82 protein-coding genes, 4 tRNA genes and 1 pseudogene (1 of these 87 running past the window's edge) are annotated in these 115,343 nt (G+C 70.0%); 67 read left to right on the plus strand and 20 right to left on the minus strand.

Annotation, left to right across the window (positions count from 1 at the left end; all coding sequences use genetic code 11):
• The first annotated feature begins 324 nt into the window (after positions 1–324).
• The 14 genes from QP090_RS36630 to mads5 all read left to right on the plus strand — a co-directional run bounded on the left by QP090_RS36630 (position 325) and on the right by mads5 (position 27,137).
• Positions 325–1,521 (plus strand): IS110 family RNA-guided transposase, encoded by a 1,197-nt coding sequence (locus QP090_RS36630; protein WP_432763119.1) that lies wholly within the window; start codon positions 325–327, stop codon positions 1,519–1,521.
• A 244-nt stretch (positions 1,522–1,765) separates the two neighbouring features.
• The gene (locus tag QP090_RS36635) at positions 1,766–2,212 is read left to right on the plus strand and encodes a tyrosine-type recombinase/integrase (RefSeq protein WP_285944359.1); all 447 of its coding nucleotides are present in this window, start codon (positions 1,766–1,768) and stop codon (positions 2,210–2,212) included.
• A gap of 265 nt (positions 2,213–2,477) precedes the next feature.
• On the plus strand, positions 2,478–3,953 hold the full coding sequence (locus QP090_RS36640) for a tyrosine-type recombinase/integrase (protein ID WP_285944360.1): 1,476 nt from the start codon (positions 2,478–2,480) through the stop codon (positions 3,951–3,953).
• Positions 3,954–4,047: 94 nt separating this feature from the next.
• The gene (locus tag QP090_RS36645; RefSeq protein ID WP_285944361.1) at positions 4,048–4,203 is read left to right on the plus strand and encodes a hypothetical protein; all 156 of its coding nucleotides are present in this window, start codon (positions 4,048–4,050) and stop codon (positions 4,201–4,203) included.
• A 648-nt stretch (positions 4,204–4,851) separates the two neighbouring features.
• Positions 4,852–6,468 carry a 3'-5' exonuclease gene (locus QP090_RS36650; protein ID WP_285944362.1) on the plus strand — a complete coding sequence of 539 codons (1,617 nt, stop codon included), beginning with the start codon at positions 4,852–4,854 and terminating at the stop codon, positions 6,466–6,468.
• A gap of 2 nt (positions 6,469–6,470) precedes the next feature.
• Positions 6,471–10,274 carry a protein kinase domain-containing protein gene (locus QP090_RS36655; RefSeq protein WP_285944363.1) on the plus strand — a complete coding sequence of 1,268 codons (3,804 nt, stop codon included), beginning with the start codon at positions 6,471–6,473 and terminating at the stop codon, positions 10,272–10,274.
• Entirely contained in the window at positions 10,271–11,902 is a 1,632-nt protein-coding gene (gene mads7 / locus QP090_RS36660) for a methylation-associated defense system protein MAD7 (RefSeq protein ID WP_285944364.1), read from the plus strand. The genes QP090_RS36655 and mads7 (QP090_RS36660) overlap by 4 nt, the downstream gene beginning before the upstream one ends.
• Positions 11,899–16,749, plus strand: a complete 4,851-nt coding sequence (locus QP090_RS36665; RefSeq protein WP_285944365.1) for a helicase HerA domain-containing protein — start codon at positions 11,899–11,901, stop codon at positions 16,747–16,749. Before mads7 (QP090_RS36660) ends, QP090_RS36665 begins: the two co-directional genes overlap by 4 nt.
• A 97-nt stretch (positions 16,750–16,846) precedes the next feature.
• A complete protein-coding gene (locus QP090_RS36670; RefSeq protein ID WP_285944366.1) occupies positions 16,847–21,097 on the plus strand; it encodes a CHAT domain-containing protein in 4,251 nt (1,416 codons plus the stop codon).
• 19 nt (positions 21,098–21,116) lie between these two features.
• A complete protein-coding gene (locus tag QP090_RS36675) occupies positions 21,117–21,599 on the plus strand; it encodes a hypothetical protein (RefSeq protein WP_285944367.1) in 483 nt (160 codons plus the stop codon).
• A 96-nt stretch (positions 21,600–21,695) separates the two neighbouring features.
• Positions 21,696–23,795 carry a methylation-associated defense system DNA methyltransferase MAD2 gene (gene mads2 / locus QP090_RS36680; protein WP_285944368.1) on the plus strand — a complete coding sequence of 700 codons (2,100 nt, stop codon included), beginning with the start codon at positions 21,696–21,698 and terminating at the stop codon, positions 23,793–23,795.
• Complete coding sequence (gene mads3 / locus QP090_RS36685; RefSeq protein ID WP_285944369.1) at positions 23,792–25,093, plus strand: methylation-associated defense system AAA family ATPase MAD3; 1,302 nt, start codon at positions 23,792–23,794, stop codon at positions 25,091–25,093. Before mads2 ends, mads3 begins: the two co-directional genes overlap by 4 nt.
• Complete coding sequence (gene mads4 / locus QP090_RS36690; protein WP_285944370.1) at positions 25,090–25,725, plus strand: methylation-associated defense system protein MAD4; 636 nt, start codon at positions 25,090–25,092, stop codon at positions 25,723–25,725. The genes mads3 and mads4 overlap by 4 nt, the downstream gene beginning before the upstream one ends.
• On the plus strand, positions 25,722–27,137 hold the full coding sequence (mads5, locus tag QP090_RS36695; RefSeq protein WP_285944371.1) for a methylation-associated defense system restriction endonuclease subunit S MAD5: 1,416 nt from the start codon (positions 25,722–25,724) through the stop codon (positions 27,135–27,137). Before mads4 ends, mads5 begins: the two co-directional genes overlap by 4 nt.
• A gap of 460 nt (positions 27,138–27,597) precedes the next feature.
• On the opposite strand, the gene QP090_RS36700 is transcribed toward mads5, so the two are convergent.
• Positions 27,598–27,774: a DUF397 domain-containing protein gene (locus QP090_RS36700; protein WP_285944440.1), complete on the minus strand. Its 177-nt coding sequence runs from the start codon at positions 27,772–27,774 to the stop codon at positions 27,598–27,600.
• Positions 27,775–27,782: 8 nt separating this feature from the next.
• The gene (locus QP090_RS36705; RefSeq protein ID WP_285944372.1) at positions 27,783–28,595 is read right to left on the minus strand and encodes a helix-turn-helix domain-containing protein; all 813 of its coding nucleotides are present in this window, start codon (positions 28,593–28,595) and stop codon (positions 27,783–27,785) included.
• A 118-nt stretch (positions 28,596–28,713) separates the two neighbouring features.
• Here QP090_RS36705 and QP090_RS36710 point away from each other — a divergent pair, with 118 nt between their 5' ends.
• The 4 genes from QP090_RS36710 (at position 28,714) to QP090_RS36725 (ending at position 32,865) form a co-directional block, all read left to right on the plus strand.
• The gene (locus tag QP090_RS36710) at positions 28,714–29,448 is read left to right on the plus strand and encodes an ATP-binding protein (protein ID WP_285944373.1); all 735 of its coding nucleotides are present in this window, start codon (positions 28,714–28,716) and stop codon (positions 29,446–29,448) included.
• 135 nt (positions 29,449–29,583) lie between these two features.
• Positions 29,584–30,744, plus strand: a complete 1,161-nt coding sequence (locus QP090_RS36715; RefSeq protein WP_285944374.1) for a DUF262 domain-containing protein — start codon at positions 29,584–29,586, stop codon at positions 30,742–30,744.
• Positions 30,741–31,907, plus strand: a complete 1,167-nt coding sequence (locus tag QP090_RS36720; protein WP_285944375.1) for an AAA family ATPase — start codon at positions 30,741–30,743, stop codon at positions 31,905–31,907. The genes QP090_RS36715 and QP090_RS36720 overlap by 4 nt, the downstream gene beginning before the upstream one ends.
• Before the next feature lie 37 nt (positions 31,908–31,944).
• A complete protein-coding gene (locus QP090_RS36725) occupies positions 31,945–32,865 on the plus strand; it encodes a hypothetical protein (protein WP_285944376.1) in 921 nt (306 codons plus the stop codon).
• 6 nt (positions 32,866–32,871) lie between these two features.
• Here QP090_RS36725 and QP090_RS36730 read toward each other — a convergent pair whose 3' ends face one another.
• Positions 32,872–34,986, minus strand: coding sequence for an AIPR family protein (locus QP090_RS36730; RefSeq protein WP_285944377.1), 2,115 nt, complete (start codon positions 34,984–34,986; stop codon positions 32,872–32,874).
• 179 nt (positions 34,987–35,165) lie between these two features.
• On the opposite strand from QP090_RS36730, the gene mads6 reads away from it, so the two are divergent.
• The 9 genes and pseudogenes from mads6 (at position 35,166) to QP090_RS36775 (ending at position 51,467) form a co-directional block, all read left to right on the plus strand.
• Positions 35,166–39,236: a methylation-associated defense system protein kinase MAD6 gene (gene mads6, locus QP090_RS36735; RefSeq protein ID WP_285944378.1), complete on the plus strand. Its 4,071-nt coding sequence runs from the start codon at positions 35,166–35,168 to the stop codon at positions 39,234–39,236.
• Positions 39,217–40,824, plus strand: a complete 1,608-nt coding sequence (gene mads7 / locus QP090_RS36740) for a methylation-associated defense system protein MAD7 (RefSeq protein ID WP_285944379.1) — start codon at positions 39,217–39,219, stop codon at positions 40,822–40,824. Before mads6 ends, mads7 (QP090_RS36740) begins: the two co-directional genes overlap by 20 nt.
• Positions 40,821–46,220 (plus strand): methylation-associated defense system ATP-binding protein MAD8, encoded by a 5,400-nt coding sequence (mads8, locus tag QP090_RS36745; protein ID WP_285944380.1) that lies wholly within the window; start codon positions 40,821–40,823, stop codon positions 46,218–46,220. Before mads7 (QP090_RS36740) ends, mads8 begins: the two co-directional genes overlap by 4 nt.
• Before the next feature lie 877 nt (positions 46,221–47,097).
• Positions 47,098–47,319 (plus strand): transposase family protein, encoded by a 222-nt coding sequence (locus QP090_RS37815; RefSeq protein ID WP_432763118.1) that lies wholly within the window; start codon positions 47,098–47,100, stop codon positions 47,317–47,319.
• Positions 47,320–47,717: 398 nt separating this feature from the next.
• Positions 47,718–48,244, plus strand: a pseudogene (locus QP090_RS36755) (NUDIX domain-containing protein).
• Positions 48,245–48,562: 318 nt separating this feature from the next.
• On the plus strand, positions 48,563–48,982 hold the full coding sequence (locus QP090_RS36760; RefSeq protein WP_285944381.1) for a plasmid mobilization protein: 420 nt from the start codon (positions 48,563–48,565) through the stop codon (positions 48,980–48,982).
• A complete protein-coding gene (locus QP090_RS36765) occupies positions 48,979–50,526 on the plus strand; it encodes a relaxase/mobilization nuclease domain-containing protein (protein ID WP_285944382.1) in 1,548 nt (515 codons plus the stop codon). The genes QP090_RS36760 and QP090_RS36765 overlap by 4 nt, the downstream gene beginning before the upstream one ends.
• 195 nt (positions 50,527–50,721) lie before the next feature.
• A complete protein-coding gene (locus QP090_RS36770; protein WP_285944383.1) occupies positions 50,722–51,264 on the plus strand; it encodes a hypothetical protein in 543 nt (180 codons plus the stop codon).
• Between the two features lie 5 nt (positions 51,265–51,269).
• Positions 51,270–51,467 carry a helix-turn-helix domain-containing protein gene (locus QP090_RS36775; RefSeq protein ID WP_131951515.1) on the plus strand — a complete coding sequence of 66 codons (198 nt, stop codon included), beginning with the start codon at positions 51,270–51,272 and terminating at the stop codon, positions 51,465–51,467.
• 249 nt (positions 51,468–51,716) lie between these two features.
• Here the strand turns inward: QP090_RS36775 and QP090_RS36780 are convergent.
• Positions 51,717–51,787 (minus strand) — tRNA-Gly (locus tag QP090_RS36780).
• 143 nt (positions 51,788–51,930) lie between these two features.
• On the opposite strand from QP090_RS36780, the gene QP090_RS36785 reads away from it, so the two are divergent.
• Positions 51,931–52,004 (plus strand) — tRNA-Pro (locus QP090_RS36785).
• 234 nt (positions 52,005–52,238) lie between these two features.
• On the opposite strand, the gene QP090_RS36790 is transcribed toward QP090_RS36785, so the two are convergent.
• Together QP090_RS36790 and QP090_RS36795 are read right to left on the minus strand one after the other, a co-directional pair.
• Entirely contained in the window at positions 52,239–53,435 is a 1,197-nt protein-coding gene (locus tag QP090_RS36790) for an FAD-dependent monooxygenase (RefSeq protein ID WP_285944385.1), read from the minus strand.
• On the minus strand, positions 53,432–54,025 hold the full coding sequence (locus QP090_RS36795; RefSeq protein ID WP_285944386.1) for a PadR family transcriptional regulator: 594 nt from the start codon (positions 54,023–54,025) through the stop codon (positions 53,432–53,434). The genes QP090_RS36790 and QP090_RS36795 overlap by 4 nt, the downstream gene beginning before the upstream one ends.
• 188 nt (positions 54,026–54,213) lie before the next feature.
• On the opposite strand from QP090_RS36795, the gene QP090_RS36800 reads away from it, so the two are divergent.
• From QP090_RS36800 to QP090_RS36810, 3 genes are all read left to right on the plus strand, one after another.
• Positions 54,214–54,666 carry a VOC family protein gene (locus QP090_RS36800; protein ID WP_285944387.1) on the plus strand — a complete coding sequence of 151 codons (453 nt, stop codon included), beginning with the start codon at positions 54,214–54,216 and terminating at the stop codon, positions 54,664–54,666.
• 89 nt (positions 54,667–54,755) lie between these two features.
• Entirely contained in the window at positions 54,756–55,262 is a 507-nt protein-coding gene (locus tag QP090_RS36805; protein ID WP_285944388.1) for a helix-turn-helix domain-containing protein, read from the plus strand.
• 390 nt (positions 55,263–55,652) lie between these two features.
• A complete protein-coding gene (locus QP090_RS36810) occupies positions 55,653–55,862 on the plus strand; it encodes a hypothetical protein (protein ID WP_285944389.1) in 210 nt (69 codons plus the stop codon).
• A gap of 108 nt (positions 55,863–55,970) precedes the next feature.
• Here the strand turns inward: QP090_RS36810 and alaS are convergent, their stop codons facing one another.
• The 4 genes from alaS to QP090_RS36830 all read right to left on the minus strand — a co-directional run bounded on the left by alaS (position 55,971) and on the right by QP090_RS36830 (position 61,112).
• Positions 55,971–58,646, minus strand: a complete 2,676-nt coding sequence (alaS, locus tag QP090_RS36815) for an alanine--tRNA ligase (RefSeq protein WP_285944390.1) — start codon at positions 58,644–58,646, stop codon at positions 55,971–55,973.
• A gap of 236 nt (positions 58,647–58,882) precedes the next feature.
• Complete coding sequence (locus tag QP090_RS36820) at positions 58,883–59,593, minus strand: HAD family hydrolase (RefSeq protein ID WP_285944392.1); 711 nt, start codon at positions 59,591–59,593, stop codon at positions 58,883–58,885.
• On the minus strand, positions 59,590–60,426 hold the full coding sequence (locus QP090_RS36825; RefSeq protein ID WP_285944393.1) for an alpha/beta fold hydrolase: 837 nt from the start codon (positions 60,424–60,426) through the stop codon (positions 59,590–59,592). The genes QP090_RS36820 and QP090_RS36825 overlap by 4 nt, the downstream gene beginning before the upstream one ends.
• 80 nt (positions 60,427–60,506) lie before the next feature.
• Complete coding sequence (locus tag QP090_RS36830; protein ID WP_285944394.1) at positions 60,507–61,112, minus strand: TetR/AcrR family transcriptional regulator; 606 nt, start codon at positions 61,110–61,112, stop codon at positions 60,507–60,509.
• 89 nt (positions 61,113–61,201) lie between these two features.
• Here QP090_RS36830 and QP090_RS36835 point away from each other — a divergent pair, with 89 nt between their 5' ends.
• Genes QP090_RS36835 through QP090_RS36845 form a run of 3 tightly spaced genes read left to right on the plus strand, consistent with a single transcriptional unit; the run spans position 61,202 to position 64,106 of the window.
• Positions 61,202–62,038, plus strand: coding sequence for an SDR family oxidoreductase (locus tag QP090_RS36835; protein ID WP_285944395.1), 837 nt, complete (start codon positions 61,202–61,204; stop codon positions 62,036–62,038).
• A gap of 56 nt (positions 62,039–62,094) precedes the next feature.
• On the plus strand, positions 62,095–62,808 hold the full coding sequence (locus QP090_RS36840; protein WP_285944396.1) for a hypothetical protein: 714 nt from the start codon (positions 62,095–62,097) through the stop codon (positions 62,806–62,808).
• Positions 62,805–64,106 (plus strand): nucleotidyl transferase AbiEii/AbiGii toxin family protein, encoded by a 1,302-nt coding sequence (locus QP090_RS36845; protein ID WP_285944397.1) that lies wholly within the window; start codon positions 62,805–62,807, stop codon positions 64,104–64,106. Before QP090_RS36840 ends, QP090_RS36845 begins: the two co-directional genes overlap by 4 nt.
• Before the next feature lie 118 nt (positions 64,107–64,224).
• Here the strand turns inward: QP090_RS36845 and QP090_RS36850 are convergent, their stop codons facing one another.
• The 3 genes from QP090_RS36850 to QP090_RS36860 all read right to left on the minus strand — a co-directional run bounded on the left by QP090_RS36850 (position 64,225) and on the right by QP090_RS36860 (position 67,698).
• Positions 64,225–65,487, minus strand: coding sequence for a glycoside hydrolase family 18 protein (locus QP090_RS36850; protein ID WP_285944399.1), 1,263 nt, complete (start codon positions 65,485–65,487; stop codon positions 64,225–64,227).
• A gap of 307 nt (positions 65,488–65,794) precedes the next feature.
• A complete protein-coding gene (locus QP090_RS36855; protein WP_285944400.1) occupies positions 65,795–66,439 on the minus strand; it encodes a LuxR C-terminal-related transcriptional regulator in 645 nt (214 codons plus the stop codon).
• Positions 66,391–67,698 (minus strand): sensor histidine kinase, encoded by a 1,308-nt coding sequence (locus tag QP090_RS36860; RefSeq protein ID WP_285944401.1) that lies wholly within the window; start codon positions 67,696–67,698, stop codon positions 66,391–66,393. Before QP090_RS36860 ends, QP090_RS36855 begins: the two co-directional genes overlap by 49 nt.
• A gap of 190 nt (positions 67,699–67,888) precedes the next feature.
• Here QP090_RS36860 and QP090_RS36865 point away from each other — a divergent pair, with 190 nt between their 5' ends.
• The 5 genes from QP090_RS36865 (at position 67,889) to clpX (ending at position 75,595) form a co-directional block, all read left to right on the plus strand.
• Positions 67,889–70,465 (plus strand): Tex family protein, encoded by a 2,577-nt coding sequence (locus QP090_RS36865; protein WP_285944402.1) that lies wholly within the window; start codon positions 67,889–67,891, stop codon positions 70,463–70,465.
• A 493-nt stretch (positions 70,466–70,958) separates the two neighbouring features.
• Positions 70,959–72,503 carry a trigger factor gene (gene tig, locus QP090_RS36870; protein ID WP_285944403.1) on the plus strand — a complete coding sequence of 515 codons (1,545 nt, stop codon included), beginning with the start codon at positions 70,959–70,961 and terminating at the stop codon, positions 72,501–72,503.
• A 317-nt stretch (positions 72,504–72,820) separates the two neighbouring features.
• Positions 72,821–73,453 carry a ClpP family protease gene (locus QP090_RS36875; RefSeq protein ID WP_285944444.1) on the plus strand — a complete coding sequence of 211 codons (633 nt, stop codon included), beginning with the start codon at positions 72,821–72,823 and terminating at the stop codon, positions 73,451–73,453.
• 99 nt (positions 73,454–73,552) lie between these two features.
• A complete protein-coding gene (locus tag QP090_RS36880) occupies positions 73,553–74,179 on the plus strand; it encodes an ATP-dependent Clp protease proteolytic subunit (protein WP_285944446.1) in 627 nt (208 codons plus the stop codon).
• Positions 74,180–74,320: 141 nt separating this feature from the next.
• On the plus strand, positions 74,321–75,595 hold the full coding sequence (gene clpX, locus QP090_RS36885; RefSeq protein ID WP_285944404.1) for an ATP-dependent Clp protease ATP-binding subunit ClpX: 1,275 nt from the start codon (positions 74,321–74,323) through the stop codon (positions 75,593–75,595).
• Between the two features lie 218 nt (positions 75,596–75,813).
• On the opposite strand, the gene QP090_RS36890 is transcribed toward clpX, so the two are convergent.
• Together QP090_RS36890 and QP090_RS36895 are read right to left on the minus strand one after the other, a co-directional pair.
• Entirely contained in the window at positions 75,814–76,467 is a 654-nt protein-coding gene (locus QP090_RS36890) for a response regulator (protein ID WP_285944405.1), read from the minus strand.
• Complete coding sequence (locus QP090_RS36895) at positions 76,464–77,249, minus strand: sensor histidine kinase (RefSeq protein ID WP_285944406.1); 786 nt, start codon at positions 77,247–77,249, stop codon at positions 76,464–76,466. Before QP090_RS36895 ends, QP090_RS36890 begins: the two co-directional genes overlap by 4 nt.
• Positions 77,250–77,485: 236 nt before the next feature.
• Here QP090_RS36895 and QP090_RS36900 point away from each other — a divergent pair, with 236 nt between their 5' ends.
• Positions 77,486–78,640 (plus strand): hypothetical protein, encoded by a 1,155-nt coding sequence (locus QP090_RS36900; RefSeq protein ID WP_285944407.1) that lies wholly within the window; start codon positions 77,486–77,488, stop codon positions 78,638–78,640.
• Here QP090_RS36900 and QP090_RS36905 read toward each other — a convergent pair whose 3' ends face one another.
• Entirely contained in the window at positions 78,641–79,909 is a 1,269-nt protein-coding gene (locus QP090_RS36905; RefSeq protein ID WP_349666538.1) for a folylpolyglutamate synthase/dihydrofolate synthase family protein, read from the minus strand.
• A gap of 151 nt (positions 79,910–80,060) precedes the next feature.
• On the opposite strand from QP090_RS36905, the gene QP090_RS36910 reads away from it, so the two are divergent.
• The 17 genes from QP090_RS36910 (at position 80,061) to QP090_RS36990 (ending at position 102,306) form a co-directional block, all read left to right on the plus strand.
• Entirely contained in the window at positions 80,061–81,431 is a 1,371-nt protein-coding gene (locus QP090_RS36910) for a bifunctional folylpolyglutamate synthase/dihydrofolate synthase (protein ID WP_285944447.1), read from the plus strand.
• Complete coding sequence (locus tag QP090_RS36915) at positions 81,428–81,874, plus strand: DUF4233 domain-containing protein (protein ID WP_285944410.1); 447 nt, start codon at positions 81,428–81,430, stop codon at positions 81,872–81,874. Before QP090_RS36910 ends, QP090_RS36915 begins: the two co-directional genes overlap by 4 nt.
• Before the next feature lie 370 nt (positions 81,875–82,244).
• Positions 82,245–82,655, plus strand: a complete 411-nt coding sequence (ndk, locus tag QP090_RS36920) for a nucleoside-diphosphate kinase (protein WP_285944411.1) — start codon at positions 82,245–82,247, stop codon at positions 82,653–82,655.
• Positions 82,656–82,892: 237 nt separating this feature from the next.
• Positions 82,893–83,927, plus strand: coding sequence for a rod shape-determining protein (locus QP090_RS36925; protein ID WP_285944412.1), 1,035 nt, complete (start codon positions 82,893–82,895; stop codon positions 83,925–83,927).
• A gap of 115 nt (positions 83,928–84,042) precedes the next feature.
• On the plus strand, positions 84,043–85,044 hold the full coding sequence (gene mreC / locus QP090_RS36930) for a rod shape-determining protein MreC (protein WP_285944413.1): 1,002 nt from the start codon (positions 84,043–84,045) through the stop codon (positions 85,042–85,044).
• A 1-nt stretch (position 85,045) separates the two neighbouring features.
• Positions 85,046–85,642, plus strand: a complete 597-nt coding sequence (gene mreD, locus QP090_RS36935; RefSeq protein ID WP_285944414.1) for a rod shape-determining protein MreD — start codon at positions 85,046–85,048, stop codon at positions 85,640–85,642.
• A complete protein-coding gene (gene mrdA / locus QP090_RS36940) occupies positions 85,639–87,768 on the plus strand; it encodes a penicillin-binding protein 2 (RefSeq protein ID WP_285944415.1) in 2,130 nt (709 codons plus the stop codon). The genes mreD and mrdA overlap by 4 nt, the downstream gene beginning before the upstream one ends.
• The gene (rodA, locus tag QP090_RS36945; RefSeq protein WP_329521715.1) at positions 87,765–88,967 is read left to right on the plus strand and encodes a rod shape-determining protein RodA; all 1,203 of its coding nucleotides are present in this window, start codon (positions 87,765–87,767) and stop codon (positions 88,965–88,967) included. The genes mrdA and rodA overlap by 4 nt, the downstream gene beginning before the upstream one ends.
• A gap of 91 nt (positions 88,968–89,058) precedes the next feature.
• Complete coding sequence (locus tag QP090_RS36950; RefSeq protein WP_285944416.1) at positions 89,059–90,981, plus strand: TIGR03960 family B12-binding radical SAM protein; 1,923 nt, start codon at positions 89,059–89,061, stop codon at positions 90,979–90,981.
• A 167-nt stretch (positions 90,982–91,148) separates the two neighbouring features.
• The gene (locus QP090_RS36955) at positions 91,149–92,045 is read left to right on the plus strand and encodes a TIGR03936 family radical SAM-associated protein (RefSeq protein ID WP_285944417.1); all 897 of its coding nucleotides are present in this window, start codon (positions 91,149–91,151) and stop codon (positions 92,043–92,045) included.
• A 200-nt stretch (positions 92,046–92,245) separates the two neighbouring features.
• A complete protein-coding gene (locus tag QP090_RS36960; protein WP_285944418.1) occupies positions 92,246–95,599 on the plus strand; it encodes an Rne/Rng family ribonuclease in 3,354 nt (1,117 codons plus the stop codon).
• 312 nt (positions 95,600–95,911) lie between these two features.
• Positions 95,912–96,226, plus strand: a complete 315-nt coding sequence (rplU, locus tag QP090_RS36965; protein WP_285944419.1) for a 50S ribosomal protein L21 — start codon at positions 95,912–95,914, stop codon at positions 96,224–96,226.
• 14 nt (positions 96,227–96,240) lie between these two features.
• Complete coding sequence (rpmA, locus tag QP090_RS36970; RefSeq protein WP_285944420.1) at positions 96,241–96,498, plus strand: 50S ribosomal protein L27; 258 nt, start codon at positions 96,241–96,243, stop codon at positions 96,496–96,498.
• A 95-nt stretch (positions 96,499–96,593) separates the two neighbouring features.
• Complete coding sequence (gene obgE / locus QP090_RS36975; protein ID WP_285944421.1) at positions 96,594–97,994, plus strand: GTPase ObgE; 1,401 nt, start codon at positions 96,594–96,596, stop codon at positions 97,992–97,994.
• 29 nt (positions 97,995–98,023) lie between these two features.
• A complete protein-coding gene (proB, locus tag QP090_RS36980) occupies positions 98,024–99,139 on the plus strand; it encodes a glutamate 5-kinase (protein ID WP_285944422.1) in 1,116 nt (371 codons plus the stop codon).
• 17 nt (positions 99,140–99,156) lie between these two features.
• Positions 99,157–100,425, plus strand: a complete 1,269-nt coding sequence (locus tag QP090_RS36985; RefSeq protein ID WP_285944423.1) for a glutamate-5-semialdehyde dehydrogenase — start codon at positions 99,157–99,159, stop codon at positions 100,423–100,425.
• A gap of 96 nt (positions 100,426–100,521) precedes the next feature.
• The gene (locus QP090_RS36990; protein WP_285944424.1) at positions 100,522–102,306 is read left to right on the plus strand and encodes a TIGR03767 family metallophosphoesterase; all 1,785 of its coding nucleotides are present in this window, start codon (positions 100,522–100,524) and stop codon (positions 102,304–102,306) included.
• A 224-nt stretch (positions 102,307–102,530) separates the two neighbouring features.
• Here QP090_RS36990 and QP090_RS36995 read toward each other — a convergent pair whose 3' ends face one another.
• Positions 102,531–103,568: a M48 family metallopeptidase gene (locus QP090_RS36995; protein ID WP_285944425.1), complete on the minus strand. Its 1,038-nt coding sequence runs from the start codon at positions 103,566–103,568 to the stop codon at positions 102,531–102,533.
• 184 nt (positions 103,569–103,752) lie between these two features.
• Here QP090_RS36995 and QP090_RS37000 point away from each other — a divergent pair, with 184 nt between their 5' ends.
• From QP090_RS37000 to QP090_RS37025, 6 genes are all read left to right on the plus strand, one after another.
• A complete protein-coding gene (locus QP090_RS37000; protein WP_285944426.1) occupies positions 103,753–105,054 on the plus strand; it encodes a phenylacetate--CoA ligase family protein in 1,302 nt (433 codons plus the stop codon).
• 76 nt (positions 105,055–105,130) lie between these two features.
• Entirely contained in the window at positions 105,131–105,733 is a 603-nt protein-coding gene (gene nadD / locus QP090_RS37005; protein ID WP_285944427.1) for a nicotinate-nucleotide adenylyltransferase, read from the plus strand.
• Between the two features lie 240 nt (positions 105,734–105,973).
• Complete coding sequence (gene rsfS / locus QP090_RS37010) at positions 105,974–106,384, plus strand: ribosome silencing factor (RefSeq protein WP_285944428.1); 411 nt, start codon at positions 105,974–105,976, stop codon at positions 106,382–106,384.
• Positions 106,377–107,039 carry a histidine phosphatase family protein gene (locus QP090_RS37015; RefSeq protein ID WP_285944429.1) on the plus strand — a complete coding sequence of 221 codons (663 nt, stop codon included), beginning with the start codon at positions 106,377–106,379 and terminating at the stop codon, positions 107,037–107,039. The genes rsfS and QP090_RS37015 overlap by 8 nt, the downstream gene beginning before the upstream one ends.
• Positions 107,040–107,228: 189 nt before the next feature.
• Positions 107,229–107,301: transfer RNA gene (locus QP090_RS37020), tRNA-Ala, on the plus strand.
• Between the two features lie 158 nt (positions 107,302–107,459).
• Complete coding sequence (locus QP090_RS37025) at positions 107,460–108,242, plus strand: SDR family NAD(P)-dependent oxidoreductase (RefSeq protein WP_285944430.1); 783 nt, start codon at positions 107,460–107,462, stop codon at positions 108,240–108,242.
• Positions 108,243–108,489: 247 nt separating this feature from the next.
• Here the strand turns inward: QP090_RS37025 and QP090_RS37030 are convergent, their stop codons facing one another.
• The gene (locus QP090_RS37030; protein WP_285944431.1) at positions 108,490–108,945 is read right to left on the minus strand and encodes a MarR family winged helix-turn-helix transcriptional regulator; all 456 of its coding nucleotides are present in this window, start codon (positions 108,943–108,945) and stop codon (positions 108,490–108,492) included.
• 77 nt (positions 108,946–109,022) lie between these two features.
• On the opposite strand from QP090_RS37030, the gene QP090_RS37035 reads away from it, so the two are divergent.
• Both QP090_RS37035 and QP090_RS37040 read left to right on the plus strand, forming a co-directional pair.
• On the plus strand, positions 109,023–110,006 hold the full coding sequence (locus tag QP090_RS37035; RefSeq protein ID WP_285944432.1) for an NADP-dependent oxidoreductase: 984 nt from the start codon (positions 109,023–109,025) through the stop codon (positions 110,004–110,006).
• Positions 110,007–110,092: 86 nt separating this feature from the next.
• Positions 110,093–110,165, plus strand: a tRNA-Ala gene (locus QP090_RS37040).
• Between the two features lie 66 nt (positions 110,166–110,231).
• On the opposite strand, the gene QP090_RS37045 is transcribed toward QP090_RS37040, so the two are convergent.
• Positions 110,232–111,062 carry an SAM-dependent methyltransferase gene (locus QP090_RS37045; RefSeq protein WP_285944433.1) on the minus strand — a complete coding sequence of 277 codons (831 nt, stop codon included), beginning with the start codon at positions 111,060–111,062 and terminating at the stop codon, positions 110,232–110,234.
• A 180-nt stretch (positions 111,063–111,242) separates the two neighbouring features.
• Between QP090_RS37045 and QP090_RS37050 the strand changes: the two genes are divergently transcribed.
• A complete protein-coding gene (locus QP090_RS37050; RefSeq protein WP_285944434.1) occupies positions 111,243–112,385 on the plus strand; it encodes a hypothetical protein in 1,143 nt (380 codons plus the stop codon).
• A gap of 162 nt (positions 112,386–112,547) precedes the next feature.
• Here QP090_RS37050 and QP090_RS37055 read toward each other — a convergent pair whose 3' ends face one another.
• Entirely contained in the window at positions 112,548–113,645 is a 1,098-nt protein-coding gene (locus QP090_RS37055; protein ID WP_285944435.1) for a baeRF2 domain-containing protein, read from the minus strand.
• 157 nt (positions 113,646–113,802) lie between these two features.
• On the opposite strand from QP090_RS37055, the gene QP090_RS37060 reads away from it, so the two are divergent.
• Positions 113,803–115,343, plus strand: the 5' end (the start) of a protein-coding gene (locus QP090_RS37060; RefSeq protein WP_285944436.1) for an AfsR/SARP family transcriptional regulator. Its footprint extends 1,726 nt past the window's final position; the window shows 1,541 of its 3,267 coding nt (coding positions 1–1,541); the start codon lies at positions 113,803–113,805; its stop codon lies beyond the right edge, outside the window.

The following is a 115,343-nucleotide window of genomic DNA, read 5'->3' on the forward strand; positions in this document are numbered from 1 at the left end:
TCCCCGCAGACAGCGCCCGCCCCTTGCTGCCGACCTGCTTGCGGTGCCGGCCGACGACCCCGGTGACGTACTGCAGGGTCTGACGCGACAACGGCAGCGAAGAACGATAGAAAAGCATGTGAAGCCATAACAATGGGGTGGTGGTCCAAGGGGGCCGGGTGTGGCTTATGTGAAGCTGCCGTTGATGGCTTGAGAGGCAAGGCCGCCCGATCCCCTGGACGCTCTGACCACTGATTGAGAGCTGCGGATCATCGCTGTTTATGGCTTCGTCGGCGGGGCGTTCCTTGGACCACAGAGGCATAGCCTGAGGTGGGAAGGAACCCCCTGTTGAGCACAGTCCAGCGAGTCTGGGTCGGAGTCGATGTCGGCAAGGCCCACCACTGGACGGTGGCCGTCGACCACGAGGGCCGACGACTGCTGTCCCGAAAGGTCGCCAACGACGAAGAAGCGATCCTGGCTATGATCGCCGCAGCTTGCGAATTGGCCGTCGAGGTCCGGTGGGCGGTCGACATCTCAAGCCGGTTGTCGGCGCTGCTCCTGGCCCTGCTGGTGAGCCATGGCCAGCAGGTGGTGTATGTGCCCGGCCGGACGGTGAACCGCATGGCAGGGGCGTTCGCGGGTGAGGGCAAGACTGACGCCAAAGACGCCCAGGTCATCGCCGACGTCGCCCGGATGCGGTCCGGGTTCCGGCTGCTCACGACCTCGCCGGAGATGATCCACGAGCTCGCACTTCTCACCTCCTGCCGTCGCGACCTGGTCAGCTATCGGGTCCGCATGATCAACCGGCTCCGCGAACTACTGGTCGGCATCTGCCCGGCCTTGGAACGCGAGTTCGAGTACAAATCCCGGACCGGCCTGGTGCTGTTGACCGGCTTCCAGACGCCCGCCGCGCTGCGCCGCATCGGAGTGAAGCGGCTGACCGACTGGCTGCTGCGCCGCAAGGTGCGCTCCGCGGCCGATATCGCCGAACGCGCGGTCATGGCCGGCCGCGCGCAGCAGACAGTCCTGCCCGGAGAGGCTCGGGCCGCCAGGCTCGTCGCGGACCTCGCCCAGCAGATCCTCGACCTGGACGAGCGCGTCAAGCAGCTCGACGCGGAGATCACTGAGGTCCTCGCTGGAGACGAGACCGCCGAGATCATCCAATCGATGCCGGGTATGGGACCACTTCTGACCGCCGAGCTCATCGCACGGACCGGGGACCTATCGAGCTACCGCAACGCAGGGCACCTCGCGGCCCACGCCGGGATCGCCCCCGTGCCCAACGATTCGGGGCGGCGACTCAACAACCTGCACCGCCCCACTCACTACGACCGACGTCTGTGCAGGATCTTCTACCTGTCAGCCCAGACAGCCATGTCCAGACCCGGCCCCTCACAGGAGTACTACCGCAGAAAACGAGACGAAGGGAAATCCCACGTCCAGGCCGTTCTCAGCCTCGCACGCCGCCGAGTCGATGTCCTCTGGGCCATGTCGAGAGATCGCCGCCGCTACACAGCAGTGACGCCGACGATGGCCGCTTGACAGGGCATTGAGATGCCTCTGGTGGGCGCGGAGGGTTGTGAGAGATCACCCGTCCTACCAGGGCTTCTTCACGTTCCAGGGCCCGCCACACCGCCCGCGACCATGCCGTGATCACCCATCCCACGGATGCTGGTGAAAAACGTTCAGTGCATCGTGATATTCATGCGTCCACTTTGCATTCTGTTGATCTGCTGGAAGCGAGTCGAGACCAGCGGTGATGTTCTGAGCCAGTACGCGGTATCGGGTGGCAGGCGTCGAACCGCTTCCGCCTCCGCACGCCGGAACGGCCTACCGCGACGTTCGCCGAAGTGTTCGCGATCGCCGTGAAGGCCCAGCCCCGATACCGGTTGCTCGTCCTCCTGCTGGCCCGAAGAGCGGTAGGCCCCGACGAAGCAACTTCAATCGGATCTGGAAACGCGCCGTGCGGGACGCTGGCGCTAACCCTGCGCTGCACCTGCACGACCTCAAGCACACCGGCGGCACGCTCGCCGCACAGACCGGAGCGACGCTCAAGGAGCTGATGACCGGGCTCGGTCACTCGACACCCCGCGCGGCGCTGATCTACCAACACACCACAAGCGAGCGTGACAAGAAGATCGCCGATGCACTCAACCTGATGATCGAGGGACGGCTCATCGTGCCACCGGCGGCCGACCCGGATGGGCCGTCAGGAGCGCTCATCCCTGCCTGATCTGGCACGGATCCGGCACGAAGACGAAGAACAGCCCCGATGAAGATCAAAGGCCCAGGTCGCCGAACGTCGGTTGACCTGGGCCTTTTAGTGGGAGCGGGCGACGGGAATCGAACCCGCGTAACCAGTTTGGAAGTGGCGATCTTGACCCCGCCGAAGATCGCCGCTAACCCACTAAACTGCAGGTCAGAGACTGTTTCGTATGCCATCCTGTCCTCGCCGATGTCGCTCGGATTTCCATGATCCAGTGACAAATGAGTGACAAATGATCTTGCTCGGGGGGGGCATGGGTTTCACGCGCAAGCGCAAGGGTCCAGAGGGGACCCGATACCAAGCGCTTTACGACGACGCTCGGGGCGTCCGCCAGACCGCCGGCACCTTCGGCACGCGCAAGGAGGCCGACCGAGCCTGGCAACGAGCCGAGTCACGTATCGCCGAGGGCAAGGCAGGCGACCCTCGCCGTGCCCGCCAGACCTTCCGCACCTACGTAGAGGAACGCTGGTTCCCGAACCACCGCATCGAGGCATCAACCCGCCAGGACTACGCATATGCGCTCGCCGCCCACGTCATGCCGTACTTCGGCGACATGAAGCTGCAGGACATCACCTCAGAGACCGTCCGCGAGTGGATCACGCACCGCAAGAAGCAGGGCGCCTCGGCCTACAGCATCAAGTACTGCAAGACGGCGATCCTCAACGCCATCTTCACCACCGCGGTCAACGACGGCGTGCTCGTCTACCACCCCAGCCGCGGCGTGAAGACCGACCCCGTCCCAGAGAAACCGCGCCAGATCATCACCGCAGACCAGTTCGCCCGCATTTACGAGGCCCTCCCAGACGCGGACGCCCAACTCCTGGTCGAGACCGACATCGAGAGCGGCCTCCGCTGGGGCGAGCTGACCGAACTCCGCGTGAAGGACCTCGACTTCGCCACCGGCATCCTCACCGTCAGCCGCTCCGTCGTCGAACTCGTCCCCAGGTTCCACCCGGAGGGCCGCCGCTTCTTGGTGAAGGACTACCCCAAGGGAAAGCGCTGGCGCCGCTTCAAGCTCAGCCCCCAGATCGTCGCCAAGCTCAAAGCCCACGTGGAAGCCAACGAGCTCGCCCCAGACGACCTCTTCTTCAGCCGCCGCCGAGACGAGCCACCCAAACTCGAACTCCTCGACCCCGACACCCTCACCTTCAACGCCCCGAACGGCCGCACCTACACCCACGGAACGATCACGGCCTACAGCCTCGGCAAATGCAAATGCCACCACTGCCGGGCCGCCTACGCCGCCTATCGAGCCGAGCGCCGCGCCCAGGGCAAGGACAACCCCCGCAACCCTCGCGTCATCGACGACGACCCCCACATCTCCGCCAACTGGTTCCGCAAGCACTGCTGGCACCCCGCCCGAGCCGCCGCCAACCTCGGCTGGTCACCTCGCATCCACGACCTCCGCCACGCCCACGCCTCCTGGCTCCTAGCCGGCTGCGCCGACCTCCAGGTCGTCAAAGAGCGCCTCGGCCACCGCAAGATCTCCACGACGGAGCGCTACCTCCACACCCTCCCCACCGCCGACGAAACCGCTCTCGAAGCCCTAGCCAAGATCCGCGCCACCCAGGGGAGCCAGGACGCAGCCCCAGACCTTGAAGCTCAACTCGCCGAAGCCCAAGCGAAGATCAGCCGGCTACAGGCCGTCCTCGCCGACCAGTTGGTTGCGCAACACACTGGGACAAGACCGGACCTGCGCTCTGTGTAGCGCGCCCCCTCAAGGTGGACCTGGACACAGGAGGAATTGATCACTGATGGTCCCCACGTCCCCGAACGAGCAGGAAGGATCTGGTGGGCAGGCCGTGCGGGCCTATCTGGCGTCCAGCCGCGAGGAGATGCGTCAAGCCATCGACAAGCTCCGCAAGCTCGATGGGTCGATCACCTCCAGCCTCTCCCTCCTGACCGACATCCGAGTCGAGGACATCGAACGGCTCGGCGGGATCAGCGAGGACGCCTGACCGATGGAATCGACTCGGGCCGACGCTGCTAGCGCTCCCGGAGGACCTCGGCTTCCCGTTGCCTCCGCTTGATCAACCTTTAAGGCGAGATCCACCACCCCTGCTGACCAAGGGCCCGCGCCCAGTTCGTGGCAGACGAAGTCGACCACGAATGGATCCGCGCGATAGACGACGAGGTGGTCTTCAAGGTCAGGGTCCAGGGGTGGCGCGGGGGCGTGTCTAATGAACGACGGATCGGATGATCAAGAGACGCCAGATGGGCCGACACCGAGCCTCGTAGCACGACCACCTGACCCATCTCCCCCGAGGCTGTCCGTGATACGAGGGGAACCTCACTCAGACCCTCCATCGAAACTGGGGCGCTTCGGCGCGCCTTTGCGTGGCTTCGATGGCATCTGTCAATGAAAATGCATGTAATACGGCCTATATCTGCCGGTTCATGCATGTATCCACCGGCATTGCTATGTATTCGCAGCCTTGCGGATGAAGGTCGGTGGCCCGGGCGGAGACAGGTCCTGCCTCACCGAGAACTTGGAATCCTTGTACAAGGCGCTTACCGGTCGTATATGTCTTAGCAGGGTCCATGGAACACGCGTGGCATCTGCCCGGCCGCTTAAAGGGGTGTGGCCGTCCTGGTGAGGGGGTTGTATGAGAGCGGCGACGGAGCCGCTGCTGGAGACGATGCTGCGCCGACTGATGCAGGATCTCGCCTCAGACGCGCTGGTGCTGTGCGCTGACGGCGACGATCGGCCCGACCTCATCGTGGTCGATCGCACCTATGGATTGGTAGCCATCGACGTTGATGTGACCGAGCACGATCCGGCGGCGCGCGAGCCTTTCGTCCGGCTGAACCGGAAGATCTCGGACCTGCGACTGGAAGCGCCCATACTGGAGCGTTTCCGGCCGCACCGCCTGGTCCTCTTCGGCGGCTGCTCCGAACCACTTGCCGGACCGTCGCACGGCGAACGGCCGCGTGCGCTCGGTCTCGCCGATGTTGAAGATGGAACATGGCTGGCCCGCCTGGAGCCACGGCCGCCCGAGCCGGACGATCTGGCGTCGCTGCGTTCCGCGCTGGCGCCCACATTGACCTTCGACGTCCGGTCTCGGCGAGGTGCTTTCGACCCCGGACGGGGGGAGCGGCATCGGCGGCGGATCGAGCTGGATGCCCGGCAGGCCACTGCTGCCACGATCCCTGTGGACGACGTGCTCCTGCTCTCCGGCCCGCCGGGTAGCGGCAAGACGCTGGTCCTGGCCGGGCGAGCACGGTATCTGGCCGCCCAGCATCCCGACTGGCGCATCGTGTTCCTGTGCTTCAACAATGCGTTGGTGCCGTACTTGCGTCGCCTCGTCGAGGAGCACCCGAACGTCGAGGTCACGACGTTCGGCAAGTTCTCCCACGCCATGAGGCATCGAATCGCCCTCGATGATCCGGCACGGGCCGAGGCCGACGTGGCCGCGGCAGTGGCGAAAGGGATCGACCCCGTCGTGGACGCGCTGCTCATCGACGAGTCCCAGGACTTTCACGATGCCTGGATCAGGTTCGCTCTGGCGACCGTGAGACCACATCGTGGCGGTGCCGTTCTCGCTGGTGATCAAAGACAGGCCCTCTACCGGGACGCGGACCGACCACCGGCCCTCACCGACCGGCGGGTAGCGCAGTTGCGGCTTGAACGTCCCTATCGCAGTACCCGCCAAATACTTGAGGCGGCGTCCACCACGCAGCCAGATGCCGAGTCGGCGGCAGGCGACGCGGTTCTGGACGGGGAGCCGGTAGAACTGATCTGGACAGAGAGTTGGAGCGCACAGGCCGCCGCCGTGGCTTGGGAGATACGACGCATGCTCGACCACGGCGAGCGGGAGCCGCAGGACATCGCCGTCCTCATCACCCAATGGAAGGGATCGCTCGGGCGCCTGCGGACCGCCCTCGGCGAGGCCGAGGTGCCCTACCTCGTGGTCAACCGAGGCAACGCCGCGACGTTCGACCCGCGCACTCCCGAAGTGAAGATCATGACGGTGCATTCCGCCAAAGGCTACGAGTTCGATGTGGTCGTGCTGTTCGGCCTGGAGACCTTGCCCAGCCCTGCCGGCGAGGACCCTGAACGTGATCGGCAGGCGGCTCAACGCGGCAAGGTCGGCTTCGTCGGGATGACCCGGGCCCGTGATCAGCTCCTCGTGACCTACACCCGGGACAGTCCCTATCTCGGTCGGCTCCATAGATGTGCAGGCGTCCATTCGTCCACTTGGCCCGATGACTATGAGGTGTGAGCGTGGCGGAATTGACGGTGATGGGGGATTACCAGGGCCCTGGCGAGCGCAAGACCGCCGAAAGTCTCGCGCGTGATCTCCCCGGCTCGTGGCACGTGATCGCCGGTCGTAAGCTGAGCGGGCCCCGCCGCGACGACCTCGACCTCGTAGTGGTCGGAGACCATGCGCTTTTCGTCCTGGACGAGAAGGCATGGGGGCCGCGGATCGAACTCGGAGACCAGTTCTGGCGGGTCAAGCGCGAGGAACGCCGCAATCCGCTGGACCGGGCCAACCACCTGGCACGCGTGCTCGCAGGGCAACTCCGAGCCCGGGTGTCCGGCTACGGCTCGAAGGTCCGCGGGCGTCCTGTCATTGCCGGCATCGTCCTGTCCCACGACAATGTCGAGCTGGTGGTCGGCCCGACTTACGCCGATGGGGATGCCGTCGTCAAGCTAGCTGGTGCCGCGGCGTGGCTACGGCGGCAGGACGAGGCTTGTGGGGTCGGCCTGCAGGCTGTGCGAGACGAGACCATCGCCTTTCTCCTCGGTCTGCCCGAACGGGAGCTCAAGCCGGAACGCATCGGGCCGTACCAGGTGGTAGGGGAGATCGAGCCCATCGAAACGGCTCGTTGCTTCCACGCCAAGGACGGAGACCGCACGGTGATCCTCCGGTGCTATCCGATGCATGGATGGGGTCCAGATGCCTCGCCACAGGCCATTATGAAGCGGGAGCGGCTCGCCCTGGACCGGCTAGAGGAACGCGACCGCGCCTGGCAGATCCACCCCAGTTTCGAGTACGAGGCACGGCAGTGGATCGTCGTGCCGGTCGTTCCGGCGCACGGCAAGAACTTGGCCGGCTCGGTGCGGATCGATGATCCCGCCAGGGAGGACGGTCGGCTGCCGCAGCAGGTGGCGATCGATGTGGTGACCGACGCCTTCCGGGGCCTGGCCGAGGTGCACGAAGTGGGGCTAGTGCACCGCGGGCTGTACCCCCGCCGCATCTTCTTCGGTCGCGGGCTGCGAGTGAAGTTCAGCGACTTCTACCTCGCACGAGTGGAGGGTGAACGCACCATCGCTCCCCAGATGAGCGCCGACGCCGATCCAGGTGTCCCCTACCGCGCGCCGGAGTGCCGAGATGGCATCGCGTACGCGACACCGGCGTCGGACGTCTACTCACTCGCGCTCGCGCTCAGTGGCTGGGTGCTCGGTGACCTGGCGGCCGAGCCTCAAGTAGAGGCGGTGCGGGAGGCTATCGTCCGGACGCCCGTCATTGGTCCCCTCCTAGCGGACTGCCTTGCCGATGACCCTCGCGAACGTCCGGAGGCCGCCACGGCGGTCACGCGGATCGGTCAGGTTATTGAGGCGATGAACAAGGAGCGCGTTGCCGTGGGGAAGACGGACGCCGCGGAAGAGTTCCGGGTCGGCGGCGTCGTCGCCGACCGGTACGAGATCAAGGAGAGCCTGGGGCAGGGCGGCTTCGCGCACACCTGGCGCGCATGGGACACCTCCGCCGAGGCGGACCGGGTCATCAAGCAGTTCCATGACGACGCCGCCGCCTCTCATGCTCAGCAGGAGTACAAGGCCGCAGACCGCATCCGTCACGACCACTGCGCCAGGGTTTATGACATCAGCCGCGAGAAGCCGGGCTACCTGGTACTGGAGTACATCCCCGGCGACAACCTGAGGGGCTTCGCCGCCGCCGCTTCACCGGATGCGCAGCGCTACCGGACCATCGCCTTGGACGTCCTGTCAGCCCTCGCTCACCTGCACGACCGTAACCTCGTGCATCGTGATGTCACCCCCACCAACGTGATCGTCACCCCGGAGGCTCGCGCCAAGCTCATCGATTTCGGGGTCGCCGGCCGGCCGCAGGCGACCACCGTGGTCGGCACCCCGCCGTTCATGGCCCCGGAACTGCGTGCCGCCCAGGGCGCCACCGCCCAGAGTGACCTCTACGGGTTCGCAGTCACCATGATTTACACGATGCTGGGGCGCTACCCCTACGCCGGCGACCCCGCCCGCGGTGACGACGATCGGGAGCGGTTGCTTCCGCCGACCGACGACGAACGCCGGGCTTGGGGGCGGCTCGGCGCGGCGATGCTGGAGGTGCTGTACAGCGCCGTCCGAACCGACCCCGCCGAGCGTCCCGCATCCGCGAACGAGCTGGCAGCCCAGCTGCAGCTGCTCGACGAGATCGTCGAGCCCCAGGGGGAGCTCCTGGTCAACCCGGTCGTGGACCACCTGCGCGGCCTCTACCGGGCCAGCAGTGTGGGCAACAGCGGCAACCGAGGCCTGGATGACGATTTCGCGCACCGGACCTACGTGCCGACCCTGCTGGACACCGAGTTGCTGCCCGCGATCGCCCGGGGTGAGCTGCGCCTGGTATTGCTGACCGGCAATCCCGGCGACGGTAAGACGTCGTTCCTAGTGAAGATCAGCGAACAGCTCCACCAGGATGGCGCACAGGTCATCAGTGAGAATGCCGCCGGGTGGCGGATGAATCTGGACGGTCACACGTTCGTGGCCGTCTACGACGCCAGCGAGTCGCACGATGGGAAGTCCTCCGACGACCTGATGCGCGAGGCGCTCGATCCGGGTCCGGACGAGGATCCGCAGCGACGCACCGTCCTGCTCGCGATCAACGATGGGCGGCTGCTGCAGTTCTTCACCGACCACGAGGACATCTACGACGACGATGCTCGTGAGGTTCTCGGCCAGATGTCAGGTAAACCCACCGGCGACGAGACGATCGCGCTGGTGGACCTGAAGCGGCGCACCCTGGCCCGCAGGCCCGGTGATGCCCCTAGCCTCGCCGGCCGCATTCTGGACAGCTTCACTGATCCGGAGCATTGGAAGCCATGTGAAGGGTGCCTGTCCCGGGAGGTCTGCCCCATGGTGCGGAACGCCACCGAGCTGCGCGGTCCGGCGCGGCCGGCCGTCGAGGAGCTCGTGGCCACCTCGCATCTGCGGCGCCAGCGCCGCGCCACGTTCCGGGACGTGCGCTCGGCGCTGGCCTGGCTGATCACGGGTGACCGTTCCTGCGACGGCGTGCACCGGGCACGCGAACGGGGCATGGACCTGCGCCGCGCGGGTGATGCCCTCGTCGAGGATTTGGCCTTCGACCCGCGCTCGGCCGACTACCTGGTGCGCGAGTGGGCCGACCTCGACCCGGCGAACACCGCGGCCCCGGATGCTGAGCGGGCCGCCCGCGCCGACCGGTCGGTGGCGGACGATCCGACGGCCTTCGGCGACCGGGATCGTGAGCGAGTACAGCGGCGGCTCTTCTTCGGCCTCTGGAACTCCGGTGGATTGAGGCGGGAGACGGTTCGGGTCTACCGCCATCTCGGCGGTTTCGAGGAGGCGCTGCTCGGTTCCGGTGAACGCCTCGAAGAGACCCGCGGCCGGGTCCTGCGAGGGCTGAGCCGGCTGCTTGGCGCGCCGGGATACCGGGGCGATGACCTGGCCGTCGCGGACCAGGGGGCCGGCGGTACATGGGCGGTGCTCAAAGAGATCCCGGCCGCGGAGTTCTCTCTCGAACGGGTGGAGCACTCGTCCCCATACGTCGAGTGGCGTCCGGACGCACTCTGGCTCGACCACGTCGAGGGACACTCCCTCATCCTCACCCTGGACACCTTCGAGCTGGTGATACGGGCCGCCGATGGCGAGCTGATCGGGGACAGCGCCGCCGACTCCGTCCGCCAGGAGATCGAGACGTTCGCCGCCGCCCTTCGACGGAGTCCGGCCAATGCCGTCAGCATCGTCAATCCCGCCGGAACGGCGCGGAGCGTGAAGGTCGTCGACCAGCGCATCGTCTTGGAGCGAGCATGACCATCGTCATTCCGAAGCAGCTGCGCAGTCTTGAGTTCACCGAGTTGACGCTGGTGGAGCTCAACGACGTCGACGTGGACCGCCTGCTGCCGCACCTATGGGAGCTGGTGATCAAACAGGGCCGGATGTCGTCGGCACCGAAGGACGCCGACGACTATGGCCGCTACCTCGCCGCGCTTGCGGCCAGCGGACGCCTGGACGGGTTCGACGACGAGCAGGGCATGAAGGTGCTCGACGGATGGCTGCGATCGTCCATCGTGCGGATCGGCGCCAAGGGGCGGGCTCGGTCCGGCACGCAGATGGACTACATACAGCCGCTGACCATCGCCAGCTACCGTGCGGGGCTCCCCAAGACCCGCCGCCATCGCCACGCGCACACCTTGATCTACCACCTGCTCATCGAGCAGCTGAGACAACGCGGCGTCGAGGCTCCCGAGCAGAACCTCGGGAACAAGCTCAGAAAAGCGGTGGGCGCTGGAGTGAATATCGGTCCCACAGGCCAGTGGGTACCGGAGTACGACGGCCGGACGGACATCGACATCAATGCGCTGCTGTCGCTGTACTTCTTGGAGGAGTTCACTCCTCTCGGCGCACGGACCGCCCCCCAGGGATTCCGCAGCAGTGTTGTACCGGGAGCAACGCGCGGGCTCGCCGACGACCTGCTGGATTACCTCATCGCCTACGGCGGCCGCCTGACCCCGTCGGCCTTCGTCGATCGGTTCGCGGCGCTGATCTCGCTGCGGCTGTTCCAGCTGCCGCTGCGTGTCGCCCGGGCCGCACGGCACGTTCTCAACACCGGGGAGAAATCCGAGGACATGCGTGACGATGTCGATGCCCCCAACCCCCTGGAGCTGTATTGCGACTTCACTCGCGTACGGGGCGCGGCGTCGGACGAGCTGGCCCGTCAATGCGTGTTGCGGGACCTGGAGATCATGAGCGGCTTCATGCCCAACCGCCTCCTGCTGCGTTCCCTGCGAGAAGCCATGCCCGCCCTCCGCAAGCGTGGTGAGGAAATCAAGAACCTGCCCATGCCGGACGGCCTAGTGGCCATGATCGGCTTGCGGGAGGACCCGTTGATCAGCGCCTACGCAATCATCAAGATGCAGGCCATCGAGGAGGAGACGCGCGAGCACGGCACCGATGAGGATCTGGAGTTCATCGCCTCGGTGATGGACTCCGACGAGCCCTCGATCGAACAGCTCACCACCCTGCTGGTCGAAGGACTGTCCGGCACCGCCCTGAAGAACCAGGTCCGGTGGTTCTCCTCCACCGGCGGGATCATGAAGCCGCACGGGCTGATCACCGGTTCGATGAACTCCCGCCGGTCATGGCGGTACGCGCCGTCGGACGACCTGATGTACGCACTCCTGCTGGTCTGCTTCACCGCGGCCCAGGGCTCTCGCCTCCGGTCCAGGATGCCCATCGCGCAGCTGTTGAAGACCCTGCATGACCGGTTCGGCATCCTCATCGATCGCCCGCCCGCCGCCTTCGACAGCGTCGACAACCGCGCCGCGGCCGCCGCGAACCTCGAGGCGTTCAAGCGCCGGCTCCGGCTGCTCGGCTGCTTCGACGGCCTCAGTGACGACTTCTCCGCCCAGTACGTCCGTAACCCCTTGGAGACAGCGTGAGCGCAGAGCTGCCGCCGACGTTGATCGACCGTATCGCGGACCACCTGGCGAGCCGCCTGGAGCAGCGGCAGCCGGGACACTGCGTCCGCGTCGACGACCTGTCGACCGTGGACGCCCATGCCGTCGCCGACAAGGTCGAGGGTCGGCGGCTCGAATGCCAGGTCCACGTGCTCGCCCATTCCAAGCCGCAGCACCGGCTGGAGATCGGAGCGGACCGGGCGATCGAGCTGCGCAACCGCAAGGGGCCTCCGCTGCTGCTGCTCGTTCCGGCGGGCGCAGGCCATGCGGCCAGCTCACTGGACAACTCCTTCGAACCGCTACCACTGATCACCCTGCTCACGACGGTCACCGGGTCTTTGGAGAAGGACCTGTCCGCGACCGCTGTGGCCGCCCTGGTCAACGAGGTCAAGCGGGTTCTCGGACGGACCCGTCAGGTGGAGCGGTGGGCCCGCTTCCTGGGCGCGGTGGCGGCGGACCCGAGCGACCGCACGGTCGGCCGTCAGCTGTGGCAGGTCGGGCTCGTCCCCGACCTCGGAGACAGCGGGGTCGAGACGAGGCTGCCGCGAAACGCGAAGGCGGTCGGGGCGATCGCCCGGCCCGCGCGTCCGACCGCACGGATCGTCGATCGCCTCGCGGAGGGGGAGGTGACGGCCGGCGCGTTTCGACAGGATCTGCTGAGATTCCTTGAGCGGCAGGCGGCCGGAGCGCTGGCCAATCCGGTGATCTGGGGCCGCGAGATCGAGGAGAACCATGCCGGGGAGCTGACGTTCGAGCGCTGGCCGCTGACCGAGTTCCAGCAGGTCGGCCTGGACAAGATCAAGGTCACCCCGTTCCGTCGGGACAATGGCACGGTCGATCCGCAGTGCAAGCTCCGGCTGTCGCACGATGACGGCCAGCTGTACTGCGACGTCGCGCCCGACCAGCCCGGCAAGGTGACCGTCAAGTGGACGACCGAGCCGTCCAAGACGACTTCGGTCGCCTCGTGGCGCCTGGAGATGCTCCCCCCGTCCGACCTCCGGACGGACGATACGCCGCCGGTGACCACGGCGAAGGTGAAGGGCGATAAACGGCGGGCGACGCTGCGAGTGGACCTCAGCGAGGACGACCTCGCCACGGGCACGCTGTTCGTGATCCGTGTCCGGGCACAGGACGCCGACGGGAACGACCTTGACCTCCAGGATGAGAAGGCGGAGGCCGAAAGCGACCAGTTCGAGGTCAAGCTGCACGAGTACGCGCCACAGCCCGTTCCTCGCGCGGCGGGTGCGGCCTCTCTGCCCGAGGCGGTGCTCGCCATCGCGATCGATGCCGGTGGAGACCTGGCCGAGGGCGCACCGGCATGGGACACCGCCGGGCAGGTGTTCGACCTCCGGGTCGGCGGACGCCGTGCCCGCATCAAGGTGTCGCGGGTGATCGTCGAGTTGCAGCGCCGGATGGTCGGGAACCCCGGCGCGGTGATCGCCTTCGACGCCTACTCTCCGCTCGGTGAGCCGGTAGACCCGGAGAAGGCGGAGCCGCGCGTACTGGAGATCCCCCGAACCCTGGCCGACCGTCGCCGGAAACTGCTCACCGCCCTTGCCGACCGCTTCCCCAGAGACGTGGTCGAGGTGCTGAGCTGGGACGACGGCCTTCGCGACCAGGCGCGGAGCTATGTGCAGAGTTACCGCCGGGCACTCGACAACGCCGACTCACCGACCCGTGCCGCGCTCCTGGCGATGGACACGCTGACGGTCCGCGTCGGCACCGCGACCGACGAGGTGTCCGGGCTCGTCCTGCTGCCCACCCATCCGCTGCGTCTGGCCTGGACGGCGGCGCACGACCAGCTGCTGCGCCAGTGGGCCGACGAGATTGCCCAGGAGGGAAAACGCAAGTCGGCCCGGGCCGGCCGCGTTGATCCGGCCATGGTGTCCCGCCTGTCGCCCGCCAACATGCCGTTCGCAGCGGTCGACCGTCGTGAGCAGCCGCTCGTCTACGCCGAGGAACTGACCCACGGATCGGCCCTCTACCTGCCGCCGGACGCCAAGGAACCGCAGTCGGCCTCGGACATCATCTGCGGGGCGCTCGAGATCCCTCGCGACAACGCGGATCTGTCGGTCTCCGCCGATGCGCTCGGCGACCGCATCCGCAGCTACCGGGAAGCCCACCCCGGCACCGGGACACTACGGATCATGGCGGTCAATCCCGGTTCGGGGTCGGTGCTGCGCCGGGCGCTTGAGCCGCTCGTCCTGCCCGGCGAGGCACCCGGACAGGACGAGCCCGTCCTGGACGATTCGCGGCGCCTCGAGCTCATCGCCTACAGTGACCGGCTCTCCTACACCGATCCGGTCGCCGACCTGCGTGAGCTGCAGCGGGCCGTCGCGTCCGGAGAGATCCGGCGCACCGCCACACACCTCGCGCCATCGATGGGCCTGGCCGCCCGTGAGCTGCGCCGCCTGGCCGAGGACCGCGAGGGGCACCACCTCGCCCTGGTGCAGGACATGGCCCGCGGCCATGTCACCGACTCCGAGGTGGAGACCGGCCAGTGGACTACTGCCTTCCAAGACCTGCTCACCCCGCTGCGGTCCGAGCGTGCTCCCGACGGCTCCGCCACGTGGTACGTGACGCCGGCGCTGAAGCCACGCGGTTCCGGTCGGCTGGAGGGCGACATCGTGGAGGCGCACCGCGCCCACCAGGCCGCCGTCGCCGCCCACCTAGGGCTGCAGGCAGCCGTACCGGCGCTGGGCATCCATCTGGATTCGGAAGACCTTGACAGGCTCCACGCTGCCCATGACCGTGCGGATTGGGTCGTCACCCTGGACCGGGGGATAGGCCCGGAGTTGTTCGAGGAGGCGACGACCGGCGAACCGGACGGCACCCGTTACCTTCTCGACTACACGCCGGACTTCCTCGAAGGGCTCGGCAAGAAGCTCACCGTCACCACTGCGCATCACGGCGAAGTACGGCGCATCCTGGGCGAGGCGCTGCGCGTCCTTGGCCTGGCTCAGGACGAGAAGTCGGTGTCGCAAGCGCTCAGCCGGCTGATGCTCGTCTCCGGGAGACTCGCACTGCGCGTTCTCCGCGAGACCTCACTGTCCGTTGAGGCGGTCAGTCTCGCCGCCGTCATGGCGCATCTGGAGCTTCGCGGTCAGCTCGACGGCCGGATCGTGGTACCCGTCGACGCGCATCCGGAGATCTTCGGCGCCCGCTCACGTGATGGGGACGAGCCGGCCCGGCGGTGCGACCTGCTGCTCGTTCGCGTCACCCAGCGCTCGTTGCGCATCGAGTGCATCGAGGTGAAGGGGCGGCGTGCGGCACAACTGCCGGCGGCGCTGGCCGACGACATCGTCGACCAGCTCGACAACACAGAACGGGTGCTGCAGCGCCAGTTCTTCGCCGTCGACCCACCGCGGCTGGACGGCGCTCTGCAACGTTCCCGATTGGCCGGGTTGCTTCACTACTACGCGGAAAAGTCTTCCCGGCACGGTCTCATCGAGGCCGGTCGACTGACCGAACTGCACCGCAACATTGATCGGATCGAGGAGTCGAACGAGCCCGCCGAGATCAACAAGACCGGCTACGTCATCAGCCCGGGCGGCGCCGCCGGTTTTCCCGCCAAGCACCGCGACGTGTCGATCAAGGTGCTCACCGCCGGCGACCTCGGTAAAGCGGGCTTCACCACGCTCGGCGGCGCGGGCACTCCGCCGAGCCCGGAACCATCCCCTGAGCCGTCCCAGCATCCCGAGGAAGCACCGGCAGACGGGGCCGCCGCCCAGGATGAGGCGCCGAGCGATCCGTCCTCTCAGGCGCCCAAGGGCGACACCGCACCCGCCGACCCCGAAACCGACGATCCGGACGAACCCACGAAGCCCCACCCCTCCACGATCAGCGTGGAGCTGGGCAAGGACGGCGGAGGTACCCCGGTCACCTGGAACGTCAGCACGAAGGGCAGCCCACACGCCTTCATCCTGGGGATACCGGGCCAGGGCAAGTCGGTGACCACCCGGCGGATCATCGGAGAATTCGCCGGTCAGGGGCTGTCCTCGTTGATCGTGGACTTTCACGGCGACATGGCGGCGGACCCCCCACCGGGAGCCCAGGTTATCGACGCCGCGGAAGGGCTGCCGTTCAGTCCCTTCGAGCTCCCGTCAGCGGACACACACTCGCGCAACGCGACCGCGTGGGAGGTCGCCGAGATCATCGGATACGTCTGCGGTCTGGGCGAGATCCAGCGCAGTCATGTCTATGACGGGCTACGGAGTGCCTACGAGACCGCCGGCGGCATCCCCACCATGCAACAATTCACCGCCGCAGTTGAACAAGCGGAGCAGGAGGCACGTGGCAGGAACGCCAGGGACCGCATCCGCCCTCTGACCGACTTCGGGTTGTTTCCCGACGAGCCATCGGACACCTTCTTGTCCTCCTGGAGCGGGGGAGCGGTCGTCGACCTGAGCCGGCTCAACTTGGAGACCGTGCAGCTCGCGGCCGGAGCCTTCCTGCTCCGGAAGATCTACCGGGAAATGTTCCGTTGGGGACAGGCGGACGTTCTACGCCTGGCCGTCGTCCTGGACGAGGCCCACCGTCTGGCCAAGGACGTCACTCTGCCGAAGCTGATGAAGGAGGGCCGCAAGTACGGCGTCCCAGTGGTGGTCGCCAGTCAGGGGATGGCGGACTTCCACCGAGACGTCCTCGGCAATGCCGGCACCAAGGTCATCTTCCGCACCAACTATCCGGAATCCAAGACCACCGCCGGCTTCTTGCGCGGACGTGATGGACAGGATCTGAGCCAGCAGATCGAGCAGCTCGGCGTCGGCAGTGCGTACGTGTCCACTCCGGACCACGTGCGGGCCCGCAAAGTTTACATGCACCAGTGACTACTACGGGCGGAGAATTCCGAAGGTCCGCAAACGGTCGTCGGTCCCTGTTACCTTCGCGCAGAAGGGCGAACCGACAGCGACTGCGGGGGTGCGTGTGGCGGACGTTCTGACGCTGCGGGTCACGGAGTACGACTCACCCACCGAGTGGTGCTGGGAGCTCACCGGCCTGGAGGCGGAATTCCTTGCCGACCATGAGGTGCGCCTGACGGCTGATTCAGCGGAGTACCGGGCGTTCTGCGACCTTCACAAACACCTGACAGTACGAGCGTCTCGTGACCGCAGGCTGCAACACGAAGCGGAGATCCTGCACGACCTTGGGCGCTGGATCGCCGACTCAGTGTTCGGGTCGGGTCTCGGGGACGCCCTGCTGTTCTACGCGCCATGCACGGTTCGGGTGCTGATCCCCGAAGAGGCCAGGGCACTGATCGCCTATCCGTTGGAGGCGGCCGTCTTCGATGACGCGTCGTTGGCGGTGGCCGGCATCAGCCTGGTCCTGGAGGTCGAAGCCGCGTCCACCGCGCCCTTCAGACGGCCGCCGAAAGAACCTGTCGGTGACAGGCTTCGCGTTCTCGGCCTGTTCACCGTTCCGGAGGGCTCTTCCGCGCTGAATTTACGGCGCGAGCGGCGAGAACTCGTCCAACAGTTCAGTTCATGGGCCGCAGAGGGGAAAGCGATCGACCTCCGCATCCTCCAGTACGGAGTTACCCGGGAGCGGCTCAATGACGTCATCGCGGAGGCCGAAGGTTGGGACGTCGTCCACATCTCCGGGCACGGTGCCCGCGGTGCATTGCTGCTCGAGCGATCGGACGGCACCCATGACCTGGTGACGAATGGCGACCTGGTCGAGATGCTCCGGCCCGCGCACCGGCGGCTGAAACTCGTCACCGTTGCGGCCTGCCACTCCGCCGCTCACGCGACGGTGGACCATCTCGGCCTACTGGGGCTCAAACCCGCCGTTCGAGCCGAGGACGCAGAGGAAGAAGGAGACGGTACCGCCGAATCGATGCTCGCCCTGAACTTGGCGCAGCACCTCAGGTGTGCCGTCGTGGGCATGAGATTCCCGGTCGTGGACGGGTTCGCCGCCCTCTTCTCGAAGCGGCTGTACCACTACATGATCAGTAAGGGGCACGCCCTGCCCCGGGCGCTCGGGCTGGCGCTGAAGGACGCCGCTTCGACGACTCCCACCCCAGAATGTCCGGCGCTGTCCCGCAGTACGCCCACCGTCATCGGTTCGTCGGCTGTGGACCTGAAGATCGCCGCCCCGGAGGGACGACCGCGGGAGTTCAGCGACCTGAAGAAGACGGCCCGCCTCGAACAATCCGAACGCTTCGTAGGTCGGGTCGGGGTGCTGGCCCGCGCCAGCGCGGCCCTGGCGCCGGAGAGCGGCAGGGCGGGCGTGCTCTTCCACGGGATGGCCGGAGCGGGCAAGACGTCCTGTGCGCAGGAACTCGCCTACCTGCACAGCGACGGTTTCCGCGAGGTCGTCTGGTATCAGGCACCGCCGGACGGCTCGGAGATCGGTGGGACGCTCGGCGATCTGGCCGCCGCCTTCAAGACGCAACTGCCGCGCCTGCCGGACCTCGATCCCGTTTTCCGGAACGATACGGAGCTGGAGAGTTTCCTGCCGGCGTTGACGGCATTCCTGCGTGACGAACGTGTTCTGATCATGATCGACAACGTGGAGTCACTGCTCACGAGCAAGGACAACTGGCGCGATTCTCGCTGGGGGAGGCTGCTGGAGGCGATGACCGCGCACTCCGGACTGTCCAAGATCGTGCTCACTTCTCGACGTCCGCCGGCGGACCTGCCGATGAGCGTTTGCGTCGAAGCCGTTCACTCGCTCTCGTTGAGCGAGTCCATCCTGCTCGCCCGCGAACTGCCCAACCTTCGCCGCCTCATCGACGGCCACGAGGGACTTGCGGACGATGCCGACAACGAGTTGGCAGCTCGCATTCTGCGCCTGTCGCAGGGGCATCCGAAGCTGCTCGAACTGGCGAACGGTCAGGCGTCCTCGCTGGAGTCCCTGGAGCGATCGCTGGGGCAGGCCGAGGAGTCCTGGACGGCTCGCGGCGGTGTTCCAGAGGGCTTCTTCACCGACGAGGAGAGCGCCGCCGAATCGGCGGACTATGCGCAGATTCTCGACTCATGGACGGAAAGCATCGTCCAGCGGCTTCCCCGACATATTGCCCGGATCTTCTATTTTATTTCCTGTCTACAGGATCGTGACCGTTTCCTCGTGGTGCTCGAAGGAATCCTGGAGCAGCCTCTTCAGTCCGTCGGCGTCCCGACCGAGGTTCTGGTCAGGGATTCGGTAGCCGTACTGTCTGACGCCGCGCTGTTGAGCTTGGACGAGTCCATGCCCGGAACCCGCTATCGCATTCACCCTCAGATCGCGGAGGCCAGCCGTCGTCTAGCGGGCAGCGAAATGCAGGATTTCGTGGATCAGGCGGCCGGGAGTTTCTGGCATGAAGCATTATTCGACAGCTTCAATCCAGCTGGAGAGGACGGGACGGCGGGCGCGATGATGTGGGCTGCGGAGTCGGGTATTCCGTATCTCGTTCGTGCCGGTGAGTGGCAGCACGTGCTGCCGATGCTGGAGATGGCACTCCACTTCGACTCTTCGTCGGCCGCCGCCGCTGCTCGTGTGCTCCCGCTGCTCCGTCAGGCCGTCGGTCGGATCGAAGAGGCAGCCCACCGACGACGCGCCGAACTGATGCTCGCCCAGGCCGAGGCCCGTCTTGATCCCGTAGCGGCGGAGCAGCGGGTTCGCGACCTCTATGAGGCGGTGTGCCGAGAGGGAGACCATCGCCGGGCGAGCCTGGCGGCGGACGTGCTGATCGACCTGATGAACTCTGATGAGCGGCGAAATTCCGAGGCACTCAAGCTCTGTGACGAAATGATCCAGCATACGTCAGCGGCAGGGTACGGCCCGTGGACCCGCCTGGCCGACGAATGTACCAGGCTCGATCTCCTTGCTGAGATCGAGCCTGGCGCGCAGCTTCTCGACAAGTTCATCGAATTGCGGAAACGCGCCGATCAATTGCCCCTTGAATCCTCGGTGAGCGAGGCGGAAGTACCCTGGAAGGTCAAGGAAAGAATTCTCAAGGTAGGATCGAGTATTGCCGTGAGGTCGGGCGCCTGGTCGAAAGCACATGACCTCGATACCGAACTTATCGCGGCGATCGAGACGCGGGGTGCTTCTCCACGGGAACTCGCCCATGCACGACTGGTCAATAGTGAGCGGTTGCTGCACCTTGGACGCCATGCAGAAGCCCGAGCGGCCGTTATGGCATGTCAAGAGGTCTTCGACCGAGAGCACGACGCGCGCATGCTCGGCCAGTGTCGGCTCATGCTGGGACGAATCGAGTCGACCACAACCCAGGGCATGTCGGATCTGATGTGGGAAGGGCTCCGCCATGCCTATCGATCGCGGGATGCCGACGCCATCTCAGTGGCGCATGGATTGATCGCGGAGACCCTCTCTGAAGGAGAGGCCCGCTCGGAGTCCGTGGCCCACGCCATCGCTGCGAGCTTGATCGACGATCTTACTGGCAGTGCCCTTGCGTCTAAGTCCATGCTGCGACTGGCCTCGATTCTAGCCGAGGCAGACCGTCCCGTTCCGTCGAACGTCGGCATTCTGATCGATCTACTGGGCAACATCCCGGGAGTCCATTTTCAGGGGTTTCTGGACGGCCTCGAGTGCGAGTGGGAGGAGATCTATGAACGATACTCATCCCTGATTCTCAGGGGAAAGGTGGAAAGCGCCCACCTCTTCTTCGATGTGCATGAAGCTCTTGCCCTGTGGGAACCGGTCATCGCGGGAATATATCTCGGATTCAACGGCAGCAAAGCGATATCGCAAGAAGTCGAGCGACTGCTCGAAGCGCAGGCAGAAGAGTTGGCATGGGCGGGGATGATCTCGATATTGCGAGAACTCTTGGGCCTGTTCTTCGCCGTTGAGGGCGTTGCCGCGTTGCACCCTGTTCCGGCGGCCGTCGTCGCCCGTGCGATCGAGGTCCGGCGATCGTGGGACCCGTCCTACATCGCCACATCGCAGTATCTTTGGGCGGCCCGTGGGTTGGCACCGCTCTTCCAAGCGGTGGTCGCGGGCGCGCGAGGGAACGAGGAGATCGCCGTGCAGGCGGCCGAGAACCTGGACAGATTCCCCGCCGAGCCGCACATGATCATGCTTGCTCATGGGCTGCGGAGCATCCTGTCCAGAGACTTCGACAACGTCCCCGCGTCTTCGGATGGGCCCACCGCCACTTTGCTGCGATTCGTGCTGGAGCATGCCGCCGCGCCCACTCCTGAGCAACTGCTCCAGGAGTATTCCCATCGTTCTTGATCTCCGGACCGGAGGATGAATGAGAGACCTGCACGCACGGATTGAAGCGCTGACCGATGAACAGGCCGAGGCCGCGCTTGTGCGTGCGATCGAGCTCGGCGGCCGGAGCCTGGACCTTGCCGAGCTTGCTCGCGAACAAGAACGTCTTGAGGAGGCGCTGGGCGACCCCGAACTGGCCGGGTTCATAGCGCCGGGCAAGGCTCCGTCCAACGGTGATCTGGCCAGGCTCGCGCTGCGGCATCTGGCCGACGCGGAGCCCGACCGGGTTCGGCGTGCCGTCGATGACGACGATGGTCGTGTCGAGCGCGCCCCCATCGCGGCGTTCGTCATCGGGGCGCTCGTCCTCTACGTCTTCAGCTCCGAGCTCAAGATCGAGAAGCACCCGGACAAGGGCTGGAGCTTCCGCTTCCACAAGCGACCGTTGAAGGACGGCATGGTCGGCAGGGTGCTGTCGGAGCTGTACAACGCCTATATCGGTGGCCCGCCCCCGCCGGCGCCGTAGGATCCTAGGGTCCCAGGTGTGGAACGAGCCGGTCAGGTAGAGGGCGCCGCCGGACATGCGGTGGCGCCCACAGGAGCAGAAGCAGGGTCGTGGCGGATGGAGCAGGTCAGCTTGGACATCGGTGCGGGCGAAGAGGAGGTCGAGACGGAGGCGAGTGCGCCGGACTCGCTCGCCGATGACGAGATCATCGACTTCATCACCGGTAAGCGGATCAAGGAGAGGGGGAACGAGCCCGTCCGGCAGCGGATCGCCCGTGCCCTCTTCCACGAGTACGGGATCGCCGTACGCGACATGCATCGCGACTTCCCGATCCCGGTGGCCGCGGTGGGTCGGCGCAAGGCGACGAAGAAGGCCGACATCGCGATCTTCGCGCACGGCGCTCCGCACACCCTCGCCAACCTCCGCCGGGTCGTGGTCTGCAAGCCGGAACCCAAGGCGAGCCGCAAGGTCACCAAGATCCGCACCTTCAACCAGGCGAGGGAGGACCTGGAGGAACTCGAGGCCCTCCTCGGGACCGAGAACACACCCCAGGCCCAGTACGGCATGTGGACGAACGGGGTGGACTTCTTCTTCCTCTACAAGGAGTCGACCCGCTTCGGCGCCAAGTTCGAGCAGCGCGCGGACTGGCCCATCGCCGACGAGTCGGTGCAGAGCGGCTCGGTGGTATCGGTCGCACGCCTGCGGCGCGGCGAGGCCGCGATGCTCAAGACCGCGTTCCAGCGCTGCCACAACTACATTCACGGCAACGAGGGCATGCCCAAGGACGCGGCGTTCTGGCAGTTCCTCTACCTTCTGTTCGCCAAGATGCACGACGAGCGGGTCAGCCGCCGCGCCCGCCGTACGCCCGAGTTCTACGCGCTGCCTTCCGAACCGTTCAACGAGGACGGCCGCAGGGCCATCCGCAAGCGCATCGAGGCACTGTTCGCTGAGGTGAAGAAGAAGTACCCACTCTTCACCGTCCGGGATGAGATCTCGCTGTCCGACCGAGCGCTGGCCTTCATCGTCGGCGAGCTGGCGCCCTATGACCTCACCGGCACCGACATCGACGTCAAGGGCATGGCCTACCAGGAACTCCTCGGCGCCAACCTGCGGGGCGACCGGGGGCAGTACTTCACCCCGATCGGGGCGGTCGAACTGGCGGTCGCCATCCTGGACCCGCAGGAGGACGAGACCGTCTTCGACCCCGCGTGCGGCACCGGCGGCTTCCTCCGTGAGACCCTCCGGCACATGCTCAACAAGTGGCGCGCGGAGGAGGACACCATCGGCCTGCCCGACACCGAAGAGCAGCTGATCAGCCATCAGGACAAGCTGCACACCTACGCGGAGGAGCACCTGTTCGGGGCCGACTTCGACCCGTTCCTGGTGCGCGCCACGAGCATGAGCATCATGACCCTGACCGGAGGTGAGGGAAACGTCTACAACATGGATTCGCTGGCATTCCCCCACGGATTTCTCCCCGGGGAGGCCGAGGCCAAGGAGCACATCCCGCTGAACTCGGTGGACGTCCTGATGACGAACCCTCCGTTCGGCACCGACATCAAGGTCGAGAACAAAGACGTCCTTGACCTGTACCGGAACGGGGTTGCCCGGACGTGGGTCCGCAACAAGGAGACAGGTAGGGCCGAGCCCGGCGAGACGCGGGCGGCGGTGTCACCCGAGCAGCTGTTCATCCAGCGAGCGGTCGAGTGGGTGAAGCCGGGAGGCAGGATCGGCATCGTCCTGCCCAACGGGATCCTGTCCAACCCGGGCCCGGTAGACGAGGGGATCCGCGAATGGATCCTGGAGAACTGCTGGGTGCTGGCCAGCGTGGAACTGCCGGTGGAGACCTTCATCTACGACGCCGGCGTCAACATCCTCACCAGCCTGCTCTTCCTCAAGAAGAAGACCGAGGACGAGAAGGTCAAGGAGACGCTGGCGGGTCGGCAGCAGGACTACCCCGTCTTCATGGCCGTGGCGGAGAAGGTCGGTATCGACCGGCGCGGTAACCCCGTCTACAAGCGGCACCCCGACGGTGAGGTGGTGCTCGAGGTTCAAGAGGAGCGGGAACGGGTCCGCATCGACGGCCGCGACGAGGTGACGGTCCTGCACCGTAAACGCAAGGCCATCGACAACGACCTGCCCAAGATCGCCGAGGCGTACAAGGAGTTCCGTCTCCGGCATGACGAGCCCGGCCTGCCGCGCCGGAGCGGCCGGTGATCACCCGCATCGAGGCGAACCGGTACCGCTGCTTCTCCGGGCTCAGCGTCGACCTGGACCGCTACCACGTGATCGTCGGGGCGAACGGCTCCGGGAAGTCGACCCTGCTGGACATCCCGGTACTGCTGGGCGACCTGGTGCGGCTTCGCCGGGTGTCGCAGGCGTTCCTGGAGGCGCAGCGTCCTGAAAGGGCCCAGCGAGCGGGCACGCTTCTGGAACTGCTGCACCGGCAAGAGGGCGACACGTTCTCCTTCGCGGTGGAGGCGAAGCTGCCGCCGGACCACATCGACGCCCTGGCTGGCACGAGCATGGCCCGGCTCGGCACGCCGGTGCCCACGCACCTGCGCTATGAGGTCCGGCTGGACGTCACCAGGCGCACGCTCAAGGTCGCCGACGAGAGCATGTTCCTGTTCAATGACCAGGGTGAGCGGCCGCCTGCCGGGTTCGTCCTGCGGACCGCGCTGGAGGAGGCTTCCGAGAAGGACGTCCTGGAATCCAAGGGCTGGCAGCTCGTCATCGCCCGGGAACGCAACGGCCCCATCCGCTTCATTCCGGAGACGACGACCCAGGAGACGGCGATACCGCCGCTCAACACCTCATCGGATCGGCTTTCCCTCGACAACGTCCCGGCCGACGCCGGCCTCTTTCCGGGCGCACTCTGGTTCGCGCAGTTCTTGCGGGAGGAAGTGGTCTCCCTCTCTCCGAACTGGGATGCGCTCCGCCGCCTCGCCCCTCCAGGCGGCCCGGAGCGGCTGGAACCGTCGGGACAGAACATTCCGTGGCTCGCGCTGGCACTGCAGGAGGACGACCCGGACCGGTTCGCCGCCTGGGTCGACCATCTTCGGGTGGCGCTCCCTCAGGTGGCCGCCGTCAGAGCCGTGGAGCGTGAAGCGGATCAGCACGCCTACTTCGAGGTGGAGTACGCAAGCGGGCACCGGGTCACCTCCACCGGGTTGTCGGAAGGGACGCTGCGCCTGATGACATTGACGCTGCTGCCGTTCCTGGACGAGGCGGGGCTGCCCAAGCTCCTGGTGAGCGAGGAGCCGGAGAACGGTGTCCACCCGCGCGCCATCGAGACGGTGACCCAGTCGCTCAGCTCGATCAACGGTTCGCAGGTCTGGGTGTCCACCCACTCGCCGATCGTCATGGCGAACACGCGGCTCGAAGAGGTCCTCGCCGCACGATTGAAGGATGACGGCAGCGCGGAAGTGGTGCCGGGCGTCAAGCATCCCCGCCTGCGCGACTGGCATGGCTCCCTCGATATCGGAACGTTGTTCGCGGCGGGAGTGCTCTCGTGACCGAAGCCCCGAAACGGGACATTGTTTTCATGGTCGCGAGCGGCGGAATGGAACGAATGGTGCGCGGCCTTCTCGGCGACCTAGCCGACGTCGGCGACCGTTTGGGCTGCGGCACCTTCGATTTCAATCCTGATGAGGATGTCTTCGTAGTGCCGAACCGGGACGCTGGCGTATACGGGACGGTGCATGAACTGCTGAAGCCGTTCGAGCGGTTGCATCGCCGGGCGGTGGTGATGCTGAACGCGGCCTGGCCGGGCAGCCCCGGAGCCACCGCCATCAAGGACGAGCTCAGCCAGCGTCTGGCCGACTCGTGGAACGAGTACGCGGTGATCGTAATCGATCCCGCACTCGAAACCTGGCTCTGGTGCGGGCTCCCGGATATCACCGAGATCCTCCCCGTCCCCAAGGACTACCGTAAGACGCTCGCCATCAGCGAACACTGGCGGGAAGACGAGGACACACCGAACGACCCCAAGGGCGCGCTGGAGCATTTGTGTCGCAGGAACCAGACGCATATCTTCAACTCAGACCTCGGCAAGGCCGCCCAGCACATATCGGTGGAGCACTGCAAGGACCCGGCCTTCGTCCTGCTGTGTGACCGCTTCCAAGCATGGTTCCCGGAGAACTCGTGAAGATCGCTGAGCCCGACAACCCCGTCCGCTACTCATGGCTCGCCGACCAGGGCTTCCGCCTCAGCCCCGGCCCCTTCGTCTCGGAAAGCTACGCAGCGCGAAAGTTCGTGGAAGGACTGCCGCGCACAGATTCTCTCAGCGAAGTCACAGAGCGCATGTTCCATCCGGGGAGAGTCACGCGCAGGTGGACCACTAGCCCAGAGCACGGGGTTCCCTTTCTGTCCAGTGCCGATATCTTCCAGGCGGACCTGTCCACGCTCGCACTGATCACCAGGAAGTCGTACGAGGAGAATGACAGACTTCCACTCGAACCCGGTTGGACGCTGGTGACACGCTCCGGGATGACAGCGGGTCGTGTCACGTATGCCCGCCTGGACATGGCGGGATACGCGTGCAGCGAGGACGTTCTACGCATCGTCCCGGATCGCGACAAGATCCCAGCTGGCTATCTCTACACCTTCCTAGCCAGTCCGCTCGGTACGGCGATGATCAAGGGGACTGTCTACGGCACTAGTGTCAAGCATATTGAACCGGCACATCTAATTGACGTGCCAATTCCGCGCCTCAATGATGAGATTGAGCGACGGATCGACTCACTTTTCCAGCGGGCGATGCAGCGGCGGGCGAAATTTCAGAGCGATATCACTAGAGCTACTCGTGAGGTTTTCGAGAGCGCAGGCCTGACCGAGCTCATCGATATCCGTTGGCACGATTTTCCTCGTGACCTGAACTTCTCTACATCGAACCTCGACTCTACGACGTTGCGGGCACTGAACTTGTCGCCTCGTGCCCAGGCGATCATTGACGCCTTGAAAAGTGTTCCTCATCGGACGCTCGGTGCAGTGTGCTCGGAAGGACGTCTGGGGCGAGGGAAACGGTTTACTCGCATAGATGGTGGTCCTGAAGGCGGCGTAAGGCTGGTAGGGCAAAGGCAAGCATTTTGGATTCGACCTGAAGGCCGCTGGATCATGCCCAAGCAAACTGAACTCCCAGCGATTCAGGCTAAAGACGAGGAGATTTTGGTCGCTTCTCAAGGGACACTTGGTGATAGTGAGGTCTTTTGTAGGAGTGTCTTCATCACTGGACGATGGCAACAAGATTACGTGTTCTCTGAACACTTCTTGCGAATACTGTCGGGGGATCGAGAAATTTCAGGCGCCTTTCTTTTTGCGTTCCTTCGTTCGGAGGTAATGTTTCGAGTACTACGCTCAATGAGTGCCGGGGGGAAACAGCAGGATATTCACGAAGGATTGCGTAATCGCATCCCTATTCCTGAATGCTCCCGCGCAGACCGGGAGCGGATCGCGGATACTGTACGGCGTGCCCATCGGCAGCGAGACGAGGCGGACGCGTTGGAGGACGAGGCGCAGGCCCTACTCGCAGAGGAAATGCTTGAAAAGGGGCAGGGGTAAGGGTGAGTGAAGCGGTATGACGCTCCACCGTATCGGTGAAACTAGTTCAATATGCTACTGGTGCCGGTGCGGCAAGTGAGACTTGTTGTTTGGTCCGTAGTTGTGTGCCTGATTAGATGCCTTGAGGATGCCAGTGAGATCTCATCGGCCGTAAGGGCTGATGCTCATGGGCCAACTTTGCTCGCCCTGTCCTCACTGCGCGCCTTCGCTATGTTGGTGCGCGGATTTCGAACTTCATGCGGCATGCTCCCCTTATGACTACCGACATGAACGGAACGCCTTGGACCGGGGAGCTTTGTGGTCACCGTGCAGAAGGGCGATGGCCCTGATGACTTGGCCGGCGGGGCTCTCATGGGCTACCTCGTGACGGACAAGGCCAGTCTTAGAGGTTTGTCACGTCCCGAAGACAGTGCAGGGAATGCGATCCGACGGGGGATCGAGTCTCGGTTCGTCCGGGGGGCTAGATTATGGCGTTCTTGATCTGCAGTACAAGGTTGGCGAACTCGGCGGGCGAGAGAACGAGGTGGCCGCTATCGGGGTCCTTGCTGTCTCGTATGCCTATCACGTCCGTGAGTTGGGCAACCTCTACACATTGGGAATGGGTCCCGTCTGAGGAGTAGCTACTCTTAAGCCACATCGGAGATGTCACTTCATGGTCTCCATCAGTCGTTCGATCATAGTTCGGGAGGCGTCAACGGGGAGGGCGACTGCACCGATCTGATCGAAGCCTACTGCAAATCTCTCAACTTCCGCGGGGTCGGCCACCAGCCGTCCTCCGTGGAAGGCGTCAACGTATCCGACTTGGCCTTCCTTCACCTTGATGATCTTGAATGACCCGTCGAGCCCCGGGTTTGCGCCGGCTGAGTTGGGGACGACGCGAAGGTACACGTCAGGCAGGTCGGAGAACTCGAGGAGCTTCGCGAGTTGCTCACGCATCACCGCCGTGCCTCCGACCTGGCAGACCAACGCGGTCTCGGCCAACAGGACCCAGATGTTCGGCGGGCTTGGCCTGGTCAAGATGTCCTGACGTGCCAGCCGGGCACTCACCGCACCATCGATGTCACGCTCCCGGTGGCCTCCGATCAGGAGTGCTCGTGCGTACCCAGGTGTTTGGAAGAGCGCGGGGATGAGTTGGCCGCTGTAGATCTTCATGCCCAAGGCACGGGCCTCGAACTCCGTGAAGCTCTTGAACCACGTCGGGTCGTGACCCTGGCGCGCGTACCAGACCGTGATCCCGAAGAGGCCGCCGGTGTTCCATGCCTCGTCCAGGATGGCGGCCTGCTTCTCGTTCAGCTTCGCCTCGCCGTTCTCAAGTCTGGAAATTGATGAGCGTGCGCAGTTGAGGAGCTTGCCCACGGTGTCGCCCGTGAGGCCGCGCTGCATGCGGTGGAACCGCAGCGAGTAGGCGATCCACGCCCACATCGAGGATCGTGGGTCCGGGGATTCGTTGATGTTCATTGACCGCCTCCGCGCTCGTGAAGTTCCGGAGTTGCATGAGGACAAGGAAAGGTTAGGTCAAGGGGCGCAGGCTGTGTCCGGAAGAATAAAACCCGTGGCCTGCAAGGATGGTTCCAAAATGGTGCAGATTGCACAGTCTGGACAAATATCTGTCGGCCATGCCGCCGATATATCGCTGGGCGGCATGTGCGCGTGGCGACTTCCCGGGGACGCGAACTGCGCCTCGGTCGCCCGTTCGCTCCTCGGCATCGCGATGAAGACGGTCGGTCTGGACCGTGACACGGCCGCCGACGCGGTCCTGGCCGCCAGCGAGCTCGCGACGAACGCGTTCAACCACGCGCTGCGCGTCGGGCCCGACGTCCAGGCCGGCCCGCCCGAACTCTGGGTCTGGGCCAGGGTCACGCCGACGCCGCAGCTCGTGGTGTCGGTGTTCGACACCTGCCGGTCCGCGTGGCCGGACACCGCTCCCCGCGATCTCCTCGACGAGCACGGCAAGGGCCTCGGAATCGTCGGCATGCTCGCCGCCGCCTGGGGTGCTCACCCGACGCGGTCATTTCTGGGCGCCCCGGACGCGCGGGGCAAGGCCGTCTGGTGTGCCTTCCCTCTTCCCGGCCCCTGGCCCAACGCTCGTACGACCGCTCCGCCGGTCCTCGTGGCGCGGCACCTCACGTCCACCCTCACCGGACGGGGAATCGCGAACGTCTCCCACCGCCACGGCAAAGGCGTCTCGCTCGTGACCGTCCCGCTTCCCAGCGGCCAGGAACTCAACGTGTGGGCCGAGCCCGGCCATCTCACCTACACCTCGGTCAGCGGTGCACGCATCGCCGTCCCGTCGTCGACCTTTATGACGTGACCGAGAGCCTCGTCGGCGCTATCGAGAGTCCCGGGCATGGTTAGCGGTCTTGTGTCGGTGAGACCCGGATACTGTGGCGTCACGTCGTCTGGTGCGGCGGATGATTCCTCGGAGGAAAGGACCGGCGCGATCGGTGTGAGCAAGGACGAACAACTCGACATCCCGGTTGAGTACGACTACAGGGGACTGAGCACGGACGTCGAGGCCGAGGAGGAACCGCAGGACGGCATGATCCACGAGCCGTTCGACCCGGCGGAGATCGACGTCCAGACGCGAACGATGACGGTCGGGCTGCTCTTGGCGCGGCTGCGGCGCGGCGTCCTAGACCTGGCGCCCGACTTTCAGCGTTTCGCCGGAATCTGGAGCGAGCCCGCCCAGAGTAGGCTCATCGAATCCGTCCTGCTCCGCATCCCGCTTCCGAACCTCTACGCGGCCGAGGTCGGCGAGGAGAGCTGGGCGATCGTCGACGGAATCCAGCGGCTCACCACCATCGCGCGTTTCGTAGACCCCGAGGTGATCGGCATGCGGCCGCTGAGGCTCACCGGTCTGGAGTACCTTTACGACTACGAGGGATCCACCTACGCCGACCTTCCCGGCGGGCTGAAGACCAGGATCGATGAGACCGAAATGGTCGTCCACCTCATCCGGGCGGGCACACCCGAGCCGGTCAAGTTCAACATCTTCGGCCGAATCAACACCGGCGGCCGTCCGCTGACGCTCCAGGAGTTGCGGCACGCGCTGATTCCTGGCCGAGCCCGAACGCTCCTCGCGGAACTCGCCGACAGCGAGCCCTTCCTCCAAGCGACGCTCCACAGCGTCAAGTCAGACCGGATGGCCGACCGTGAGATGGCCCTGCGGTTCCTCGCCTTCCGTCTCACCGAGCCGGAGGACTATCCGCGAGGAGATCTTGACCTCTTCCTCCGCGAGGCGATGAAGCGGCTCAACACCCTGGAGCCGGAAGCGATCGAGCGGCTGAAGGACGATTTCACACGTGCGATGTGGGCCGCCCGCGATATCTTCGAGGAACATGCCTTCAGGAAACGGTTCCCAGGTCAGTACAGACGCCTGCCGGTCAACAAGGCGCTCTTCGAGACGGTCTCGGTGAACCTCGCCAAGATGACGTCCCAAGAGGTCGAGGCGTTGCGAGAGGGACGTGACATGGTCCAGGCGCGGTTCGCGGCATTAATGGAGGACAGCAAGTTCCACCAAGCCATTTCAGTCGCGACCGGTGATGTCAAGAAGGTTCGCCGCCGCTTCGGCGCCGTGGAGGAGCTGTTCAGGGAGATCGCCAGATGATCGACGCGCTGACCATCACGAACTTCAAGTCCTTCGCCTCGGCAGAGATACCGCTCGGCGCGTACACGCTCCTGTCCGGCCTGAACTCCTCTGGTAAGAGCACCGTCCTCCAGGCGCTGGCACTCCTGAGACAGGCTGAGAGAGCCGGGCTGCTCTCGGATTATCGCGACTACGATGAGGATGGCGCGGTCGGCGGATTCCCGTTGAACGGTGAGCTTGTCGAGCTCGGGACCGGCCAGGACATCCTCCATGAAGATTATGTCACCGAACCGGGACGCGACCCCGAGATCGGCTTCGCTCTGCGAGCGGAGACCACGGCGCCCTTCGAGTGGCGTGGCCGGTACGGCCGCGAAGACGATCTGCTTACGCTTACCGTCTGCCGCCCGCGTCCTCACGAACACGGGGAGGACTACGATGAAGACGCGATCACCCTCTTCAATCCGGGCTTCCAGTACCTGAGAGCCGACCGGATCAATCCGGCGGTGACCTATCCCCAGTCCCACGAGATGGCGGTCAGGCGCGGGTTCCTCGGAACCCGCGGCGAGTACACCATCGACTACCTGCGGCACTACCAGGACGAGACCGTCCCGTCGACGGTCCTCCACCATCCCGACGCGTCCCCGCGGCTTCTCGACCAGGTGGAGGCGTGGATGGGGGAGATCTGTCCGGGAGTGAAGATCGCGGCCACCGCAATCGAACGAACCGACCTCGTCCGCCTGGGCTTCGAGTTCACCCGGACGGGTCACCTCACGACCAACGCGCGCCGGCCGACCAACGTCGGGTTCGGGCTCACCTACGTCCTGCCGGTGGTCGTGGCCTGCCTGACGGCCAGGCCCGGTGCCATGATCCTGCTGGAGAACCCCGAGGCGCACGTCCACCCCCAAGGACAGAGCGCGATGGCCCGGCTGACCTGCGCCGCCGCAGCTGCGGGCGCACAGGTCATCGTCGAGACGCACAGCGACCACATCCTCAACGGCGTCCGCCTCACGGTGAAGCGGCAGCAGCTCGCCCCCGACGACGTCCGGCTGCACTACTTCCAGCGCAACGCCGACGGGATCGTCGACATCGTCAGTCCCGCCATCGGGCCTGACGGGATGCTGTCGCAGTGGCCCTCCGGCTTCTTCGACGAATGGGACCGCTCGCTCGACGAGCTTCTCGGCTGACCGCCTTCCCCGCCGCCACCCCAGGGAAAGGGACCTCGTGCGCGTCCTGCTCTTCTTCAACGAGCTGTCCTGTGCCGTCGCCTTACCGAAGGACCGCATCGACGAGGCGATGAAACAGTTCGTTGGAGTGCTCCGCAAGATGGCCGCGCAACGTAACGACACCTTCCTCGTCTCCGATGTGAAGCTGCTGGAGCTGGAGCTTGCGCCGGGTTACTACCTCTCCGAGTGGTCCGGACGACCTGCCAATGTCGATCTATGGCGCTGGATCCGCCGAATGCAGAACCGGGCTCCCTTCAGTTCGGTGCTACCGCCGGGTGTGGGAGAAGGTGCCGACTACTCCTGCGGCGGCCGGGTCGCGAAGGCGCTGGGAGCCGCGCACCTGCTGGACGGCGCCCTGGTGAGTCTGCTGGTCGACTCCGCTTGGGACGCGCCATGGATCCGGGCGGACCGAAGCATCCTCGCCGAGGGTCCGAGCGGCGAGCCGATCGTGATCGAGGACAGCGTCGAGGTCCGGCACGCCTCGACGCTCGATCACGCCGAAACTCACCTCGAATGGGTCAAGCGGGCTGGCATCCCGAACCTCAAGCACGGCTCCGAGATCTGGGAGGCGCGTGGCGACCTCTACCCGCATCTTTCGTTCCTGCCCTGCACCGAGGGGCAGTTCTACGGACTGGATGCCGGATGGGTGGTGCCCGCGGCACAAGAGCTCCGAAGGATCGACGACGCGATCAGCGACTGGGATCCGACCCGGGCGAAGTTCCCGACCTGGCGGTCCTACGTCACACCCGAGGGGACGAGCCGCAAGCGACTATGTGAGTTCGAGGACTTCGACGGCACTGCACGTATCTTCGACCTTCACGGTCGCTTCACACCGGGAGCCGGCCGCGTGCACTTCCGACTCGTGCCGGAGACGGGCACGGCGACGGTCGCCTACATCGGCCGGAAGCTCGGGGCCTGACCGGAATCAGGACTCCTCCTCTTCCTCGTCTCCGACGTCGAGGCCCTCCTCGGCACGTACCTTCGCGGCGAGGTCGGCCAGCGATCCCTCGCCGGGGACGTGCCAGTGCAGGGTGCCCTGGACGTTCTGGTCGTGTCCGGATGCGTCCCGGCGCATCTTCCGGACGAGCCCGCTCGGCGAGTAGAGTTCGCCGTCGGCCTTCCACTCCAGCGGCCTCTTCGGAGTGTTTCGCCACGTGGCCTGCGCTCGCGCTGGCTCCTCCTCCAGCCAGGCTGTCATCTCGCGGCGCTCGGGCCGAGTCACCGGACGGAACTCCAGAATCGTCCCGTCGGGGATCCGCTCCGCCCTGACCAGGGTGCGCACCGCGTCCACCTGCCTGCCCCGCCCGTCCGGACCGACCGTTTGGAGGGAGAGGTCCAGAGCGGACGGCTGCGCTCCAGAGGCCATTCCCCTTGCGGCACGGTTGGCGACTCGTCGCATGCGTTCCGCATTGCGCATCGCCGCGAAAACCTGACTGGTCGGCCCGTACTCGGCGTCGATGCTGCTCATTACCCAGCCGAGCGCGGTCTCCGTGAGCTCGGCGGCGTCTGCGAGCTGGGTGTCCCAGTCGAACTCCGGGTCGTCGATCGACCGGGTCGCGAGCTGCTGGAAGACCATGTGGGTGATCAGTAGATCCCCGTAGGACGCGATCGCGGCGGCCCTTCCGCGCAGCCTCTCGCGGAGTTCGCGGAGCGTGGCCCTTACCGTCCGCATCAAGAGGACGCTGCGCCACACCCGGTACGCGGTGATGTCCTTTCGGAAAAGCGACCGATACGTCTCGTCCTCGAAGAGCGCCGACGTGTCGCGCTTCGCCACTGCGGCGAGTTCGGCGTTCGGGTGAACAGCGGCGAGCGCTACCGCGGCCTCGGTGATGGAGCAGCCCTTGTCCTCGTCGGGGCGCGGCTCGCCACGCTTGATCACGTAGGTCCGTCCGAGCGAGTGGGCGAAGTCCTCGCGCAAGGTGATCTGCACATCGTCCAAGGACTTGAAGTCCCTGTTCTCGATCGGGTTCTGGGTGTTGGTGCTGGTCGTGACCTGATCGCCGAATCCGGGCGGGCAGTCTTCCAGGGAGATCAGGCGCACGAGGACTCGTCCATCGGCCGCCTTTTCGGCGTCCGCCGTGACGGCCTTGTGGATGGCGGTCACCGTCTGCGCCCCGTTGACGACGCTTGCCCCGGTGAGGTGGAAATCGCCCACGCCGCCCGGGCGTCCCGTGCCCGTCTTCTTGATCGTGTCGCAGAGGAGGGTGATGCCGTTGCTGAAGTACCAGAAGTTCTCCGGGTTCTCCAGCAACGTGTTCCGGATCTTGACGTTGACGTCGGTGACGTCCAGGGAGTCACGGATGTTCCTGGCGAACAGCCCGCGCCCGTGCTCGGTGTACCACTTGGCGATGTCCTCGACGGTCATCGAGCCGAAGAACGCGTTGTACGGCTCGGCCTCACGCCCGAAGTTGTGCAGCTGGGCGAGAAGCTTGATCTTCGGGGTGGCCGCGGCGCCGAGGATCTCCTTGCGGAAGTCGCGAAGGTCCAGGACCTCGTAGTCGACCATCTCCTCGGCGTAGTTGAGTTTCTTGATCTTCTTTTCGAGTAGTCCGCGGACGCCGGAGTCGAGGGGCTCGGCGCGCATGAGCGCCGGGACGAGCGTGATCTTGGGCGATGGCATGTCCAGCGCTTGTTCGAGGGCGGGCACGTGCCGCTGAAAGCGGGCGTTGAAGTCATCGAACTCGCGCTCGAGGATCATGTCCAATCCTTCGAGCATCTTGTGCACTTCGGCCTCGCCGAAGCTGGCGGGCCTGCCCCGGCTGCTCCATTTTGCCTGGACGAGGACGATGCGGGCGGCGTCCTCGCGGACATCGACGGCGACGGCGTCGAGGCCGTGATCATCGGTACCGTCGAAGACGGACCGGGCCGCCTCGGCGTTCCCGCACGTGCGCTGGATCTGCACGGCGAGCGCGGCGAGCCCCCGGCTCAGGAAGGCGTCCTGCTTCTGGTCGGCCTGTCCGTTCTGATCGGACATGTCGATCAGGCCGGCGAAACGGTCTTCGATGCCCTTGCGGACCTGTCCGAATTGTACTGGGTTCAAGCGGACGCCTCCGTCGCATCGATCTTCGTCCCATCCTAAAGGCGTCGGCCACCGGAATTGGCCGGACCGGTATCGGCGATCACGTCTTGACAACGCGGTGGATCAATCGGTCTTCGGCGTTGTTAGATGGGGGTCCGGTACGGGCGGCGAAGGCGTCGGGAGAGGCGGTCCGGTAGTTCATGGCGGTCATCGTCGGCGGGGGCCCACCGGTCAACGACGCCGAGCGGGCGGCCATCGCGCATCTACGCGACCACGGCCCCGATGACTGGCTCGTGCTGCACAACATCGAGATCCCGGTCCGCGGCGACATGTACGAGGTCGACCTGATCGTCGTGATGCCGCATTCGGTGTGCGTCATCGACGTGAAGGGAACCCGGGGACGCATCGAGGTGTCCGGCCGGCGGTGGTACCCGTCCAACCGCGGCTCCTTCCATTCCCCGGTCTCCAAGCTCCGCGACCATGCCCGGGCGCTGAAGGGAGCGCTGACCCGCCGGAGCCCCGGCCTTAACCGCGTGTTCGTGGACGCGTTGGTGGTGCTCACGGCTGACGACGCCGTCCTGGTGGACCGAAGCGACAGGACGGACGCGGATGCCCACGACGTCGCGAGCCTCGACGACCTGATCCCGGTGCTGTCCGACGTCTCGCGGGTCCGCAACGGCTTCCCGCGCGACATGCGGCGGCACGGTGACGAGATCATCCGGACACTGCAAGGTGTCGTGCGGGTGACGTCCGGCCCGCCGCGGTTCGGCAACTGGGTGGTGCGGGAGACGCTCGGCGGCACCGAGGAGGTCACCGAGTACCGGGCGGCGAACGCGACCGTCACCAGCTCGCAGACCGTACTGCTCCGGGTCTACAAGGCCGACCCGTTCCAGCCCGAGGACGTGCGCGCGGCGGAGCGCATCGCGATCGCCAACGCCTACGAGGTGCTGGCCAAGATGCCGCCGCACGAATGCGTGGTCGGCTGCCGGGACTTCTTCCCCACCGAGGACGAGAGCCAGTTCGTGCTCGTCCTCGACGACGTTCGCGGCGGCGCGTTGCGGCTGCGTCTGGACAACCCTCGGCAAGCGTTGGCGACGGACGCCAAGTATCGGCTGATCGCAGACCTCCTGCGCGGACTGGCGCACGCGCACGGACATCGGGTCATCCATCGCGCGCTGTCCCCGGCTGCCGTGCTCGTGGCCGACAGCGGGCGGGGCATGCTCACGGGCTTCGACTACGCCCGCCCAGAGGGGCCCCGGTCGCACACGGTCGTGGATCGGCTCGCCGACGCGCTCGACCCCGCGTACGTCGCCCCTGAGTGCCAGTCGAGGGCGCAGGCGATGAGCCGGGCATCGGACGTCTACGCCGCCGGTGTGATCGCCTTCCAGGTCCTGACCGGGGAACTGCCGTTCGCCTCGACGTCGGACCAGTATGAGAAGGGGAGTGTGCTCCCTGCCGAGCCGTTGGAGGCCGCGGGGAGCCCGGAGCGGATCGCCGAGCTGCTCGGCCGGATGTGCGCGCCGGCGCCGTCCACGCGCCCTTCTGCGGCGGAGGCCCTGCGGGCGCTGGCCGGTGCCACCCGACGACATACCGGACGAGACTCGACCCCGAAGGTCGACTACCGCAACCTCCCGGAAGGCCACCAGCTCACCCGCAAGTACACGATTCAGCGCAGGCTCGGCCGGCCCGGCTCCTTCGGCGCCGCATACCAGGTGTACGACAACCTCGCGGGCGCCGACCGGGTCGTGAAGATCGTGGACCGGGACCGTGAATCCCTCGTCGAGCGCCTCAGGCACGAGTACCAGATCCTGCTCGGCCTCCGCCCGCACCCCAACGTGATTAAGGTGGAGGGCGCCGACTACCTTGACGGCGGCGAGACGCCGTACCTGGTGTTCGAGTACGTCGAAGGCCAGGACGTCGGCGCGCTCGTTGACGAGCGTTCGCTCGGCCCGGCGGACGCGGTGAAACTCGGTGTCGAAGTCGCTCGTGGACTGGCGTTCCTGCACGAGAGCGGGATCTTCCACTGTGACATCAAGCCCGGGAATCTCCTCTGGACCGACCGAGGTTGCAAGATCATCGACTTCAATGTCTCGGCGTCGGCGGGGTCGAGCATGTCGAAGGCGGGCGGCACGACCAAGTACGTGCCGCCGGACCAGAACAATCGTGTCCCGCCGACGGCGATCGACCTCGTCGACCGCGACGTCTACGCCCTCGGCGTCACGCTCTACCAGGTGCTGACCGGCCGATACCCGTTCGCGTCCGGCAGACCCGCGCTCGGTGAACAACCTGTGGACCCGCGGTCGTTGACCGGACTGTCCGAACTATCGGACGCATTGGTCGACACGGTGAAGAAGGCGATCGCCCCGCTGCGCAGTGCCCGCTATGGCGACGCCGCCGAGTTCCTCACCGCGTTGGAGGCGATCGGCGAGGTGCACCGGCGGCCGCCAGCGCCACCACCGGAACCGCGGCCGGTCGTCTCCGCCCGGAACGTAAACCCGTTCGTGGCCCACCTCCAGACCCTCTACAGCCAGAGCACCAGCAGCAACGCGGGCACACGCGGCAGAGACCCGTACGACGTCTATGTCGCCACCGCACTGGACGACAGGCTGATCCCCGACGTGCTCGCCGGCCAGTACCGGCTCGTCGTGATCACAGGAAACGCGGGAGACGGCAAGACGGCCTTCCTCGAACACCTCATCGCCGCCGCGATAGACCGCGGCGCGGCCCCCGGCGCGCCCCGCGACAACGGCGCCGACGTGCGGCTGCTCAACGGCCGATGGCTGCGCACCAACTACGACGGCAGCCAGGACGAGGGCGACAAGGCCAACGACGATGTGCTGGCCGACTTCTTCGAGCCCTTCGCCGAAGGCGCGGCGGCCGGGCCGGGAGACCCCGAGACCAGGCTGATCGCCATCAACGAAGGACGGCTCGTCGACTTCCTGACCACGCACAACGAGAGGTTCGCGTCCCTCGCGTCGACACTCCTGGCTAGCTTGGACGGCGAGCTTCCGCCGCGCGACATCGCCGTCGTCAACCTCAACCGGCGCAGCGTGGTCGCCGGCGCCGACGGGCTCAGCGGGCCGATCTTCGACCGGATGCTGGCCAGAATGACCCACGACCGATTCTGGGAGGCCTGTGCGTCCTGCGACCTGGTGAACTCCTGCTACGTGCCGCACAACGCCAGGACGTTCGCCCACCCCAGCGCGGGACCGAAGGTCGTCAAACGGTTGCGGGAGCTGTACAGGCTCGCCCACCTGCGCGGACGGATGCACGTCACGGTGCGGGACCTGCGTTCCGCCCTGGCGTTCACGCTCACCTCCGGGAGGGACTGCGCGCAGATCCACGAGCTGTACCGAGGGGACGACATCCAGAAGATCCTCTCCGGCTTCTACTTCAACAGCTGGGCGGGAGCACCGGGGACCCGTGACCGGCTGCTGGCCTTCCTCCAGGAGGTCGATGTCGCCGCGGTGCCCGTCCCCGCGCTGGACCGGCGACTCGCGCACGTCGGTCCGGACGCCGGGCAGGCGATGATGACCATCGACCGTCGCGGCGACTACGACATGTCCCTGCTCCGCACGCTCTTCCACCGTCTCACCGGGGACGCCGCGGTGCTCCGGGGAGGAGGGGACGACCACGCGCGGTACCTGGCGTCCGTCCGCCGGAGGTTCTACTTCGAGGGGGTAGACGACAAGCGGTCACGGGCCATGTCCCCCTTCCGTTCGGCGGAGCGGTTCCTGTCGCTGCTGGAGCACCCAGAGCGGGCCGCGGCCCGGCTTCCGGACCTGATCGCGGCGATCAACCGCGGGGAAGGGCTGCCCGACCCGCGCAGCCTCGGCGACACCCTCGCCCTCCAGGTTCGCCAGGTATCGGGCGGGACGATCCGCAGCTACCGCCTCTTCCCCATCGATGCGCTGACGCTCACGCTGTCGGGCGGCGTCCCGTCCCCCTATCTGGAGCAGGAGCCGGACGGGCTGGTGCTCCGCTACCACGGTCCGGGAGGCCAGACCGCACGGCTCCGGATCCAACTGGACCTGTTCGAGCTGCTGTACCGCCTCCATGACGGCTACCTGCCGGGCATCGCCGAACAGCAGGGCCACTACCTGGGCCTGACGATCTTCAAGAACGAGCTCTCGGCCGCGCCTTACCAGGAGATCGTCCTGTCCGCGGGAGGACGCCGTCTGCACCGGGTCCGCCGTGAGCGCGGCGGGCGTCTCGTCATGGAGGGCATCGACATGCGAGGGCAGGAGACCGATGACTCTGCACCGCAGTGACAAGGAGTTCCGCCACCCCGGCATCAGCTATCTGGACTACAAGCAGATGGAGATGGACCGGGTCCTGACCGGCTTCCTGCCCCGGCTCTGGTGGGACGGCAGGTCCAGCATCGTCTCGCGTTCCGCAGACCTCGACGTGGACGACTTCGTCGACACCTTGCGGGAGCATCCGGAGTCCTTCGCCGGCTTCGATCCGGACACCACCCACCGTTGGCTTGAGACCCACCTGCTGGACGTGGTCAACCGGGGCAAGGCGACGCAGGCCGTGGCGGGTCTGCGCCCCCTGCACGGTTTCACCTACCGGTTCAGGAACGCGCGCCGGTCGCGCGCCTACGGGGCGGACGAGCAGCTTTACGAGATGATCTCCCACGCCTCCGACCCGCGGCGCGGCGTCCGGACACTCGAACACTTGAAGAACTTCTTCTTCGACGGGCTGGACAAGCGCACCGAAACGCCGATGTCGGACGCTGATATCGACGTGGAGACGCAGGCGCTCATCAACCTCTCCGAGGCGGTGAAGCGGGACATCACCGACCGGCCTGCGAGCGCCAAGGACCGGCGCTCCTACCCACCGCTCTATCCGGAGGCGTCCGACCTCCTGGTGGAGGACGTCCTCCGCCTGCTGTTCCACCGCGACCTGATCCCGCGGTCGGTGCTCGTCGACTACCTCAAGATCCTCTTCGCCTTCCACCTGGCGCTCTACCACCTGCGGATCCTGAAACTGCTGCCGTCCCTGGTCCGCTGCGCTCCCGCGCGCCCAGGCGGAGGACTCTTCCTCGACGTCGTGGGGATCCCCGGCACGCCGACGGCCCGGCTGGCCGAACGGAGCGCGGCGGTGTGGTTCGGCCGCATCCCCGACTTCGTCCGGGCCACGTTCACCGTGAAGCGGCTCGACGACCTCGCGCGGCATCTGGTGCGGCGCGGCACCCTCCGCACTCCGGTGCGCGGCTTCTTCACGGTCGAGGACCTGTTGGGCCTGCTCGCCCCCGCCCACAAAGAGGAGCGCGACAGGTTCGCCGGCGGCCGGCTGGCGGTCATCGAGAGCTCCCGGGGGGCTGATGCGGAGATCGACGCCGAGATCGAGCAGATCCTGCAACTCGGCCTTGACGACTTCACCGCCTACATCGAGGTCATCACCGCCTACCGCGTCGCCTTCCACCGCAAGTACCTGACCGGATGCCTCGACTCGCTCCTGCTGAAGAACCGGCCCGGTGCGGTGATCGCGCAGCCGAGGCGCGGTGACCGCCGCTTCATCCTGGACAGCCGCCTGCTTGAGGTGCTGCTCCAGCTGTCGCTGCTCAGACTTGGGGACGACGGCGAGTTCTCTACCGCGTCCCTGCGCGTGGACGAGTTCCTCACCATTCTCCGGGAGCGGTACGGGCTGCACATCGACAGGCTTCCGTCGGGTGACGGCTTCGACCGCCCGACGATCGACGACCAGGCCGCGCTACGCGCAAACACTGACGCGTTCACCGCCAGACTTCGGGAGATCGGCTTCTACTCGGACATGTCCGACGCCTACCTGACGCAGACGATCACCCCGCGCTACACGGTGACGGCCGACCGCTCCCAGGGGAGGGACGCATGAGCGCCGGACTGAGAGAACTGCAGGAGCAGGATGTCGAGACCGCACTGGAACGGGTCCTCGTCCCGCGGCTGTCCGGTCAGCTGGCGGCTCGGCTGCCGGGGCATTGCATGCGGGTCACCGAGATCGAGACCTCGCTCGCGGTTCGGCTGTGCCGGCGCGTGCGGAGCGCCGTCGACAACGGCGCCCGCGTGCTCGTGCTCGGCTCCGAGCCGGCCGTCCCGGCGGACGTCGCCGTCACCGGTACCAAACTCGTGGAACTGCGCAACCCTGATGCGCAAGGACGGCAGCGCCCCCCGCTCCTGGTCTTCGTCCCGCCGGGCACGCACGCCAGCGCGGAAGACTCGTTCGGCGTGGCCACCTTCGAGGAACTGGTCCTCGGCGACGTCTACGCCGAACTGGCCGCAAGGCTCCTCGCCGAACTCCCCGACGCCCTTCGCCGCGGCATCGAGGAGATGTTCACGGTCATCGAGGACCAGGGTTGGCCTTACGCGGGGGACTACGCGCGGTCCCGGTACCTGCTGACGATCCAGCTCAATGACAACGATCCGCTGGCGGCGGGCGCGGCCGTCTTCGAGCTGGGGCTGGTGCCTGATTTCGAGCTGTTCGCCGATCCTGCCCGAGTCCAGACCCGCATCGGGCGGAACATCGGGCACACGCGGGTGCTGTCGGCCACGGAGCGTCCCGAACGTCAGCGAGTGATCGAACTCGGACTGACCGACCCCCATTTCCGGCAGAGGCTGGCCGAGTTCCTCGTGCGGACCGGGCTGGAGGACGCCCGGGCCTGGACGCGGCGGATCGTCGTCGATCGCGAGAACTGGAACCTCGCCTTCCAGCATTGGCCGCTGCGCGAGGAACAGCCCACCGAGGTGCTGCGCATCGTCGTCGGCGACCTCGACCTGCCGAAGGCCGGTGACTCGCCCGGGCACGCGGACCACGCCGTCCTGCGGAACATGACCGGACAGCCGTTCCTCCACGGCGGCAAGCAGGGGCAGAACCAGCTTCCGCTGACGTTCACCGTGGATCCGCACCCCCGGCGGGTGCCCGGCCTCGCCAAGTTCATCGTCCAACTGGTCTCCGAGGAATCCGGCCCGACCGGCGTGGCGGCGACGGTCCGGCTCGGCAAGACCGCGAAGAACACCTACAAGGCCGCGCTCAAGAAGCTCCGTTCGGCGGAACTGGAGCAGGGATGGCACTTCGTCCGGGTGATGCCGCAGGACGCCGAAGGCGTTCCCCTGCCGGTCGAGACGGCTCACGACGGCGCCGACCTCGGCAACGAGAGCGACCGCTTCATGGTGGTCACCGACGACGACTTCGAGGACACCCCACCACCGCAACGCGTCAGCAGAGAGGCCGGCGTCAGCCAGGCGCTCCGGCGGTTGGAGTTCAAGTCGTTGGAGGAGGCCCGCGACTGGCGGAGCGTCGCGTGTAAGAGTGTGGCCTGGAAGAACGCCGACGGTACGGGCAGGCATGTGCTGCGGGCGGCGTTCGGCGCACACGGCTCGGCCGAGATACCGCTTGCTCCGCCGCTCCTGGAGGTGCAGCGCCGCCTGCTCGCCGAACCCGATCGGCTGCGTCGGTGGAGGCTCCCCGTCAATGTCGACCAGGCCGGAGATCCCCTTCCCGAGGTCTTGCCCGTACCGGGCACGGGCGACGACGTGGTGGACGCCTTCATCGCAGCGCGCCGTGCCGTGCTGGGCGCCATCAGACGCGACGACGGACTGGTCGTCGAGGGGAGAGATCTGCTCGGCCTTCGGGAGGAGATTCAGGCGTACGCCGAGTCGTACGGCGAGGTCCTGGCCTGGCAGCTCCGCTGTGCCGAGCGGGCCGGCGAGAACCGTCAGACCGAACTGCTCCGGGAGATGGCGGCGCTGCTCCAGGTCGACACCGTCGAAGTCGGCTTCACGGACCCGGACGGTGCTCTGCGAGAGGTCGTACTCGTCGCCCCCACCCATCCGCTGCGGCTGCTGTGGCTGCTGACCTGGTCGGAGCTCGGTCGCCGTTGGCTTGAGAACGCCAGAGAGAACGAGGCCGCCGTGATCGCCGCGGCGGAGCGGACCCTCGCCGGTCTGACCCCGCTCGGCTTCCCGCTCGTCGTCCCCCGGCACGGCGGGGCCCTGGCCATCGCGGCCGGAGACCTCAACCCCTACTGGGGCGTGTGCCTGCCGACCGGCACCGACGACCCGCAAGGACTGCTCTCGGCACTCGCCGCCGGGCTGCGCCTGCCGGAACGGTGGAGCGGCGGTCAGGCGATCTCGGGACGGGCGTTGGCCGATCGGGTCGAGCGCTACCTTCGCCTCCACCCGTATGTCGACACACTGGTGATCAGTGCGGTCAACGCGGGACGAGCCGAGCATCTCGTCGACATGCTGATCGAACTCCAACGGCGGAAGGGACTGGCGGACGTCAACTACGACATTCGCCTCTTCGCCTCCGATCCGCAGGCCACCGGCAACGGGGAGGCCCTCGCCGAACTGCTGCGCGGCGAGGGCGGATCAGCGGCCGAAGCCGAGACCTTCCATACACGCCGGCCCTCGGGCCTCATCCCCAAACTGGCGGTCGCCGTCCGGCCGCTGCACGAATTCCGCTCCGCGACCGACGAGCATGCGGCGCACCTGACCCTGCTCTTCGACGCCTTCAGCGGCGAGAGCTTCGACGCGGCGCCCGCCGCCGCTCTCGGCATGACGCCGGTACACGGTCTCGTCCAGGATGTGTCCGTGGCCTTCGTCGAGGACGAGGAGACCGTCACGTGGCACAAACAGCCAAGGCACGGCCCCGCCCATCCGATCGTGGGAGCGGAGGAGCTGTCCGACCTGCTGTCAGCGCTTCCCGCGACGATCTCACAGGCGGCGGCCGCGGTCACGACCGGGCAGGTGGGCACCGGCTTCGTGCCCCGAGTCACGCTCACGCTCGATGCCCGAGACGGCACCCTGCTCCATCAGGCGCACCGTTCCAGCGACTGGGTGATCATCGTCGACCGGACGCTGGGTGTCGAGTACTTCGACAGTCCCAGCAGCGAACGGCGGCCCGACTATGTGATCGACTTCGATGTCGAAGGCGCCGAGGGGCTGGGGCACCATCTGGTGATCAGTTCCCGGTCGGTGGACGAACTGCGCGCCCTGCTCGCACCGGTCTGTACTCAGCACGGATTCACCATCGACACCCGGCATACCGGGACGTTCTTTGAACAATTGCGGCTGCTGTCGGGACGGCTCGCGTTCAAACTGGCCTCCAGCGCGCCGACTCAGCGGACCGAAGTCCTGGGGCTCGCGCTGGCCAGGCTCTTCCTCGACTACCAGAACGTTCTCGCCGACCAGATCCTCGTCCCGCTCGACGCCCATCTCGGGTTGTACCGGGAGTCGCGTAAGCGGGCCGACGAAGTGGGGGAGTCGGTGAGTTTGAAGCGCACCGATCTGGCCCTGCTGAGCCTCGACGCCCGCCGACGCGCCATCACGTGCCGCTTGGTCGAGGTGAAGTGCTACGGCAGTCTGGAGGGGCTGTCCGCCTACGAACAGCTCAAGAGCCACATGATTGAGCAACTCGACCGTAGTCAGACGGTGCTGGCAGAGCATTTCGACCCGCACCGGAGTCAGCCCGACCGGCCCGACCGGGCAGTGCGCAACGCCGAACTCGCGACGCTTCTGCACTTCTACGTCGGGCGCGCCGTCCGGCACGGCACCATGCGCTCGGACGCAGCCGCCGAGGCGCGCTGGCTGCTCGACCGGCTCGACGCGGGATACCGGCTGGAGTTCACCCGCACCGGACTGATCTTCGACCTCTCTGGACGGGGGACGGGTTCGGAGCACGAGGCGGGTGTCGAGTTCCATCGGATCGGACGGGACCTGGCGGAGGAACTCCTCGATGCGGTTCCGACAGATCAGGTACCGGCGGCGGAGGGGACGTCCAGCCTCAGCAGCCTCGAACTGACCGTGCCGCGCCTTCACGAGGCCGCGTTCCGCGCCCCGGCCCGCCGCCACGACACCCCCGAAGAGCCGGTCCGGATCGAGCCGGACGAACTCGCGGACGACACCGCACCGGCGAGCGCTGAATCTGGGACCGAGCCACCGGTGGCGGACCACGAACCGCCGATCACCACCTCTGCGCCGTCGGCCGACGAAGTAGCGTCCGGCGCCGACCTTGGACCCGCCGACAGTCTCGCGTCCGACCATGAACGGGAAGTAGACAGATCCTCGGCGGAACCCGAAACCCCGCCGGTGTATCTGGGGTCGAGCGGCCCATCGCCGCAATACGGCGTCATAGGCCAGGTTGCGGGGCGCTCAGTCGCCCTCGACCTCAATGAGACGCACACGATCAGCCTTTTCGGAGTCCAGGGCGGCGGCAAGAGCTACACGCTCGGATCGATCATCGAGGCCGCCTCGCTGCCGGCACCGCCGGTCAACGAGCTTCCCCGTCCTCTCGCCACCATCGTTTTCCACTACAGCCCTACGCTGGACTACGCACCCGAGTTCACCAGCATGCTCGCCCCCAACGACGACGCCGAGCAGGTGCGCGTTCTCGACGAGACCTATGCCGGACGGCCCGCCGCTCTCACCGACGTGGTGATGCTCGTCCCCGAGGATCAACTGGAGCGGCGTCGCCACGAATACCCCCGAGTTCAAGTCCTGCCGTTGAAGTTCGGATCGGCCGAGCTCCGCGCCGAGCACTGGCGCTTTCTCATGGGGGCGATCGGGAATCAGTCCACATACATCCGGCAGCTTCAACGGATCATGAAGGCGCATCGAAGGAATCTACGCCTGGATGTCATCCGCGACGGTGTGGAGCAGTCGGCCATGTCCGACAGCCTCAAGCAACTGGCTCAACAGCGCTTGGACCTGGCGGCCGATTACATCGATGACGACGCGCGCGTGAAGCAACTCGTCCGCCCCGGTCGCGTGATCATCGTCGACCTGCGCGACGAGTTCATTGAAAAAGACGAAGCGCTCGGCCTGTTCGTTGTCCTCATGCAGTTGTTCGCCGAGGCCCGAGGTGATGATGAGCGCTTCAATAAGCTGGTCGTTTTCGACGAGGCCCACAAGTACATCGAGAGCCCCGATCTTGTCGACGGCCTGGTTCAGAGCGTCCGGGAGATGCGGCACAAGGGCATGAGCGTTCTCGTTGCCAGTCAGGACCCACCTTCGGTGCCAATCTCGCTGATCGAACTGTCCAACCATGTGATCCTGCACAAGTTCACGTCGCCGGCCTGGCTGAAGCACCTGCAGAAGGCCAATGCGTCACTCGCCGACCTGACGCCGGCGAGGATGGCGGGTCTGGTGCCCGGAGAAGCGTACGTCTGGTCGAACAAGGCCACCGACGCGGCCTTTACGCGTGGTGCAGTAAAGGTGCGTCTGCGCCCTCGAATAACCAAGCACGGCGGCGGAACGAAGACCGCCACCTCGTAATGGAACAGGATGCGGAGTTCGGGCATCATGACAACGTGGTCGGCGGCTGCAGGCGGTCATCTTCTGTACTGGTTGCGTACGCCGGTTGCGGCGGCGGGGAACGGTCTGGTCGAGTGGACCGGGGTGCCGGTTTCACCCCCGCAGACCCAGTGAGGTTTCTCGGCAAGTCCGATTGGGACAACAGGGATTTTCGAGGCATGAACGGGCACGGGCAGGCAGGCGCGCGGACACATCGGAACACCTCGAAACGGGCGTCGAGCCCCCAGGTAGAGAGGTCTTTGTGAAAGAATCCCGTCTCTGCCCGAAAGGCTCCATTTGGTCACCTACCCTGCCATGCTCGACGTTTCGCGTGAACTCATCCGGTACGTGGCCGGCCTGCTGCGCGCCGAGCGCTGAGCCCGCGGCGCCGGCCGTGGAACACGCGCGCTGAGCTGCTGGGCTCAGGCGGTCTTCGTCATCGCCTGGTTCCGCGACCGCCCCAACCTGTACCGGCACGGCACCGCGTTCGGGATCTCCCAGGCCACCGCCTACCGGTACCTGCACGAGGCTCCCCAACGTGCCGTCGCCGACGGGCTGGGGCACCTGATCCTGGACGGGAAGACATTCGACACCGACCGGTGCCGCCTGAGCACCATCAGCGTCAAGGGCGAGCAGATCGATTCCTGGCGCTCGGGAAAGACCCACGACTTCGGCGGCAACGTCCAGGCCCTGTTCGAACCGGACGGGTTCCCGATCTGGACCAGCGACGTCGAACCCGGCCACACCGTCGACATCACCGCCGCCCGCGCCCACGTGCTGCCCGCCGCGCGCCCGGCCGCACGCGCACTGCCGATCCTGGCCGACCCCGGCTGACGATGGTGCAGGCCACGGTGTCCATATGCCGTTCAAGCAGCCCACCGGCGGCGGCGAACTCCACGTCGACAACCGCACCTACAACGCCCTGCTGCGCGCGCTGCGCAGCCTGGACGAACGCGGCTTCGCTCTGCTCACCGAACGCTGGACCACGCTCCAGCACATCACCCTCAGCCCCGGCCGGATCGGCGATCTCGTCCGGGCCGCCCTCGTCCTGGTCCAGCTCGAACACCGCCGGATCACCTGAAAGTCAGCGAGTAAACGTCACTGGGCGGATGGGAAATGCTGGACGCGGACGTACTACGGCGGCTCGGAAATCTGACCGCCGCGCAGACCTACGCTGAGGAAGCTGTCCGCACCTCTGCAAAGACGCATCTTTCAAGCGCATCGGTTGGCGACGCTTGCGCAGGTGCTGGGAGAGCGCGGCGACGCGGAGGCTTCTGCGGCGAAAGGGCGCCAGATGCTGGACTGCGCCGAGGGCATGGAGTCGGGCCGCATCCAAGACCGCGTCGCAGGTCTGTCGCGTGCGCTTGCAGCATTCGACTCCCCGTACATACGGGGTTCCCGTGAACGCGCCGATCTTCTGGCGCAGCACGACCAGTAGCGTGACGGCTGAGCCGCGCCACCGACCAAGGGAGTTCGTCCGTGCGCTGGACCGTCCATTCGGAGAAGCCGCTCTACACCGATTCCTGGCTCGATATCCGCATCGCTGATGTCGAGATCACCGGCGGCCGTCATCTGAAGCACCGCATCATCCGTTCCCGGACCGGTGGCGCCGGCGCGGTCGTAGTGGACGATGGGCGTCGTGTGCTCCTGGAGTGGAGACACCGATTCATCACCGATGCATGGGGCTGGGAGATTCCCATAGGCGGCACCGCGACGGGGAGGAACCGGCCGCCGCAGCCGCCCGCGAGGTCGAGGAAGAGACCGGCTGGCGGCCCGGACCGATGCGTCCTCTCACCGTCATTCACCCAACACCCGGGATCTACGACTCTCAGCACCACATCTTCTGGGCAGACGGTGCCACCCACATCGGACCACCTACCGAGGACTGGGAAGCCGAGCGGATCGAATGGGTGCCACTGGCCGACATGCGCGGCCTGGTCGAAGCCGGGAAGATCGTCAGTGGAACCAGCATGGCCGCCCTTTTTCTCGCAGCCTCCGAAGTTTGAGAGCCTTCCCCTCATCAGATCGACTAGCCGAATCTGACATCGGACGATGTTCCCGGCGATTCTTCTTCTGCTTCGCAGAGCGGATTCTGAAGGGCAGGTTGGGAGTTTGAACGGTGCGATAGAGGCCGGCATCGAGTGACAGAATCAACTCGTCAACTGACATGAGTCCGCTTTATCGAGCCGACGCTTAATTACCTCGGTGCGGGATGCAAGATAGCTGGTAGAGCGCGACCTGTTGTGGATAACTTCCGCTCGGAAGATCACACTGGTTAAACAGGGGACCGAGCGCGGTCCCTCAAAAGCCAAGAGCGGAGGTACATGACGACATCCAAACGAGGGAGCGACGGCTCGGAGCCGCTGCAGCGTCGAGCGAAGCTCGGCGGAGGGTGGCGGCGAGAGCGGGAATTGAGAATCCGGGTCGGCGACCAAGAGTACGAAGAGATCCACGAAGCGGCGACGCTGGCTGGGCTCGCTTGTAGCGCCTTCGTTGTGAAAACGGTTCGGACTGCGATCCGGGAGCAGCAACCTGTGGACGGGATGCTCGCCGCATTGCATGCCGAGCTGCGCAATGCGAGCCGTCAGGTGAATGCGTTCGGGGTCAACCTCAACCAGCTCGTGCGCCATGCCAACGCCCACGGCCAGGTCCCGGAATCGGTGACGTGGCTGGCGGCGTACTGCTTCCAGGTGGTGCGACGGACCGAGGCCGTCATCGTCGAACTCGGTCGACGTCTACCGTGATCGCGAAGGTCACTCGCGGCGCCGATGTCGGCAACCTGCTGCGCTACCTGTACGGGCCAGGCAAGCGCAACGAGCACGCCGACCCCCACATCGTCGCCGGGTACAGGCACCCGGCCGCCCTGGAACCAGCACGACGCGCGGACGGGAAGCGCGATCTCCGGTCGCTGGCTGAGGTGCTGCGGTCTCCGCTGGATACGATGAAGCGGAGTCGGCCCGCCGAGCCGGTCTGGCAATGCTCGCTCCGCACAGCCCCCACCGATCGTCCCCTGACCGATGAGGAGTGGGCCGACGTCGCCGAGGAGCTGATGCACCAGACCGGCATCGCACCACGGGACGATCCCGAGGCATGCCGTTGGATCGCCGTGCGCCACGCAGACGATCACATTCATGTCGTGGCCACACTCGCGCGCGAGGACGGCCGTCGACCGAACATCACCCGTGACTACCTCAAGGCCCGCAAGGCGTGCCAGACCGTCGAGCGACGGTATGGGTTGTGCCCCACTGCTCCTGCGGACCGGACGGCGGCGCCCCGCCCTTCGCGGGCTGAGTTGGAACGGGCTCAGCGCGCCGGGTTGCAGGAGCCGCCCCGCGTCGCGCTGCGTCGGCACGTGGCCGCAGCCGCCGCAGCGTCCGACAGTGAGGAGGCGTTTTTCGGCGGCCTGCGCGAGCGCGGGCTGGCGGTACGGCTGAGATCCAGCGTTCGGACGCCCGGTGAGGTCACTGGCTACGCCGTCGCGATGCCCGAGTACACCAACTCGGAGGGTGAACCGATCTTCTTCTCCGGGGGCAAGGTCGCCGCCGACCTCACCTTGCCCAAGCTGCGCCATAAGTGGACGGACAGCGAGGTCCGCCGACCGGTGGCCCGGTCGCGCAGGTGGACGACGGGCTCGTCCGCCGACCACGAGGTGCGCGTTGCTGCCTACCGGGAGGCCGCCCGAGTAGCCGGGACGGCGGCTTGGCAGATGCGAGTCTTTCATGATCCAGGTGTCCGCGCTGACCTCGCAGCCGCGGCCGCTGACGTCCTGCACGTCACGGCGGACATCACTGGTAACCGCGAACTGGCCAAGGCCGCCGACGCCTACGACCGCGCGGCCCGAGAACCGTTCGGCCGTCCACCACCGGTGACACCGTGCGGAAGCGCTCTTCGCGCGGTAGCACGGACGCTTGCGCTCATCAACGTCGGCTGGGGAGAACGGCGCGAGCAGAGAAGAGCTTTCACGGTTGACCTGCTGTTCCTCATCGCGAACATTGCAGCCCTCATCGAATCGGTAGCGGAGCATCGTCTTGCTCAGCAGCGCCTTGCCCAAGCCGATGCCGCACGCCGGGCCGCCGGGCGGCTGCACAGCGTCCGACGGACGGAACCCCGGCAAGCTACCTCCGTGCCGCCGCGAGTCGTGGAGGCCCTGGAAGAGGAGCGGGCCATGGCACTTCTCGTGGCCGAGTCCTTCCCTGTGCCGTTGGTTGACGGGTTGAGGCCGACGGGCACCCGCGCAGCTCGTCCGTCCGAGAGGCCCTCGCATCGAAAGGGTGCACCCAGGCGCTGACCAGGGGGAGGGGCGACTTGCCGAGGAGTTCGCAATGGTGGAGACCTGATCACGGTGCGTGCACAATGACGGAGCGTAAACAACGTCATGAAGTGGCAGAGCGTCTGCCTGCCGCTCCCCATCAGGAAGGAAGGGTCATGCCCACGATCAACTCTGGCCCTCCCACAGAGGGTCTGCACCTTCAGGAGTGCACTCATGACCTTCGACCACACCCAGTCCGGTCGTGACGTCCAGACCGATGACGAGACCGAACAGTTCGCCTACGAGCTGGAGGGCGCCGTCCGCGCGCTGAAGCGGGCGGTCGGCCAACCGCATGGCCTTACCGGGCCGGCGACCGTCTACGCAGTGTTGGACGCCGTCCACACGGCCGCCTCCGGCCTCGATCAACTCCTCCTCCAACTCGAACGCTTCCTCATGCGTCAGCATATGGACGGACGCCTCGTCCGTGACCACGGTGCGAGCCTCGACGAAGCACTCGATGCCTTCGGTCGCGCCATCCTCCACGCCCGCCACCAGGGCGCGGGATGCAGCGAGGCGGTCGACCAGGCCCGGAGCGCGATCAACCACGTTCACAGCGGTCTGTCGCCCGGAGACGGCGCGACACCGTCCCCCAACCCTGTCGCCGAACCGGCACCTGCGGCCCCGCTCCGACGAGCCGAGCCACGCGCGAGACATCCCGAGAACCGACGGCTACGCACGAGATGGTTCGGCAACCCGCGGAGAGGGGCCGGAGCGTGAAGCAGATGAGCCAGGACGAGTTGCTCGCCCTTCCCACCACGGTCAGCGTCGAGACCGCCGCCCGCGCCATCGGGCTCGGACGCACGCGCGCCTACCAGCTTGCCCGCCAAGGGCAGTTCCCCTGCAAGGTGATCCGGATCGGGGCGAGCTACCGCGTCGTGACGGTTGACCTACGTCGGCTCCTCGGCATCGAGCCGAGCTAGCGAGCCGTCCCGTCCATCGAACGAAGGTCCGGTTCCCGTTCGGGAGCCGGACCTTCCGTGTTGAGGACGCAAGATCCGTCACCGTGCTGATCTTCGCCAGGGACGGTCAGACCATGATCACGAAGGTCCGCAGTTGAACCAGGATGACGCTCAGGCGTGCCAGATCCCAGTGACAAATGGGTGACAAATGATCTTTAGAAAGGCGGTCAAGATCGCCCTGCAGGCGTCTGGCCTGGGCCTTTTAGTGGGAGCGGGCGACGGGAATCGAACCCGCGTAGCCAGTTTGGAAGACTGGGGCTCTACCATTGAGCTACGCCCGCGCGCGAGGGGACTGCCCCTCGATCGCCAGGAAGTAGCGTACAGGGTTTCCCGGGTGGTCGGGGTTGGCGACCGGAATGCCGGGCTGGGCGGAGCGGGCGAGGGGTGATCGGGACTAGACTGCCGCTGCGCCGTGATGGTGCGGCGGGCTGTAGCGCAGTTTGGTAGCGCACCGGCTTTGGGTGCCGGGGGTCGTGGGTTCAAATCCCGCCAGCCCGACCGAGATCGGACCCTGTTCCCGCGGTGAGCGGGAGATCGGGAGACGATCTTCAGATGCTTCCCCGTGGGGAGGAGCCCGTCCGGCAACGGAGCGGGCCACTGCGGGGCGAGCAGCAGGCGTTCAGTCGGAGGCTGCTCCCGGCCGCCAGGCCCGACGGGCGGGCGGTCACGTTGCGGCGGCCTGCGGTGGTTCGCTCCGGGGACGTAGTGGTCCTCGACGTCGACGGCGGGCCTCTAGTTCGCGGTGACCCGCTCGTCCCAGTCGATGTGATGGTCGTAGGCGCTCATCACCTGCTTGCTGTTGGCGGTGAGCTTGAGGACGACGGGCAGGAACGTGTCCCGGAGCACGCGGCCGACCGGGCCGGCCGCCTTGTTGCTGTTGATGCGAGCGGCGGCCTTGATGATGCTCTCGACCCGGGGACGGCGCAGCTCCTCGAACCGTGCGAACGCGGCGCGCGGGGCGGGCAGGTCGCGCAGGCACTTGGCGAGCACGACCGCGTCCTCGATCGACAGCGAGGCGCCCTGCCCGGACGTCGGCGTCGGGGCGTGCGCGGCGTCGCCGATGACGACCATGCGGCCGTTGTGCCAGACCGGCAGGTGCGGGACCGAGTGCACGGGGGTGGCCCGCAGGTCGCCCGGATCGCTCGCCTCGACGCAGCGGACCGCCGGCCCGGCGTCGCCGGCGAACAGGTCGGTCAGGGTGCGCCGCCACTGCTCGCCGGAGACCGCCTCCAGTTCGCCGCGCTCGGGCTCGCGGGCGCGGGGCACGTTGGCGAACCACCACACCCCGTCATCGGGTGAGGCCGCGTACCCGAAGAACGCACGCCTGCCGAAGATCATGGTGTAGCCGCCGTCCGCGCCGTCCAGCCCGGTCCCGGCGGCGTAGCCGCCGAGGCTGATCAGACCGGAGTAGGCGGGCGCGGGCGCGGCCGGGTCGATCAGCGAGCGGACGGTGGAATGGACGCCGTCCGCGCCGATCAGCAGCTCGCCGGTGGCCTCGGTGCCGTCGGCGAACACCGCCCGCACCCCGTCGCCGGTCTCTTCGGCGCCCACCAGCCGCTTGCCGTGCTCGATGCGGACGCCGCGCGAGACCGCCTCGTCGTGGAGGATCCGGTACAGGTCGGCGCGCCTGAGGGTGTGGCTGGCCGTGCCGTCCGGCAGTTCCCGGCCCGTGCGCGTCGCGCCCAGGTTCTTGCCGGTGGAGCTGCGCAGGGTGAGCGTGGGCGTGCTGAACCCGGCGGCCAGCGCCGCCTCGCCCGCGCCGATCGTGCGCAGCGCGTCGATCCCGTTGGTCGCCAGGGTCAGGAACGCCCCCGCGGCGTCGGCGGTTTCGGAACGCGCCTCGAAGACGACCGCGTCGATCCCGGCCTTCCGTAGTGCGTGCGCGGTGATCGGGCCGGCGATGCCGCCCCCTGCGATGAGTACCGTCATTGCCTGCTCCCCATCATCTGCTGCCATTGCCGGATGTAGTCCGGCCGCTGGAGGGACTCCATCAGCCGGGTGACGAAACGGCACTCGGTGTCCAGCGTGGCGAGCTCGTACTCGTCCTCGACCAGGAACACCCACATGACGCCCTGCTCGGTGGCGCCCCGGACGGTCTCGCGGATCTCGGCGATCTGCGCGGTCAGGGCCTCCAGCCGCTCGCCGAGCAGCGCGGTCGCCTCGGCCGGGTCGAGCACGACCAGCAGCGACAGCGCCACCCCGAAGCGCGGGTACTCCTCCTGCGGCTGCGCCAGCAGCTCGCGCAGCCAGGCGTAGAGCTCGTCCCTGCCCGCGCCGGTGAGCGCGTAGACGGTGCGCTCGGGCCGCTGGGTGTCGCGGACGGTCTCGCGCTCGGCGATGAAGCCGGCCTTCTTCAGCTGCTCGACCACCATGTACAGCGATCCGCGGTTGTACTTCACGGTGCTGTCGTGGTCGTGCTCTTTGAGGCGCCGCCCGATCTCGTACGGGTGCATCGGCTCGGCGAGCAGCTCGGCGAGCACCACCAGGGCGAGCGGGTTGGCCACCTTGCGTCGTGCCATCAATGCTCCTGTTGGTTGATATCGACTATTTAGCACTTGTTAGTCAATGTCAACTATATGTCTTTCGGTCGGATGAACGGAGGCCGGTTCCTCGCCGGTCTGGTGGGAACGTCTTCCCGTGCGACCGCCGCGAGGCGGTGTCCCCCCGGCAGGACCGAAGCGGGCACGGCGAAGAACGGGGAACGGACATGCGTCGCGAAGATCTCCCGGCTCCGGAGAGCGGGATCCTGGTCACCCACTTCCTCACGGTGGCCGATGTGGCCCGCTCGCGGGCCTTCTACGCCGACGTCCTCGGCGGCGAGGTGGTGCTCGACGAGAACCCCTGCATGGTCAAGCTCGCCAACAGCTGGCTGATCATGAACCCGGGGGGCGGTCCCACTCCCGACAAGCCGGGCGTCACGCTGCGCACGCCGCCCGACCCCGCCGCCACGTCGTGCTTCCTCAACCTCCGGGTCGCCGACATCGCGGCCTGCTACCAGGAGTGGAGCGCCAAGGGCGCCGAGTTCCTCACCCCGCCGATCGACCGCAAGGCCGAGCTGCGCTGCTACATGCGCGACCCGGACGGCTACCTCATCGAGGTCGGCCAGTCCACCGGGCTGCTCCAGGGCGTCTTCGCCGACCCGCCCGCGGGCACCGGCTGAGCCGCACGGCGCCGGAGCCGACCCCCTGACGCGGGCCGGGCGGGCGCCGTAGCCTGAGGACGTCGAGACCTCAGGAGGTTGCGGGGCCCATGGCGGACGACGGTAGCCCTGAGACCGCAGGCACCCGGGTGGCGCGTGCGCGGAAGCGGCGCGGGCTCACACAGACCGGGCTGGCGCAGCGGGCCAGCTACTCGCGCGGGCATCTCGCGCAGGTGGAGGCTGCGCACAAGGCCGCCACCCTCGCGGCCGTCGCGGCGGCGCTCGGCATGGACCCCGCCGAGCTCTACGGGCAGCCGTACCAGAGCCGCGGGCAGGACGACCGGGTGCACGCGATGATCCCCGAGCTCCGCCGCGTCCTGGCGTACATGGACGTCGGGCCCGAGCTGGCCGGGCGGCCCCGCTCGGTGGACGTCCTCGCGGCGGAGGTCGCGACGGCCCGGCGGCTGGAGACGAAGGCGCAGCTCACCAAGCTCGGCGTGCGGCTCCCGGCGGTGCTGGAGGAGCTGTCGTTCTGGGCGCACGAGAGCGACTCGGCGCGGTTCGCTGGCGTTCCGGTCGTCCGTCGGGCTGGCGCGGCGGCTGGGGTACAGCGATGACTCGCTCGCCCTGCTGGAGCACGCGGCGGACGCCGCCCGGCGCTCCCGCGATCCGCATCTGTTCTTCGTGGCGGTGGGCACCCGCGCCTGACCGCGGCCACGCGGGGGAATGTCGATATCTCCCGAATTGTGGGTTCGACTGCTCCTGCGGGGGCCCCTGTGGCGGCCGGGCACGGACGGGCGGGGCGGCGGGGGGCGCCGGCGCGTGCCGGGCTCGCTGACGAGGGGGAGCAGCATGAAGGCCGTTCAATACCGCGCGATCGGCGCAGATCCGGAGGTCGTCACCGTCCCGGACCCCGAGCCGGGGCCGGGGCAGGTGCTGCTGAAGGTGACCGCGGCCGGGGTCTGCCATTCCGACATCGCCGTCCGTGGGGCTGCGGGCGGTGCGCGATGTGCGCGCGGGGCCAGGAGAACTACTGCCTGCGCGCCGGGGAGCTGAAGATCTTCCCGCCGGGCCTCGGCGCGCCGGGCGCGCTCGCCGAGTACCTGCTGGTCGACGACGCCCGGCACCTGGTGCCGCTCGGCGGCCTGGACCCGGTGACCAGCGTGCCGCTGACTGGACGTGCACGTCGAGCAGTACGGGATCGACGAGGCGCCTGAGGCGTACGAGCGGCTGCACGCGGGCCGGGTCAACGGCCGCGCGGTGATCGTCCCGACCGGCTGACCTCGGGGGCCGGTGCGCGGTGCGCGCACCGGCCCCCGCAGCGGTCAGAGGCGGGTGAGGAGGTCGCGGGCGGTGCCCGCCGCCATCCGGACCGCCTCGTCCAGCCGTTCGGCGCGCGGACCGCCCGCGTTGGCGATCGGGCCCTTGCCGCCCGCGCCGCCGCCGACCTCCTTCGCCGCGCCCGCCAGCAGCTCGCGCGCGGGTGGCGCGGTCTCGGCCAGGCGCGGGGTCAGCGCGGTGATCAGTACCGCCTTGCCGCCGCGGACGCGCGCGCCGAGGATGACGGCGCCCGGACCGTCGCCGCGCACGGCGATGATCTCGTTCGCGAGCGGGCGCAGGTCGGCGCCGTCGAGGCCGTCGAGGACCTCGGCGACCAGCCAGCCGCCGTCCACCGGTTCCGCGCCGTCCGCCAGGCGCCGCGCGCGGTCGCGGAGGTCGGCGCGGTGCAGGGCGTCGAGCTCGCGGCGCGCCTCGGTGAGGGTGCCCAGGCGCTGCCGCAGGCGCTCGGGCGCCTGCTCGGGCGGCACGTCGAGCAGGTCGGCGAGCTCGGCCAGCAGGGTCCGCCCGTGGTCGAGGTGGCGCAGCGCCTCGGGTCCGGTGAGCGCCTCGATGCGGCGCAGCCCGGTTCCGATGGACGACTCGCCGAGGATGACCACCGGCCCCACCTGGGAGCCGCGGCCGACGTGGGTGCCGCCGCACAGCTCGCGCGACGCGTCGCCGATGTCGACGATCCGGACCCGCTCGCCGTACTTCTCGCCGAACAGCGCGTCCGCGCCCGCCGCCTCGGCCTCGGCCCGCCCCGCCGCCCAGGCCCGGACGCCGGGATCGCCGAGCAGGTAGTCGTTCACCAGCCCTTGGACGGTGTCGAGGCCGGCCCGGCCGACGCCCGAGAAGTGCGCGAAGTCGAACCGCAGCCGGTCCGGCTCCACCCGCGAGCCGCGCTGGGCCGCGTGCTCGCCGAGGACGCGCCGCAGCATCGTGTGCAGCACGTGCGTGGCGCTGTGGGCGCGCGCGATCGCCGCCCGCCGGTCCGCGTCCACGACCGCCTCCGCCGCGTCGCCGGGGCCGGCCTCGCCGGACGTGACGCGGGCGGTGTGGACGTGCAGGCCGCCCGGTCCGGGACGGGTGTCCAGCACACGGAGGGCCGCGCCGCCCGCCGTGCGGAGCGTGCCGGTGTCGCCGACCTGCCCGCCAGCCTCCGCGTAGAACGGGCTGCGGTCGAGGAAGACCTCGACCTCGTCGCCCTCGTGCGCCCGCGTGAGGGGAACGGTCCCGCCGCCGTCCAGCAGCGCGACGATCCGTGTCTCCGCGCTAGTGGTGTCGTAGCCGACGAATTCGGTGCGGCCGTGTTCCGCGCCGATACGCCGGTAGGCGTCCTGCCGCGCCGCGGCCGAGCCCTTCTTGTCGCGGCCCGCACGCTGGGCGTGGCGGCGCTGCCCGTCCAGGAGGTCCGCGAACGCGTCCTCGTCGACCGTCAGCCCCGCCGACCGCGCCGCGTCGACGGTCAGGTCGATCGGGAAGCCGTAGGTGTCGTGCAGCTCGAACGCGGTCTGGCCCGGCAGCGTGGGCGAGCCGCTCGAACGCGCCCGTCCGATCGCGGTCTCCAGGAGGCGGGACCCCTGCCGCAGCGTCCGGTCGAAGCCCTCCTCCTCCGCCGTCACGACGCGCTCGATGAGGTCGCCGCGCCGCTCCAGCTCCGGCCACGTTCCACCGAGGTTCGCCACGACGCTGCCGGTCACCGCGGGCAGCACCGGCCCGTCGACACCGAGCAGGCGCGCGTGGCGGACGGCGCGGCGCATCAGCCGGCGCAGGACGTAGCCGCGGCCGTCGCGGGACGGGAGCAGGCCGTCGGCGATCAGGAACGCGATCGTCCGCGCGTGCTCGGCGACGATCTGGAACGAGACCCGCTCCTCGCCGCCGCCCGGCCCCGGGAAGCCGCGTCCCGCCAGCTCACCGACGCGGCGCAGGGTGGGGGAGAGCAGGTCGGTCTCGCACAGGGTGCCGACGTCCTGGAGGATCGCCGCGAGCCGGTCGAGCCCGAGGCCGGTGTCGATGCTCGGGGACGGCAGCGGGCCGAGGACCGGGAAGTCGTCCTTGCCCGTCCCCGCGCCGCGGCGGTTCTGCATGAACACCAGGTTCCAGATCTCCTGGTAGCGCTCCCCGTCGGCCGCCGGGCCGCCCTCGCGGCGCCCGAACGCGGGCCCCCGGTCGTAGTGCAGCTCCGACGACGGCCCGCAGGGGCCCGGGACGCCCATCGACCAGTAGTTGTCGGCCATGCCGAGGCGCTGGATCCGGTCCGCCGGGACCCCGACGCGCCGCCAGAGCCGTTCGGCCCCGTCGTCGTCGAGGTAGACGGTGACCCACAGGCGCGCCGGGTCCAGGCCGTAGTGCCGGGTGAGCAGCTCCCAGGACCAGGCGATCGCCTCCTGCTTGAAGTAGTCGCCGAACGAGAAGTTGCCGAGCATCTCGAAGAACGTCCCGTGCCGGGTGGTGCGGCCGACGTTCTCGAGGTCGGACGTCCGCGCGCACTTCTGCACCGAGACCGCCCGCGGGTGCGGGGGCGCGGTCTCGCCGAGGAAGTACGGCGTGAACTGGTTCATCCCCGCGTTCGCCAGCAGCAGTGTCGGATCGTCCGGGATCAGCGGGCTGGAGGGCACGACGTGATGGTCGCGCGCCTGGAAGAAGTCGAGGAAGGTGGAGCGGATGTCAGGGGAACGCATGGGACGGCCTCACGAGGTCGATGGGATGACGGCGCACACCGCCGAGCCGGGCCGAGAACGAGTGCTCGTTCCCCAGCTCGGCGCGGCTAGCTCGCCGTCCCACCTCGTGGAAGTCCATCGGTTCCTTCTCGTCCCTACTTGCGCGGTCACCCAGGGTGACCCTCAGGGGCAACGCTACCCGCGGGAGGCCGGCTTTGCATCTGGGTTGATCCGGGCGCGCCGCCTCCGCGCCGCGTTCAGGGCCGCTGGGGGCGGGCGAGCAGCGTGGGCAGGGCCGCCAGCGTGGTGATCCGGGCGACGGGGAGGGCCTCGGGGGCCGGGCCGCCGGAGCGGTCGAGCCACACGCCCCGCAGGCCCGCGTCCGCCGCGCCGATCGCGTCGACCGCCAGGCGGTCGCCGACGTAGGCGGTCGCGCCGGGGGACGTGCCGAGCGCGGCGCACCCGGCCCGGAAGATCTCGGGGGCGGGCTTGGCCGCGCCCGCCTCGCTGGAGGCCAGCAGGCAGGGCAGGTCGGCGGCGAGGCCGAGCCGTTCGAGCTTGGCGCGCTGCTGCGCCGCGTCGCCGTTGGTGATCACCCCGAGCCGGGCCCGTCCGGCCAGCGCGCCGAGCGCCGGCCGGACGTCCGGGAAGGGCCGCCAGGCCGCCTCGTACAGCGGGAGGTAACCGGTGAACCAGGCGTCCGCGCGGGCGTCGTCCCAGGTGCCGAGGCCGAGTCCGCGGGCGAGCGCGATGATCCGGGCGCGGCGCTGGCCGGTGTAGGTCAGCTCGCCCGCGAGGTAGCGGTCGACGGCGTCCTCGGTCAGCTCCGTCCAGCGGGGGACCAGGGACTCCGCATCCACGCCGGGGAAGACCCCGGTGATCGCTTCGGCGGCGGCCCCGTCGTGGTCGAAGAGCGTCCCGTCCAGATCGAACAGCACGCCCTCGACGTCCAGCGCGGCGGACGTCACGCGCCGTGCTCCCGGAGGAAGCCGACGAGGGCGGCGGTCAGCTCGGCGGGGGCGTCCTCCTGCACCAGGTGCCCGGCGCCCTCGATCAGCCGCAGCCGGGCGCCGGGGACGAGGCCGGCCAGCTCATGCGCCTTGGCGACCGGGATCCAGGTGTCGGCCGTGCCCCAGCACACCAGGACGGGCAGGTCGATCTCGCCGTACCGCACCTGGATCTCGTCGGTGTCGCGCTGGTCGGCCTGAGCGATCTGCCGGTAGAAGGCGGGCTGCCCGGTGTCGCCGAGCCAGGGCGCGACGAGTGCGTCGAGCGTCGCCGGATGCAGCCCCGGGCCGCTCGCCGAGGCCACGTACTCGCGCACGAGGGCCCCGTGCAGGGCGGGCGGGAGCTGCTCGAACACCGCGGCGTTGGTGGTGACCAGCCGGAAGAACGGCGAGCCCCACGGCGCGAGCGCGACCGGGTCGACGAGGGCGAGCGCGCGGTAGCGGGCGCCGTGCAGCAGGTGCGCGCGCAGCGCGGTGGCACCGCCGAAGTCGTGCGCGACCACCAGCGGCTCGTCCAGGCCCCAGTGCGTGAGGAGTTCGGCGAAGACACGGCCCTGAGCGCCGAGCGACACGTCCTGACCGTCGCTCATCTCGGACGAGCCGTAGCCCGGCATGTCCCAGACGTGCACGCGGTAGGAGGCGGCGAGCGCGTGGGCGATCCCGCGCCAGACATAGGAGGAGAACGGGGTGCCGTGCAGCAGCACGAGGGGCTCCGCCCCGGGGTCGCCCAGGACGTCCCAGCGCACCTCCCCGGAGCTGCTCGCGTACGTCCTGGTCAGCTTCCAGCCGCTCAAGTGCTCGTCCTCTGCGTCGATGCCCTTCTCCGTGCCAGTGTGCCAGGCCGTGCTGGAGCGGAGGGCGCGGCGCGGGCCGCTCAGGAGGCGGGCGTGCCGGCGCGCGTGATGGCGAGGGCGGCCTCGATGACGGCCGCCCGGCGCCGCGCCAGCTCGGCCTTCTCGTCGGGCTCGTTGAGGAGGAGGCGGCGCACCTGCGGGACGGCGAAGTTCCAGGCGACCAGGCCGATCAGGGTGAACAGCCAGTCCTGGGCGGCGCGGGTGCGCGCGGGCTCGGCCAGCTCCTTGCCGAACCCGGTGGCGATCAGGTCGCGGACGTTCCCGGTGTAGGCCTCGTGCCGTTCCTCCTCGCCCTGGATGGGGCCGCCGCCGGACTCCAGCGCCTCCCAGTGCAGCAGCCTGACCAGCTCGGGATGCTCCTGGTACAGGTCGAAGAGCGTTCCCACCGAGTCGGCCAGCGCGTCCTGGTCGATCACCACGGCGTGGCAGATCTCCTCCAGCTTGGCGCGGACCACCGCGCCGAACAGCTTGTCCTTGCCGCCGAAGTAGAGGTAGATCGCCTGCTTGTTGGCGTGCGCGGCGGTGGCGATGCGCTCGATCCGCGCGCCGGCCAGGCCGTGCTCGGCGAACTCCGCGGTGGCGGCCGTGAAGATCCGCTGCCGGGTCGCGTCCGCGTCGTAGCCCATCCCTCGATTAAACCACCCGGTTGACAATCCCGGCGCCGTGGATCAAGATCTAAAACAACCAGATGGTTTATTGTTTTGGAGGAGCCACCATGCCCACCACCGCCCCCGGTGCCGCCGCCGTCATGCCCGCCCCCGTCCGATCCCCGCTGCCGCAGAGCCTTGTCGGCGGCACGGTCGCGGTCATCGGCGGCAGCTCGGGCATCGGCCTCGCCGCCGGGATGCTGCTGCACTCGCTCGGCGCCCGCGTCGTCCTGATCGCACGGGATCCGGGACGCCTCGCCGCCGCCGTGGACCGGGTGCGCGCCGCCGGGGAGCCCGGCGCGACGGGGCCGGACCCCGCCGCGGTGCTCGGGGTCTCCGCCGACGGCGGCGCCGAGGTCGCGCTGAACGCCGCCTTCGACCAGGCCGGAGCGCTGGACCACGTGCTGGTCACCGCGGGCAGCCTCGGCGGCTTGGGCCCGGCCACCGAAGTCTCGCGCGACCAGGTGCGCTCGGCCTTCGACGGCCGGGTCTGGGGGGCGCTGGCGGCCGTCCGCGCCGCCGCGTCCCGGCTGCCCGCGGGCGGATCGGTCACGCTGGCCTCGGGCGGGCTGGTGAGCCGTCCGGTCCCCGGCATCGCCTCGCTCGTCGCGGCCGGCAGCGCGGTCGAGGGGCTCGTCAAGGCACTCGCGGTCGAGTTGGCGCCCCGGCGGCTGCGGGTGAACGCGGTGCGCTTCGGAGTCTTCGACACGCCCCTGGCGCGCGGCGCGATGGACGCCGGCGCGGACGAGGCGGGCGACCGGAAGATGGCCGCGGCCGGGGCGCTCACCCCGCTCGGCCGCTACGGCACCGCCGAGGAGGCCGCCTCGGCCGCGTTGTTCCTGATGGCCAACACCTATGTCACCGGCGAGATCCTCAACATCGACGGCGGCGCGCACCTCGTCTGACTTCTGGGACGAAATGCGCATGACGGTCCGCCCGCACGTTTGGGATCATCCGGCGTGTGGACGTCACCGGTGACTTCGAGGCGCACGTGACCGTCGGCTGCCGCGCGGCCGAGATCGACGCGATCGCGCGGTGGGCGGCGGAGCACGGCCTGAAGTTCACCCACATCGTGCTGGACCGGGGCCGGGTGACCTCCCAGCCGATGCTGACCCTCCGCACGTCCGGCACGCTGGACGGGGCGCGGGCCGCGGCCGGGGACGCGGCGGCCCGGCTCCGGTCGGCCGGGTACGCGGTGACCCGGCTCAAGATCGAGGCGGCGCCCTGGAACCGGGGGGTCCCGTCCGCCGACGCCGACGCGCGCGACCCGGCGCGCTACTTCGAGCACCACCTCAAGCTGCTGCTGGGCGCCCGGTTCGACGCCGCCGCGCTCATCGGGGCGGTGCTCCCGCACACCGCGCACCTGTCGCGCAACGCGCGGCGCGTCCGGGCGGACGGACGGCACGAGCGGTTCGTCACCCAGCGGTGCCGGCTCGTCGGGTCGCTGACCGCCGGACGGCGGCTGGCCGCACTCACCGGGACGCTGCGCGCGGCCGGCCACGAGATCGCGTCGGTGGAGCGCGAGTACGTGGTGCACGACGGGGACGCCTCGCTGGACGAGGGCTGGATCCCCGGCGATCTCACCGTCGACGGCGGACCCGCCGTCGACGACCGACTGGAGGAGGCCCGGATCACCGGAGCGGACCGCGACGCCGGGAAGCGGCGGGCGTCATGAGCCTCGACTGGGCGGCCGTCGTCGGGAGGGGGTGGTGGAACGCCACCACGCGGCTGCCCCACGATCCCCCCGCGCCGCACGAGGCGAGGCGGCTCGACCTGCCGCCGACGCTGCGGAACGTGCCCGGGGTGGAGCAGGCACTGGTGTTCGACCCCGCGATGAAGCAGCACTCCTGCGCGATCCGCGTGGGCGAGCCGCGCTTCGCCTCGGAGGAGGCCGGGCGCCGCTGGTACGCGGCGCGGCGGCGGGCGCTCGACCACGTCCTCGCCGCGGTCGCGGCGTCGCCGTGGGCCGGGAACCTGGTGCTGCGCGGCAGCGTGCTGCTGCGCGCCTGGTACGGGGCGGACGCACGTGAGCCCGGCGACCTGGACTTCGTGGTCGTCCCCGACACCTGGAAGGTGTCCGGGAGGGAGGCCAGGAGGATGCTCACCGGGATCGCGCGGGCCGTGGAGGAGGTGTCCGGCGCGAATCCCGACGGCGGGGTGCGGCTCCGCGCGGACGAGGCGATGCGCAGCGACATCTGGACCTACAGCAAGGTCCCCGGACGGCGCCTCGTCCTGCCGTGGACGTGCGAGGGGGTGCCGGACGGCATCGTCCAGCTCGACTTCGTGTTCAACGAGCGACCGGCGGTCCCGCCCGAGCCGACCGCCGTGCCGCGGGGCGACGGCGGCGAGGCCCCCGTTCTCGGCGCGGCGACCCCGGAGCTCTCCCTCGCCTGGAAGCTCCTCTGGCTGCTGGAGGACCGCTATCCGCAGGGCAAGGACCTGTTCGACGCCTGCCTGCTCGCCACCTCGGCGAGGCTCTCCTACCGGACGCTCATGGACGTGCTCGTCTCCGCCGACCCGCTCTACGCGGTGAACGTGCCCACGGCGGAGAAGCTCTTCGAGGTGGAGGCCGACTGGGACGCGTTCAGCAAGGAGTACCCGGACATCCCGGGCACCCGGATCGACTACTCCATGATGCTGGCGACCTCGCTCGACGCGACGTTCGAGCAGGCCGCCGAGCTGCCCGCGGGTGCCTACCGGCGGGCCGTCGTGCTGCTGGAGCGGCTCCTCGCCGGATACCGGGCGACCCGGGCGGACCAGGGCATGGACGGGGTCCGGAGGCGGCTGGTCGGGGAGCGCCTCGCGCTCCCGGTCGAGATCATCATCGTCAACGAGCTGCGCGGCCACGGCCCGGAGGGGCTGGCGGAGTCGGCGCGGGCCGTCCGGCGCCTCCACGATGAACCGGACGGGCACCGGCCGCGCTGGTACCCCGCCGGCGCCTTCGAGCAGGCCCTGGCGGCGCTGCGCGGCTGAGCGCGCGAAGGGCCCCTGACCCTGGGAGTGGCGGGTCTGGTCAGGGGCCCTGGAAGGCACCGGCCGCACCGGGGAGAGTGGGGCACGGCCGGCCGGTGCCGGTCTCGCGGGCGGAGGGTCAGCCGATGCCGTTGCGGATCGCCGTGATCAGCTCACCGTTGGGCGTGTCGCCGCTGAGCTCCCAGAAGAACGAGCCGCCGAGGCCCTTCTGTTTGGCGTAGCCCATCTTCCCGCCGATCGTGCCGGGGGTGTCGTAGCTCCACCACTGGTCGCCGCACTTGGCGTAGGAGGTCCCGGCGACCGTCCCGGTGGACGGGCACCTGGTCTTGAGGACCTTGTAGTCCTCGATCCCCGCCTCATAGGTGCCGGGCGCAGCCCCGGTGGCCGTGCCGCCCGGAGCGGCCTGCGAGACGCCCGACCAGCCGCGCCCGTAGAACCCGATGCCGAGCAGCAGCTTGGACGCCGGGACGCCCTTGGCCGTGAGCGCGGTGATCGTCGTGTCGGAGTCGAATCCCTGGATCGGGATGCCGGTGTAGGAGTTCAGCGGCGAGTGCGGGGCGGTCGGCCCGGCCGCGTCCCACGCGCCGAAGTAGTCGTAGGTCATCGGCAGGTACCAGTCGACGTACTGCGCCGCGCCGGCGTAGTCGGCCGCGTCGAGCTTGCCGCCCGGGGTGCCGTCCGCGCTGACCGCCGCGGTCACCAGGTTGCCCGCGCCGAACTTGCCGCGCAGCGCCGACAGCAGGTTCGTGAGCGCGGCCGGTCCGCTGCTGTCGCAGCTCAGCCCGCAGGCGTTGGGGTACTCCCAGTCGATGTCGATGCCGTCGAACACGTCCGCCCAGCGCGGGTCCTCGACCAGCTTGTAGCAGGAGTCGGCGAACGCGGCCGGGTTGGCCGCGGCCTGTCCGAGGCCGCCCGACCAGGTCCAGCCGCCGAACGACCACAGCACCTTCAGCCCGGGGTGCTTGGCCTTGAGCTTGCGGAGTTGGTTGAAGCTGCCGCGCAGCGGCTGGTCCCAGGTGTCGGCGACGCCGTCCACGCTCTCGCCGGCGGTGTAGGCCTTCTCGAAGTCGGCGTAGGAGTCGCCGATCGTGCACTGGCCGTTCTGCACGTTGCCGAAGGCGTAGTTGATGTGGGTCAGCTTCGCGGCCGAGCCGCTGGTGTCGATGTTCTTGACGTGGTAGCCGCGTTGGTAGACGCCCCACTCGGCGAAGTAGCCGATGACCTTGTCACCGGCGGCGGCGCTGGTGCCCGCCGCCCTCGCCGTGGTGGCCGCGGCCGTGGTGGCCGCCGGCGCCGGGAGTGCCGTGAGCAGGGCTCCGGCAACTGCGATGATCGCCGCGCAGGCGAGCGCGATGGCCCGCCGTCCGCCCGGTCTGGACATGAACGCTCCGTTCGGTCCGCCCCGAACCAACAGTAATCTCGGCCTTTTCTTAGGAAAGTTTCCTAAGAATTGCGATGGTAACCGGGTGTTGAGGGGCCTTCAAGGGCCGTTCCGCAGCTTGCCCGGCGGGGGTCCAGGTGGTCTAAGCGCCTGCCTCGGGACGTACGGCCCAGGGTCCGGGAAAAGAATCCCGCTCAGCCGGCGCCGAACCAGCCGGGCGCGTCCAGCCGCCATAGCTCCGCGGGGGTCACCCGCTGGAGATCGTCCTCCATCGCCCGCCGGGTGGCCGGGCCCTCCGCAAGGACCGTCAGCCGCCCAGGTAGGCCAGCACGGCCAGGACGCGGCGGTTGTCGTCTTCGGACTGGGGCAGCCCGAGCTTGCCGAAGATGTTGTTGGTGTGCTTGCTGATCGCCTTCTCGGTGACGAACAGCGCCGCCGCGATCGCCGCGTTTGACCGGCCCTCGGCCATCAGCCCCAGCACCTCGCGCTCGCGGGGGGTCAGCGCCTGGAGCGGCTCCTCGCGGGCGTGCCGGGTCAGCAGCTGGGCGACCACGTCGGGGTCGAGCGCGGTGCCGCCCGCCGCGACCCGGCGCACCGCGTCCACGAACTGCGCCACGTCCGACACCCGGTCCTTCAGCAGGTAGCCGATGCCGCCGGAGCTGTCGGACAGCAGCTCGCGCGCGTAGAGCTGCTCGACATGCTGGGAGAGCACCAGCACCGGCAGGCCCGGGTTCTCCTTGCGCGCCTCCAGCGCGGCCTTCAGCCCCTCGTCGGTGAACGTCGGCGGGAGCCGCACGTCGACCACCGCCACGTCCGGCCGGTGCGCGGCCAGCGCCCGGGCCAGGGACGGACCGTTGTCGACCGCCTCGACGACCTCGAAGCCGAACGCCTCCAGCAGGCGGATCAGCCCGTCCCGGAGGAGGGCAAGGTCTTCGGCGATGACAACGCGCACGGCAGCTCCATGGTCACGACGGTGGGTCCGCCGAGGGGACTCGTCACCGCCATCGTCCCATCGAACGCGGCGAGCCTGCGTTCGATCCCGCGCAGCCCGCTGCCGTTCCGGGGGTCGGCGCCGCCCGTCCCGTCGTCCCCGACGATCGTGACGAGCCGGTCGCCGGTGTGCTCCATCTGGATCCAGGCGCGGGCCGCCCCGCTGTGCTTGACCACGTTGGCCAGGATCTCCGCCACCGCGAAGTACGCGGCCGACTCCACCGGCGCGTCCGCCCGCCCCCGCACGTCGGTCCGCACGTCGATGGGGAGCGGCAGCGACAGCGCCAGCGCCTGCACCGCACCGTCCAGGCCACGTTCGGCCAGGACCGGCGGATGGATGCCGCGGACCAGGTCGCGCAGCTCGACCAGCGCCTTCCCGCTCGACGCGCGGGCCTCGGCCATCAGTGTGCGCGCCGTCTCCGGGTCGTGCTTCATCATCTCCTCGGCCAGCCCGATGTTCATGCTCAGCGCCACCAGCCGGGCCTGCGCCCCGTCGTGCAGGTCGCGCTCGATGCGGCGCAGCTCGGCGGCCGAGACGTCCACCGTGTCCGACCGGGTCTCGGCGAGGTGCTCGACCCGCTCGGCCAGCACGGTCCGGGTGGGCGCCAGCAGCGACTGGGAGAACAGCGCGTGCCCCTTCAGGATCGCCATCCCGAGCGGCGCCCCGACGCAGGCCAGCCCGGCGCCGAGCACGATGCTGCCCGCGATGCCGATCACCCCGTAGTCGCCGAGCGGCCAGAACGGACCCCAGCCGTAGTCGGTGATCTGCGCCAGCCACGGCGCGACCAGCACGCCCTCCAGCCCGTACAGCACCGCGGAGCCGGCCAGGACCCCGAGGACGAACCCGAGCGGCACGTTGATCACCAGCCACAGCAGGTCCCGCCAGGTCGCCGGGTCGGTGAGCAGCCAGCGCAGCCGCGGGAAGAACCGGTCGCCGTTCTCCGGACGGGCCCGGTAGGGGACCGGGATTCGCACTTCCGACCACTCCGAGGCCCACAGCCGCTGCTGGTTCGCGACGCCCCGCACGGTGGTCAGCACGATCGGGACCATCACCAGCCCGATCCCCAGCGGGATGAACGCGAACGACAGGATCGTCAGGATCATCAGGGGCAGGTTCACCCCCATCGCCAGGACCGCCTGGATCAGCCCCCGGACGAAGGCGAGGAGCCCGCGCCGGGCGTACTCGCCGATCCGGTCGGCGGCGTTCCCGCGAACATTCACGTGCTCCTCCAGGCTGCCGGGGCCGACCGGGAACTCCGGTCCGGTGTTTCCATTCTGGGGCGTCCGAGCTGGAGAGGCGGTGGTGCTAGACCCTCTTTCGGCCCGGCTTCGCGGGGGAGTTATCCCCACCTCGCGGCGGGGGCCACAATGGGGCGGTGACGCGACGAGCTGAGGAAAGCGAATCCAGATTGTGACAGCGACCATCAGCCAGACCGACGACGGCCGGAACTCCGGCGGTACCCCGCCCGTGACCCAGCGGATCGCCGAGGAGCTCGGCGTCCGCGAGGGACAGGTGCGGGTCGCCGTCGACCTGCTCGACGGCGGGGCCACCGTCCCCTTCATCGCCCGCTACCGCAAGGAGGCGACGGGCACGCTCGACGACGCGCAGTTGCGCGCGCTGGAGGAGCGGCTGCGCTACCTGCGGGAGCTGGACGAGCGGCGCGCCGCGATCCTGGAGTCGATCGAGTCCCAGGGCAAGCTCACCGGCGAGCTCACGGCCCAGCTCACCGCGGCCGAGTCCAAGGCGCGGCTGGAGGACATCTACCTCCCCTACAAGCCCAAGCGGCGGACCAAGGCGCAGATCGCCCGCGAGGCCGGGCTGGAACCGCTCGCCGAGCTGCTGCTGGGCGACCCCTCGCGCGACCCGCAGGCCGAGGCCGCCGCCTACGTGGACGAGGCCAAGGGCGTCGCCGACGCGACCGCGGCGCTGGAGGGCGCGCGCGCCGTCCTGGTCGAGCGGTTCGCCGAGGACGCCGACCTCATCGGCGGGCTGCGCGAGCGGATGTGGGGGCAGGGCCGCATGGTCGCGCGGGTCCGCGAGGGCAAGGAGGAGACGGGCGCCAAGTTCTCCGACTACTTCGCGTTCGCCGAGCCGTTCGCCAAGCTGCCCTCGCACCGCGTCCTCGCGCTGCTGCGCGGCGAGAAGGAAGAGGTCCTCGAGCTCGACCTGGAGCCCGAGGAGGCCGCCGACGACCCCTCGGCGCGCAGCTCCTACGAGGCCGAGATCGCGCGCCGGTTCGAGATCGCCGACCGGGGCCGTCCCGGCGACCGCTGGCTGTCGGACGCGGTGCGCTGGGCCTGGCGCACCCGCATCCTGGTGCACCTCGGCATCGACGTGCGCACCCGGCTGCGGCAGGAGGCCGAGGACGAGGCGGTCCGGGTGTTCGCCGCCAATCTGCGCGACCTGCTGCTCGCCGCCCCCGCCGGGACGCGCGCCACGATGGGCCTGGACCCGGGGCTGCGCACCGGCGTCAAGGTCGCGGTCGTCGACGCCACCGGCAAGGTGGTCGGCACCGACACGATCTACCCGCACGAGCCGCGCCGGCGCTGGGACGAGTCGATCGAGGCGCTGGCCCGGCTGGCCCGCGAGCACCGGGTCGACCTGGTCTCCATCGGCAACGGCACCGCCTCGCGCGAGACCGACAAGCTCGCCGCCGACCTGATCTCCCGGCACCCGGACCTCGGCCTCACCAAGATCATGGTGTCCGAGGCGGGCGCGTCGGTGTACTCGGCGTCGGAGTACGCGAGCCGCGAGCTGCCCGGCATGGACGTGTCGCTGCGCGGCGCGGTGTCGATCGCCCGCCGGCTCCAGGACCCGCTGGCCGAACTGGTCAAGATCGACCCCAAGTCCATCGGAGTGGGCCAGTACCAGCACGACATCTCCGAGCTGAAGCTGTCGCGCTCGCTCGACGCGGTCGTCGAGGACGCGGTGAACGCGGTCGGCGTCGACGTCAACACCGCCTCGGCGCCGCTGCTGACCCGGGTGTCGGGGATCGGCACCGGGCTGGCCGACAGCATCGTGGCGCACCGCGACGCCAACGGCCCGTTCCGCAGCCGCGGCGGGCTCAAGGAGGTGGCGCGGCTCGGCCCGAAGGCGTTCGAGCAGTGCGCCGGCTTCCTGCGCATCCCCGGCGGCGACGACCCGCTCGACGCCTCCAGCGTGCACCCGGAGGCGTACCCGGTGGTGCACAGGATCCTCGGGGCGGCCGGCGGCGACCTCAAGGGCCTGGTCGGCAACACCGCCGTGCTGCGCTCGCTCAGGCCGGCCGACTTCGTCGACGGCGCGTTCGGGCTGCCGACCGTCACCGACATCCTCGCCGAGCTGGAGAAGCCGGGCCGCGACCCGCGCCCGGCGTTCAAGACCGCGACCTTCAAGGAGGGCGTCGACAAGCTCTCCGACCTGGAGCCCGGGATGATCCTGGAGGGGGTCGTCACCAACGCCGCGGCGTTCGGCGCGTTCGTGGACGTCGGTGTGCACCAGGACGGCCTGGTCCACATCTCCGCGATGTCCGACAAGTTCGTCGCCGACCCGCGTGACGTGGTCAAGCCCGGCGACATCGTCCGGGTGAAGGTGCTGGAGGTCGACCTCCAGCGCAAGCGCATCTCGCTCACGCTGCGCCTCGACGACGAGCCCGGCCGCGGCGACGGGCGCGAGCGCCCGCAGCGCCAGGGGCGCGGCGGCCAGAACGGCGGCGGTCAGGGGAACGACGGCGGCCAAGGAGGCGGCAGGGGCGGCGCGCGGGGCCAGGGCAACCGGGGCCAGGGCGGCGGACGCCCCCAAGGCGGCCAAGGTGGCGGACGTCCCCAGGGAGGCCAGGGCGGCCAGCGTGGTCAGGGCGGCCAAAGCGGCGGCCAGGGCGGCGGCCGTGGCGGACGCGGCTCCGGCGACCGTGGCCAGAGCGGCGGCTCCTCTGGAAGCAGCGGAGCCATGGCCGACGCGCTGCGACGCGCTGGCCTGGACAAGGGCCTGCCGCGCAAGGACCGCTAGCGGTAGAACACGTCGTCCCTCCGGCCTTCTTCTGAAGCCGGAGGGACGACGTGTCTGCTCGCCCTACCGGACGCTCAGCGTTGGTCGTCGTTCCCAGCGGCGGACCCCCTAGAGCGGGTTCGCCGAACGGGTCCTGCGCGGCCGGAACCCGTTGCACCAAAGGCCGCGACTATCCCGTTCATCCCGGATGATTATGAGGTTGCGGATGCTCAATGTCACACCCCCGCAACACATTGGTGATATTGAATCGGTGGCGGTCTCCGGGACGATCCGCACGAGTGGCGGCGCGCGGCCGTCCCGGCCTGGCGATCCGGAAGTTCGGGGGCGGTTCTGCGGCTCCGATGTCCGCAGGCCCCTCTTCTACCCCATAGACTTGGCGCGCGAAGGCGCGGAGCCGTATTTCGGCGTGCCCGCGCCAACCTGGAGACTGACTGGCTGAGTACGCGTCGAACGCCGCGGCCGAGACAGCGCCCGATCAAGGAGACCTACCCCAGTGAAGACCGATGTCGAGGAGTTGACCCCCACGCGGGTCAAGCTCACCGTCGAGGTTCCGTTCGACGAGCTCAAGCCGAATCTCGACAAGGCGTACAAGGAGATCTCGCAGCAGGTGCGGATCAAGGGCTTCCGGCCCGGCAAGGTCCCCGCCCCGCTGATCGACAAGTACGTCGGCAGGGGTGCGGTCCTACAGGAGGCGGTCAACGACGCGCTTCCCGAGCTGTACGGCCGCGCCGTCGAGGAGACCGAGATCTTCGTGCTCGGCCAGCCCGACGTGGAGGTGACCGAGCTCGACGACGGCACCCAGTTCGCCTTCACCGCCGAGGTGGACATCCGTCCCAAGTTCGACGTGCCCGACTACGACGGGCTGGAGGTGACCGTCGACGACGTCGAGGTCACCGACGAGCAGATCGACGAGACGGTCGACAACCTGCGCGAGCGGTTCGCCTCGCTCACCACCGCCGACCGGGCCGTCGAGGAGGGCGACTTCGCCACCGTCGACCTCGCCGCCGCGATCGGCGGGGAGGCCGTCGAGGACGCCTCGACCAGCGGCTACTCCTACGAGGTCGGCAGCAAGTCGGCCGTCGAGGGCCTCGACGAGGCGCTGCTCGGCCTGTCGGCCGGGGAGGCCAAGACCTTCACCAGCACCCTGGCCGGCGGCGAGCGCTCCGGCGAGGAGGCCGAGATCACGGCCACCGTGAGCAGCGTCAAGGTCAAGAACCTGCCCGAGCTCGACGACGAGTTCGCCCAGCTCGCCAGCGAGTTCGACACCATCGAGGAGCTGCGCGAGGACGTGCGCAAGCGGCTCGACCGGCAAGTCCGCACCCAGCAGCTCTCCGACGCCCGCGACAAGGCGCTGGAGGCCCTGCTGGCCAAGGTCGAGATCCCGCTGCCCGACCAGGTCGTGCAGGAGGAGATCGACCGCCGCAACCAGCAGCTCGAGCAGCAGCTCCAGATGGCCGGCCTGACCAAGGCCGCCTACCTCGAGGACGAGGAGAAGTCCGAGGAGGACTTCGACACCGAGGTCGCCGACGCGGCCCGGCTCGCGGTCAAGGGCGGCTTCGTCCTCGACCAGCTCGCCGTCCAGGAGGAGCTGGGGGTCGAGAACGAGGAGCTCAGCGAGTACGTGGTCACCCAGGCCATGCAGATGGGCGTGGCCCCGCAGCAGCTCGCCCAGTACCTCACCGAGAACAACCAGCTCCCCGCCATCGTGTCCGAGGTGCTGCGCAGCAAGGCGCTCAACCTGGTGGTCGAGCACGTCAAGGTCAAGGACGAGTCCGGCAACGAGCTCGACGTCGAGGCGATCCAGCGCGAGCTGAACGGCGAGACCGGAGAGACTGTCCAGGCCGAGGACGTGGACGTGGACGCGGACGGCGACGAGTCGTCCGACGCCGACGCCGACACCGCCGCCGGGTCCGAGACGGACGAGGGCGCGGTGCCCGAGGCGTCCGAGGCCGGGGAGTCCCCCGCGACCGCCGCTGAGACGGCGGCTGAGGAGACCCCGGCCGCCAAGGCGAAGGACGACGAGAAGAAGGACGCCTGAGGCGTCTGCGACCTTCTCTGGGCCCCAGGGGCGCCCCGTACCGGAACGAACCGGTGCGGGGCGCCCCTTTTTGGTGCGGGCCGCCGCGTCCCGGCCCGTGCCGGATTCCCCGTCGGGCCGATCTCGGGGCCCGCACCGCGTTTGAACCAGGTTTGCACCGGCCTTTGCGCGGACTTGACGCCCCCGGCCGCACCGGGGGGAGGCGGGAAGGTACGCCCCTGGCGAAAAGCCGCCCCTCCCGGCTTAAGCGGCCCTCGGGGCGCGTTAATGTCCAATCATCCGAACCGATAAAAGGACCGGAGGAACACCCGGTGAGCATGCCTCCGACTTTCGATGAGTCGTCGCGGATCCAGGCCCGGGTCGCCGAGGCGCCCCTGCTGCCCCTGGGCGACCAGCTCTTCCAGCGCCTGCTGCGCGAGCGCATCGTCTTCCTCGGCCAGCAGGTCGATGACGACATCGCCAACCGCATCTGCGCCGAGCTGCTGCTGCTGTCGGCCGAGGACGGCCGCCGCGACATCACTCTCTACATCAACTCGCCCGGTGGCTCCGTCACCGCCGGCATGGCGATCTACGACATCATGCAGTACGTCCCGAACGACATCGTGACCGTCGGCATGGGCCTGGCCGCCTCGATGGGGCAGTTCCTGCTCTGCGCCGGCACCACGGGCAAGCGCTACGCGCTCCCGCACGCGCGCATCATGATGCACCAGCCGTCCGGCGGCATCGGCGGCACGGCCTCGGACATCAAGATCCAGGCCGAGCAGATGCTGTACGTGAAGAAGACGCTCGCCGAGAAGATCGCGGACCACACCGGGCAGTCGCTCGACCAGATCGAGAAGGACTCCGACCGGGACCGCTGGTTCACCGCCGACGAGGCCAAGGACTACGGCCTGGTGGACCACGTCGTGCTGAGCGCCACCCAGGTGCCCTCGGCGGGCCCCGTCTCCTGACGACCTGAACCTGCTATCGGAGGCACTCAAGTGAGCGATCTGACCCGTCCCGGCTTCAGCGATCTGATCCGCCCCGGCATTCAGGCCGGCGGCGCGCCGATGCCGGTGCACAACCGCTACATCATCCCGTCGTTCGTCGAGCGCACCACGTACGGGGTCAAGGAGATGAACCCGTACAACAAGCTGTTCGAAGAGCGCATCATCTTCCTCGGCGTGCAGATCGACGACGCGTCCGCCAACGACGTGATGGCCCAGCTCCTGACGCTGGAGTCGATCGACCCCGATCGCGACATCAGCATCTACATCAACTCGCCCGGCGGCTCGTTCACCGCCATGACGGCGATCTACGACACGATGCAGTTCGTCAAGCCCGAGATCCAGACGGTCTGCATCGGGCAGGCGGCCTCGGCCGCGGCGATGCTGCTCGCGGCCGGCACGGCGGGCAAGCGGGCGGCGCTGCCGCACTCGCGGATCCTGATCCACCAGCCGGCCACCGAGGGCACCTACGGGCAGTCCAGCGACATCGAGATCCAGGCCCGTGAGATCATGCGGATCCGGGAGCTCGAGGAGCAGATGCTCTCCCGGCACAGCGGCAGGAGCATCGAGGAAGTCCGCAAGGACATCGAGCGCGACAAGATCCTCACGGCGGCGGAGGCCAAGGAGTACGGCTTGGTCGACGACGTCTTCGCAAGCAGGAAGCGGAAGGCCGAGGTAGTGTCGTCCTGAGACGGCGCGAGGACGTGGGAGGACCCCCAGCCCGGTCGGCACACTTCCGGGCGAGGGGCTTTCCAAGTCCGTTGGAGGCGGTAACGTCGAATCCAACTTCGAGAGCCTTCGGGACCGGCCCCACGAAAAGGAGACAGTTGGGTGGCACGCATCGGCGACGGTGGTGACCTGCTCAAGTGCTCGTTCTGCGGGAAGAGCCAGAAGCAGGTCAAGAAGCTCATCGCGGGTCCGGGCGTGTACATCTGCGACGAGTGCATCGATCTCTGCAACGAGATCATCGAGGAGGAGCTCTCCGAGACCTCCGACCTCAAGTGGGACAGCCTGCCCAAGCCGCGGGAGATCTACGAGTTCCTGGACTCCTACGTCATCGGGCAGGACACGGCCAAGAAGGCGCTTTCGGTGGCCGTGTACAACCACTACAAGCGGATCCAGTCCGGCGACCCGGGACGGGACGACACGGTCGAGCTGGCCAAGTCGAACATCCTGCTGCTGGGCCCGACCGGATCGGGCAAGACGCTGCTCGCGCAGACGCTCGCCAAACTCCTCAACGTCCCGTTCGCCATCGCGGACGCCACGGCGCTGACGGAGGCAGGTTATGTCGGCGAGGATGTCGAGAACATCCTCCTCAAACTGATCCAGGCGGCCGACTACGACGTCAAGAAGGCCGAAACCGGGATCATCTACATCGACGAGGTCGACAAGATCGCTCGCAAGAGCGAGAACCCGTCGATCACCCGGGACGTGTCCGGTGAGGGCGTCCAGCAGGCGCTGCTGAAGATCCTGGAGGGGACCACCGCGAGCGTGCCGCCGCAGGGCGGGCGCAAGCACCCCCATCAGGAGTTCATCCAGATCGACACCACCAACGTGCTGTTCATCTGCGGTGGGGCCTTCGCCGGGCTGGAGAAGATCGTCGAGTCCCGGGTGGGCAAGCAGGGCATGGGCTTCGGCGCGGTGATCCGCTCCAAGGCCGATTTCGAGGAGTCGTCGGCGTTCCTGGGCGACGTGATGCCCGAGGACCTGCTGAAGTTCGGGATGATCCCCGAGTTCATCGGCCGGCTCCCGGTGATCACCAGCGTGCACAACCTGGACCGCGAGGCTCTGATCAACATCCTCACCGAGCCCAAGAACGCGCTGGTCCGGCAGTACCACCGGCTGTTCGAGCTCGACGGGGTCGACCTGGAGTTCAGCGACGACGCCCTGGAGGCGATCGCCGACCAGGCCATCCTGCGCGGCACCGGTGCCCGCGGGCTGCGCGCGATCATCGAGGAGGTCCTCCTCTCGGCGATGTACGAGGTCCCGAGCCGCCAGGACGTGGCGCGGGTCGTCATCACCAGGGAGGCCGTCCTGGAGCACGTCAACCCGACCCTGGTGCCGCGCGAGCGCGCCAAGCGGGAACCCCGCGAGAAGTCCGCCTGACCCGAGCGGACGCGAACGGCGGAACATCGGAACGCCCCTCCGGCAGCCCCGGAGGGGCGTTCGGTGTTTCGGGCCACTGCGCGAGCGCGCTACCTGGCCGGAGGGTCGAAGCCGGAGGCGAGCCCCACCGGCCAGATCGCGGAGCGATGTCGCGCTCGCCCGAGCACGGTCGGCGTCCGAGCCGCCAGGCGAGGATGCCGGGCCGGGATCGAATAGAGCTAGCCGCGGTCGCCGAGACCGGCCTCGCGGGCCATCACGATGGCCTGGGCGCGGTCGGCGACGTGCAGCTTCATGAAGATGTTGGAGACGTGGTTGCGCACGGTCTTCTGGCTGAGGAACAGCGTGGCGGCGATCTCGGCGTTGCTGCGGCCCTGCGCGATCAGCTCCAGGACCTCCCGTTCCCGCTCGGTGAGCTGCGGGAACGCCGCCTGCCTGGGGTCGGGCATGTCGGTGAAGTAGGCCAGGACGCGGCGCGCGATCTCGGGCCCGTAGATGGCCTCGCCCGCCGCGACCGCCCGCACCGCGCGGGCGATCTCCTCGGCGCCCGACTCCTTGAGCAGGTAGCCGCGGGCCCCGGCGCGCATCACCGCGAACACCGAGTCGTCGTCGCGGAACATCGTCAGCACCAGCACGCCGATGCGCGGGCTGGTGCGGGTGATGGTGCGGGTGGCCTCGATCCCGTTGCCGCCCGGCATGTGCAGGTCCATCACCACGACGTCGGGTTGCAGTTCGGCGGCGAGCCGGACCGCCTCGGGCCCGTTCTCGGCCTCGCCGACGACGTCGGCGCCGAGCGCCTGCAACAGGTCGCGCAGCCCCTTCCGGAACACCGGGTGGTCGTCGGTGATGAGGACGCGGATGGCCTCTGTGCTCATGTTCGCCCGTCTCGTTCTGCCGGAGACCGATGGTAGCGGGGCACGGCGAGCGGCAGCCGCGCCGTCACCACCGTCCCGCCCCCGGTGCGCGAGGAGACGGTGCAGGTGCCGCCGAGCTCGGCGGCCCATTCCCGCATCGCGGCCAGGCCACCGCCGCGGCCCTGCCCGCCGTTGCGGACCGGGTCGGGGAGGCCGGTGCCGGAGTCGGCCACCATCAGGCTCAGATCGGTGCCGCGGGTCAGCAGCACCCGGGCGGTGGCGGCCCGCGAGTGCCGCCGGACGTTCGCCAGCGCCTCCCGGACGATGTGGAACGCGGCGACCTCGGTGGCGGCGGGCAGATCGGTCGGATCGCCGTCGAACCGGACGTCCACCCGGTCGCAGCAGCCAGCGGCGACCGACTCGATCGCCGCGACCAGCCCGAGATCGTCCAGCGCGGGCGGCCGGAGCCCGTGGGTGAGGTCGCGGAGGTCGCCGACGCTCCGCGTGAGCTGGTCGCGCAGCTCCGACAGCAGCGGCTCGACCCGCTCGGGCTCGTGCGCCATGGTGAGCCGCGCCGCCTCCAAGGACATGGCGAGGCTCGCGAGCGTGGGGCCGAGCCCGTCGTGCAGGTCGCGCCGGAGGCGGCGCCGCTCCTCTTCCCGGTTGGCCAGGATCTCCTCACGGGAGCGCTGGAGGTCGGCGGTCAGCCGGGCCAGCCGGGGGACGCCGGCCAGATGCGCCGCCGCCGCGCCGGCCGCGAACGCGCCGGCCAGGCCGGTGGCCCGCCTCAGGACCCGTCCCATGCCCTCGTCCTCCCCCTGCGCGCGCCTCTCGGACCACCCTGCCGTGCGGGATGACCCGGTGTCAGGTGACCGGTGTCCCGATCCCGGCGGGAACCCCCTTTTAGGCCCCGCCCGGTCACCGCGGCGCCGGGGCGGACGACGGCCTCCTCGGCCGAACCCCCGGCACGGACGGCGCGTCAGAGTTACGATCCGTCTGATCCGTTGGCCTTGGGCTTGATTTGACTCCCGGGAGTGCAATGGCCGATTCGCCCCCCCGACCCGACCTGCCGGGCCCCCCGCCCGGCGATGACCTGGAGGTCACGCAGATCGCCGAGGACCACGGCCCCCGAGTGACGGTCGTCCCCGAGCCGGGAGGCTCCGCCGGCGTCGCGCCCGCACCCTGGGGCGGATCGCCGCCCTGGTGGTCCTCGGCCGGGAGCGGGACGCCGCCGGCCGGTGTCGCGCCGGTCCAGGAGGGCCGTCCCGGGTTGCCGGACGCCACGGTCTCCAACTTCGGCCCAGGCCCCGCCCGGCTGGCCTCCGCGCTCAAGGAGGTCCAGGGGTCCGACACAGGCGGTATGCGGGCGCTGGAGATGCCCCAGCCGCTCGGGCCCTCGGCCATCGCGCCCCCCTCGAACGGCCAGCACCAGAACGGATACCAGAACGGGCAGCACCAGAACGGGCAGGCCAGGCACCAGGACGTCCTGGCGGCCGGCGGGCAGTCCGTCGTCGCCGTCCAGGCGCTGCCGTCCTGGGAGTCGCCCGGACCGCCCGGGTTGCGGGATACCGGCGCGCCCGGCTCGCGGCAGGCTCGCAAGCCCGTCCCCGGAATCGTGCTCGGGATCATTGCGGGCACGGCCCTGGCCGTCATCCTGCTGGTCGCCGTGATCGCGTTCCGGTCGGGGGGCGACGGCGGCGGCGACAAGGGGGCGGAGAAGACCGCCCTCAAGCCGAAGCGGCTGGTCGCCGCGGCCCCTGCGGCGGGCGGGCTCCTCAAGGACGCCGCGGACCCCGTCGCGAGCGCCGCCTACCCGTTCATCGCCGCGGCGGTCCGGGCCGGGGGAGTGCCCGCCCCGGGCGCGGCCACCGCCATGTACACCTCCAGACCGGAGGGGCTCGAGACCGTTCTGTTCATGGGCGGGACGGGCCAGGTCGGCGATCCGGCCGCGTTCCTTAAGAAGGCCCGCCCCAGCACGTTCATCACCGCCGAGGGCGCCGAGCCGGGCAAGGGCGGGGGACGGGCGATGTGCGGCACCTTCGCCGTGCTGGCCGACGTCCACCTCTACTGCGCGTGGGCGACCCGGGACTCGTTCGGGATCGTGGCCTCGGACGAGCCCGCCTCGTCCCCCGACACCGGCGCCATGGCCGACCTCATGCGCCGGATGCGCCCGGAGCTCGAACGGCACAAGTGATCACTCGTAGAGCCGCTCGGTGCCGGCGTCCACCAGATCCAGGACCAGCCCGATGAAGTAGACCGTGCCGAACGCCGCCACCCGCCGCCCGAGCCCGCCGACGGACTCCGCCGTGAGCGCCCCGGAGTCCAGCACCCGCCACCCGGCGGGCAGCGGGCGGGTGAAGCGCAGGTGGTCGTGCGGCAGCCGCACGTAGGTCACCGGCAGGCCGCGCAGCGCGGTGATCGCGCCGTCCAGGTCCTTGTGATCGGGCAGGCAGATCAGGACGTGGTCCAGCGCCCCCCAGCGGCTCAGCGCGGCGGACAGCGCCGCGGAGATCCCCTCGCGGTCGATCGCCGAGTCGGCCAGCAGCTCCGTCTCCGTCCCCGGGACGGTGTGCCAGGACAGGCGGCCGGGCAGCCGGACCGACGCGAGGACGGCGCGGAGGCGCTCGGGGGCCGGAGCCGGGCGACCGGCCAGATCGAGCAGCCGCCGCGCGGCGGCGGCCCCGAGCTCGGCGCCGGTGCGCGACAGCCCATCCGGCAGCGGCCCGGTCGGCGGCCCCGTCGCGGTCCGCGGCAGGGCGGGCGGCTCCGCCGGGGCCTGCGGAGGGTGCTCGATCCCGATGCCCGCGATGCCTCGCACCGTCGTGGCGAGGACGTCGGCGACCGGGCCGGGCTGCCGGGCCGAGAGGACGGCCCGGGTGCCCGGGGCGACGACGGCCGCCTTCTCCTCGGCGATCTCGGTCACGGAGCCGCCCAGGACGCCGAGGTGCTCGCCGAAGATCGGGGCGATCGCGACGACGTCCGGCGGGAAGAGCGAGACCTCGTCGGAGCGTCCGCCCATGCCGGCCTCCAGCACGAGGACGTCCGCCCGGACACGGCGGGCGTGCAGCACGCCCGCCAGGATGAACAGGCCGGACGGTGACAGGTAGCCGTCCGGACGGTCAGCCGGCAGTGCGTCCATGGCCTGTCCGAGCCGCTCGCCCAAGGAGCGGAGCTCCGCCTCCGTAACGGCCTCGCCGTCGATCCTGATCCGGTCCCGGTTGCTGCGGTAGCCGGGACTCGTCACGGTGCACACGCGTAGACCCGCGGCGCTGAGCACGGCGGAGGCGTATGTGGCGGTCGTCCCCTTGCCTTTCGACCCTACGACGGTCAGTACAGGGGCCCTTGGGGACAGGACGTCCAGAGCGGCGGCCAACTGGCGGGCACGCCGGACACTGCGGCCCTCCCCAGGGCCGCGGCCACTCCATTCGCGGAAGAACACCTCGTCGGTACTCACGACTCCCATGGTTCCAGTCCGTCCGGCACCCGCTCCCAGGGCGCCGGGCGGGGGCTGTGGACGGTGCCGAGTAGGCTGCGAAGGTCAGTTTCCGCCTGCATGGAGTGTCGTGAGCCAGGTAACCGATCCGCTCGACTACCAGGGCGCAGTCAGCGCCATCATGAGCCGCGGCGTCGAGTGGGAGATCGATCCCACGCTCGACCGGATCCGGGATCTGGTCGACGTCCTCGGCGATCCCCAGCGCGCCTACCCGGTCGTCCACGTCGCCGGCACCAACGGGAAGTCGAGCACCGCGCGGCTGATCGAAGCGCTGCTGCGGGAGCGGGGCCTGCGCACCGGCCTCTACACCAGTCCCGAGATGACCACGCTGCGGGAGCGGATCGCGATCGACGGCGAGCCGATCAGCGAGGAGCGGTTCGTCGAGGCGTTCCAGGACGTCTCGCCCTACGTGGACCTGGTCGACGGCAAGCACGAGGGACGGCTGTCGTTCTTCGAGGTGCTGACCGCGATGGCCTTCGCGGCCTTCGCGGACGCGCCGGTCGACGTGGCGGTCGTCGAGGTCGGGATGGGCGGCGGCTGGGACGCCACCAACGTGGCCGACGGGGCGGTGGCGGTGATCACGCCGATCGGGCTGGACCACACCCGGTACCTGGGCGACACCATCGAGGAGATCGCCGGCGAGAAGGCCGGGATCATCAAGCCGGACTCGGTCGCGGTCATCGGCCGGCAGCCGGTGGAGGCCGCCGAGGTGCTGCTGCGGCGGGTGGCCGAGACCGGCGCCACGGTCGCGCGCGAGGGCGCCGAGTTCGGCGTGCTGCGCCGCGAGGTCGCGGTCGGCGGCCAGCAGATGGAGCTGCGCGGGCTGCACGGCGGCTACGACGAGATCTTCCTCCCGCTGTTCGGCGAGCACCACGCGAGCAACGCCGTGACCGCGCTGGCCGCGGTCGAGGCGTTCGCCAGCGGTGCCCCGACCAAGGGCGAGGCCAACCTGGAGGCCGCCACCCGGGTCGCCCCGGGGGAGACCTACAGCACCGGGAACGAGGGCCAGCTCGACCCGGCCCTGGTCCGCAGCGGGTTCGCCAGGTCGGCCTCGCCCGGCCGCCTGGAGGTGGTGCGGTCGAGCCCGACCGTGGTGCTGGACGCGGCGCACAACCCGGCCGGGATGGCGGCGTCCGTCGCCACGATCACCGAGTCGTTCGCCTTCACCCGGCTGGTCGGCGTGTTCGCGATGGCCGCCGACAAGGACGTGGCCGGGGTGCTCGACCAGCTCGAGCCGGTGCTGGCCGAGCTGGTGGTGACGCGCAGCTCCTCGCCGCGCTCGATGCCGCCCGAGGAGCTGGCCGAGCTGGCCCAGGGGATCTTCGGGCCGGAGCGGGTGCACACCTCCGACCGGCTCGACGACGCGATCGACCATGCCATCGGGCTGGCCGAGGAGACCGGCGAGTACCAGGGCGCCGGAGTACTGATCACCGGCTCGGTGGTCACCGTCGGCGACGCGCGCATCCTGCTGCGCGTGGGGGAGGGACGATGAGCACGGACTCCGGCGGGGCGGCGGACCCCGCCCGCACCGAGGCCGCCGGGACCGCCCGCACCGACGCGGCGGGCGAGGTCCGCACCGAGGCGGCGGGCTCCGTGCGGGGCCGGGCGGCCAACCCGGTCGCGCGGCTGCTGTCGGCGGTGCTGGCCTGCGAGGCGATCGTGATCGCGCTGGCGATCCCGGTGGCGGTCTCGGTGCTGAACGTGGACGGCGCGCTGGCCGGGCTGGTGTGCGGCGGGCTCGCGGTGGTCTGCGTGCTGATGGCGGGGATGCTGCGCTTCCCGTGGGCGACTCCGGCGGGGACGGTGCTCCAACTCCTGATCATCGCGACCGGGTTCATGGTGCCGACGATGTTCTTCCTCGGCGTCCTGTTCGGCGCATTGTGGGCCACGGCCCTGTGGATGGGGCGCAAGGCGGAGGCCGCGGCGGCGCGCTGAATCCGCGGCGGCCGTGCCGCGATTCCGTCCGCCCGGGGATTCGCCTGCCGGGGATTCGCCGTCCGGAGTTTCGTCCGCTGGGAAAGGCGGACGGCGAAGACAGTTCACAATTCCGACAATTCGGTCTGCATTGGCCCGGTCGTGCGGCTCGTCCCGCAGAGGCCGCCGCGTCCACCCGGCGCGTACCGCCCGGTGCTTTTCGCGCGGCTCGCGATGACGGGCGGGCCGCCGGTGCGGCCGGCCGCACCGCACGCCCGCCGCCCCGGTCCGGGTAGGATTCGCCCGCAGTGGTGTGCGGGCCGTAGCGGCCCAGACCCCGTAGGACGGGGCGCGCCCACCCCATTCCACCGGTAAGAGGAGAGAATCACCCGTGTCCGAGCGCACTCTTGTCCTGGTCAAGCCCGATGGCGTCCGCCGTGGCGTCGTCGGCGAGGTCATCTCCCGGATCGAGCGCAAGGGCCTGAAGCTCGCGGCGCTGGAACTGCGCACCCTGGCGCGGGAGACCGCCGAGGCGCACTACGAGGAGCACTCCAGCAAGCCCTTCTTCGGCGAGCTGGTCGAGTTCATCACCGGCGGCCCGCTGATCGCGATGGTCGTCGAGGGCCCCCGCGCCATCGAGGCGTTCCGCGCGCTGGCCGGCGCCACCGACCCGGTGAGCGCCACCCCCGGCACGATCCGCGGCGACCTCGCGCTGGAGATCGGCGAGAACATCGTGCACGGCTCCGACTCCACCTACTCGGCGGACCGCGAGATCAAGCTGTTCTTCCCCGACCTCGGCTGACCCCCTCCCCGGGGGCGGCCCCGGGGAGGATCACGCCGGCCCGCCCTGTGCGGGCAAGGTCGACACACGCGGGCCGGAGATCTCCGGCCCGCGTGTCTTTTAATCGAAACTTTCCTGGTCAGCCCCCATTATTTAGGCGACGCGCGGCGGGGGGGTACCTGCCCGGCCCGGCTCCGGCGCGTTACGATGGGGGAGCCGCTCTCCACGCCCGCGAATCATGAAGGGCTCCCTTTCTTCATGGGTAACAAGCTGTCGTTTCTTGGCCGTGACATGGCGGTCGATCTGGGCACCGCGAACACGCTGGTATACGTCCGCGGGCGCGGCATCGTCCTCAACGAACCCTCCGTCGTCGCGATCAACACCAACACCGGAAAGATCGTCGCGGTCGGCATCGAGGCCAAGCGGATGATCGGCCGCACCCCGGGCAACATCGTCGCCGTCCGCCCGCTGAAGGACGGCGTGATCGCCGACTTCGACGTGACCGAGCGGATGCTGCGCTACTTCATCCAGAAGGTGCACAAGCGCCGGCACTTCGCCAAGCCGCGCATCGTCGTGGCGGTGCCGAGCGGCATCACCGGGGTGGAGCAGCGCGCCGTCAAGGAGGCCGGATACCAGGCCGGCGCCCGCCGCGTCTACATCATCGAGGAGCCCATGGCCGCCGCGATCGGCGCCGGGCTGCCCGTCTACGAACCCACCGGCAACATGGTCGTCGACATAGGGGGCGGCACCACCGAGGTCGCCATCATCTCCCTCGGCGGCATCGTCACCAGCCAGTCCGTCCGGGTCGGCGGCGACGAGCTCGACCAGGCGGTCATCTCCTTCTCCAAGAAGGAGTACTCCCTGATGCTCGGGGAGCGCACCGCCGAGGAGATCAAGATGGCCATCGGCTCGGCGTTCCCCGCCGGCAAGGACGAGCCGCACGCCGAGATCCGCGGCCGTGACCTGGTCAGCGGGCTGCCCAAGACCGTGGTGATCTCCGCCGAGGAGGTCCGGCGCGCGATCGAGGAGCCGGTCAACGCGATCGTCGACGCGGTCAAGACCACGCTCGACAAGTGCCCGCCCGAGCTGTCCGGCGACATCATGGACCGCGGGATCGCCCTCACCGGCGGCGGCGCACTGCTCAAGAGCCTCGACGAGAGGCTCCGCGAGGAGACCGGCATGCCGATCCACCTCGTCGACAACCCCCTCGACTCGGTCGTGCTCGGCACCGGCAAGTGCGTCGAGGATTTCGAGTCGCTCCGGCAGGTCCTCGTACCGGAACGCAGGCACTGACCCCCTTCGGCCACAGCACGGGGCCGGCCGTTCGCGGTGAGACGCGGACCGGCCGGCCGATCCCCGGAGGTCTGGGGGTCGTGCCCCAGCGGAATCGGAGACGGGAGGTCAGCGGGTGAAGGACACCCGGCGCACCCGCGTGGTCCTCAGCGTGCTGCTGGTGACGGCGCTCGCGATGATCACCGCGGACTACCGCGGCGGCGACCACTCGCCGCTGGGCGGGCTGCGCGGCGTCGGCGCGGCGGTCTTCGGCCCGGTCGAGCGGGCCTCGGCGGCGGTGGTGCGGCCGGTCGGCAACACCCTCGACGCGATCACCGACGCGCCCGGCGAGCGGCGCCGGGCGGACCGGCTCCAACGCGACAACCAGCGGCTCCGCGAGCGGCTGCGGGCCGGCCACCTCGACCAGGACCGGTCCGCGCAGCTCACCCGGCTGCTCGGCACGGCGGGCACCGGCGGCTACCGGATCCGGGCCGCGCAGGTGATCTCCGCCGGGCAGGGCTTCGAGGACACCGTCACCATCGACGTGGGGAGCCGCTCCGGCGTCCGCCGCGACATGACGGTGATGAGCGCCGACGGGCTCGTCGGCCGGGTCACCCGGGTCGGGCCCGCCACCGCGACCGTGCTGCTGGCCACCGACGTCACCTCCTCGGTCGGCAGCCGGCTGGAGGACTCCAAGGAGATCGGGATCGTGCAGGGCCGGGGCCGCCGCGGCCTCGGCAACGGCGGGCGCACCCCGCTGCGGTTCCAGCTCCTCGACGCCAACGCGCCGATCCAGGTCGGGCAGCGGCTGGTCACGCTCGGCTCCCAGGGGGAGAGCCCCTACGTCCCGGGCGTGCCCGTCGGCGTGGTCGAGGAGATCGGAAACCCGGCCGGCGGGCTGACCCGCACCGCCTACGTCCGCCCGTTCGTGCGATTCACCAGCCTCGACGTCGTCGCCGTCGTGGTGGCGGCGCCCAAGACCGACCCGCGCGATGCCGTGCTGCCCCCCGCGCCGGCGAAGCCGAGCCCGTCCGCGAGCCCGAGGCCGTCCGGCCCGGCGGGCTCCCCGGCGAGCGGGAAGCCGGGCCGCACGGGCCGCCCGGCCCGCCCGACCACCGAACCGACCTCGGGGGACTGATGTGCTGAACGCTCCGGAGCCGTCCGCGGCCGGCCGCAACGCGCTGGCCGTCATCGTGATCGTCGTGGCGCTGGTCCTCCAGGTGTCGGTCGCCAACCGGCTGCCGCTGCCCGGCGAGGTGACGCCCGACCTGGTGCTGCTGGCCGTGGTCGCGCTGGCGCTGGTCAGCGGGTCGATGACCGGCATGGTCGCCGGGTTCTGCGCCGGCCTGGCCGCCGACATCATCCCGCCCGCCGACCACACCATCGGCCGCTACGCGCTGGTCTACTGCCTGATCGGGTACGTGTGCGGGCTGGCCTCGGCCGAGATGGACCGGCAGTCGCTGGTGCCGTTCTTCGCCGTCGCGGCGGGCGCGCTGGCCGGCACCGTCCTGTACGCGGCGACCGGGATGATGCTCGGCGACCCGCGGGCCACCTGGGGCACCGTCAGCGGCATGGTCCCGCTCCAGGTGCTGTACGACGTCATAGCCAGCCCGTTCGTCGTCTGGGCGGTGCTGCGCGTCACCCGCCGGTACGAACGCGGCGAGCGCTCCCGCGACCGCTTCGCGGTCCCCGCCGCCCGCTACCGTGCGATGTCGGGGCGGGGCGGCGGCCTGTGAACTCCAGGACCCACTTCCGACTCGTCGTCCTGTACGTCCTGGTCGCGGCGCTGCTGCTGGTGCTGGCCGGCCGGCTGTGGACGATGCAGGTCCTCGACGGCCGGCACTACCGGCAGGTCGCCGCCGACAACCGGACCCGCGACATCGTGGTGCCCGCCGTCCGCGGCGTGATCCTCGACGACCAGGGCCGCCTGCTGGTCCGCAATCGCACCGCGCTGGTGGTGTCGGTCGACCGCACCACGCTGTCGCGGCAGAAGGACGGCGGGAAGGCGGTGCTCGGCCGGCTCGCCCTGGTCCTCGGCACCGGCTACGACGACCTGTCGAAGAAGATCCGGCTGTGCGGGCCGGGCATCCAGCGCCCCTGCTGGCCGGGGTCGCCGTACCAGCCCATCCCGGTGGACGACCGCGTCAGCGCCAAGCGGGCGCTCCAGATCATGGAGCGGCAGGAGGACTTCCCGGGGGTCACCGCGGCGGTCCAGGCCGTCCGCGAGTACCCGCGGCCCGAGGGCGCCAGCGCGGCGCAGGCCCTGGGCTACCTCCAGCCGATCACCCAGGCCGAGCTCGACCAGCGCAAGGGCCTGAAGGTCACCGGCTACAGCGGCGTCGACCTGATCGGCCGCGACGGGCTGGAGGCGACCTACGACGCCGAGCTGCGCGGCGAGCCCGGCCTGCGCAAGGTGGTGGTCGACAGCCAGGGCCGGGTCACCGGCACCGCCCGGGACCGTCCGCCGACGCCCGGCGGCAACCTGGTCACCAGCATCGACGCCGGGGTGCAGGGCGCGGCCGAGAAGGCCCTGGAAAGCGCGATCAAGGACGCCCGGACGCGGGGCCGCAAGGCCGACGCCGGCTCGGCGGTCGTGATGGACGTGCAGACCGGGCGGCTGGTCGCGATGGCCAGCTACCCGAGCTACGACCCGAGCATCTGGACCGGCGGCATCTCCCAGGACGAGTACGACGCGCTGCTCGGCAAGAAGAAGGGCGAGCCGCTCATCTCCCGCGTCACCCAGGGGCAGTTCGCGCCCGGCTCGACCTTCAAGGTCTCCTCGGTGGCGGCCGCGGTCGGCGACGGCTACGACCTGCACGGCACCTACCCGTGCCCCGGCTCGTTCAACGTCGGCAGCCGCGCCTTCAAGAACTTCGAGGGCCAGGCGCACGGGCAGATGGACCTGCACCGGGCGCTGGTCGTCTCCTGCGACACCATCTTCTACAAGTTCGCCTACGAGCAGTGGCTGCGCGACGGTGGCACCAAGCCGAAGAAGAAGCCGTCCGACCCGATGGTGGCGATGGCGCGGCAGTGGGGGTTCGGCAGCCGCAGCGGCATCGACCTGCCGGGCGAGACCACCGGGCGGATCCCCGACCGCGGCTGGAAGCGGTCGTACTGGAACGCCACCCGGAAGGCCGCCTGCAAGGGCGCCAAGGACGGGCACCCCGACATCGCGCGGACCGACCCGGCGCGGGCCGCCTACCTCAAGGCGATCGACTCGGAGAACTGCGCCGAGGGCTACCTGTGGAGGGCCGGCGACGCGGCCAACCTGTCGGTCGGGCAGGGCGACGTGCTGGTGACGCCGTTGCAGCTCACCCGCGCGTACGCGGCGGTGGCCAACGGCGGGCGGCTGGTGGTGCCGCGCGTCGGCACGGCCATCGCCCGGCCCGACGGCTCGGTGGCGCGCCGGATCGAGCCGCCCGAGGCCAAGCGGCTCCCGGTCGATCCCAAGGTGCTGGCCTACATCCGCGGCGGCCTCGCCGGGGTCCCCAAGTCGGGCACCGCGGCCGGCGCGTTCCGCGGCTTCGACTTCGGCAAGGTGGCGGTGGCGGGCAAGACCGGCACCGCCGAGGTCTACGGCAAGGACGACACCTCGTGGTTCGCCTCGTTCGCGCCCGCCGGGAAGCCGCGCTACGCGGTGGTGGCGATGATCTCGCAGGGCGGCACCGGCGGTGAGAGCGCCGCGCCCGCCGTCCGCGAGATCTACGAGGCGATGTACGGGCTGAAGGGCAAGAAGCCGATGCTCAAGGACGGCCGGCTGCCCGCGGCCCCGCCCGGGCAGCCGGCCGTCGCAGGTCCGCCCGGGCAGCCGGCCGTCGCAGGTCCGCCCGGGCAGCCGGGCGTCGCCGGAGCGGCCCCGTGACCCGGGTGAGCGGGCCGATGAACCGGCGGGCGGCGGGCACCCTCGGCGGGTACGGCGAGCACGGGGTCTGGCAGCGGCGGGCGGCCGGGCTGCGCCGGCTCGACTGGATGCTGGTGCTGACCGTGCTGGCCCTGTCGGTGGGCGGCGCGTTCCTGGTCCGCTCGGCCACCTTCCAGATCCTGACCGACCAGGGCCAGGACCCCGAGGGCCTGCTCAAGCGGCACGTGCTCAACCTGCTCATCGGGTTCGGGCTCGGCGGGCTGGTCACCGTGCTCGACTACCGGCTGCTGCGCGCCTACGTCCCGATCCTGTACGGGCTGGCCTGCGCCGGGCTGCTGGCGGTGCTGACCCCGCTCGGCTCGACGATCAACGGCTCGCACTCGTGGATCGTGATCGGCGGCGGGTTCCAGGTGCAGCCCTCGGAGTTCGCCAAGGTCGGGCTGGTGGTGCTGCTGGCGATGCTGCTCGGCGAGCCGCGCGACGGCGAGGTCGGGCCGGGCCGCCGCGACGTGCTGCTGGCCCTCGCGCTGGCCGGGCTGCCGGCCGCGCTGATCATGCTCCAGCCCGACCTCGGCACCACCCTGGTCTTCACCGCCGTCGTGCTCGGCATGCTGGCCGTCTCCGGCGCCCGGAAGCGCTGGCTCGCCGGGCTGGTCGGCGGCGGCCTGCTCACCGCGTTCGCGGTGTGGTTCTTCGGCCTGCTCAAGCAGTACCAGATCGACCGGTTCACCGCGTTCATGGACCCGTCGGCCGATCCCCGCGGCGCCGGCTACAACGCCCAGCAGGCCCGCATCGCGATCGGGTCGGGCAACCTCTTCGGCAAGGGGCTGTTCCAGGGCGAGCAGACCGGCGGGCACTTCGTCCCCGAGCAGCAGACCGACTTCATCTTCACCGTCGCGGGCGAGGAGCTCGGCTTCGTCGGCGCGGCGGTGATCATCGTGCTGCTGGGCCTGGTGATGTGGCGCGGGCTGCGGATCGCCTCGCAGGCCGCCGACCTGTTCGGCACGCTGGTCGCCACGGGCGTGGTGTGCTGGCTGGCGTTCCAGACGTTCGAGAACATCGGGATGACGGTCGGGATCATGCCGATCACCGGGCTGCCGCTGCCGTTCGTGTCCTACGGCGGTTCGGCCACCTTCGCCAACATGATCGCCTTCGGGCTGCTCCAGGCCGTCCACGTCCGGCGCCGTACGTTCGACTGACGGCGTACGCTGGTGGATCCGCGCCACCGCACCCGCACCCGCACCCGCGGTACCCGCCGTCCCGGCGTCCACACCATCGGAGGACATCGCCATGCCTGTCGAGTCGATCTTCCCGCGCCTGGAGCCGCTGCTCCCGCGCGTGCAGAAGCCGATTCAGTACGTCGGCGGCGAGCTGAACTCCCAGGTCAAGGACTGGGACGCGGCCCGGGTCCGGTGGGCGCTGATGTACCCCGACGCCTACGAGGTGGGGCTGCCCAACCAGGGCGTCCAGATCCTCTACGAGATCCTCAACGAGCGCGAGGGGGTGCTGGCCGAGCGCACCTACTCGGTCTGGCCCGACCTCGAGGACGTCATGCGCGAGCATGGCATCCCGCAGTTCACCGTCGACGCGCACCGGCCGGTCGCCGCGTTCGACGTGCTGGGCCTGTCGTTCTCCACCGAGCTCGGCTACACCAACATGCTGACCGCCCTCGACCTGGCCGGCATCCCGCTGGTGGCGGCCGACCGGGGGGAGGAGCACCCGATCGTGCTGGCCGGCGGGCACGCCGCGTTCAACCCCGAGCCGATCGCCGACTTCCTCGACGCCGCCGTGCTCGGCGACGGCGAGGAGATCGCGCTGGCGATCACCGAGGTGATCGCCGAGTGGAAGGACGAGGGCCGCCCGGACGGCCGCGACGGGCTGCTGCTGCGGCTGGCCGCGTCCGGTGGCGTGTACGTGCCGAAGTTCTACGACGTGACCTACCTGCCCGACGGGCGGATCCAGCGGGTCGCGCCCAACCGCCCGGGCGTGCCGTGGCGGGTCGACAAGCACACCGTGATGGACCTGGACGCCTGGCCGTACCCGAAGAGGCCGCTGGTCCCGCTGGCCGAGACGGTGCACGAGCGGTTCAGCGTGGAGATCTTCCGCGGCTGCACCCGGGGCTGCCGGTTCTGCCAGGCCGGCATGATCACCCGTCCGGTCCGGGAGCGGTCGATCACCACCATCGGCGCCATGGTCGACCAGGGCCTCAAGGAGTCGGGCTTCCAGGAGGTCGGGCTGCTCAGCCTGTCCAGCGCCGACCACAGCGAGATCGGCGAGGTCGCCAAGGACCTGGCCGACCGCTACGAGGGCACCAACACCTCGCTGTCGCTGCCGTCCACCCGGGTCGACGCCTTCAACATCACCCTCGCCAACGAGTTCTCCCGGGGCGGACGCCGCTCCGGGCTGACGTTCGCGCCCGAGGGCGGCTCGGAGCGGATGCGCAAGGTGATCAACAAGATGGTCGGCGAGGACGACCTGATCCGGACCGTCACCACCGCCTACGAGAACGGCTGGCGCCAGGTCAAGCTCTACTTCATGTGCGGGCTGCCGACCGAGGAGGACGAGGACGTGCTGGCCATCGCCGGCATGGCCCGGCGGGTCATCCAGGCGGGCCGCGAGGCCACCGGCCGCCGCGACATCCGCTGCACCGTGTCCATCGGCGGGTTCGTGCCCAAACCGCACACCCCGTTCCAGTGGGCCGCGCAGTGCGACCACGAGACCGTCGACCGCAGGCTGCGGGCGCTGAAGGACGTGCTGCGCTCCGACAAGGAGTACGGCCGCGCCATCGGCCTGCGCTACCACGACGGCCAGCCGTCGGTCATCGAGGGCCTGCTGTCGCGCGGCGACCGGCGGGTCGGCAAGGTCGTCCGGGCCGCCTGGGAGGACGGGGCCCGGTTCGACGGCTGGACCGAGCACTTCTCCTACGAGCGCTGGACGGCCGCGGCCGGCGCCGCGCTGGCCGGCGAGCCCGTCGATCTCGACTGGTACACCGTGCGCGAGCGCGACGAGGTCGAGGTGCTGCCCTGGGACCACCTCGACGCCGGCCTCGACCGCGAGTGGCTCTGGCAGGACTGGCAGGAGGCCGTCGACGGGACCGAGGTCGAGGACTGCCGCTGGACGCCCTGCTACGACTGCGGCGTCTGCCCGACCATGGGCACCGAGATCCAGATCGGGCCCACGGGAAAGCGGCTGCTGCCGCTCTCGGTGGTCTGAGCCGGGATATTCGAAAGTCGTCTCCGGGCGCCCCGGGCCATGGGCTCCGGGCTCTCCGGGGGTCCTTGCGGCGGTCCTGCCGGGCGCGAGGGGGTCGGGCGCACCGTACTCTATAGAGAGACGTTTTCGACTCGACACGAGTAGGAAGGACGAAAGCCCTGGCTCCCATGCCGGAGGGTCCAGCGCCGGCCCCCGTGACCCAGCGCCTGCGCGTTCGCTATGCGAAGCGCGGCAGGCTGCGGTTCACGAGCCACCGCGACATTTCCCGGGCCGTGGAACGCGCCGTCCGGCGCGCCGGGATCCCTGTCGCGTTCAGCGCCGGATTCACCCCGCACCCGAAGATCTCGTACGCGGGTGCGGCGGCGACAGGGGTGGCCAGTGAGGCCGAGTACCTCGAGATCGGGCTCATCGAGGCCCGCGACCCTGCGCGGGTGCGGTCCGATCTCGACGCGGCACTGCCCGCCGGTCTCGACATCGTCGATGTCGTGCCCGTACGGCAGGGACGCGAGGGCGACGCCCCGGTCAAGCCGGGCGCGTTCGCCGATCGGCTCGAGGCGTCCGAGTGGCGGATCCGGCTCGACGGGGTCGCCGAGCGCGACGCCGCCGCCGCCGTGGCCGCCTTCCTCGGCGCCGGGGCGATCGAGGTGGAACGCCTCACCAAGAAGGGGCGGCGCCGTTTCGACGTGCGCGCCGCGGTCAGCGCTCTCCAGGCAGAACCTGGTGAGCTGGACCGGCGTGCCGCGGAGGCGGCGGATGCCCCTTGTGCGATACTTCGAATGGTTGTTCGGCATACCACACCCGCCGTTCGACCCGACGACATCCTCACCGGACTGCGCCAGGTCGCCGACCTCGCGCCGCCGTCACCGCCTTTGGTGACCAGGCTGGCGCAGGGGCCCCTTGACGCGGACACCGGTGGACTCACGGATCCGCTGGATCCCGACCGGGCTCACCCCGGCCGGGTAACCGAGCAGCCGCCCGGCGACGACGCTGGAGCGGCCGGCGGTCCTGTGCTTCCGCAGTCAAGCGGGGCCGCGAGCGCGGATGTCGTCAGCGCCTGCTCGTAAGGGCCGAAGCCGTGGCAGCACGGAACCGGCCTCAGGGAACGACGGGCGCACCCCCGACGACTTCGTCGTCATCGCCGGACGACCGTCCGGCAGTGGCGACGCCGACGACTGACGGAGAGTTCCCGTGCGGCGCACCGCACCGGTCCGCCCCCTGGCGGAGCCGGCGGACGCGCCCGGGAACCTGACGGGAGATTGCCCGCATGCTAGAGAACGAAGCCGATTCGGCCGCGGCCGAAGGCACAGGAGACCAGGGTGCGCCGAGCGCGGGGACGACCTCGCGCCCGCGCCGCCGCGCCGCCAGCAGGCCCGCCGGCCCGCCGCCGGAGGTCGACGACACCCCCGCGGTGATCGCCACCCCGGCGCCCGCCGCGCAGGCACCCGCGCCCGCCACCACGGCGTCCGCGAACGCACCGGCCGAGGGCACGGCGTCCGAGGACACGGCGTCCAAGGGCACGGGGGCCCCGCAGGGGGCGTCCGGCGGCGAGAGCACGGCCGAGGAGGCCGCTGAGGCTGCGCCGCCCAAGAAGACCACCCGCACCAGGGCGGCCCGCACCACCACGGCCAAGACCAAGGCCGCCAAGACCACCAAGGCGGCCAAGGCGGCGGAGCCCGCCGAGCCCGCGCCCGAGCCCGCGGCCCAGCCGGCCGAGGAGCACGTGTCCGAGGCGCCCGCCGCCGAGCCCGCCGCCGAGGAGCCCGCGCGGACGACGCGCAGTCGCACCCGCAAGCGCGCCGCCACGACCGCGGGCGCCGACACGTCCGCCGGAACGGGGACCGGCGCCGCCGTGCCGCCCGTTCCCGAGGTGCCGGTCGCGCCGGGCAACGAGCCCGCGACCGGTGCGTCCGGCATCGCGAGCGACGCGCGGGTGTCGGAGGCCGAGCCCGCAAGCGGCGTGGGCGTGCCGTCGGTGACCTTCCAGCCGCCGATGGTGGTCTTCCAGCCGCCGCAGCCCTCGGCCGCACCCGCCGTCCGGCCCAAGGACGAGCCCAAGGCCGTCCCCGCCACCGGCCCCGAGGCCGAACCCGCGTCCGACGAGGACGCCCACGCCGACGAGGACGCCGACGAGGCGGCCCAGTCCGACGAGCGCGACGAGGACGACGAGTCCGGCGACCGGCCCTCCCGGCGGCGCCGCCGCCGCGGCGGCCGTGGTCGCGGCCGGGGCGGCAAGGAGGCCGGCGACGACGAGTCGGCCCATGACGACGAGGCCGACGAGGCCGCGGACGAGCCGGCCGACAAGCCCGACCGGGCCGAGCGGCAGGAACGGTCCGAGAAGCCCGCCAAGGGCGCCAAGGGCGCCAAGGCCCGGGGCGGCAAGGACGCCAAGAAGGACGCCAGGGACGAGCAGGCGGGCGACGGCGACCGCGACGACTCCGGCGACGACGACGAGAACGGCGACTCCGGCCCCGGCGGGTCGAGCCGCCGCCGGCGCCGCCGCCGGCGCCGGACCGGGGCCGACGGCGAGGGCGCCGAGGAGGTGCCGGCCAACACCGTGGTGCACGTGCGCGACTCGCGCACGGTCGAGGACGAGGTCCAGTCCGTCCGCGGCTCGACCCGGCTGGAGGCCAAGAAGCAGCGCCGCCGCGAGGGCCGCGAGCAGGGCCGGCGCCGTCCGCCGGTGATCACCGAGGCCGAGTTCCTGGCCCGCCGCGAGGCGGTCGACCGGGTCATGGTGGTCCGCCAGGAGGGCGAGCGCACCCAGATCGCCGTCCTCGAGGACGGCGTGCTGGTCGAGCACTACGTCAACCGCGCCACCCACCAGTCGTACGTGGGCAACGTCTACCTCGGCAAGGTGCAGAACGTGCTGCCCTCGATGGAGGCGGCGTTCGTCGACGTCGGCAAGGGCCGTAACGCGGTGCTGTACGCCGGCGAGGTCAACTGGGACGCCTCCGGGCTGGAGGGCCAGCCGCGCCGCATCGAGTCGGCGCTGAAGTCCGGCCAGTCGGTGCTGGTGCAGGTCACCAAGGACCCGCTCGGACACAAGGGCGCCCGGCTGACCAGCCAGGTCTCGCTGCCCGGCCGCTACCTGGTGTACGTCCCGGACGGCTCGATGACCGGCATCAGCCGCAAGCTCCCCGACAAGGAGCGCACCCGCCTCAAGCAGATCCTCAAGAAGGTGATGCCCGAGAACGCGGGCGTCATCGTGCGCACCGCCGCAGAGGGCGCCACCGAGGAGGAGCTGGCCCGCGACGTGTCCCGGCTGGCGGCCCAGTGGGACAGCATCCAGAAGAAGGTCAAGAACGCCTCCGCGCCGTCCCTGCTGTACGGCGAGCCCGACCTGACCATCCGGGTCGTCCGCGACATCTTCAACGAGGACTTCGGCAAGTTGGTGGTGTCCGGCGCCGAGGCGTGGGACACGGTCTCGGAGTACGTCGAGTACGTCGCGCCGCACCTGGCCGAGCGGGTCGAGCGCTGGGACGGCGACCAGGACGCGCTGACCGCGTTCCGGATCGACGAGCAGATCGCCAAGGCGCTCGACCGCAAGGTCTGGCTGCCGAGCGGCGGCTCGCTGGTCATCGACCGCACCGAGGCGATGACGGTCATCGACGTCAACACCGGCAAGTTCACCGGGCAGGGCGGCAACCTCGAGGAGACCGTCACCCGCAACAACCTGGAGGCGGCCGAGGAGATCGTCCGCCAGCTCCGGCTGCGCGACATCGGCGGCATCATCGTGATCGACTTCATCGACATGGTGCTGGAGAGCAACCGTGACCTGGTGCTGCGCCGCCTGGTCGAGTGCCTGTCGCGCGACCGTACCAAGCACCAGGTGGCCGAGGTCACTTCGCTGGGCCTGGTCCAGATGACCCGCAAGCGGGTCGGGCAGGGCCTGGTCGAGGCGTTCTCCGAGACCTGCGAGAGCTGCAACGGCCGCGGCATCCACGTGCACCTGACGCCGGTGGAGAACAAGCCGGAGAAGCCGTCCGGCAAGGACGCCGGCGGCCGTCGCCGCAAGCGCAAGGGCGAGGTCGAGAAGGCGGTCGAGGAGAAGCTGTCGCGCGACACGGGCGGCCGGGGACGCACCGAGACGGCCGAGCCGGTGGCCGCGTCCGCCCCCGAGCCCGCCCCCGCCAAGCCGCGGGTGAAGCGCGGCGCGGCCAAGCGGCAGGCCGGTCCGCCCGAGCCGCTGGAGCCCGAGCCCACCGAGGTGAAGGTGACCGAGGCGAAGACCGCCGAGGCGAAGGCGACCGAGGCGAAGGCGACCGAGCCGGAGTCCGCTCCGGTCCCGGCGGACGAGCCCGAGAGCGGCGCCCAGGCGACCGTGGACGCGGCCGACGCCGCCGCCGAGGTGACGGACGCCGGTCCGGGCGTCCTCGACGCGGTCGAGCCGCTTCCCGCGGGCACGCCGGCACAGGACCACACCGGCTCGAACGGCGCCGCCGCGAACGGGACCGCGCCCGCGGGCACCGCCTCGGCGACGCAGGAGACCGGGGCCGAGGGCGAGGCCGAGACCGAGGGCGAGGCGGCCGGCAACGGGCGGCGCCGCCGCACCCGGCGGCCGCGGGCCGTCGCGCAGACGGCCGAGCAGGGCGCGTCGGGCGAGACCACGTCCGACTGACGAGGTCCAGGGCCGGATGCCCCGGCCGGCCGCCGTTCGCGAGCGGTCGGGGCATCCGGTATCCTTGAGCATCGGCGTGCGATGAGCGCGTCATCTGAACCTGCGTCCGTGGCCCCTTCGCCGGAGTCCGGGCGCGCCCCTCACCGATCCGGTGAGATCGAGCAGCTCGAGCAGAGAGCGCCGGGGGATCTCTCCTCCGGTGTGCCGCCCTCGGCCCCAGGGCCGGGGGTAGGCCCCCGTCCGGGGGCTGGTTACGACCACGTGCGGGACCGGTTCAGCCCGGAAGCGCGCGCATGACGAAGGGTTACCGCGGTGTACGCGATTGTCCGCGCAGGCGGCAGGCAGGAGAAGGTGGCCGTCGACGACGTGCTCACCGTCGACAAGCTGGCCGGTGAGGTCGGGTCGACCGTGACGTTCCCGGCCGTCCTCGTCGTGGACGGCGACAACGTCGTCAGCTCCACGGCCGACCTGTCGAGCTACCAGGTGACCGCCGAGATCCTCGGCGCGGTCAAGGGCCCCAAGATCCACATCATGCACTACCGGAACAAGACCGGGTACAAGCGGCGGATGGGACACCGTCAGCCCTACACCGAGGTCAAGATCACCGGAATCCAGGCCGGGAAGTAAGGGAGAGCGGTCACATGGCACACAAGAAGGGCGCATCGTCCAGCCGTAACGGTCGTGACTCCAACGCCCAGCGCCTGGGCGTCAAGCGTTTCGGCGGCCAGGTCGTGAAGGCCGGCGAGATCATCGTCCGCCAGCGCGGCACCCACTTCCACCCCGGCCCCGGCGTCGGCCGCGGCGGCGACGACACGCTGTTCGCGCTCGTCCCCGGTGCGGTCACGTTCTGCCGGTACCGCGGCCGGAACGCGGTGAGCATCACGTCGCCGGCGGAGTGATTCCGCCGTTGTAGCGAGTTCTTGACAAAGGGGCGGACCGTGTCGGTCCGCCCCTTTGCCCTGTTCAGGCAGGGCCGACAGCGAGGAGGGGCACCGTGGCCGCAGGAACCGGATCGGGCGCGCAGTTCGTGGACCGGGTGGTGCTGCACGTCGCCGCGGGCAACGGCGGGAACGGCTGCGCCTCCGTCCACCGCGAGAAGTTCAAGCCGCTGGGCGGCCCGGACGGCGCCAACGGCGGGCGCGGCGGCGACGTGATCCTGGAGGTGGACTCCAACTCGGCGAGCCTGCTGGAGTACCACCGCCGCCCGCACCGCAAGGCCGGCAACGGCAAGCAGGGGCAGGGCGGGCACCGCACCGGCGCCGACGGCGGCGACGTGCTGCTGCCCGTGCCCGACGGCACGATGGTCAAGTCGTCCAGCGGCGAGGTGCTCGCCGACATGGTCGGCGAGGGCACCCGCTACGTGGTCGCGCAGGGCGGCCGGGGCGGGCTCGGGAACGCCGCGCTGGCCTCCGCCAAGCGCAAGGCCCCGGGGTTCGCGCTGCTCGGCGAGGAGGGCGACTCCAGCGACGTGGTGCTGGAGCTCAAGAGCGTCGCCGACGTGGCGCTGGTCGGGTTCCCGAGCGCGGGCAAGTCGTCGCTGATCGCGGCACTGTCGGCGGCCAAGCCCAAGATCGCCGCCTACCCGTTCACCACGCTGGTGCCCAACCTCGGCGTGGTAAGCGCGGGGGAGACCACCTACACCATCGCCGACGTGCCGGGGCTGATCGAGGGCGCGAGTGACGGCAAGGGCCTCGGGCTGGAGTTCCTGCGGCACATCGAGCGGTCCTCCACGCTCGCGCACGTGCTCGACTGCGCGACCCTGGAGCCGGGCCGCGACCCGGTCAGCGACTTCGAGGTGATCGAGCGCGAGCTCCAGGCCTACGACCGGGTGCTGGGCGACCGGCCGCTGTCGGACCGGCCCCGGCTGGTGGTCCTCAACAAGGTCGACGTGCCGGACGCCCGCGACCTCGCCGAGCTGGTCCGGCCCGAGTTCGAGAAGCGCGGGTTCAAGGTCTACGAGGTGTCGGCCGCCAGCCACGAGGGGCTGCGCGAGCTGTCGTTCGCGATGGCCGAGATGGTCGCCGAGCACCGCGCCTCGCTGCCGGCGGTCGAGCCGACCAGGCTGGTCATCCGGCCCAAGCCGGTCGGCGGCGACGCCGAGTTCGAGGTCAGGTCCATGGGCGACAACACGTTCCTGATCACCGGGGCCAAGCCGGTCCGGTGGCTGCGGCAGACCGACTTCGCCAACGAGGAGGCGGTGGGCTACCTCGCCGATCGGCTGGCCCGGCTCGGCGTGGAGGAGGCGCTCGCCAAGGCGGGCGCCGACGCGGGCGCCACCGTCCTGATCGGCACCGCCGACGAGTCGATCGTCTTCGACTGGGAGCCCGAGGTCGCGTCCGGGTCCGGCGGTGTCGGACCGCGCGGCACCGACCGCCGCCTGGACGGATACCGCTGACCGCCCCCTGACCGACGGAGACACCCCCCATGGGCACCGAGCACGCGTCGATAGCCAAGGCTCGCCGGATCGTGGTCAAGGCCGGATCCTCCTCGCTCACCACCCCCCAGGGCGCGATCGCCGCCGACCGCATCGACGCGCTGGTGGACGTGCTGGCCGCCCGGCGCGCCGCCGGAACCGAGGTCGTCTTCGTCTCGTCCGGGGCGATCGCGGCCGGGCTGGGCCCGCTCGGGCTGAGCCGGCGGCCCCGCGACCTGGCGACCCAGCAGGCCGCGGCGAGCGTCGGGCAGGGGCTGCTGTTCGCCCGCTACACCTCCTCGTTCGCGCGGCACGGGGTGACCGTGGGGCAGGTGCTGCTGACCGCCGACGACATGATCCGCCGCACCCACCACCGCAACGCCAGCCGGGCGCTGGCCCAGCTCCTCGACCTCGGCGTGCTGCCGATCGTCAACGAGAACGACACGGTGGCCACCGACGAGATCCGGTTCGGTGACAACGACCGGCTGGCGGCGCTGGTCGCCCATCTGACCAGGGCCGACGCGCTGGTCCTGCTGTCCGACGTCGACGCGCTGTACACCGGCGACCCGCGCGACCCCGGCGCGCGCCGCATCGCGCACGTGCGCGGCCCGGCCGACCTGGAGGGGATCAGGCTGGGCGGCTCCGGCCGGGTCGGCACGGGCGGCATGGTCACCAAGGTCGAGGCGGCCCGCATCGCGGGCGTCCCGGTGGTGCTGACCGACGCCGCGTCCGCCTCCCGGGCGCTGGCCGGCGACGCCGTCGGCACGCTGTTCCATCCCGGCGACGGGCGGCGCCTGTCCACCCGGCACCTGTGGCTGGCGCACGCCACCACCGGGCAGGGCCGGGTGCTGCTCGACCCGGGCGCGGTCGAGGCGGTCGCCCGGCACCGCAAGTCGCTGCTGCCCGCCGGGGTGACCGGGGTGGAGGGCGACTTCGCCGCGGGCGACCCCGTCGACCTGTGCGGCGCCGACGGCCTGGTGGTCGCGCGCGGCCTGGTCAACTACGACGCGGGCGAGATCCCGGAGCTGATGGGCCGCTCCACCCGCTGGCTGGCCCGCGAGCTCGGCCCCGAGTACGAGCGCGAGATCATCCACCGCGACGATCTGGTGATCTTTACAGCCCACTGACGGAAGAGGAGCCGGTGATGAGCGAGACCGAGCGGGAGCGTGAGGAGTTCCTGCGGGTGGCCGAGCGCGGGCGGACGGCCGCCGGGGTCCTGGCCCCGCTGCCGAGGGCGGCCAAGGATCGGGCCCTGCACGCCGTCGCCGACGGCCTGCTCGCCGCCGCGCCCGAGATCGTCAAGGCCAACGAGGGCGACGTCGCGCGGGCCCGCGAGGCGGGCATCTCCGAGACGATGGTCGATCGGCTGAGCCTGACGGTGGAGCGGGTCGCCGCGATCGCCGAGGCCGTCCGCAAGGTCGCCGCGCTGCCCGACCCGGTGGGGGAGTCGGTGCGCGGCGGCGTGCTGCCGAACGGGCTCGACCTGCGCCAGGTCCGGGTGCCGCTCGGCGTGGTCGGGATCATCTACGAGGGCCGCCCGAACGTGACCGTCGACGCCGCGGCGCTGTGCCTCAAGAGCGGGAACGTGGCGCTGCTGCGCGGCTCGTCCTCGGCGTTCGAGTCCAACACCGTGCTGGTCCGGGTGATGCAGGCCGCGCTCCAGGGCACCGAGGTCCCGGCGGACGCGGTCCAGCTCGTCCCCGGTACCTCGCGCGACTCGGTGAAGCACCTGATGCGGGCCCGCGGGCTGGTCGACGTCCTGATCCCGCGCGGCGGCGCGTCGCTGATCGGCTCGGTCGTGCGGGAGTCCACCGTGCCGGTGATCGAGACCGGGGTCGGCAACTGCGCGGTGTACGTCGACGCCGCCGCCGACGTCGACATGGCGGTCGACATCCTGGTCAACGCCAAGACCCAGCGGCCGTCGGTGTGCAACGCCGCCGAGACGGTGCTGGTGCACGCCGGCATCGCCGGTGCGTTCCTGCCGCGCGCGCTGGAGGCGCTGCGCGCCAAGGGCGTCACGGTGCACGGCGACGACCGGGTCCGGGCGTTCGGCGACGACGTGGTGGCGGCGACCGAGGACGACTGGCGCGCCGAGTACCTGTCGCTCGACATCGCGGCCCGCGTGGTCGACTCCCTGGAGGACGCGGTCGCGCACATCCGCCGGTACGGGTCCGGGCACACCGAGGCGATCGTGACGACGTCCCAGCCCGCGGCCAAGCGGTTCGTGGCGCTGGTCGACTCCGCCGCGGTGATGGTCAACGCCTCGACCCGCTTCACCGACGGCGAGGAGTTCGGGTTCGGCGCCGAGATCGGGATCTCCACCCAGAAGCTGCACGCCCGCGGGCCGATGGGGCTGGCCGAGCTGACCTCGTCCAAGTACATCGTCACCGGCGAGGGCCACATCCGGACCTGAGCGGGGGCCGCGTCCGGGCCGGTGGCGTCCGGGGTGAGAAGAATGTGACACTGTGCTCATTGTTGTCACGTTGTCAGTGTGGTCTGATTCAGCACTGTGACCCCAGAGATCAGCCGTCGCCGCGTGCTGCGGAACGCCGCCCTCGGGGCGGGGATCGCCTCCACCGGCCTGGCCGCCCTCCCGGCGCGCCCGGCCTCCGCCGCGCCCCTCGCGCCCGCACGGCCGGGCCGGGCCGCCGGGCTGCGCGGCCCGGTCGCCGGCACCACGCTCGACCGGACGCTGCTGCTCGGCGGCCCGGGGGCCGGCGGGTACCGGCGCGTCGTCGCGGGGCCGGGCGAACCGCACCTGCTGCGCCGCGACCTCGGCGGCACCGCCGATCCGGGCCGCGCGGCCCGGCGGCGCGGCGTGCTCGCCTTCGGCCAGCTCACCGACGTGCACATCGTCGACGCCCAGTCGCCGGCCCGGGTGGAGTTCCTCGACCGGTTCAAGGACGCGCTGTCGGTCCTGCCCGTGGAGGGCGCCTACCGCCCGCACGAGATCCTCACCACCCAGGTCGCCGAGGCGATGGTCCGGGCGATCAACCGGGTCGGCCGCGGCCCCGCGACCGGGCTCGGCCTCGCGTTCACCATCAACACCGGCGACGCGGCCGACAACGTCCAGTACAACGAGCTGCGCTGGATCATCGACCTGCTCGACGGCGGCCGGGTCCGGCCCGACTCGGGCGACCCCGCCCGGTACGAGGGCGTGATGGACCGGGCCGCCTACGACCAGCGGTTCTGGCACCCGGACGGGCCGCCGCAGGGCGCGCAGCCCGACGTGGCCCTCGCCCAGTACGGCTTCCCGCGGGTCAAGGGGCTGCTCGACGCCGCCCGCAAGCCGTTCCAGGCCGCCGGGCTCCGCAGCCCGTGGCTCGCGGTCTTCGGCAACCACGACGGCCTCATCCAGGGCAACCTGCCCGTCAACCCGCTGGTCGGCACGCTGGCGACCGGCGGCATCAAGATCGGCGCCCCGGCCGACGACGCGCAGGCCGAGCGGCTGGCCCGGATGCTCCGCGACGGCAACGCCGTCGAGCTCGTCGCGCTCAGCCGCGAGAGCGGCGCCGGCGGCGGGCTGTTCCGGCAGGTCACCCCCGATCCGGCGCGCCGGATGCTGTCGCGCGCCGAGGTCGTCCGCGAGCACTTCACCACCGCCACCGCGCTCCGCGGCCACGGCTTCACCCAGGCCAACCTGCGCGAGGGCACCGCCTACTACGCGTTCGACCGGGGCATCGTGCGCGGGCTGGCGCTCGACACGGTCAACCCCAACGGCTACTCGGAGGGCTCGTTCGACCGGGCCCAGTTCCGGTGGCTGGAGGCGCAGCTCGAGGCGGGCAGCCGCCGCTACACCGGCGCCGACGGCGAGCCGGTCGCGCACGACGTCCAGGACCGGCTGTTCGTGCTGTTCAGCCACCACCCGATCGCGTCGCTGTCGAACCCGCTCGGCGGCGACCGGGTGCTCGGCGACGAGGTCAAGGCGCTGCTGCTGCGCTTCCCCAACGTCGTGCTGTGGGTCAACGGCCATACGCACCGCAACGAGGTCGTCCCGCACCCCCGCGAGGGCAGGGGCGGCTTCTGGGAGGTCAACACCGCCTCGCACATCGACTTCCCGCAGCAGAGCCGGATCGTGGAGCTGGCCGACAACGGCGACGGCACGCTGTCGGTCTTCGCGACCGTCCTCGACTCCGCCGGACCCGAGTCGTTCGGCGGGGCCGTCGGCGACCCCGTCCGGCTGGCCGCGCTCTCCCGCGAGCTGGCCGGCAACGACTGGCAGGAACGCGAGGAGGAGCGGCGCGGCAAGCCCGAGGACCGCAACGTCGAGCTGCTGGTCCCCGCCCCGTTCTGAGCCTGTCCGAGTCCGGTTCCGAGTCCGGTTCCGAGCGCGGAGCCGAACCGGTCCCGACTCCGTCCCGACTCCGTCCCGACTCCGTCCCGACTCCGTCCCGAGTTCGGTCCGAGTTCGGTCCGAGGTCCATCCCGGAGCCGGGCATGGGAAGGGCCGCCGCGTCCGTGGCGCGACGGCCCTGATCCTGCTCCCGGCCGGCCCTCGTGCGCGCCGGGTCGCGGTCCCTAGTTGGCGCGGTCGGTCGGCCCGTTGTCGCGCCGGTTGAACCGGTCGAACAGCCCGCCCGCCGCCGAGGTCGCCGCGTCGGCCACGTCGCGGATCTTCCCGACGAACGGGTCCGCGGTCCGCTCCCACGACTCGCGGTACGCGCCGGCCGCGTTGCGGATCTCGTCGGTGACCGAGGCGCTGTCGTCGTCGTCGCGGCGCGGGTAGTCGCCGGCGAGGATCCGCTGGTACTCGCCGCTGTGCGCCCACCGGTCGATCTCGGCGAACCGGATCACCGCGTACGGGTGCGACTGAGGCAGCAGGTTGAGGAACTTCAGCAGCCCGTCGCGCACGTCGCCGGCCGCGTCGTACTCGCGGGCCTGCTCCAGGAACGCCTCCTGGCTCATCTCGGTCAGCCGGGTGCCGCCGGCCAGCTTCATCATCGTGCGCTTGGCCGCGTCGAGGTCCTGGCCGGCCAGCAGCCCGGCCCGGTCCGAGGACAGCTCGGCCTTGCGGAACCACTCCCGCAGCCCGATGATGATCGCCGCGATGCCGATGTTGCCCAGTGGCAGCCAGGCCAGCCGCGACCCGAGCTGCACCAGGATCTGCATCATCGTCTGGTAGACCGCGTGGCCGGACAGGATGTGCCCGACCTCGTGCGCGATGACGAACCGCAGCTCCTGCTCGTCGAGCAGGTCGACCAGCCCCGTGTTGACCACAATGAACGGCTGGTCGGAGCCCAGCGCCATCGCGTTCGGCGTCGGGTCCTGCCGCACGTACACCTCGGGGACCTCCTTGAGGTCCAGGATGTAGGCGGCGTCGCGCACCATGTCGTACACGTGGCGGAACTGGTCCTCGCCGGCCCGCACGCTGCCGCCGAGGAAGGTCAGCCGGAGGGCCCGCTCGTTGAAGAGGCCCGACATCTTGCGCAGGACGACGTCGAACCCCGACAGCGAGCGCAGCGCCACCAGCGCCGACCGGTCCGCCGGGTGTTCGTAGGCCCGGGAACTGATCCCGGGGAAGCGCGTCCGTGCTCTGTCCGGTGTGTTCTCCGTCATGTCTGGCATGGTAGTTCCGACGAACCGCCCCGCCGTAGGGTTCCCCGCCGCGGGGCCGCGTCCGGCACCGGCCGGGCCTCTCCCGCCGGGGTTGCGCGCGGGTGCGGTGCGGGGGTGTACTTCGGCGACCGGGTGAGCGGCTGCGCGGCCGGGCGCTCCGCTCGGACTGCGCGGGAGGCGGGCGATGTTCGATCCCAAGGCCGAGGCCATGCCGCTGGACGAGCGGGCCGTTCTCCAGCGCGACCGGTTGCGGCGCCTGGTCGACCGGCTGATCGCGGCGGACGGCGTGCAGGGGCGGCGGCTCAGAGAGGCCGGGGTCGAAAGCGGCGCCGGTCTGGAGCTCACCGATCTGGGCGGGCTGCCCTTCACCACCAAGCGCGACCTCTGGGACGCTTACCCGTTCGGGATGCTCGCCGTCCCCCGTGAGCAGATCGCGGCCGTGCACGGGTCCTCGGGCACGCGGGGGAGACCCACGCTCGTCGCCTACACCCGCGCCGATCTGGACCTGTGGGCGGCGATGTGCGCGCGGTCGCTCTCGTGCGCGGGCGCGGGGCCGGGCAGCGTCGTCCACAACGCGTACGGGTACGGGCTGTTCACCGGCGGGATCGGCATCCACCAGGGGGCGGTGGCGCTGGGTGCGACCGTGGTCCCGATGTCGGGCGGGATGACCGGGCGCCAGGTCCGGATGCTCGCCGATCTGGGGGCCGACATCCTGACCTGCACGCCCGCGTACGCGCTCCGGCTCGGTGAGGCGGCGGCGGAGGCCGGCGTCGCGCTGCCCGCGCTCAGGGCCGGCGTGCTCGGCGCCGAACCGTGGACGGATGAGCTGCGCGCCGCCATCGAGCGGGTCCTGCCGATCAAGGCCGTCGACATCTACGGCCTGTCGGAGGTGATCGGGCCGGGCGTGGCCACCGAGTGCCTGGAGCAGGACGGGCTGCACGTCAACGAGGACCACTTCGTCGTCGAGGCCGTCGACCCGGCCACCGGCGTCCCGGTGGCGGACGGCGTCCCCGGCGAGCTGGTCTTCACCACCCCGACCAAGCAGGCGCTGCCGCTGCTGCGCTACCGGACCGGCGACATCGCCTCGCTCGACCGGGCGGAGTGCCCCTGCGGGCGGACCCTGGTGCGGATGGGCAAGGTCCTCGGGCGGGCCGACGACATGCTGGTGATCCGGGGCGTCAACGTGTATCCGAGCGAGGTCGAACGGGTCCTGCTGGGATCCGGCCTGATCGCGCCGCACTACCAGCTCGTCGTGGACCGGCGGCGCCCCGCCGCCCGGCTCCTGGCCGCCTGCGAGGCCGCGCCCGGCGGCGGCGCCCCGGCGGACCTCCAGGAGAGGCTGGCCCGCGCGCTGCGCGAGTCGCTGGGGCTGGCCGCCGAGATCCGGGTCCTGCCGGACGGCACCGTGCCGCGCGCGGAGGTCGGCAAGGCGGTACGGGTGGTGTCCTGGGAGTCGGGCGAGCCGCCCGTGCCGGGCCTGCGCTGAGGCCGCCAGGGGCCCGGCGCCGGACGGGGAGGGGCTGCCGGTCGGAGCACTCCGGCCGCTGGCTATTCTCGTCGGCATGACGCAAAAGCGGCGTTTGGGGATCATGGGCGGCACCTTCGACCCGATCCACCATGGTCACCTGGTGGCCGCGAGCGAGGTCGCCCACTTCTTCTCCCTGGACGAGGTGGTGTTCGTGCCCACCGGCCTGTCGTCCCACAAGGGGGAGCGCAAGGTCGCCGCCGCCGAGGACCGCTACCTGATGGCGGTGATCGCGACGGCGTCCAACCCCCGGTTCTCGGTCAGCCGGATCGACATCGACCGGCCCGGCCCGACCTACACCGTCGACACCCTGCGCGACGTCCGCGACCTGCACGGCCCCGACTCCGACTACTTCTTCATCACCGGCGCCGACGCCCTGGAGCAGATGCTGACCTGGCACGACACCGACGAGCTGTTCGAGCTCGCGCACTTCGTCGGCGTCACCAGGCCCGGCCACCGGCTGGCCGACCCCGGCCTGCCGAACGGGCGGGTCAGCCTGATGGAGGTCCCCGCGCTGTCGATCTCGTCCACCGAGTGCCGTGACCGGGTCCGCGAGGGCGAGCCGATCTGGTACCTGGTCCCGGACGGGATCGTCCAGTACATCAACAAGCGCGGCCTCTACCGGGCACCCGAAGGCTGAGCCCGTCCGCCCCCGCCCACGGCCCCGCGCCCGGTTCCGGCCCCTGGCCGCGGCCGTCTGCGCCCGCCCGCCCGCTCCCGCGCGGGCGCGAGTTCCCGCTCGGCGCCATACCCTGGACGTGAGGGCCCGCCGCGGGCCGAACCGGTCGCGGCGGCGTTGTATCGACGAGGAGGCCGGGCTTCGCCACCCGTGAGATGGTTGGCGGGACCCGACCCCTACAGGGAGGATCGCGAGCGCATCGTGACCGCATCCGATAGGGCCGTACAGCTGGTCCGGATCGCCGCGGAGGCGGCGGGCGACAAGCTGGCCGATGACATTCTTGCCTATGACGTGAGCGAGCAGCTCGTCATCACCGACGCGTTCGTGCTCTGCTCGGCGTCCAACGAGCGCCAGGTCCGGGCCATCGTCGACGAGGTCGAGCGGCGGCTCCGCGAGGAGGCGGGCGCCAAGCCCGTCCGCCGCGAGGGCGAGCGCGAGGGCCGCTGGGTGCTGCTCGACTACGCCGAGATCATCGTGCACGTCCAGCACGAGGAGGACCGCATGTTCTACGCGCTCGAACGGCTCTGGAAGGACTGTCCGCTGATCGGGCTGCCCGAGGGCGTCCACGCGCACCGGGACCGGCCCGCCCGCGCCGGGAGCCCGAGTGAGTGAGACCCGCACCGTCCGCGAGCCGGGCAAGCGGCGGCTGGTGCTGTGGCGGCACGGGCAGACCGCCTGGAACGTCGAGCGCCGCTTCCAGGGCAAGACCGACATCCCGCTGGACGAGACCGGTGTCCGCCAGGCGCGGGACGCGGCCCGACTGCTGACCGGGCTGCGCCCCACCGCGCTGCTCGCCTCCCCGCTCCAGCGCGCCGCCGACACCGCGGCGGCCCTCGCCGGGCTCACCGGGCTGCCGGTGCGGCACGACGCCGACCTGATCGAGCGGGACGGCGGCGCCTGGGAGGGCCTCACCGACCGGGAGATCCGCGAGCGCTACCCGGCCGAGCGCGCCATCTGGCAGCCGCCCGGCGGCGAGACCAGCGCCCAGGTCGCCAAGCGCGTCGGCACGGCCCTGGAACGCGGCCTGGACGCGCTTCCGCCGACCGGCCTGCTGGTGGTCGCCTCGCACGGCGCCGCGCTCAGGCTCGGGATGTCGCACCTGCTCGGGCTGCCCGAGGAGGTCTGGGAGCGGCTCGGCGGGCTGTCCAACTGCTGCTGGTCGGTCCTGGCCGAGATGCGCGACGGCGGCTGGCGGCTGGTCGAGCACAACGCCGGCACGCTTCCCGAGCCCGTCCTCGGCGACGACCGCACCGACAACGGCGCCTGAGCGCATCCGGCCGACGTCCGGCGGGCGTCCGGCACGGGCGTCCGGCCGACGTCCGAACGGCGCCTCCGGGTCGTCCGGGGCCGCGAGGGCCGCCGGGGCTGTCCGGGGGCGCCGCAATCGATTCGAGTACGCGGCCGGTGTCCTATACACTGGCTGAGCGCTGCGGGATGAGAGTCCACGCAGTAGCGCGGGGCTATGGCGCAGTTGGTAGCGCGCCTCCATGGCATGGAGGAGGTCTGGGGTTCGAATCCCCATAGCTCCACTCGAGATCGCGCGTACGTCAGGGGCACCGCCGTCAAGGCGGTGCCCCTGACGCGTTTCCACCCTCCGCCGGCCATTGCGGGCCGGGCCCGCTGCGAGTGATCATGCTCGGGGAGCCTCCCCACCGCACCGGCACCGGCACGAGATGAGGGATCGACGTTGGATCTGGGACTGAGCGGCAAGGTCGCCCTGGTGGCCGGGGGATCGTCGGGCATCGGCCTGGCGATCGCCCGTGAGCTGGTGCGCGAGGGCGCGAAGGTGTCGATCGCGGGCCGCGACCCCGGGCGGCTGAAGACGGCCGCCGACGCCCTCCGCGAGGAGCCGGGGGCGGTGGTCGGCACCCGGGTGCTCGACATCCGCGACACCGCGGGCGCGCAGGCGTGGGTCGACGAGACGGCCGAAGAGCACGGCGCGGTGCACATCGTGGTGACCAACGCGGGCGGGCCGCCCGCCGGCCCGGCCGGCGGCTTCGGCCCGGACGACTACCGCGCGGCGGTCGAGCTCGGCATGATCGCGCACATCGGGCTGGTGCGGGCCGCGCTGCCCCGGCTGCGGAGCGCGGGCTGGGGCCGGGTGCTGATGGTCACGAGCGAGACGGTCCGGGAGCTGATCCCGAAGTATGCGATGTCCGGCATCGCCCGGTCCGGCCTGATCGGCTATGCCAAGACCCTCGCGCACGAGCTGGGGCCGGGCGAGATCACCGTCAACGTACTGGCCCCCGGCTACACCGCCAGCGGCGCGCTGCTCGGCGGCATGACCGGCGATCCGGAGGACGTCGCGGAGCAGGTGCGCCGCGTCGCGGTGGACGCCGGGATCCCGCTCGGAAGGGTCGCGCGGCCCGAGGAGGTCGCCGCAGCCGGCGTCTTCCTGCTGAGCGCCCGCGCGTCGTTCATCACCGGCACCGTCCAGATCGTCGACGGCGGACGTTCCCTGGGGACGTGACCGGGCGTCCGGACGGGAACGCCGCCGGACGGCTCCTGGGCTGTGTTCCCAACACCCCCGGCCCGGCGTTCTCGCCTGGCGGCTCGGACGCCGACCGTGCTTGGGCGAGCGCGACATCGCTTCGCGATCTGGCCGGTGGGGCTCGCCTCCGGCTTCGCCCCACCGGCCAGATAACGCGCTCGCCGACGGCCGAGGCACTTTGAGACAGACCCTAGGTGTACTCGGGCCCGTGGGGCGGCCCGGCGGGTCAGGCGTCCTTGAGCTTGCCCCAGATCTTGACCAGGGAGGCGAGGTCGTCCTCGTCGAGCGTGCCGGTGAAGGCGCCGTCCAGTGCCGCGCGGCGGGTGGCGTCGGCCTCGCCGAAGGCGGTCCGGCCCTTGGCGGTGAGGGCGAGCTCGGCCGAGCGCGCGTCGTTCTGCGAGCGTCCGCGTTCGATCAGCCCGCGTTCGTGGAGCGCGTCGACCACGCGGGACACCTGGCTGCGGCTGAGCATGGTGCACGACCCCAGGTCCGACACCGAGACCGGGGCGTCCTGGTAGGAGAGCCACAGGAGCACCTCGAACCACGATAGGGGCAGGCCGTGGTGGCGCATCAGCTCGCGGCCGACCCGCTGGCCGAGGGTGTTGCCGGCCCAGACCAGACCGTAGAAGGCGAGGTCCTCTGGGGGGAGGTCGGACTCACCGAGCTGTTTCGCGGGGGACATGGCCCCAGCCTAGGTGATTTGTGTGTATGTGCACGCGTTGTAGCGTGTGTGTGTGTACACACAACACTGGAGGTTCCATGACCGTGTCCCGTGAGGTCCGCCTAGTGGCGCGTCCGGACGGCGAGCCCGTGCCGTCCGATTTCGAACTGGCCGAGGTGCCCGTCGCCGAGCCCGGGGAGGGCGAGGTGGTGGTGCGCAACGACTGGATCTCCGTCGACCCGTACATGCGGGGCCGGATGAACGACACCAAGTCGTACGTCCCGCCCTTCAAGCTCGGTGAGGCCATGGACGGCGGCGCCGTCGGCACCGTGGTCGCCTCCCGCGCTGAGGCGGTGCCCGTGGGGACGACCGTCCTGCACGGGCTTGGCTGGCGCGAGTACGCCACGGTCGACGCCGGCAGTGTGCGGGCGATCGACACGACCTCGGCGTCCGCGGAGGCGTACCTGGGGGTGCTCGGGCTGACCGGGCTCACCGCGTACGCGGGCCTCACCAGGATCGCGCCGGTGAAGGAGGGCGACGTCGTCTTCGTGTCCGGCGCAGCCGGGGCCGTGGGCAGTGTGGCGGGGCAGATCGCGCGGCGGCTCGGCGCGTCCAGGGTCATCGGTTCCGCGGGCGGCCCGCAGAAGGCCGCGCGGCTGACCGGGGACTTCGGGTACGACGTCGCGATCGACTACAAGGAGGGACGGCTGGAGGAGCGGCTGCGCGAGGCGGCTCCCGATGGGATCGACGTCTACTTCGACAACGTCGGCGGCGACCACCTGCGCGCCGCGCTCGCCGCGCTGCGCCTGCACGGGCGGGTCGCGCTGTGCGGGGCGGTGGCGCAGTACAACGCGGCCGGGCCGGTGCCGGGCCCCGACAACCTCGCGCTCGCCATCGGCAAGCGGCTCACGCTGCGCGGGTTCATCGCCAGCGACCACGCCGATCTGATGCCCGAGCTGGCCGGGTTCGCCGCGTCGATCCGGACCGAGGCGACCGTGGTCGACGGCATCGAGAACGCCGCGGACGCCTTCCTCGGGCTGCTCCGCGGCGCCAACACCGGGAAGATGCTGGTCCGCCTCTGAGTGGAGCGGATGTACCGACCTGCCTCCAGCGTGCACTAAGCTCGTGCATGGCCGATCGTCGGGGCGAGAGCCTCCCGATCCGACCTGGGGCTATGGCGCAGTTGGTAGCGCGCCTCCATGGCATGGAGGAGGTCTGGGGTTCGAATCCCCATAGCTCCACAGTGAGTACGAAGGGCCGGTGCGTTCGCACCGGCCCTTCGTCGCGTCATAGGCCCGGACGAGTGGTCAGGGTTTGCGGGCCACGCCGCCGAACGAGTCGAGCGGCTCGATCTCGTCGATCTCCGGGAAGTCCGGGCGCCACAGCGGGGTGGACACCACGCCCGGCTCCAGCAGCTCCAGCCCCTCCAGGCACGCGGCGATGAACCCGGGCGTGCGCGCGTGGTACGGGACCGAGCCCGCGTCCGCGCACAGTCGCAGCGCCTCGGCGCGGGCCGTGGCGTCGGCCGGTGTGTCGTCGGTGACGCCCAGCACGTTGGTGCCGTCGTTGACGACCACGAAACTGCCGGAGGGCAGCCGGGACGTCAGCGTGCGCACGATCGCGACCGGGTCGTCCTCGTCGGGCACGTTGCCGATGATGCCGAGCAGCAGCAGCGCGATCGGCTGGGAGAAGTCCAGCGTCGCCGCGGCCCGCTCGATGATGTCGCCGGGGTCGCGGACGTCGGCCTCGAGGTAGTCGCACGAGCCTGCGGGCAGGCCGGTCAGCAGCGCGCGGGCGTGCGCCACCACCAGGGGGTCGTTGTCGACGTAGACGACCCGCGCGCCGGGCGCGACGCGCTGCGCGACCTCGTGGGTGTTGTCGAGGCCGGGCATGCCGGTGCCGACGTCCAGGAACTGGCGGACGCCCTGCTCCTCGGCGAGGAACCGCACCACGCGCACCAGCAGCGCCCGGGAGTGCCGGGCGATGTCGGCGATCTCGGGGAACACCCGCATGATCCGGTCGCCGACGTCGCGGTCGACCGGGTAGTTGTCCTTGCCGCCCAGCCAGTGGTTCCAGATCCTCGCCTGGTGCGGCCGGCGGGTGTCGATCCCCGGTGCGGGGGCGCTGCTGTCGGTCATGGGGCCTTCCAGGGTCCGCGACGTCCGTCACCCGCAACCGTAGCCGGGCGGCCCGCCGCGGTGAAGGGTTCGCTGTTCGCCCCGAAATCTTCATCTGTGACCGATTGATCGTTTACGTCGCGATGTGGTCAGATGAGGTGATGATCTTGGATTGATGACCGCCATGGAAACGGAGAATCGATGCGGAAGCTGCTTCCGATCACGCTGGCCACCTCGGTTCTGGTCGCTGGATCGTTGCTCGTCGCGCCCGGTGCGCAGGCGCGCGAGAACCTGCCCAAGGAGGTGTACGGCGGCGCATGGGCCTCGGGGCACGTGCAGGGCATCGCCGTGGACCGTGCCAAGGGCTACATGTACTTCTCGTTCACCAACCTCCTGGTGAAGACCGACCTGAAGGGCAAGCCCGTCGGATCGGTGTCGGGCTTCACCGGACACGTCGGCGACCTGGACTTCAACGCCAAGGACGGGAGGGTCTACGGGTCCCTGGAGTACAAGGAGGCCAAGTCCTTCTACATCGCCATCTTCGACGTGGACAAGATCGACCGGCTGGGCATGGACGCCGAGACGTCCGGGGTCGTGTCGACCGTGTACCTGAAGGAGGTCGTCGGCGACTACTCGGCCGACATGGACGGCGACGGGAAGTTCGACGGCGACACCGGCAACACCAAGGACCACCGGTACGGGTGCAGCGGGATCGACGGCGTGGCGTTCGGGCCGGAGATCGGCAAGGGCGGGAAGCAGCGTGACGGCAACACGCTGACCGTCGCGTACGGCATCTACTCCAACACGTCCCGGCAGGACAACGACCACCAGGTGCTGTTGCAGTACGACGTCGGCCAGTGGAAGAAGTACGAGCGGCCGTTGACGCAGGAGGCCCCGCACACGAGCGGCCCCTCCCGCGTGGACGGGAAGTACTTCGTCTACACGGGGAACACGACCTACGGTGCGCAGAACCTGGAGTACGACCCGTACACCCGCACCTGGATGATGGCCGCCTACAAGGGCGTCAAGCCGGGCTTCCCCAACTACTCGCTCTTCACCGTCGACGCCAAGGCCCGTCCACACAAGGGCGTCATCAAGGGGCAGGCGAAGCCGGAGCGCGGACTGCTCCTGCCGCTCGCCCGGCACGGCCTGAAGGACGCCGCCACCGGAGTCCGCGGCTGGGAGAGCGGCGGGCAGTACGGGCTGATCTCCCTGGGGGACGGCCGGTACTACGTCTCCAAGAACGGCACCGTGGTGGAGGACGGAGTCACCAAGCAGACGAGCAATGTCACCATGTACCGGTGGAGCGGCGCCACGCCCGACCCCCTGGCGAAGGTCTCCTAGACCGTGTTTCAAAAGCCCGGTCCGGCGTTCTCGCCTGGCGGCCCGGACGCCGACCTGGCTTGGGCGAGCGCGACCCTTGAGGCCGCCCCTGAAGCCGGCTTCTGAAGCCGCCCCTCCGGAGACCGCAGTAGGGCGTATGGCAGCCTCCGGAGGGGCGGCGGGTCAATCGCTGTAGCGCAGCACCGCCCCCACACCGAGGGACGCGTTCGGTCCGTCCGCCGGTAGGACGACCAGGTCGCCGTCAGTGGCGGCGACGGCACGGACCAGAGCCGCGTCGGCGCGTTCCTCCTGGGGATCGGTCACGCCGAGTCGGCGCAGCTCGCCCGGCGTGGCGGCGACGTGGCCCGGATCGGGGCCGATCCACAGCCGCGCCGGCGACTCGGGGTCGTCGTCCAGGAGCAGGCTCTCGACCTGCCCGCGCCGGACGGCCGCCACGGTGGCGGGCAGTCCGGCGACGGCCCGCTGCCCATTGGCCAGCTCCCGGTCGAACCGCTCGGCGACGCTCAGCACCCTTTCGGCGGTCTTGAGCTCCAGGATCCGGGCGAGTTCGGCGTTCAGCCCGGGGTCGTCGGCGGAGATGTTGCGGTCGGATTCCACGGTGTGCTCCAGCACGCCTTCGGAGATCTCCTCCAGGACGGCGCTGCGGGCGCGTACGTCTCCGGCGATCACGACCGCCCGGGCGCCGCAGTCGCGCGCCGCCCGGTCGATCTCGCGGCCGACCCTCTTGGCGGTCGCCTTCCACGCGTTCTCCTCGGCCCGCTGGAACCGCGACTGGTTCCAGTCGCCCGCCTTGGTCCTCCGGGCCGGATGGTCCTTGTCGCCCCGGACCTCGCGGTGCCGGTGCCCGCCCTCCGCGGTGAAGCAGTCGATCTCCCCGCCGCGCCGGTCCACCACCGCGACCAGGTGGGGGAACCGCTCACCCCGTCCGGCCAGGTACGGCAGGACATGCGGGAGCGGTGCGACGCGCGCCAGCGACGTGCGCGGCGGCCCGGCCAGGCGCTCGGTGCGCACCACCTCGTCGCCGGCGGCGAAGAGCACCAGCCCCTCGGAGCGGCGCAGCTCCAGTTCCTCGTGCACGACGTGCTCGACGGCACGGAGCGTCCCGTCCGGGGCGCCCTGCGCCTCCAGGTCGGTGCGGAGGGCGCGCCATCGCAGCTCGGCGGCCTTGGACGCGTCCTCGGTGGTCCGGGTCAGGTCCGCGTAGACCGACGCATAGGGTCCCGGCCGGTGGTAGAGCGGTTTGAGGAATGCCAGATCCATGGAACGGCTCTACCCGTCCCGCCCGCGTCAAACGTCGACCGGTGTGACGGGCGGGGCGGCGGTGACCGGGCACGGAGCCCGCCGGAGGCGCCGGACGGCCACGGAGGCGCTCCACGGGGCGCCGCCGCGGGGGGACAATGTCCGAGAGGAGGCAATCGTGCGTATCGGCATCCTGGGCCCGCTCGAGGTGCGGGACGAGGCCGCGCGGCCGGTCGAGGTCAGCGGTCCGCGTCTGCGCGCTCTGCTGGCCAGGCTGGCGATCGACGTCGGACGGGCAGTGTCCGCCGAACGGCTGCTCGACGATCTGTGGGACGGCGCCCCGCCAGGCGGAAACGCCTTACAGGCGCTGGTCTCCCGGCTGCGCGCCGTCGCGGGCCGTGAGCTAGTCGAATTCGGTCCGGGCGGCTACCGGCTCGCGGTCGACGCGGACGAGGTGGACGCCGTCGCCTTCGAACGGCGGGCCGCCGCGGCCCGCCGCGCGACCGACCCGTCCCGTCGCGCGCGCGGACTGCACGACGCCCTCGCGCTGTGGCGCGGCCCGGCGCTCGCCGACATCGCCGACGCCGACTTCGCCGCCCCCGTTATTGCGCGGCTGGAGGAGCTGCGGATCGCCGCGATGGAGGATCGCGTCGACGCCGACCTCGCCGCGGGGACGGGAGTGCCCCAGGTCGTCGAGCTGGAGGAGCTGGCCGCCGCACATCCGCTCCGTGAGCGGCTCCGCGCGCAGCTCATGCGCGCGCTCTACACAGCGGGCCGCCAAGCCGACGCCCTCCGCGTGTACGAGGAGACCCGGTGCGACCTAGCCGAACGCCTCGGCGTCGACCCCTCGCCCGAACTGAGCGCCGTGCATGTGGCCATCCTGAGGGGCGCCCCCGACCTGACCCCTCCGACATCCTCGCGCGCGCCCGCGCTTTCATCCGCGCCCGCGCGCCTGCCGGACTCGGCGCCCGGGGCGGTCCCGCCCCGGTCGGCGTTGACCAACCTGCCCTCGCAGCTCACCACGTTCGTCGGTCGCGAGAAGGAGTCGGAACGCGTCGGACGCCTGCTGGACGAGACGCGGCTGGTCACTCTCACCGGTCCCGGCGGCGCGGGCAAGACACGGCTGGCCGGCGAGACCACCGCCCGGCTGGTGGACGAGCAGCCCGACGGTGTGTGGTTCGTCCCGCTGGCACCGGTCAGCGACCCCGGCGACGTGGCCAAGGCGGTACTGGTCGCGCTCGGCGTGCCCGAACTGCCGTGGACCGCCGAGACCCGCACCCCGGTGCCGCCGCTGGAGCGGCTGACCGACTTCATGGCGGCCAAGCGGATGGTCCTCGTTCTGGACAACTGCGAGCACCTGATCGACGCGGTCGCGAGCGTGGTCGGCCGGGTGCTGGAGGCCGCGCCCGGCGTGCGCGTCCTGGCGACCAGCCGAGAGCCGCTCGGCATCACCGGAGAGTCCCTGTGCCCCGTCCCGTCCCTGCCGCTGCCACCGGACGGCGCGGACGCCGAGGAGGCGATGCGCTACGCGTCGGTGCGGTTGTTCGCCGACCGCGCGGGCGCGGTGCGCCCGGGGTTCGTCGTGGACGGCGACACCGCGGCGCACGTGGTCGCGATCTGCCGCGCCCTGGACGGCATCCCACTGGCCATCGAGTTGGCTGCCGCGCGGCTGCGCTCGCTGACACCGGCCCAGGTGGCCGGACGGCTCGGCGACCGGTT

The sequence above is a fragment of the Actinomadura xylanilytica genome (assembly GCF_030283145.1).
GTDB classification, from domain to species: domain Bacteria; phylum Actinomycetota; class Actinomycetes; order Streptosporangiales; family Streptosporangiaceae; genus Spirillospora; species Spirillospora xylanilytica.

What these genes read in the sequence shown, in the direction of transcription:
- QP090_RS36640 (WP_285944360.1), top strand. Translation starts at nt 2,478, where the DNA reads ATGATCTTGCTCGGGGGGGGCATGGGTTTCACGCGCAAGCGCAAGGGT.
- QP090_RS36650 (WP_285944362.1), top strand. Translation starts at nt 4,852, where the DNA reads ATGAGAGCGGCGACGGAGCCGCTGCTGGAGACGATGCTGCGCCGACTG.
- mads7 (WP_285944364.1), top strand. Translation starts at nt 10,271, where the DNA reads ATGACCATCGTCATTCCGAAGCAGCTGCGCAGTCTTGAGTTCACCGAG.
- QP090_RS36675 (WP_285944367.1), top strand. Translation starts at nt 21,117, where the DNA reads ATGAGAGACCTGCACGCACGGATTGAAGCGCTGACCGATGAACAGGCC.
- mads2 (WP_285944368.1), top strand. Translation starts at nt 21,696, where the DNA reads ATGGAGCAGGTCAGCTTGGACATCGGTGCGGGCGAAGAGGAGGTCGAG.
- QP090_RS36700 (WP_285944440.1), bottom strand. Translation starts at nt 27,774, where the DNA reads ATGTGGCTTAAGAGTAGCTACTCCTCAGACGGGACCCATTCCCAATGT.
- QP090_RS36705 (WP_285944372.1), bottom strand. Translation starts at nt 28,595, where the DNA reads ATGAACATCAACGAATCCCCGGACCCACGATCCTCGATGTGGGCGTGG.
- QP090_RS36710 (WP_285944373.1), top strand. Translation starts at nt 28,714, where the DNA reads ATGGTGCAGATTGCACAGTCTGGACAAATATCTGTCGGCCATGCCGCC.
- QP090_RS36720 (WP_285944375.1), top strand. Translation starts at nt 30,741, where the DNA reads ATGATCGACGCGCTGACCATCACGAACTTCAAGTCCTTCGCCTCGGCA.
- mads6 (WP_285944378.1), top strand. Translation starts at nt 35,166, where the DNA reads ATGGCGGTCATCGTCGGCGGGGGCCCACCGGTCAACGACGCCGAGCGG.
- mads7 (WP_285944379.1), top strand. Translation starts at nt 39,217, where the DNA reads ATGACTCTGCACCGCAGTGACAAGGAGTTCCGCCACCCCGGCATCAGC.
- mads8 (WP_285944380.1), top strand. Translation starts at nt 40,821, where the DNA reads ATGAGCGCCGGACTGAGAGAACTGCAGGAGCAGGATGTCGAGACCGCA.
- QP090_RS37815 (WP_432763118.1), top strand. Translation starts at nt 47,098, where the DNA reads ATGCCGTTCAAGCAGCCCACCGGCGGCGGCGAACTCCACGTCGACAAC.
- QP090_RS36760 (WP_285944381.1), top strand. Translation starts at nt 48,563, where the DNA reads ATGACGACATCCAAACGAGGGAGCGACGGCTCGGAGCCGCTGCAGCGT.
- QP090_RS36770 (WP_285944383.1), top strand. Translation starts at nt 50,722, where the DNA reads ATGACCTTCGACCACACCCAGTCCGGTCGTGACGTCCAGACCGATGAC.
- QP090_RS36775 (WP_131951515.1), top strand. Translation starts at nt 51,270, where the DNA reads ATGAGCCAGGACGAGTTGCTCGCCCTTCCCACCACGGTCAGCGTCGAG.
- QP090_RS36790 (WP_285944385.1), bottom strand. Translation starts at nt 53,435, where the DNA reads ATGACGGTACTCATCGCAGGGGGCGGCATCGCCGGCCCGATCACCGCG.
- QP090_RS36795 (WP_285944386.1), bottom strand. Translation starts at nt 54,025, where the DNA reads ATGGCACGACGCAAGGTGGCCAACCCGCTCGCCCTGGTGGTGCTCGCC.
- QP090_RS36800 (WP_285944387.1), top strand. Translation starts at nt 54,214, where the DNA reads ATGCGTCGCGAAGATCTCCCGGCTCCGGAGAGCGGGATCCTGGTCACC.
- QP090_RS36805 (WP_285944388.1), top strand. Translation starts at nt 54,756, where the DNA reads ATGGCGGACGACGGTAGCCCTGAGACCGCAGGCACCCGGGTGGCGCGT.
- QP090_RS36810 (WP_285944389.1), top strand. Translation starts at nt 55,653, where the DNA reads ATGTGCGCGCGGGGCCAGGAGAACTACTGCCTGCGCGCCGGGGAGCTG.
- alaS (WP_285944390.1), bottom strand. Translation starts at nt 58,646, where the DNA reads ATGCGTTCCCCTGACATCCGCTCCACCTTCCTCGACTTCTTCCAGGCG.
- QP090_RS36830 (WP_285944394.1), bottom strand. Translation starts at nt 61,112, where the DNA reads ATGGGCTACGACGCGGACGCGACCCGGCAGCGGATCTTCACGGCCGCC.
- QP090_RS36835 (WP_285944395.1), top strand. Translation starts at nt 61,202, where the DNA reads ATGCCCACCACCGCCCCCGGTGCCGCCGCCGTCATGCCCGCCCCCGTC.
- QP090_RS36845 (WP_285944397.1), top strand. Translation starts at nt 62,805, where the DNA reads ATGAGCCTCGACTGGGCGGCCGTCGTCGGGAGGGGGTGGTGGAACGCC.
- QP090_RS36850 (WP_285944399.1), bottom strand. Translation starts at nt 65,487, where the DNA reads ATGTCCAGACCGGGCGGACGGCGGGCCATCGCGCTCGCCTGCGCGGCG.
- QP090_RS36875 (WP_285944444.1), top strand. Translation starts at nt 72,821, where the DNA reads ATGCCTCCGACTTTCGATGAGTCGTCGCGGATCCAGGCCCGGGTCGCC.
- QP090_RS36880 (WP_285944446.1), top strand. Translation starts at nt 73,553, where the DNA reads ATGCCGGTGCACAACCGCTACATCATCCCGTCGTTCGTCGAGCGCACC.
- QP090_RS36890 (WP_285944405.1), bottom strand. Translation starts at nt 76,467, where the DNA reads ATGAGCACAGAGGCCATCCGCGTCCTCATCACCGACGACCACCCGGTG.
- QP090_RS36895 (WP_285944406.1), bottom strand. Translation starts at nt 77,249, where the DNA reads ATGGGACGGGTCCTGAGGCGGGCCACCGGCCTGGCCGGCGCGTTCGCG.
- QP090_RS36900 (WP_285944407.1), top strand. Translation starts at nt 77,486, where the DNA reads ATGGCCGATTCGCCCCCCCGACCCGACCTGCCGGGCCCCCCGCCCGGC.
- QP090_RS36905 (WP_349666538.1), bottom strand. Translation starts at nt 79,909, where the DNA reads ATGGGAGTCGTGAGTACCGACGAGGTGTTCTTCCGCGAATGGAGTGGC.
- QP090_RS36910 (WP_285944447.1), top strand. Translation starts at nt 80,061, where the DNA reads ATGAGCCGCGGCGTCGAGTGGGAGATCGATCCCACGCTCGACCGGATC.
- QP090_RS36915 (WP_285944410.1), top strand. Translation starts at nt 81,428, where the DNA reads ATGAGCACGGACTCCGGCGGGGCGGCGGACCCCGCCCGCACCGAGGCC.
- QP090_RS36925 (WP_285944412.1), top strand. Translation starts at nt 82,893, where the DNA reads ATGGGTAACAAGCTGTCGTTTCTTGGCCGTGACATGGCGGTCGATCTG.
- QP090_RS36950 (WP_285944416.1), top strand. Translation starts at nt 89,059, where the DNA reads ATGCCTGTCGAGTCGATCTTCCCGCGCCTGGAGCCGCTGCTCCCGCGC.
- QP090_RS36955 (WP_285944417.1), top strand. Translation starts at nt 91,149, where the DNA reads ATGCCGGAGGGTCCAGCGCCGGCCCCCGTGACCCAGCGCCTGCGCGTT.
- QP090_RS36960 (WP_285944418.1), top strand. Translation starts at nt 92,246, where the DNA reads ATGCTAGAGAACGAAGCCGATTCGGCCGCGGCCGAAGGCACAGGAGAC.
- rpmA (WP_285944420.1), top strand. Translation starts at nt 96,241, where the DNA reads ATGGCACACAAGAAGGGCGCATCGTCCAGCCGTAACGGTCGTGACTCC.
- proB (WP_285944422.1), top strand. Translation starts at nt 98,024, where the DNA reads ATGGGCACCGAGCACGCGTCGATAGCCAAGGCTCGCCGGATCGTGGTC.
- QP090_RS36985 (WP_285944423.1), top strand. Translation starts at nt 99,157, where the DNA reads ATGAGCGAGACCGAGCGGGAGCGTGAGGAGTTCCTGCGGGTGGCCGAG.
- QP090_RS36995 (WP_285944425.1), bottom strand. Translation starts at nt 103,568, where the DNA reads ATGACGGAGAACACACCGGACAGAGCACGGACGCGCTTCCCCGGGATC.
- QP090_RS37000 (WP_285944426.1), top strand. Translation starts at nt 103,753, where the DNA reads ATGTTCGATCCCAAGGCCGAGGCCATGCCGCTGGACGAGCGGGCCGTT.
- nadD (WP_285944427.1), top strand. Translation starts at nt 105,131, where the DNA reads ATGACGCAAAAGCGGCGTTTGGGGATCATGGGCGGCACCTTCGACCCG.
- QP090_RS37030 (WP_285944431.1), bottom strand. Translation starts at nt 108,945, where the DNA reads ATGTCCCCCGCGAAACAGCTCGGTGAGTCCGACCTCCCCCCAGAGGAC.
- QP090_RS37035 (WP_285944432.1), top strand. Translation starts at nt 109,023, where the DNA reads ATGACCGTGTCCCGTGAGGTCCGCCTAGTGGCGCGTCCGGACGGCGAG.
- QP090_RS37045 (WP_285944433.1), bottom strand. Translation starts at nt 111,062, where the DNA reads ATGACCGACAGCAGCGCCCCCGCACCGGGGATCGACACCCGCCGGCCG.
- QP090_RS37050 (WP_285944434.1), top strand. Translation starts at nt 111,243, where the DNA reads ATGCGGAAGCTGCTTCCGATCACGCTGGCCACCTCGGTTCTGGTCGCT.
- QP090_RS37055 (WP_285944435.1), bottom strand. Translation starts at nt 113,645, where the DNA reads ATGGATCTGGCATTCCTCAAACCGCTCTACCACCGGCCGGGACCCTAT.